The 83,550-nt window shown below is 39.8% G+C and carries 85 protein-coding genes, 3 pseudogenes and 2 riboswitches; of the genes and pseudogenes, 27 read left to right on the plus strand and 61 right to left on the minus strand.

The features are described 5' to 3' along the window. The first annotated feature begins 362 nt into the window (after positions 1-362). Complete coding sequence (megL, locus tag ACE1TI_RS11385; RefSeq protein WP_375007691.1) at positions 363-1,541, plus strand: methionine gamma-lyase; 1,179 nt, start codon at positions 363-365, stop codon at positions 1,539-1,541. An 8-nt stretch (positions 1,542-1,549) separates the two neighbouring features. Here megL and ACE1TI_RS11390 read toward each other — a convergent pair whose 3' ends face one another. From ACE1TI_RS11390 to ACE1TI_RS11415, 6 genes are all read right to left on the minus strand, one after another. Then, complete coding sequence (locus ACE1TI_RS11390) at positions 1,550-2,269, minus strand: hypothetical protein (protein WP_375007692.1); 720 nt, start codon at positions 2,267-2,269, stop codon at positions 1,550-1,552. Between the two features lie 210 nt (positions 2,270-2,479). Further along, positions 2,480-2,803, minus strand: coding sequence for a nitrite reductase small subunit NirD (nirD, locus tag ACE1TI_RS11395; RefSeq protein ID WP_375007693.1), 324 nt, complete (start codon positions 2,801-2,803; stop codon positions 2,480-2,482). 12 nt (positions 2,804-2,815) lie between these two features. Then, positions 2,816-5,239: a nitrite reductase large subunit NirB gene (gene nirB, locus ACE1TI_RS11400; protein WP_375007694.1), complete on the minus strand. Its 2,424-nt coding sequence runs from the start codon at positions 5,237-5,239 to the stop codon at positions 2,816-2,818. Positions 5,240-5,264: 25 nt separating this feature from the next. Next, complete coding sequence (gene cobA / locus ACE1TI_RS11405; RefSeq protein ID WP_375007695.1) at positions 5,265-6,428, minus strand: uroporphyrinogen-III C-methyltransferase; 1,164 nt, start codon at positions 6,426-6,428, stop codon at positions 5,265-5,267. A 210-nt stretch (positions 6,429-6,638) separates the two neighbouring features. After that, a complete protein-coding gene (gene cynS, locus ACE1TI_RS11410; RefSeq protein ID WP_375007696.1) occupies positions 6,639-7,100 on the minus strand; it encodes a cyanase in 462 nt (153 codons plus the stop codon). A gap of 22 nt (positions 7,101-7,122) precedes the next feature. Beyond that, complete coding sequence (locus tag ACE1TI_RS11415; RefSeq protein ID WP_375007697.1) at positions 7,123-7,953, minus strand: formate/nitrite transporter family protein; 831 nt, start codon at positions 7,951-7,953, stop codon at positions 7,123-7,125. A 414-nt stretch (positions 7,954-8,367) separates the two neighbouring features. Here ACE1TI_RS11415 and ACE1TI_RS11420 point away from each other — a divergent pair, with 414 nt between their 5' ends. From ACE1TI_RS11420 to ACE1TI_RS11430, 3 genes are all read left to right on the plus strand, one after another. Further along, positions 8,368-9,729: an MFS transporter gene (locus ACE1TI_RS11420; RefSeq protein WP_375007698.1), complete on the plus strand. Its 1,362-nt coding sequence runs from the start codon at positions 8,368-8,370 to the stop codon at positions 9,727-9,729. A 121-nt stretch (positions 9,730-9,850) separates the two neighbouring features. Continuing rightward, a complete protein-coding gene (locus tag ACE1TI_RS11425) occupies positions 9,851-9,982 on the plus strand; it encodes a hypothetical protein (RefSeq protein ID WP_375007699.1) in 132 nt (43 codons plus the stop codon). Then, positions 9,967-10,314: a hypothetical protein gene (locus ACE1TI_RS11430; RefSeq protein ID WP_375007700.1), complete on the plus strand. Its 348-nt coding sequence runs from the start codon at positions 9,967-9,969 to the stop codon at positions 10,312-10,314. Before ACE1TI_RS11425 ends, ACE1TI_RS11430 begins: the two co-directional genes overlap by 16 nt. A 56-nt stretch (positions 10,315-10,370) precedes the next feature. Here ACE1TI_RS11430 and nasC read toward each other — a convergent pair whose 3' ends face one another. Both nasC and ACE1TI_RS11440 read right to left on the minus strand, forming a co-directional pair. Beyond that, positions 10,371-12,500, minus strand: coding sequence for an assimilatory nitrate reductase catalytic subunit NasC (gene nasC, locus ACE1TI_RS11435; protein ID WP_375007701.1), 2,130 nt, complete (start codon positions 12,498-12,500; stop codon positions 10,371-10,373). Positions 12,501-12,533: 33 nt separating this feature from the next. After that, complete coding sequence (locus ACE1TI_RS11440; protein ID WP_375007702.1) at positions 12,534-14,807, minus strand: FAD-dependent oxidoreductase; 2,274 nt, start codon at positions 14,805-14,807, stop codon at positions 12,534-12,536. 212 nt (positions 14,808-15,019) lie between these two features. Here ACE1TI_RS11440 and ACE1TI_RS11445 point away from each other — a divergent pair, with 212 nt between their 5' ends. Beyond that, the gene (locus ACE1TI_RS11445; RefSeq protein WP_375007703.1) at positions 15,020-16,051 is read left to right on the plus strand and encodes an oxidoreductase; all 1,032 of its coding nucleotides are present in this window, start codon (positions 15,020-15,022) and stop codon (positions 16,049-16,051) included. 33 nt (positions 16,052-16,084) lie between these two features. On the opposite strand, the gene thiE is transcribed toward ACE1TI_RS11445, so the two are convergent. The 7 genes from thiE to coaW form a co-directional block, all read right to left on the minus strand. Continuing rightward, positions 16,085-16,717 (minus strand): thiamine phosphate synthase, encoded by a 633-nt coding sequence (gene thiE, locus ACE1TI_RS11450; protein ID WP_375007704.1) that lies wholly within the window; start codon positions 16,715-16,717, stop codon positions 16,085-16,087. Next, positions 16,710-17,546 carry a hydroxyethylthiazole kinase gene (gene thiM / locus ACE1TI_RS11455; RefSeq protein WP_375007705.1) on the minus strand — a complete coding sequence of 279 codons (837 nt, stop codon included), beginning with the start codon at positions 17,544-17,546 and terminating at the stop codon, positions 16,710-16,712. The genes thiE and thiM overlap by 8 nt, the downstream gene beginning before the upstream one ends. Positions 17,547-17,558: 12 nt before the next feature. Beyond that, a complete protein-coding gene (gene thiD / locus ACE1TI_RS11460; protein ID WP_375007706.1) occupies positions 17,559-18,371 on the minus strand; it encodes a bifunctional hydroxymethylpyrimidine kinase/phosphomethylpyrimidine kinase in 813 nt (270 codons plus the stop codon). Between the two features lie 64 nt (positions 18,372-18,435). Beyond that, positions 18,436-18,542, minus strand: a riboswitch (TPP riboswitch). Between the two features lie 56 nt (positions 18,543-18,598). Then, positions 18,599-21,931, minus strand: coding sequence for an efflux RND transporter permease subunit (locus ACE1TI_RS11465; RefSeq protein ID WP_375007707.1), 3,333 nt, complete (start codon positions 21,929-21,931; stop codon positions 18,599-18,601). After that, complete coding sequence (locus tag ACE1TI_RS11470; RefSeq protein ID WP_375007708.1) at positions 21,928-22,371, minus strand: MarR family winged helix-turn-helix transcriptional regulator; 444 nt, start codon at positions 22,369-22,371, stop codon at positions 21,928-21,930. Before ACE1TI_RS11470 ends, ACE1TI_RS11465 begins: the two co-directional genes overlap by 4 nt. A gap of 405 nt (positions 22,372-22,776) precedes the next feature. Continuing rightward, complete coding sequence (locus ACE1TI_RS11475) at positions 22,777-23,232, minus strand: MarR family winged helix-turn-helix transcriptional regulator (protein WP_375007709.1); 456 nt, start codon at positions 23,230-23,232, stop codon at positions 22,777-22,779. 52 nt (positions 23,233-23,284) lie between these two features. Then, positions 23,285-24,127, minus strand: coding sequence for a type II pantothenate kinase (gene coaW / locus ACE1TI_RS11480; RefSeq protein ID WP_375007772.1), 843 nt, complete (start codon positions 24,125-24,127; stop codon positions 23,285-23,287). A gap of 233 nt (positions 24,128-24,360) precedes the next feature. Between coaW and cls the strand changes: the two genes are divergently transcribed. Continuing rightward, positions 24,361-25,809: a cardiolipin synthase gene (gene cls / locus ACE1TI_RS11485; protein WP_375007710.1), complete on the plus strand. Its 1,449-nt coding sequence runs from the start codon at positions 24,361-24,363 to the stop codon at positions 25,807-25,809. A 252-nt stretch (positions 25,810-26,061) separates the two neighbouring features. Here cls and ACE1TI_RS11490 read toward each other — a convergent pair whose 3' ends face one another. Both ACE1TI_RS11490 and ACE1TI_RS11495 read right to left on the minus strand, forming a co-directional pair. After that, positions 26,062-27,201: a glycerate kinase family protein gene (locus tag ACE1TI_RS11490; RefSeq protein WP_375007711.1), complete on the minus strand. Its 1,140-nt coding sequence runs from the start codon at positions 27,199-27,201 to the stop codon at positions 26,062-26,064. Positions 27,202-27,278: 77 nt separating this feature from the next. Then, entirely contained in the window at positions 27,279-27,749 is a 471-nt protein-coding gene (locus tag ACE1TI_RS11495) for a hypothetical protein (RefSeq protein ID WP_375007712.1), read from the minus strand. 776 nt (positions 27,750-28,525) lie between these two features. On the opposite strand from ACE1TI_RS11495, the gene ACE1TI_RS11500 reads away from it, so the two are divergent. The 4 genes from ACE1TI_RS11500 to ACE1TI_RS11515 are packed head-to-tail and all read left to right on the plus strand — an operon-like array spanning position 28,526 to position 32,451. Then, positions 28,526-29,455, plus strand: coding sequence for a metal ABC transporter solute-binding protein, Zn/Mn family (locus tag ACE1TI_RS11500; RefSeq protein WP_375007713.1), 930 nt, complete (start codon positions 28,526-28,528; stop codon positions 29,453-29,455). Between the two features lie 58 nt (positions 29,456-29,513). Beyond that, on the plus strand, positions 29,514-30,218 hold the full coding sequence (locus ACE1TI_RS11505; RefSeq protein ID WP_375007773.1) for a metal ABC transporter ATP-binding protein: 705 nt from the start codon (positions 29,514-29,516) through the stop codon (positions 30,216-30,218). Positions 30,219-30,240: 22 nt separating this feature from the next. After that, positions 30,241-31,554 (plus strand): metal ABC transporter permease, encoded by a 1,314-nt coding sequence (locus ACE1TI_RS11510; RefSeq protein ID WP_375007714.1) that lies wholly within the window; start codon positions 30,241-30,243, stop codon positions 31,552-31,554. Between the two features lie 18 nt (positions 31,555-31,572). Then, a complete protein-coding gene (locus ACE1TI_RS11515; protein ID WP_375007715.1) occupies positions 31,573-32,451 on the plus strand; it encodes a metal ABC transporter permease in 879 nt (292 codons plus the stop codon). Between the two features lie 11 nt (positions 32,452-32,462). Here the strand turns inward: ACE1TI_RS11515 and ACE1TI_RS11520 are convergent, their stop codons facing one another. The 9 genes from ACE1TI_RS11520 to ACE1TI_RS11560 all read right to left on the minus strand — a co-directional run bounded on the left by ACE1TI_RS11520 (position 32,463) and on the right by ACE1TI_RS11560 (position 39,490). Beyond that, positions 32,463-32,936, minus strand: coding sequence for a GtrA family protein (locus ACE1TI_RS11520; RefSeq protein ID WP_375007716.1), 474 nt, complete (start codon positions 32,934-32,936; stop codon positions 32,463-32,465). A gap of 32 nt (positions 32,937-32,968) precedes the next feature. After that, complete coding sequence (locus tag ACE1TI_RS11525) at positions 32,969-34,111, minus strand: glycosyltransferase family 4 protein (protein WP_375007717.1); 1,143 nt, start codon at positions 34,109-34,111, stop codon at positions 32,969-32,971. Between the two features lie 80 nt (positions 34,112-34,191). Continuing rightward, positions 34,192-35,340, minus strand: a complete 1,149-nt coding sequence (locus ACE1TI_RS11530) for an NAD-dependent epimerase/dehydratase family protein (protein ID WP_375007718.1) — start codon at positions 35,338-35,340, stop codon at positions 34,192-34,194. An 88-nt stretch (positions 35,341-35,428) separates the two neighbouring features. Next, a complete protein-coding gene (locus tag ACE1TI_RS11535; RefSeq protein WP_375007719.1) occupies positions 35,429-35,713 on the minus strand; it encodes a hypothetical protein in 285 nt (94 codons plus the stop codon). A gap of 61 nt (positions 35,714-35,774) precedes the next feature. Then, positions 35,775-36,788, minus strand: a complete 1,014-nt coding sequence (locus ACE1TI_RS11540) for a ThiF family adenylyltransferase (RefSeq protein WP_375007720.1) — start codon at positions 36,786-36,788, stop codon at positions 35,775-35,777. Continuing rightward, a complete protein-coding gene (locus ACE1TI_RS11545; protein WP_375007721.1) occupies positions 36,788-37,555 on the minus strand; it encodes a thiazole synthase in 768 nt (255 codons plus the stop codon). The genes ACE1TI_RS11540 and ACE1TI_RS11545 overlap by 1 nt, the downstream gene beginning before the upstream one ends. A 4-nt stretch (positions 37,556-37,559) precedes the next feature. Beyond that, on the minus strand, positions 37,560-37,763 hold the full coding sequence (gene thiS / locus ACE1TI_RS11550) for a sulfur carrier protein ThiS (RefSeq protein ID WP_375007722.1): 204 nt from the start codon (positions 37,761-37,763) through the stop codon (positions 37,560-37,562). Next, positions 37,747-38,892: a glycine oxidase ThiO gene (thiO, locus tag ACE1TI_RS11555; RefSeq protein ID WP_375007723.1), complete on the minus strand. Its 1,146-nt coding sequence runs from the start codon at positions 38,890-38,892 to the stop codon at positions 37,747-37,749. The genes thiS and thiO overlap by 17 nt, the downstream gene beginning before the upstream one ends. After that, positions 38,876-39,490 (minus strand): thiamine phosphate synthase, encoded by a 615-nt coding sequence (locus ACE1TI_RS11560; RefSeq protein ID WP_375007724.1) that lies wholly within the window; start codon positions 39,488-39,490, stop codon positions 38,876-38,878. Before ACE1TI_RS11560 ends, thiO begins: the two co-directional genes overlap by 17 nt. Before the next feature lie 133 nt (positions 39,491-39,623). Continuing rightward, a riboswitch (TPP riboswitch) is annotated at positions 39,624-39,732 on the minus strand. Between the two features lie 98 nt (positions 39,733-39,830). Between ACE1TI_RS11560 and ACE1TI_RS11565 the strand changes: the two genes are divergently transcribed. Beyond that, positions 39,831-41,069: a YbfB/YjiJ family MFS transporter gene (locus tag ACE1TI_RS11565; protein ID WP_375007725.1), complete on the plus strand. Its 1,239-nt coding sequence runs from the start codon at positions 39,831-39,833 to the stop codon at positions 41,067-41,069. A gap of 22 nt (positions 41,070-41,091) precedes the next feature. Next, positions 41,092-41,289, plus strand: coding sequence for a 2-hydroxymuconate tautomerase family protein (locus ACE1TI_RS11570; protein WP_375007726.1), 198 nt, complete (start codon positions 41,092-41,094; stop codon positions 41,287-41,289). Between the two features lie 589 nt (positions 41,290-41,878). Here the strand turns inward: ACE1TI_RS11570 and ACE1TI_RS11575 are convergent. The 4 genes from ACE1TI_RS11575 to ACE1TI_RS11590 form a co-directional block, all read right to left on the minus strand. Further along, entirely contained in the window at positions 41,879-42,634 is a 756-nt protein-coding gene (locus ACE1TI_RS11575) for a FixH family protein (protein WP_375007727.1), read from the minus strand. A gap of 79 nt (positions 42,635-42,713) precedes the next feature. Next, on the minus strand, positions 42,714-43,613 hold the full coding sequence (locus tag ACE1TI_RS11580) for an AEC family transporter (protein WP_375007728.1): 900 nt from the start codon (positions 43,611-43,613) through the stop codon (positions 42,714-42,716). Between the two features lie 509 nt (positions 43,614-44,122). Continuing rightward, positions 44,123-45,589 (minus strand): potassium/proton antiporter, encoded by a 1,467-nt coding sequence (locus ACE1TI_RS11585; RefSeq protein ID WP_375007774.1) that lies wholly within the window; start codon positions 45,587-45,589, stop codon positions 44,123-44,125. A 21-nt stretch (positions 45,590-45,610) separates the two neighbouring features. After that, positions 45,611-46,159, minus strand: a complete 549-nt coding sequence (locus tag ACE1TI_RS11590) for a tyrosine-type recombinase/integrase (protein ID WP_375007729.1) — start codon at positions 46,157-46,159, stop codon at positions 45,611-45,613. Between the two features lie 188 nt (positions 46,160-46,347). Here ACE1TI_RS11590 and ACE1TI_RS11595 point away from each other — a divergent pair, with 188 nt between their 5' ends. From ACE1TI_RS11595 to moaC, 4 genes are all read left to right on the plus strand, one after another. Then, on the plus strand, positions 46,348-46,677 hold the full coding sequence (locus tag ACE1TI_RS11595) for an ion channel (protein ID WP_375007730.1): 330 nt from the start codon (positions 46,348-46,350) through the stop codon (positions 46,675-46,677). Between the two features lie 57 nt (positions 46,678-46,734). Then, a complete protein-coding gene (thiW, locus tag ACE1TI_RS11600) occupies positions 46,735-47,229 on the plus strand; it encodes an energy coupling factor transporter S component ThiW (protein WP_375007731.1) in 495 nt (164 codons plus the stop codon). Between the two features lie 95 nt (positions 47,230-47,324). Further along, positions 47,325-48,638, plus strand: coding sequence for an NCS2 family permease (locus ACE1TI_RS11605; protein WP_375007732.1), 1,314 nt, complete (start codon positions 47,325-47,327; stop codon positions 48,636-48,638). A gap of 67 nt (positions 48,639-48,705) precedes the next feature. Further along, positions 48,706-49,191 carry a cyclic pyranopterin monophosphate synthase MoaC gene (gene moaC, locus ACE1TI_RS11610; RefSeq protein ID WP_375007733.1) on the plus strand — a complete coding sequence of 162 codons (486 nt, stop codon included), beginning with the start codon at positions 48,706-48,708 and terminating at the stop codon, positions 49,189-49,191. Positions 49,192-49,477: 286 nt separating this feature from the next. Here moaC and ACE1TI_RS11615 read toward each other — a convergent pair whose 3' ends face one another. Then, positions 49,478-49,810, minus strand: a complete 333-nt coding sequence (locus ACE1TI_RS11615; RefSeq protein WP_375007734.1) for a DUF1516 family protein — start codon at positions 49,808-49,810, stop codon at positions 49,478-49,480. Positions 49,811-49,924: 114 nt separating this feature from the next. Further along, positions 49,925-50,252: pseudogene (locus ACE1TI_RS11620) on the minus strand (DMT family transporter). A 532-nt stretch (positions 50,253-50,784) separates the two neighbouring features. Between ACE1TI_RS11620 and ACE1TI_RS11625 the strand changes: the two are divergent. Further along, complete coding sequence (locus tag ACE1TI_RS11625; protein WP_375007735.1) at positions 50,785-51,297, plus strand: DUF3231 family protein; 513 nt, start codon at positions 50,785-50,787, stop codon at positions 51,295-51,297. A gap of 59 nt (positions 51,298-51,356) precedes the next feature. On the opposite strand, the gene ACE1TI_RS11630 is transcribed toward ACE1TI_RS11625, so the two are convergent. Together ACE1TI_RS11630 and ACE1TI_RS11635 are read right to left on the minus strand one after the other, a co-directional pair. Beyond that, positions 51,357-51,551 carry a hypothetical protein gene (locus ACE1TI_RS11630; protein ID WP_375007736.1) on the minus strand — a complete coding sequence of 65 codons (195 nt, stop codon included), beginning with the start codon at positions 51,549-51,551 and terminating at the stop codon, positions 51,357-51,359. Positions 51,552-51,792: 241 nt separating this feature from the next. Then, positions 51,793-53,952: a type IA DNA topoisomerase gene (locus tag ACE1TI_RS11635; protein WP_375007737.1), complete on the minus strand. Its 2,160-nt coding sequence runs from the start codon at positions 53,950-53,952 to the stop codon at positions 51,793-51,795. A 139-nt stretch (positions 53,953-54,091) separates the two neighbouring features. On the opposite strand from ACE1TI_RS11635, the gene ACE1TI_RS11640 reads away from it, so the two are divergent. Further along, positions 54,092-54,898 carry a 2OG-Fe dioxygenase family protein gene (locus tag ACE1TI_RS11640; protein WP_375007738.1) on the plus strand — a complete coding sequence of 269 codons (807 nt, stop codon included), beginning with the start codon at positions 54,092-54,094 and terminating at the stop codon, positions 54,896-54,898. An 81-nt stretch (positions 54,899-54,979) separates the two neighbouring features. Here ACE1TI_RS11640 and ACE1TI_RS11645 read toward each other — a convergent pair whose 3' ends face one another. The 13 genes from ACE1TI_RS11645 to ACE1TI_RS11705 all read right to left on the minus strand — a co-directional run bounded on the left by ACE1TI_RS11645 (position 54,980) and on the right by ACE1TI_RS11705 (position 61,871). Beyond that, positions 54,980-55,222: a DUF2584 family protein gene (locus ACE1TI_RS11645; protein ID WP_375007739.1), complete on the minus strand. Its 243-nt coding sequence runs from the start codon at positions 55,220-55,222 to the stop codon at positions 54,980-54,982. Positions 55,223-55,446: 224 nt separating this feature from the next. Then, on the minus strand, positions 55,447-56,373 hold the full coding sequence (locus tag ACE1TI_RS11650) for a DMT family transporter (RefSeq protein ID WP_375007740.1): 927 nt from the start codon (positions 56,371-56,373) through the stop codon (positions 55,447-55,449). 504 nt (positions 56,374-56,877) lie between these two features. Beyond that, positions 56,878-57,054 (minus strand): hypothetical protein, encoded by a 177-nt coding sequence (locus ACE1TI_RS11655; RefSeq protein WP_375007741.1) that lies wholly within the window; start codon positions 57,052-57,054, stop codon positions 56,878-56,880. After that, the gene (gvpJ, locus tag ACE1TI_RS11660) at positions 57,047-57,376 is read right to left on the minus strand and encodes a gas vesicle protein GvpJ (RefSeq protein ID WP_375007742.1); all 330 of its coding nucleotides are present in this window, start codon (positions 57,374-57,376) and stop codon (positions 57,047-57,049) included. The genes ACE1TI_RS11655 and gvpJ overlap by 8 nt, the downstream gene beginning before the upstream one ends. A gap of 28 nt (positions 57,377-57,404) precedes the next feature. Continuing rightward, positions 57,405-57,713 (minus strand): gas vesicle protein K, encoded by a 309-nt coding sequence (locus tag ACE1TI_RS11665; RefSeq protein ID WP_375007743.1) that lies wholly within the window; start codon positions 57,711-57,713, stop codon positions 57,405-57,407. 20 nt (positions 57,714-57,733) lie between these two features. Continuing rightward, positions 57,734-57,931, minus strand: a complete 198-nt coding sequence (locus tag ACE1TI_RS11670) for a gas vesicle protein (protein WP_375007744.1) — start codon at positions 57,929-57,931, stop codon at positions 57,734-57,736. Then, positions 57,912-58,772, minus strand: a complete 861-nt coding sequence (locus ACE1TI_RS11675; RefSeq protein ID WP_375007745.1) for a GvpL/GvpF family gas vesicle protein — start codon at positions 58,770-58,772, stop codon at positions 57,912-57,914. The genes ACE1TI_RS11670 and ACE1TI_RS11675 overlap by 20 nt, the downstream gene beginning before the upstream one ends. Positions 58,773-58,787: 15 nt before the next feature. Further along, positions 58,788-59,018 carry a gas vesicle protein GvpG gene (locus ACE1TI_RS11680; RefSeq protein ID WP_375007746.1) on the minus strand — a complete coding sequence of 77 codons (231 nt, stop codon included), beginning with the start codon at positions 59,016-59,018 and terminating at the stop codon, positions 58,788-58,790. After that, entirely contained in the window at positions 59,015-59,770 is a 756-nt protein-coding gene (locus tag ACE1TI_RS11685; RefSeq protein ID WP_375007747.1) for a GvpL/GvpF family gas vesicle protein, read from the minus strand. Before ACE1TI_RS11685 ends, ACE1TI_RS11680 begins: the two co-directional genes overlap by 4 nt. A 12-nt stretch (positions 59,771-59,782) precedes the next feature. Further along, positions 59,783-60,772: a gas vesicle protein GvpN gene (gene gvpN, locus ACE1TI_RS11690; protein ID WP_375007748.1), complete on the minus strand. Its 990-nt coding sequence runs from the start codon at positions 60,770-60,772 to the stop codon at positions 59,783-59,785. Positions 60,773-60,777: 5 nt separating this feature from the next. After that, positions 60,778-61,050, minus strand: a complete 273-nt coding sequence (gene gvpO / locus ACE1TI_RS11695) for a gas vesicle protein GvpO (protein ID WP_375007749.1) — start codon at positions 61,048-61,050, stop codon at positions 60,778-60,780. A 105-nt stretch (positions 61,051-61,155) separates the two neighbouring features. Further along, positions 61,156-61,428, minus strand: coding sequence for a gas vesicle structural protein GvpA (gvpA, locus tag ACE1TI_RS11700; protein ID WP_375007750.1), 273 nt, complete (start codon positions 61,426-61,428; stop codon positions 61,156-61,158). Between the two features lie 14 nt (positions 61,429-61,442). Then, positions 61,443-61,871 carry a hypothetical protein gene (locus ACE1TI_RS11705; RefSeq protein ID WP_375007751.1) on the minus strand — a complete coding sequence of 143 codons (429 nt, stop codon included), beginning with the start codon at positions 61,869-61,871 and terminating at the stop codon, positions 61,443-61,445. Between the two features lie 386 nt (positions 61,872-62,257). Between ACE1TI_RS11705 and ACE1TI_RS11710 the strand changes: the two genes are divergently transcribed. Next, the gene (locus ACE1TI_RS11710) at positions 62,258-62,455 is read left to right on the plus strand and encodes a hypothetical protein (protein WP_375007752.1); all 198 of its coding nucleotides are present in this window, start codon (positions 62,258-62,260) and stop codon (positions 62,453-62,455) included. Positions 62,456-62,564: 109 nt separating this feature from the next. Here ACE1TI_RS11710 and ACE1TI_RS11715 read toward each other — a convergent pair whose 3' ends face one another. Together ACE1TI_RS11715 and ACE1TI_RS11720 are read right to left on the minus strand one after the other, a co-directional pair. Further along, complete coding sequence (locus ACE1TI_RS11715) at positions 62,565-63,194, minus strand: cell wall hydrolase (protein ID WP_375007753.1); 630 nt, start codon at positions 63,192-63,194, stop codon at positions 62,565-62,567. 264 nt (positions 63,195-63,458) lie between these two features. Then, positions 63,459-64,879 (minus strand): annotated as a pseudogene (locus tag ACE1TI_RS11720) (BCCT family transporter). 446 nt (positions 64,880-65,325) lie between these two features. On the opposite strand from ACE1TI_RS11720, the gene ACE1TI_RS11725 reads away from it, so the two are divergent. Together ACE1TI_RS11725 and ACE1TI_RS11730 are read left to right on the plus strand one after the other, a co-directional pair. Continuing rightward, positions 65,326-66,489 carry an acyl-CoA dehydrogenase family protein gene (locus ACE1TI_RS11725; RefSeq protein WP_375007754.1) on the plus strand — a complete coding sequence of 388 codons (1,164 nt, stop codon included), beginning with the start codon at positions 65,326-65,328 and terminating at the stop codon, positions 66,487-66,489. Positions 66,490-66,622: 133 nt separating this feature from the next. Next, positions 66,623-67,489, plus strand: a complete 867-nt coding sequence (locus ACE1TI_RS11730) for an SDR family oxidoreductase (RefSeq protein WP_375007755.1) — start codon at positions 66,623-66,625, stop codon at positions 67,487-67,489. 23 nt (positions 67,490-67,512) lie between these two features. Here ACE1TI_RS11730 and ACE1TI_RS11735 read toward each other — a convergent pair whose 3' ends face one another. Continuing rightward, on the minus strand, positions 67,513-68,412 hold the full coding sequence (locus ACE1TI_RS11735; RefSeq protein ID WP_375007756.1) for a DMT family transporter: 900 nt from the start codon (positions 68,410-68,412) through the stop codon (positions 67,513-67,515). Positions 68,413-68,707: 295 nt separating this feature from the next. Here ACE1TI_RS11735 and ACE1TI_RS11740 point away from each other — a divergent pair, with 295 nt between their 5' ends. Beyond that, positions 68,708-68,911 carry a hypothetical protein gene (locus tag ACE1TI_RS11740; protein WP_375007757.1) on the plus strand — a complete coding sequence of 68 codons (204 nt, stop codon included), beginning with the start codon at positions 68,708-68,710 and terminating at the stop codon, positions 68,909-68,911. A 14-nt stretch (positions 68,912-68,925) separates the two neighbouring features. On the opposite strand, the gene ACE1TI_RS11745 is transcribed toward ACE1TI_RS11740, so the two are convergent. Genes ACE1TI_RS11745 through ACE1TI_RS11765 form a run of 5 tightly spaced genes read right to left on the minus strand, consistent with a single transcriptional unit; the run spans position 68,926 to position 75,876 of the window. After that, on the minus strand, positions 68,926-70,731 hold the full coding sequence (locus tag ACE1TI_RS11745) for an IucA/IucC family protein (RefSeq protein ID WP_375007758.1): 1,806 nt from the start codon (positions 70,729-70,731) through the stop codon (positions 68,926-68,928). A gap of 24 nt (positions 70,732-70,755) precedes the next feature. Next, positions 70,756-72,054, minus strand: a complete 1,299-nt coding sequence (locus ACE1TI_RS11750) for a lysine N(6)-hydroxylase/L-ornithine N(5)-oxygenase family protein (RefSeq protein ID WP_375007759.1) — start codon at positions 72,052-72,054, stop codon at positions 70,756-70,758. Next, entirely contained in the window at positions 72,044-72,619 is a 576-nt protein-coding gene (locus ACE1TI_RS11755) for a GNAT family N-acetyltransferase (RefSeq protein WP_375007760.1), read from the minus strand. Before ACE1TI_RS11755 ends, ACE1TI_RS11750 begins: the two co-directional genes overlap by 11 nt. Further along, on the minus strand, positions 72,588-74,345 hold the full coding sequence (locus ACE1TI_RS11760) for an IucA/IucC family protein (protein WP_375007761.1): 1,758 nt from the start codon (positions 74,343-74,345) through the stop codon (positions 72,588-72,590). Before ACE1TI_RS11760 ends, ACE1TI_RS11755 begins: the two co-directional genes overlap by 32 nt. Next, positions 74,338-75,876 carry a pyridoxal phosphate-dependent decarboxylase family protein gene (locus ACE1TI_RS11765; protein WP_375007762.1) on the minus strand — a complete coding sequence of 513 codons (1,539 nt, stop codon included), beginning with the start codon at positions 75,874-75,876 and terminating at the stop codon, positions 74,338-74,340. The genes ACE1TI_RS11760 and ACE1TI_RS11765 overlap by 8 nt, the downstream gene beginning before the upstream one ends. A 391-nt stretch (positions 75,877-76,267) precedes the next feature. Between ACE1TI_RS11765 and ACE1TI_RS11770 the strand changes: the two genes are divergently transcribed. The 3 genes from ACE1TI_RS11770 to ACE1TI_RS11780 are packed head-to-tail and all read left to right on the plus strand — an operon-like array spanning position 76,268 to position 78,362. Further along, on the plus strand, positions 76,268-76,738 hold the full coding sequence (locus ACE1TI_RS11770; protein WP_375007763.1) for a MarR family winged helix-turn-helix transcriptional regulator: 471 nt from the start codon (positions 76,268-76,270) through the stop codon (positions 76,736-76,738). Continuing rightward, on the plus strand, positions 76,735-77,709 hold the full coding sequence (locus ACE1TI_RS11775; RefSeq protein ID WP_375007764.1) for a ring-cleaving dioxygenase: 975 nt from the start codon (positions 76,735-76,737) through the stop codon (positions 77,707-77,709). The genes ACE1TI_RS11770 and ACE1TI_RS11775 overlap by 4 nt, the downstream gene beginning before the upstream one ends. 44 nt (positions 77,710-77,753) lie before the next feature. Next, positions 77,754-78,362, plus strand: coding sequence for an alpha/beta hydrolase (locus tag ACE1TI_RS11780; RefSeq protein ID WP_375007765.1), 609 nt, complete (start codon positions 77,754-77,756; stop codon positions 78,360-78,362). Positions 78,363-78,405: 43 nt separating this feature from the next. On the opposite strand, the gene ACE1TI_RS11785 is transcribed toward ACE1TI_RS11780, so the two are convergent. The 5 genes and pseudogenes from ACE1TI_RS11785 to ACE1TI_RS11805 form a co-directional block, all read right to left on the minus strand. Further along, complete coding sequence (locus ACE1TI_RS11785) at positions 78,406-78,606, minus strand: hypothetical protein (protein WP_483860647.1); 201 nt, start codon at positions 78,604-78,606, stop codon at positions 78,406-78,408. Between the two features lie 298 nt (positions 78,607-78,904). Continuing rightward, positions 78,905-79,753: an EamA family transporter gene (locus tag ACE1TI_RS11790; protein WP_375007766.1), complete on the minus strand. Its 849-nt coding sequence runs from the start codon at positions 79,751-79,753 to the stop codon at positions 78,905-78,907. Between the two features lie 644 nt (positions 79,754-80,397). Then, positions 80,398-80,679 carry a GNAT family N-acetyltransferase gene (locus ACE1TI_RS11795; protein WP_375007767.1) on the minus strand — a complete coding sequence of 94 codons (282 nt, stop codon included), beginning with the start codon at positions 80,677-80,679 and terminating at the stop codon, positions 80,398-80,400. Between the two features lie 62 nt (positions 80,680-80,741). After that, positions 80,742-81,176: a cupin domain-containing protein gene (locus ACE1TI_RS11800; RefSeq protein WP_375007768.1), complete on the minus strand. Its 435-nt coding sequence runs from the start codon at positions 81,174-81,176 to the stop codon at positions 80,742-80,744. Between the two features lie 68 nt (positions 81,177-81,244). Continuing rightward, positions 81,245-81,646 (minus strand): annotated as a pseudogene (locus tag ACE1TI_RS11805) (hotdog fold thioesterase). Between the two features lie 179 nt (positions 81,647-81,825). Here ACE1TI_RS11805 and ACE1TI_RS11810 point away from each other — a divergent pair. Next, positions 81,826-82,470 (plus strand): ABC transporter ATP-binding protein, encoded by a 645-nt coding sequence (locus ACE1TI_RS11810; RefSeq protein ID WP_375007769.1) that lies wholly within the window; start codon positions 81,826-81,828, stop codon positions 82,468-82,470. Continuing rightward, positions 82,460-83,245 (plus strand): ABC transporter permease, encoded by a 786-nt coding sequence (locus ACE1TI_RS11815; protein WP_375007770.1) that lies wholly within the window; start codon positions 82,460-82,462, stop codon positions 83,243-83,245. The genes ACE1TI_RS11810 and ACE1TI_RS11815 overlap by 11 nt, the downstream gene beginning before the upstream one ends. 39 nt (positions 83,246-83,284) lie before the next feature. Here the strand turns inward: ACE1TI_RS11815 and ACE1TI_RS11820 are convergent. After that, positions 83,285-83,550, minus strand: a 266-nt coding sequence (locus ACE1TI_RS11820) for a transposase (RefSeq protein WP_375007771.1), incomplete at its 5' end; no start/stop codon positions are given.

The following is an 83,550-nucleotide window of genomic DNA, read 5'->3' on the forward strand; positions in this document are numbered from 1 at the left end:
ACTCGAGGTCGTATGTCTCCGTTTGGCGGCTTCTCCGGATCATCTTTGTTGTCATGGACACGGAGGACGAGAGGTGCACAGAAAGGCGCTACGCCGCTCCTGCGGGAAAAGCAACGGCTGAAGACCCTGCAGGGAGCGTTTTACTCCCGATTAGGCTGAAGACGTTACTGCGGCAAAGAAGACACTACGAGAACGAGCAAAGAGAGTTGGAGTAGATGTCGCACTTGTGCCCTGAGGGTGAAAGCGAAGTGTATTTCACACTGCGTCTGTGAACAAACAACAAAGTGTGTGAAAACAGTTTTAAAGAAAGAAAATAAGCTCTTCCTAAGGGCTTAAATATAATATACGAGGGGAATGCGTTAATGAACAAAAAAGAAATGGACACGCGGCTCATCCATGGAAGACCGCATCATAATTCTCATTACGGAAGCCTGGTACCTCCTATTTACCAAACCTCCACCTTTTCATTCACCAGTGCGGAAGAAGGAGAAAGAAGATTTGCTGGAGAAGCAGATGGCTTTGTATATTCCAGACTTGGCAACCCTACGGTTCAGGAGCTGGAACATAAAATAGCTGACCTTGAAAATGGAGAAAAGGGAATAGCATTCAGTTCTGGTATGGCTGCTGTCTCTTCTATACTAACTTCTGTTGTCAAAACGGGCGACCATATTTTAGTGTCAGAAGGAGTGTATGGATGCACCTTCGGTTTGCTGCAGATGTTAAAAGATCGATATCAAGTGGATTTTGACCTGGTTAACATGGACAAAAAAGAAACGATTGAGGCATATTTGCGTCCGCATACTATAGCTATTTACGTAGAAACGCCTATTAACCCTACCATGAAACTAGTAGACTTACAGATGATTAGTTCTATTGCTAAGAAACACAATCTTTTTTATATCGTTGACAATACGTTTTCTTCTCCTATTTTGCAAAGACCGCTGGAGCATGGGGCTCATGTCGTATTACACAGCGCTACGAAATATATCGGGGGACACGGGGATGTCATTGCTGGTCTTGCAGCAGGAAGCTCCGATTTTATCTCTCTCGTTCGGCGATCATCTCAAAAAGACATAGGGGGAATCCTTGGACCATTTGAGGCATGGCTGCTGCTGCGCGGTTTAAAAACCTTATCTCTTCGAATGAACCGTCACTCTGATAATGCAGAATCTCTTAGTATACGACTTAAACATCACCCAAAAATAGAAAAAATATATTACCCCGGCGATCCTGACTTTCCACAGCACCCTCTGGCAGCCATGCAAATGGATCATTTCGGAGGACTAATAAGCTTTGAGCTAAAAGGAGACAAATCAACAGCTCAGGCGTTTATGAATAAGCTTTCGATGATTCGTATCGCTGTCAGCCTCGGTGATGCAGAAACTTTAATTCAGCACCCTGCCAGTATGACTCATGCAGTGGTCCCTGCCGAAACAAGAGAAAAAATGGGTATTAGTGACCGTTTACTGCGGCTTTCTGTAGGTCTCGAATCCGAAAAGGACATTTGGCAGGACATTGAGCAAGCCCTTCTAAAAATATAGCTATTGCTTTACCAGTTAAAAAAATATTTTAAAGCTAATATAATAGCTGTATAACCAAGAGATCCTGCCAAAAATGTTTTAAAATGGGCATTCTCTTCAGAAGGGAGTTCTTTCTTTAAAACGTTTAAGACCATTGCCCCTGATATAAACGCAAACACAATAGCGAGCACATAAGAAGGAAGCGGAGCGAATACTCCTGTCACCCATCCAGCCATTATTCCGACAGCAAGCAGGTACCTTCCGAGCGATTCGTACCTTCTGCTGTCTTCCCTCCACATATCGTGCGAAACAGCCATAAAATGAAATCCAACCGCCACACCATAAAATACGGCTTCAATCCCTTTTATAACCGATGCAAAAATAATATAGGAAATAAGCATGTTGTATAGGGCGAAAAAGACTATTTGGATCCAGAAAAAGTGACCTTCTCCTCGCTCATGCTCCCTGGCTGCTCTATCCGCTGCTTTATGAACACCATAGAATATGAGCAGACCAAGCAGGCCTAGCATGTACAGCTCCGATTCCATGGTCAGCCCTTTTGTATCACCTAATTTCTCTTGCTCTTTATGTAATGATGGAAGTACATACACAAACACATAAGAAACGGCGACCCCGCCTGAAAAAGAAAGCCACTTAAATCGTCCAATCACTGAAGAAGAAATGATTTTATTGGCAAATAACTGTACGAGCAGATATACAATGATTAGTGCTAACGAGTCCACCGTCATGTTACCTTCTCCCTTCATAGTTAAAGCAACAATATAGGTTTTCCCTCGCCTATTCATTCAAAAACTTCGAAACATTACATTCGCTAAAAAAACTGCCATCCGGGATAACCGAATGACAGTAAACACATCTATTTACATTCCCATGAAAACCAAAAAAGAGTGCGGATATCGTAACACCGAAATCCCGCACTCTTTTTCAGTTCGACTTACTTATACATAAATATAAACGATTCCCTCTTCAATCGACACATCGTAGCTTTTTACACAGCCTTCATCAGGGGCTTGCACGATGCCATCTTTTAAATTAATTTTCCATTCATGTAATGGACAGAATACGTGCTCTCCACTGACAATTCCTTCGGAAAGAGGACCTCCTTTGTGAGGACATTTATTTTGAATAGCATTCACAGAATGATCTTTCTGTTTAAAAAGAGCGATTTCTTCTCCATCTACATTAATCCGTTGCCCTATCCCTACTGATAAATTATCAACCTTTGCCACTTCCACTTTTTTTAAGCTTTCCACTTTACTCATGCGAGCCCCTCCTTATACTTCCACATGTGTTTTTTCATATAACTCTTGTTGTTTGTCTTCACTATCCACAACCTCTTTCCAAGGGTCACGACCGGTAGAAAGTGCAACTTCAAGTCTCTCAATAAGTTGTTTGCGACCTTCTGGATCTTCAAGCACCACTTCTTTCATATGATCTAATCCTACTCGTTCAACAAAATGGGAAGTGCGCTCCAAATATCTAGCATTTTCTCGGTAGTATTGTAAGAAAGCACTAATAATATCAACTAATTCTTCTTTCGTATTCACTTTGCAGAATAAGTCCCCGCCGCGAAGGTCTACACCGCCGTTTCCACCGACATAAAGTTCCCAAGCTCCTTCGACACCAACGACACCAAAGTCTTTAATTCCTGATTCCGCACAGTTACGTGGACAAGCAGACACTGCCATTTTTACTTTGTGAGGGGTGTTGATGTATTCAAACTTTTTCTCAAGCTCCTGACCAAGTCCGATGGAATCCTGGGTTCCAAAGCGGCAGAAGTCTTCCCCTACACATGTCTTCACTGTACGAAGCGCTTTTGCGTAAGCAGAGCCAGATTTCATACCAAGGTCATTCCATACATTAGGCAAGTCTTCCTTCTCTATGCCCAGCATGTCGATACGCTGTCCGCCTGTCACTTTCAAGAGCGGTACATTATACTTATCTGCAGCGTCCGCAATTTTACGTAGTTGGTCAGGGTTCGTTACCCCTCCATACATTCTAGGAACAACCGTGAAGGTACCGTTATTATTGATGTTCGCGTGAAGTCTTTCATTAACAAATCGTGAAGTAGGATCGTCTGTATTATTAATTGGGGCGACCATTTTCAAGTAATAATTTATAGCTGGGCGACATCTTGGACAACCTTCGTCAGATTCCCAACCAAGTACATTCATGACTTCTTTAGGGTGGGAAAGACCTAACTCACGAATTTCGGCCACGACTTCCTCATGAGTGTACTCAGTACATCCGCACATTGGCTCTTTATGATTCTGTACAACCTCTTCACCAAGAGTTGCAGTTAATAAGTCAGCAACAAGTGGCTTACAGCCTCCACATGAACGTCCCGCATTCGTGTGCTGCGTAACCTGCGCTACCGTATTCAGGCCATCGTTATTGATAGCATCTACGATTTCACCTTTGCAGACCCCATTACAGTCACAAATCTGCTCATCTGCTGCCATTGAGACAACAGGACTTTCTCCAGCAGACGCGCTTGCATCCTCAGAAGGCAGAATAACCGCTTTATTCATATCCGAAATATCCTGCCCTTTTTTCATCATGTCAAGCAGGCGTGGAGAGTCGGAAGTATCGCCATACAGAACAGATCCAACTACTTTATTGTCTTTAACAACTACTTTTTTATAGATCCCTTCAAACTCATCATTTACCCTTATGGCACGAGAACCTTCTTCATCTTGAAACTGGCCGGCTGAGAAAAGGTCAACTCCGGAAACTTTCAGCTTAGTATACATTAAAGATCCATGATAACCTTCAGTCTCTTTGCTGCATAAGTGATCAGCCAATACTTTTCCTTGTTCATATAACGGAGCTACTAAACCGTAAGCGATACCGTTATGCTCGGCACATTCTCCAACGGCATAAATGTCTTTTGCGCTTGTTTCCATATAATCATTGACAACAATTGCACGCTCTGTTTTAAGACCCGTATCACTAGCTAATTCAATATTTGGCTTAATTCCAACAGCCATAACAACCAGGTCTGCTTCTAGGAAAGAACCATCTTTAAACTTTAAACCTTCTACTCTATCTTTACCTTTTATCATTTCTGTTTGCTTACTCATGTGGAAGCGCATGCCTTGCTCTTCGAGATCCCGGCGCAGCATGTCAGAAGCCGATGCATCTAATTGACGCTCCATCAAGTGGTCAAAAATATGAATAACTTCTGTTTCCATATTTAAGTTTAATAACCCTCTGGCCGCTTCCAGACCTAAAAGACCGCCTCCTATAACTGCTGCCTTTTTATAATGCTTGGAAGTTTCTATCATAGTTTCGCAGTCTTTAATATCCCGGAAGGCTATAACTCCCTCTTTATCAGCCCCTGGCAGTGGAAGCATAAATGGATTAGAGCCTGTTGCAAAGATTAAATGATCATACTCACAAACTATTCCATTTTTGCTGTGGATTTTTTTTCTTCGTTTATCTACTTTCACAACCGGATCACCGGTGTATAATTTAATACCGTTATTTTCATACCAATCATAATCATTTAATATTATATCTTCTACGCTGCTGTCCCCTTGAAGAACTGATGATAAGGCGATCCTATTGTAGCTAGGATGAGGTTCTTTTCCAAATACAGTAATTTCAAACCGATCAGGATCTCTTTTTAAAATTTCCTCAATTGTCCGTATACCCGCCATGCCGTTACCTATTAACACTAATCTTTCTTTGTTCATTTTAATATCCACTCCCTTTTCTGATTTATCCAATTTCTTGTATCTGTTTCTCACCTAAAGCTTCTATTACATTTTCTGTATTTGAAAGTGCCGGCAGTACTGCATTTGGCACATAACCATATTCCTTAATCATTTGAGCTGTCTTTGTTCCTATACAAATAAATGAAAGTTCAGGCAGAGTATCTGCTGATTGCTCTTTCACGTATTCAAGAAGTTTGCACAGCACTCTAGCTGAAGTTTCCCTGCGAAGCAATACGCTGGTTGCATGCCCTTCTGTAATTAAACGGCTTATAATTTCTGCCATATTATTTGATAAGTGGCAATCTTCTGTTTTTAGCTCATAAACTTCTGCTCCAGCTTCTTTTAAATTATCAGCAAAATCCTGATCTGTGCTGTCACTGGATAAGGTTATAACACCCTTTCCGCTTAACTCCTTTTCTGTCACCCATTGGAGCAAATCATGAAGCTTAGTAACATCCCCCACAACAATTACCGCTGGGTTACTCATCTCTTTTTCTTCTGCCATAGCCGGTATTTGCTCTAGAGGACCTGTTATAGACCGCTGCCTGCCGTAAGTTCCCCATTCTGTAACAAGTGTGCTTGTCCTGCGGTCTTTCCCTTCTTTAATGAGCTGTTGTGCTATATAGGGAAGATTTTTTATTCCCATGTAAAAAACAATGGTGTCAACCCCCTTTGCTAAATCTCCCCAGGCGATATCCGGCTTCCCATCTTTATTTTTACTATGTCCGGTTACGACTGCAAAGGACCGAGAATATTCTCTGTGCGTTAATGGAACGCCTGAATAGATAGAAGCAGCACTCCCTGCTGTTATTCCCGGGATAATTTCATAGGGGATTCTGTGCCCGCTCACGGCTTCTGCCTCTTCCCCTACTCTCCCGAAAACTGCGGGGTCCCCGCCTTTTAGCCGTACAACCTTTTTTCCTTTTTTGGCTTGTATGATCAATTCTTTTTGAATATCACTTTGACGAAGTGTATGCTTACAAGGCTGCTTGCCGCAATATATTAACTTTGCATTATGCTTTGCTTCCAATAATAGAGACGGATGAACGAGACGATCGTAAATGATAACTTCTGCTTTTTGCAGTGCTTTCAAGCCTTTCACTGTAATCAGTTCTTGATCTCCGGGACCTGCACCCACAAAGTAGATTTTCCCTTTGTTACTCTTCATTCGTCTCTCCACCTTTTGCTGAAAAATTTATTATCTTTATCTTGATTACATTGTAAGTTAAACAAGTTAACATGTGGGCTTTCTTGTTAGATAACCTAACACGTTTTTTTATATTTAAAAGAATAATCCTTGATCGCATTTTAAATATCAAAAAAAGAGCTGTTCCGAAAGGGTACTCACTTTCGAACAGCTCTTCTTGCGCTTTTTTTTCTACCACTTTTTATAAGGTAAAAATTTACCATCCATCGTGACGACAACTCGGTCGCCATTCGGGTCCTCTTTTCTATCAACATCCAATCTGAAGTCAATGGCACTCATAATTCCATCCCCGAACTCTTCATGAATAACTTCTTTTAGTGTCGTTCCATACACTTGAGTTATTTCATGAAACCTATAGATTAGGGGATCGATAGGCACCGATTCATCTAAAGATCCTTTCGTTGGGATTGCTGTTAGAAAAGGAATAACCTCTTCCTCTAATTTTAGGTAGTTTACGAGTGTTCTTGCTTCTTCTTCACTCATAGTGGCCTGCCCCTGGATAGCTGCAGCCACCCATACTTTGTTTCTTCCTATCGCTTGGGCTAACTCTTCATATGAAACGCCCTGAACTTTCTTGGTTTCTAAAATAATATCTGTTATGCTTTTTCTCATTTCCTGCTCTTTGATGTTCATACTATCTTCCTCCCTAAATTATTTATTGTGCTTTCTTTAAGTTCTGTAAAGGTGCTTCCTTGCCCTCTTCCTTCTTGCCATGTGTGAAGTAAAGGGCGGCTCCTGCCAATAGAAAAGCACTAACTAAATTTCCAAGCAGAACTGGTATTTGATTCCACAGCCACCAGTCAGCCATTGTTACATCGGCTCCAAGCATCATTCCAGCTGGAATTACAAACATGTTAACCACTGCGTGTTCAAATCCTTGTCCAAAAAATATTAAAATTGGCAGCCACATTGCTGCTATCTTTCCGATGGTGGAACTCGATGTCATGGCCATAATTGCTCCTAAGGCTACCATCCAGTTACATAGTATTGCTTTTACAAATACCGTCCCTAGACCAGCTCCTCCTATAGCAGCATATCCGATTGTTTTTGCTTCCGCTGCTAAAATAAGCTGCTCGGACATAGCACTAGGGTCAGCGGTACCAAATTGCGTAGTTACCAATACGTATAAAAAGGCATAAAAAATGCTTCCTATCAAATGACCGACAATTACCCAAAACCAATTACTAAGCATATCTGAATTCGATATTTGTCCATTTAATTTTGCCACAGGAAGTAAGGCAAAATTACCTGTAACAAGTTCAAGGCCAAGTAAAATGACCATCACAAACCCTACTGGAAAAATTAATGCTCCAATCATATCAATACCAGTTTGAAGGCTAGCAGTGAATGCCAGCGTTGTAGCGTACCCTAAAAATACGCCAGCTAATCCCCCTCTCATTAATAAATCCCTGATCGAGAGGTTTGCTTTTGTCTTTCCGGCTTGAATCATGGTGTCCACAACTTTGCCAGGTTGAATACTATCCATTTTTCTCTCCTCTCTATTCTTTTTCTAATATTTATTCCTGCTTGAATTGTAAGGGAGCCTTTATACTTTGACTGCTTATTTGTTATTTAATCTCACAAGGTTTTTGTAATGGAATTAATTCACTTGAAAATTACCCCAATTTAAGTCTCCTATCTTAACAAGCAATTTATAAGCATTTTCAAATGCTTTTTCATGTCTTAATAAAAAATGTTTTGGTTTATAATCTTTCGTCATTCACCTAATAAACCACTTGCTGCATTAAAATCAACGACAAGTGCTTATCAATTTGTGCAAATGAAAGGAGAGGTCCGTCCTTGTTTTAAAAAAGCACATATTTCGTTTTTTAACCAGCCCGAAAAGTTTCTAACTATTCAGAAACATAAAAAGCATTTTCTAAAAGAAAGGTGGATTTCTTTGAGGCTAAAAGATGTATTTAGTTATAAAGATGAGAAAATTAAAGTTCTTCATTTTTGCTGGTTTGCTTTTTTCGTCTCATTTTTTGTCTGGTATAATATGGCACCTCTCGCTACGACGATGATGGAAGATATGGGCTGGCTGACCCCTGAACATATAGCGGCACTTGGTATATTAAATGTAGCTTTAACTATACCGGCTCGTATTGTAATTGGCTCATTATTAGACCGGTTCGGCCCACGAATTGTTTATTCAGGACTGCTGATCGTCATGTCTATTCCTGCGTTTGTGTTTGCTTTTGGTGATACATGGGCTCAACTTATGGTTTCAAGACTTGTCTTAGGAAGCATCGGAGCTAGTTTTGTGGTTGGTATTCGAATGGTCGCTGAGTGGTTTCCGCCTAAACATGTTGGATTTGCGGAAGGCATTTATGGCGGCTGGGGAAATTTTGGTTCGGCAGCTGCAGCCATGTTTTTACCATGGCTTGGAATGACGTTATTTAGAGGAGATGATGGATGGCGTTATGCAATCGCCTTTACAGGTGTCGTTTGTTTCATTTATGGAATCATTTTTTATTTTAACGTAAAAGATACCCCGGATGGCCGTGCTTTAATTAAACCTAAAAAGAGCGGAGCAATGGAAGTCAGCTCATGGAAGGATATGGCACAGCTTATTTTTTGGACAATTCCCTTAGGAGGGGCTTTGGCTCTAAGCGCATGGAGAATTGAAAATATGGGGTTTATGTCACAAAATATTTTGTATGCGATATGGGCAGTCATTGGCCTGGTATTCGTTTATCAAGTTTATCAAATTTTAAAAGTTAACGTTCCTCTGCTGAAAAAAGGTATAGCAGAAGATGATAAGTATCAATTCAAAAACGTAGGTGCATTAAACAGTACGTACTTTGCAAACTTTGGTGCTGAGTTAGCGATTGTATCAATGCTTCCTATGTTTTTTCAAATGACATTTTCCTTAACTCCGGCCGCTGGGCGGTGTGCTGTCCGACCGTATGGGAAGCAGACGACGTGTGATGCTTATCCTATGATAGGTATTACATTGGGGCTTGTCGGTATGGGATTAATCGATTCAAGCTGCTGCAGCGGTGGTCATTACCGTTGTTACGTCTATGTTCATTCAAGGAGCAGAAGGGGCTACCTTTGCTATAATCCCAATGATAAAAAAACGCATTACTGGTCAAGTTGCCGGCATGGCAGGGGCATATGGAAATGTTGGAGCCACCGTCTATTTAACATTATATACATTTGTGACTCCCCAGCAATTCTTTTTTATTTTAGCCGGAGGAGCACTGATAAGTTTTGCAGTTTGTTATTTCTCCTTAGAAGAGCCGAAGAATGCCTTTAGTGAGGATTATTATATGTCTCAAGACGATTTAGATTTAGAAAAAGAATCGTTCAACGAAGTGGCAGCCACAAAAGAACGAGCTGTAGCTTCCAGTTCAAAATAAATCTTGGAGCTGATGTATATGAAAGAGCAGTCCATTGCGGCTGCTTTTTTTATTACTAAAAGTGATGAAAAGGCCAAAACGAGAATAAATTTTCACAAAGGACCAAACCTTATAAACAAACAAGGAGGAAAACGATGGCTGGATATTTGAAAAACATCATGGAGAAAACAAAAGTAACGTTTCAACAAGCTAGTATGTTATTCAAAGAAAAATTATATGATATCACTGGAACCTCTACCGCAACGGTGGAACAATTAACAGCGTATATTCAAAACCATCCAGAGACAAAAAAAAGTCAAAAAACATTTCTTGGCATGACTTTTACTTTTTATCAACTAAACGAAAACGACATCCATTATTATTTAGAGATGAGAGGCTCTGCTATATTACAAATGGATGTTTACACTTCGGAGCATAACGTGGTTTCTTACCGCTCCTACCGCGATCAACAAACTCTTGCTTCCCCTATAAAATTTCCATAACAAAAAAGTTGTCTCCATGGATATGATAATCCTTGGAGACAACTCTATCCGCACAATTAATAAGGTCGAATAGAAACCGCTGCTCTTTTAAATCCGGGCATTCGGCATACGGGATCTAGTTTACCATCAATAAGGTTATTTATATTTTGTTCTCTGCCCCAGTGCATAGGCGCAAACAAGGTGTCTTTTCGTACAGTCTCCGAATAGGTACAGCGGAGCAGAGTTTTTCCCCGCCTGGAGGTGATAACTGCTAATTCTCCGGGACGAATTCCATAAGATTGGGCAGTATCTGGATGAATATAAACAAATGATTCAAATTCACGAGCCAGCAGGCGGGAGCTTCGCTGAGTCTGCGCACCGCTTAAGTAATGATTCATCGTACGTCCTGTTGTCATATAAAGAGGAAAGGTTTCGTTAATAAATTCTTTATATTCCTTCACTGGTTGAGAATAAAATAATTGAGCTTTTCGGTCTGCCGTCGCAAATGAATGTTTAAATAAAATGGCGTCCCCTGATGTTTCCATACTGGGACAAGGCCAGAAAACTCCTTCTTCCTTCCTGATACGCTCATACGTAATTCCATAATAATCGGCTTTCCCACCTTTAGAAGCAAGACGCAGTTCGTTAAATATATCTTCCGCTGAACGATAAGAAAAATATTTTCCTTTACCTAAAACAGAGGATATTTCAGATAGAATTTTCCAATCATGTCTTGCTTCTCCTGGAGGCTTACGGGATGCTTCACGTAAGGTCACACGGCCTTCCATATTCGTCAATGTCCCTTCATCTTCTAAGTAAGAAGTGGTTGGCAAAATAACATCTGCATAGGAAGCTGATTCTGTCATAAACATCTCTGCCGCTGCCATAAAAGAAATATTTGTAAGTGCTTCCTTTATAAGATTGGCATTCGGATTAGAAATAACGGGGTTGGATCCTATAAGAAATAATCCCTTTATTTCGCCTTTTTCCATTTTTTCCATCATTTCATAAGCAGACACACCTTTAGATGGAAGGGACTGCTCCTCCACTCCCCAAACGTCAGCAATATATTGGCGATCTCTCTTATTTTCGATGGACCGGTAACCAGGAAGCTGATCCGCTTTTTGACCGTGTTCTCGTCCTCCTTGGCCATTTGCTTGACCGGTAATAGCCCCGTATCCACAAGCTCGTTTTCCTATTTTCCCAGTTAGAAGCTGAAGGTTGAGAAAATGCCGGACAGTTTCATGCCCATCGGTTTGCTGTTCCACCCCTCTAGCTGTGAAAATCATACCAGTTTTAGCACGACCAAATCGAACCGCTGCTTCATGGACATCCTGATAGGTTACTCCTATGTCTTTACATAATGCCTCAACGGATATATCTTTTAAAGCGTCCGCCAATTCTGAGTAACCGCTCGTTCTTTCTGCACAAAAATCTTCATCCCCTAATTTTTCTTCTATTATTATTTTTTCAAGCAGCTGCGCAAGCTTTTTATCATTTCCCGGTTTAATTTTCAAATGCAGATCAGCCATTGCTGTGGTATCAGTTTGCCGTGGATCAATCACGATCAGAAAAGCTCCATTTTCTTTTGCTTCTTCTAGGTATGGAACGAATGTCGGCTGGCATTCTGCAACATTTGTTCCTGCCAGAACAATACATTTTGCCTCAGGTATCTCACTTAATCTATTAGTCAGCCCTCTGTCTAACCCAAACGTTTTCATACTAGCTGAGGCTGCCGAAGACATACAAAAACGGCCATTATAATCAATATATCTTGTCCCAAGGCCAACACGGGCAAATTTGCCTAACAAATATGCTTCTTCATTGGTTAATGACCCTCCCCCATAAACAGAGATTGAATCAAACCCATCATTTGTTTGGAGAGCTTTGACGTTTTCTTTAATTACTTGAAGAGCTTCCTCCCATGACGCTTTTCTAAACTCTCCATTTTCCTTAATTAACGGAGAAGTAATTCGTTCTCGATGAACAGCATGCTGATAAGCATTTTTTCCCTTCACACAAAGGCGGCCTTTCGTAGTGGGATTATCCATGCCGATCGTTCTGTAACGATACCTGCCTGCACTACGTTCTTCTATCACTTTCTTTTTGCATTGCATACTGCAAAAAGGGCATTGTGTTTCATGTATATTTTCTGTTGCGGCTGATTTCTGGCGTTCTCGAAAGCTGGCAAGCATACTTTCATTCATTAAAGTCCCTCCTCCATCTCTTGCTGCATTCAACTAAGGGGTGAATATCTCTTTTTTCATTGTCCAAACTTCAGTCATTTGTTTTCTTAACCTGCTCTGCAGGTCTTCTCTATCTTCATCTGATAGCAAAACTTCTCTAATGACAGGCGGAGACAACCGCACCATCCATTCCGCAAATCTTTCACGATACTGAGCACTTTCTCGATAAAATTGGATAGCCGTCTCTGTAAACTCCTTGAGTTCCTCATCAGATATCACATATAAAATAAAACGCTCACCTTTTCCATCAACATGCATTTCCCAAACATCCCCACTTCTAACAAGGGTAAAACCACCTGGAGAAATCGAGGGGGGATACATTTTTGTCGTTTCTATAGAAAAAGGGGCAGGAAACGATAAGGGAAATGAATTGTGTTCGAGCTCTTCTAGGACGCTTTTTCCCTCTTCCGTCTTTAATTGGAATGGTAATAGTTGTGCTTGTGGATATGAACACAAAGGAGTAGAAGTGACGCTGCAAACATTTTCTACTTCCTCTAACGGAACATTACTTAACTGCACCCTTCGTCCGCTGCTCATTTTCATATTCGACAAAGGCATAGACGCTGCAACACGCATCCAAGTCCCTAATGCTGTTGATGTTTCTTTCTCTTTAATTGGCAGCGATTCTATGGTTACAGCCTCCTTGTCTTCCCTATAAATCCAAGGAGGGCATACCTTTTCCATTTGTCCAAATACAGAAAGATAATATTGAAGCGCTGGCAGACATATCTTGCATCCTTCTGTTTCCCATTCGGTTGATAACAATATATCGGATAAACTCTTCCACACTCCGGTATATATTAACTTCCTGACCTCTTCGTCTTCTAATGAAGTACAATCGCACAATGATTTTTTTTCTGCCTGATGCTTACACTGATCAAAAACGCGAAGCAGCCCCGAAACGTCTCCGGAACACCCTCCGCATGACGAAGAAGCTTTTGTAGAGGTCTTAATTGTTTGCGAACTTGGATGTTCTGTATTAGCAATATGCTGGAGAATTGTTTGTTTATTTACTACATTGCATTTACAAATAATAGTCTCTGGAGATGAATGTATTAAATTTTCATCCATATTCTTGCCGGAAAGCAATTCCTCTTTTTTTTGAAAGGACAAAGGTTTTTGAATGACCATACGTTTAGCAATATCTTCTGAGGCCGAGGCATCACCAAACAAAACAGCTCCTTGAATCACGTCCTCTTTAAGGACCAATTTTTTGTATAAAGGCTTTGTGCTGTCAGCTTGAACAATGCTGTCTGTTTGTTCTGATTCTTCTATATTACCTGCGGTAAACAAATCAATTCCTGCAATTTTTAAATGGCTGTATGTTGAAGATCCTTTATAAGCATTGATGCGTTTATCGCAAATATGATGGGCCGCGATTTCTGCTTGTTCATATACGGGAGGGACAATTCCATAAGAAATCCCATTGTGCTCTATACATTCCCCTATTGCGTACACATCATCTGCACTAGTCTGCATATAGTCGTCCACCAAGATGCCTCGGTTCGTTTTAATACCGCTTTTTTGCGCAGTCTCGATGTTAGGTTTAATGCCTGCTGTAAAAAGCACGAAGTCAGTATCAATTTTGGTACCGTCTTGAAGCTTAACACTTTCTGCCCATTTTTCTCCAATAATGCCAGAAAGTGATTGACGAAAATAAAAAGAAATCCCCCGTTTTTCCAATTCCTTTTGCAAATATGAAGAAGCCGTATCATCCAGCTGCTTGTTAAGTAATGCAGAGCCCCGCTGAATAACGTTTACATCCATTCCAGATTTAGCAAGTCCGTAAGCTGCTTCCAGCCCTAAAAATCCTCCACCAACTATTACACTTTTCTTATACTTCCTAGATAGGGCTTTAAGCTTTTTTACATCTTCCAAAGTTCGAAACGTAAATACTCCATCCTTCTCTTTTCCTGGAATATTTAATTGCACAGCTTTGGATCCTGTCGCAATGACCAGCTTGTCATACGAATATGTTTCTTTTTGGCTGGTATACACCACTTTTTTATCTGTGTCTATGTTTTTAATGCTTTCATTTGTATGCATATAAACGTTATGCTCTTTATACCAGGCGTCAAAATGTGAAAATAAAGAAGACTCACTTGTTTCTTCTTGTAAAAAAGAAGAAAGCATGACGCGATTATAATGTACCGCAGGCTCTTCTCCAAAAGATCTAATGGAAAAGAAGTCATTTCCATGAGAAATGATCGTTTCTATGAAACGAAGTCCGCTCATACCGTTACCTATAACAATTAATTTCTTTCTCATTCTTCTCCCTCCAGCAGTCAACGTTCCTTTTTTTGTGATTTTCACATTCTTGCTTATCATTGTTTCTAATTTTCAAAAGGGGGGCTACACTTTAGGAAGGAAACATAACATACTTTTTGTATACATATTTAGACATGGCAGGGAATAACAAATAAGTTCACGAACTTTTAATTCAAGAGATAAATGTGTGAAACATGCAAGGAGTGATTCGTATGTCTTATGTAAGAGCAGGTTTGATAGGTTTTGGTTTTTCTGGCGCTACCTTTCATGCCCCGGTAATTGATACTGTGAAAAATATAGAAATCACACACGTTGCTTCTTCTAATCCAGAAAAAGTAAGAAATCACCTTCCAAATGCAGAAGTTTTTAACAACGCAGAAGACGTTTGCCGACATTCTGAAATTGATGCTGTGATTATAACTACTCCGAATACAACTCACTATCCATTCGCTAAAGAAGCGCTGGAACATCAGAAGCATGTTGTATTGGAAAAACCTTTTGTTCCCAGACTCCAGGAAGCAGAAGAATTGATCTCTATTGCTGAGAAAAAAGGACTTCTTCTAAGTGTTTATCATAATCGGCGCTGGGATAATGATTTTTTAACTTTGAAAGATTGTATGGAAAAGGGAGAACTCGGCAGTGTTCATACATATGAAGCAGTCTGGAACCGTTACCGCCCCGAAGTTAGAGATAGATGGAGAGAACAGAATCTCCCTGGTTCAGGAAACTGGCATGACCTTGGTTCCCACCTGGTAGATCAGGCTCTTGTATTATTTGGAGAACCTGATACGATTTTCGGAGATATTCAGGTGCAGCGTAAAGGCGGAAAAATAGCAGACTATTTTCATGTTATTTTAGGTTATCCAAATAGACGTGTAATTCTCCGTTCAGGATCCATGGCAATTGGTGACAGTCCACGTTACATTGTTCACGGCACAAAAGGGAGCTTTGTGAAATATGGACTGGATTCCCAAGAAAGCATGTTAAAAAATGGGGGGAAACCTGGAGATCAAGGTTGGGGAGAGGACTCAAAAGATAATCAAGCCATCTTAACAAATGAAAGCGAGAATAAAAATATACCAAGTGTAAAAGGTGCATATGAACAATACTATATCAAATTTCGTGATGCTGTTTTAGAAGGGTATTCATCTCCCGTTACCGCACATGAAGCAGCCCGCGTTATTAAAGTACTGGAACTGGCTGAAAAAAGCAGCCAAAACCAGACCGTTGTTTCTTTTCATTAATCATTAAAAGACCGGTCATCCTGAACTGAATTTTCAGGTTAACCGGTTTTTTAATTCACTAGCTGCTTTTTCTGGATCTGATGCTTGGCTAATAGCAGAAATCAAGGAAACCCCTTCTGCACCTGCATCGATGACTTCTTTGGCATTGCTCTTATTAATACCACCTATCCCTACAATCGGGAGCTTTATCCCCTGTTTTCGCAATGTCTGTATTCCTTGGGAGCCAATCGGGGCTTCTGCGTCTTCTTTTGTAGATGTTGCAAACATTGGTCCCGTTCCAATATAGTCCGCTCCTTGGCGTTCAGCCTCTTTTGCTTCTTTTAACGTTTTGGCAGACACACCAATGATCATAGAAGAAGGACATTTCTTTTTAATATCCTCTACTGGCTCATCATCTTGCCCAACATGGATACCATCTGCTTCTAATAAGATAGCGAGTTCTGTATCATCATTTACGATGAACGGAATTTGATGGTTTTTGCAAATAGATTGAAGTTCTCTGCCCAGCTTTTCTTTTTCCTTACCTTCTAACGCTCCCACTCCTTTTTCACGAAACTGAAAGCATGTAATTCCGCCTTTGATTGCTTTTTCTAAGACCTCAGAAGGATGGCCTGAAGTGTTATTGCTTCCCATAATAAAATACAGTAAAAGATCTTCTTTATTCATTTCCAGATCCTCCCCGGTCTAATACTTCTTTTTCAATATGCAATTGTTGTTTAAAATCCATTTCGCCTGAGTGGTAAAGAGCGTTAAGCAACTCCATTTGAAAGGTGCCGGGGCCTTCCATTGAAGCAAATCCTTCTGCTCTTTCTGCTGCAACTCCATAATAACCTAATGCTGCGGCTGCCCCTTCTGCAACACTTCCTGATACAGTAAGAAAAGCCGCTGTAACTGCACTGGCAAGACACCCGGTTCCTGTTATTTTTGTCAGCATGGAATGGCCATTGTAAATCGTATATAGATTAGTTCCATCTGTTACAGCATCTTTTGCTCCCGTAACAGCTACTGGAATATTTAATGTCTTGGCAGCATGACCTGCGATGGCTCCAAGGTCCCTTTCTCTGCCTGAAGCATCTACTCCACGTATATCACTGTCCAGCCCTGCTATCGCTGAAACTTCTGCTTCATTCCCTCGCAATAACGTAATATTTAGTTGCTCGAGAAGATTACGGGCTGTTTCTGTTCTATACGTTGTTGCTCCAGCTCCTACAGGGTCAAGCACCACTGGAATTCCTTTTTCATTTGCTTGCTTTCCGGCCAGCATCATCGATTCGACCTGGCCCTCATTTAATGTCCCGATGTTCAATACGAGCGCGTCCGCTGCCGAAGCCATATCAGCTGCTTCCTGCACAGCATTTGCCATCACAGGAGACGCACCCATAGACAAAATTCCGTTTGCAGTAAAATTCGTAACCACTACATTGGTAATATTATGAATTAACGGTTTTTGCTCTCTAACTTGTTCTAAAAGCTTACTTACCTCTTTACTTCTCATAAAAGCTCCTCCTTACACTAAAATATCATTTTTATCTAATCGAGAAGCCCAATGGTTTACCGGCCCATCCCCTTTGCCTATACCCAACGTATGATGAATAGCTTGAGAAATAAAGATTTTACTTTTTGACACTGCATCTTTAATATCATTTCCTCTTGCGAGTTCAGCGGCAATAGAAGCTGATAGACTGCAGCCTGTACCATGGGTATGATTTGTATCAGTGCGCTGAGCAGTTAAATATTCAATTTTCCCGTTGCAATATAGAATATCGGTAGCGTCTCCTGTTAAATGTCCGCCTTTTACCAAAGCAGCTTCCGCACCCATTTCATCCACTAGCATTTTCGCTGCTTGTTCAGCCTCTTCCTGAGTTTTTATAGACATTGCTGTCAACGTTTCGGCTTCTGCAATATTCGGTGTAATAACGCGGGCAAGCGGGAACAGCCGTTTTTTCATAAGTTCTGTAGATTCCTGTTCCATTAAGGAGTCACCACTTGTTGCTACCATAACAGGGTCTACAACTAATGGAAGATCTTGTCTCTCTAACAGTTCAGCCACTTTTTCAATCATTTCTGGTGTAGCGATCATGCCTGTTTTCACTGCATCTGGACGAATATCTTCTAGTACAGCTTTAATTTGTTTTTCTACCATATCGAGGGGGACATGCCAAACATCCTGAACGCCTTTTGTGTTTTGAGCTACGACTGAAGTGACGACCGCCATTCCGTATGCTTTACGTTCCTGAAAGGTCTTTAAATCGGCATGAATACCCGCTCCGCCCGTTGGATCCGTCCCAGCAATGGATAATGCACTTGGTACTTTCCCCATATATATTACCTCCTATAATTAAAAAAACCGCTCTCCGAAAGAGAGCGGTCGACATCATTTATCGTATATCTTCGCTCCACTTTCCTACGATGGCATTAACCATATCAGGTTCGAAGGGACCGATGCATTCAATGCATCATCTCAGCTTCCAAAGCGCCCCTAGTGGATTATTGTTTTAAGTTAATTCCATGTTACTTGACACTAACAGCAGTGTCAAATAAGTGCTTTTACTCGTTATTTCGGTCACTATCTTCTTTTCTTTGCTGCTCTATATTTTTGGACTCCCCTTTTGATTGCTGAAGAATACGTTCAAGCAAGTAAATAATATCGTCTTTTGACAAATGTTCTTCTTGCTCTTTGCTTCGTACCTCTCTTGAAGCCTGCGACTCATTTTCCGTTCGTTCCGGAAGCGCCGTATTATTTTCTTCCTCCGCAGCACTTTCTTGATAATACCGGTTAAGCTCGTAAGAATAAACAACCCTGCCTTCAGGCGTGACGTATTTTTTATTCATCGTTCTTGTGTCTTTATCAAAGAAACTGTAAACCACCGGTATGACAAACAATGTAAGGAATGTACTGCTGATGAGTCCGCCTATCACAGCAATCCCCATCGGCTGTTGAATTTCTGTCCCTTCTCCAATACCCAGCGCCAGTGGAACAACACCTAATATGGTGGTAACAGCTGTCATTAAAATTGGACGGGTTCGCTGTTTGACACCTTCAATGATTGCTTCTCTTGCAGGCATTCCTTTTTCTTTCATTTGATTGATATAATCAACCAGCACGATAGCATTATTGACCACAATACCTGCCAGGACAATCAGGCCGATAAAGACTGTAACACTCAGCGGCGTCTGCGTAATAGTAAGTGCCAGCATCACCCCTATTACTACAAGCGGTACACTAAACATCACAACAAACGGATATTTAAAGGATTCAAATTGTCCTGCCATCACCAGGTAGATGAACAATAACGCAAGCAAAAACGCGAATACAAGGCTCTCAATCGCATCATTCAGAAGTTCTTGTTCCCCAGAAAAAGCATAACTGGTGCTATCTGCTAAATCAGCATCCTCAATAATATCTTCAACTAATAAAGACATATCGTTCAGATTCGTATCGCTACTGTAAGTTACAGTAAATTCTACACTTCGCTCCTGGTCCAGCCGGTTAATAACCGCCGGCCCTTCTCCTTCCTCTATAACAGCCAAGTCATCAAGAGGAATATACTCTCCCTCATCATTAGGGATAAGCAGGTTTTCCAGGTCTTCCTGATTTTCAAGGGAATCTTCCGAATACTTTACAATCACATCGTAATTTTCATTACTGTCTGTTTGTATAGATGTTGCCGTTTCCCCTCGTGTAATATTATGCACCGTATCTGCAATTTGAGCTGGGACAAGACCATAATCCCGGGCGGCATCCTGATCCACCCGTACTTGCATTTCAGGAGCTCTTTCATCTGCTGAGGTTTCAACTTCCCTGACCTCATCTTCGTCATTTAAATCTTCTTCTATTGCAGTCACTGCTTCATCTAAAGCCTCCGTATTGTTATCACTTACGGAGAAAACAATTGTATTCGCTTCACCTCCGCCGACTGCTGCCTGTGTAGTTAGGGAAATATCAGCTTCATCATCTGCTCCTGTCACTTCACTCTCGATTTCTTCAACAAAATCTATTGTACTTTGGTCTCTTTCCTCTAAATCGGTCATCGTTACAAACATTTGAGCTTCATGGGATCCTGATGGCCCACCCATTCCTGCTGAATCTTCAGAAGAGCCTATTACGGACATATAATCTGCTACTACCGATTCATCATCTAATATATCTTCAATTTCTTCTACAGTTTCTGTTGTTCTGTCCAGACTCGTGCCATGTTCCATTTCAATGTCTACAGTAAAATAGCCGTCATCTGTGGCGGGTAGAAAGTTAATCCCTGTCGTTGCCAGACCGGCACCACCGCCAGCCAATAAAAGGAATGTAATAAATAAAGTAACAAATCGATGCCCTAATACCCATGTTATCGAGCGTTCTAATCCCTTTATAAAGCCGGAATTCTGTCTTTTTCTCTCTTTGTCTTCATCGGGAGGGGTAAGCATTCGGCTCGACATCATTGGCACCACTGTTAAAGCCACCAGCAAAGAAGCAAGCAGACTAAATGCCACAGCAAGTGCAAATTCAGTAAAGATATTGCCGACAATTCCACTGATAAATACAATAGGCAGGAAGACAGACACCGTTGTCAACGTGGACGCAGTAATAGCTCCTCCGACTTCTTTTGTTCCTTCAGCTGCGGCCTGCCTGGATGTTTTACCCATGGATAAATGCCGGTATATGTTTTCAATAACCACAATAGCGTTATCGACAAGCATCCCGATCCCCAGGGCTAAACCACCCAATGTCATTAGATTTAAGCTTACATCAGTAAATAATAAGAAACCAAATGTAACAATAACCGAAAAAGGTATGGCAATTCCTATAATAAGCGGTGTTTTCAAGTTTCTCAAGAAGAAAAACAGGACTACCATAGCAAATACACCGCCAAGGATTAATGCCATAGATACGCTGTCTATAGATTCTTGAATAAACTCTCCTTCATCATAAAAAGATACCGCCGTCAGCTCATCATATTCGTCTTCGTCAAGTAAAGACTCCATTTCTTCGTTAAAAGCTTTCGAAACCTGTGCAGTATTAGCATCTGTCTCTTTCATGACAGTCATCTGCAAAGCAGGCTCCTGATCAGCTCTCGTAATTGCGGTTTGCTCTTCTGTCGTTAATTCAATATCTGCTACATCGGATAAAAGCAGTTCTTCCCCATTTGCAGGGTCTGCACCAACTACAAGCTCTCCTAAATCTTCTTCCCCTGCTAATGTATTTAGTACACGCGTGCTCAAGCTTCGATCTCCGGTTTCAATGGTACCGCCGGGAAGTGTAATATCATGAGACTGAACAACATTCACAATATCCTCTTGTGACAATTGATTGCTTTCTAGTTCTTCTTGGTCCAGGTTTATTTCAAATTGTTCAGTAACTCCCCCGGACGTATCAACATTTGCTATTCCATCTATTCTTTCAAGTTCTGATTGAAAGTGCTCTACATCCCCTTGAAAATCTTTAATGTCTTGGTCATCTGAAGTAATAGCCATTTGAGCCATTCCCATCATAGACGGGTCAAACTTCAGAAAGCTCGGATCATTCGCGTCATCTGGAAGTGATGCCTGATTCATTGCTGTGATAATATCTTGTTCCACGTCATCAATCGTCGAATCCCAAGAAAATTCAAGTAAAACAAGAGTCATCCCTTCTTCAGAAGTGGATGTCATATTATTAAGCCCTGCCAGTGTAGAAAGCTCTTCTTCTAAAGGTTCAGTAACTTTATCTTCAACTTCTTCGGGGCTCGCTCCGGGATAGCTCGTCACTACAGCACCCACCGGCGGATTTATTTCAGGAAACAACTGAAGAGGCAGATTAGTTAAAGAAACTCCACCTAATAGAATAAATAATATCATCCCTACTATCGTTAACTTTGGCCGCCTTATCGACAAATTAGTGAGCTTCATTCAGCTGCCTCCCTTTCTGACTCTACTATCTTTTTTATTTTCAATGCGACTTGGTGAAAAGAAACGAGATCTTCATAAGATAATTTAATGAGATATTTTGAAGAAATTTTATTGCGTGTTTCTGTCATTCTTTCAAGAACCTTCTTTCCTTCCACTCCTAGCTTCACAAAAGTCTGCCTCCTTTTTCCCGGATCCAGCTCCCGTATAATGTAGCATTCTTTCTCCATTTTAGATAACAACTGGCTAACTGAACTAGGAGAAATATGAAGCAAGTCGGAGAGATCTTTTACATACAGCGTTTTATATTTAGAAGTAAGAATTAAAACTGAACGGTACCGCTCTGGTATATCTTGATAAATACCTCCAAATTCTTCATGAATATTTAAAGATAATTCAAATAATGCATCATCTATGAATTTTAAAATTTCTTCTTTTTCCATCCCGGTCCCCCTCTCGCCTTTCTATACAAGTTTTATTATTATAAATAATTTATTAAATATAACTATTTAGAAACTAAACTATTTAACAATTTAATTCAAATTAAAAAAACCGTCAAGTGTTAAAAAGATTGTTCACTTTATTTTCAATTTAGAACCTTTGAATTGCAAAACAGCCGGTCGAGAAATAAATCACGACCAGCTGTTTTGCTTGGTTTCCGTATTTCCTCTCTTTCTGCGTCTTCGGTCTTCAAGCCTTTCCCTGGTTACCGCTCTGCTGTCTTCTCCTGCTCGGGGTTCAAGCTCCTTGCGGTGAAGGGGAATTCACGAAAATACTGCAAAAAAAACAGATCGGCTGTCATGTAAAAAGGCTGTCCCCTGTTTCAGAGACAACCTTTATACGATTATTTATTTATTGTTTTCTTCTCCCTTTTGTATTATCCCTTCTAACTTTATAATGACATCTCTTACTTGTTTTAATTCTTCTAAATCCAATTCGGAAATATAGTCTTTAATGATAGAAGCTTCAAAAGCTTCAAATTGTTTTTTTAGTTCCTTTCCCGTTTCACCGAGTGTCATCGTAATTTCTCTGCGGTTTTGTTCATTTATAGACCGTATAAGTAAATTTTCTTTTTCAAGCTTGTTCATCGCCTGACTAATGGCACTTTTTGAAATACCCAGCCGTTCTGACATCTCGCTTAAAGTAATATTTTCATTTCGAATGAATAAAATCATAATAGTTTCCTGGCGTGAGGTTAATTGAAGCTCACTTAAAAGAGGCATCTTGGGCTGCAGGTATTTTGATATGTTTTCAAGCGAATGAATGGACTCTAAAAATACTTGTTTGTAATCTTCCGTACTCATTAATTTCATCTCCTGCCTTAAAACCTTACCTATGTTTACACTCCATTAAATTCTATAAAACTGCTTTTTTTAAACCTTTATTTAAAAGTGCCCCTATCGCACCGCTGTATTCTCCATGCTCAAGGAAAAATGCTTTTTTTCCTCTTAACTCTGTGTAGCCTTTTATAATATCTTTCAGCGTATCATGATGAGAAAAAGTTGATCCGATATAAACGACCGAATCTGTTTTTAATCGTTCTGCTGCTTGCACACTCATTGTTGTAATGGTTTCTCCAATCATACGAACGACAGCAGAAATATAATCTTCCTGCGAAAAAGTCTCGTTTTTCATTCGGGAAACGTTACCAAAATTACTAGCGGTTAAATCTCCGGAAATAGGCGGCACTTCATGGGAATAAATATCACCAACAGTGACATTTAAACGTTCACCCCTGCCTGCTTGGCCAAGAGTCAATATAGCATCATAATCGTCTTCACCTGTTAACAAATAAGATAACCCAAGCAGCGTACCCCCGCCCATTCCGCTTCCACCTATTCGCTCATACGAATCTCCATGAACAAAATGAATGGAAGTGCCTGTTCCAACGTTGGTCACCATAAAACAAGAACCTGTCTGAGAGAGAAGATTCTTTTCTTCTAACAGCCATTTTACTCCTTCACAAGTAGCTTCAAACTCATTAATTTTTTTAACTGGCCAGGCCGAGTTTTTTGAAAACAAACCAGCTTTACCACCGGTAATATGTATTGCGGGGTTGGTAAAATTGTTATTAATCCAATTATTTACTTCATTCATTTGAGAAGTTGGAATTTTTTTATATCCCCAATTTCCACCAAGGTTATATACGATTTTTGATAATGTTCCTCCAACGTCCACTCCCAGATATCCTCTGTTCATCAAGCTGACGAACTCCTTTCCATGCGAAGTAATATATCATCTTTTTGTAATGTTCTATACATTTTAACTCCTTTTATTTTATACCATATTGTTAAGCAAATGATAGGCTGGCAAATGAAAAGACTAAAAATACCTTTTTTTGTTATACTGTGATAATCAGATATTTTTTTGTTTTAGGAAGAAAAAACACTTTTGTCATGAATGCTCTTTATGACAGTTAGGCAGGGAACGAAATGGATGTATATTCGATTTTAATTAGTTTTCTGTTTTTATTAAACTTCATATTCGCCGGAATTATTATTTTCTTAGAACGGAGAGACGCCACCTCAACGTGGGCATGGCTCATGGTATTGTTTTTCATACCCTTTCTTGGATTTATATTGTACTTAATATTCGGGCAGAACATGAGCAGAAAAAGGCTATTCGATTGGGAAGACATTAAAAAGATTGGAATTGAAGACCTGATAAAAGAACAAATAGAATCTCTACGGGACCAGCGCTTTCATTTTTCCGACCCGGACTCCCGTGAATACAGAGATCTTATTTACATGCAGCTTGTTAACAATGATGCCCTTCTGACCCAAGATAATGATGTAGATCTCTTTACTGATGGAAAGGAAAAATTTGAGCAGCTGATCCAAGATATTGAAAATGCAAAGGACCATATCCACCTTCAATACTATATTTTACGCCATGATAATCTTGGTTCTAGACTGTTATACATTTTAACAAAAAAAGCAAAAGAAGGCGTCAAGGTTCGTGTTCTGTATGATGAAATGGGATCAAGAAGCCTTTCGAAAAAAGTATTTCGATCCCTTAAAGAAGCAGGGGGAGAAGTAGAAATTTTTTTCCCTAAACGCATTCCTTTTATTAACCTTCGTTTAAACTATCGTAACCATCGGAAATTAGTTATTATAGACGGAAAAATTGGATATGTCGGAGGTTTTAATGTCGGGGATGAGTACTTGGGGCTTAATCCGAAGTTTGGTTATTGGAGAGATACACACCTGCGGATGCAAGGCCAAGTTGTAAAAGCTGTACAAACCAGATTTATTCTAGACTGGAACCAGGCTACCCACCATCACTATATTCATTATGATGAAAGGTACTTCCCTTTGACAGAGCCTGTAGGGGATATGGCGGCCCAAATAGTATCGAGCGGACCTGATTCTGAATGGGAACAGATTAAAAATGGCTATATCAAAATGATCACCTCTGCTAATGAATCCGTATTTATTCAAACGCCTTATTTCATTCCGGATCAAAGCTTAATGGATGCCTTACGAATTGCTGCATTATCTGGAAAAGATGTCCGTATTATGATACCTAACAAACCGGACCATCCTTTTGTTTACTGGGCTACTTTTTCTCATATAGGCGAGCTTTTGAAAACAGGAGCCCGTGTTTTTATTTATGAAAATGGATTTATTCATGCGAAAACTATTGTGGTAGATGGTAAAGTCGGTTCTGTTGGAACTGCTAACATTGATGTGCGAAGCTTCCGGCTGAATTTTGAAGTGAATGCCTTTTTATACCATAGACCAACAGTAGAAAGGCTGGCCTTAATTTTTGAGCAGGATATGCAGCATTCAAGAGAATTGACTTATGCTCAATATAAAGACCGATCGCTATGGATTCGGTTTAAAGAATCTATTTCGCATCTATTATCCCCTATTTTGTAAGAAGAAAAGCACAAGCTCCCTTTTTTTAATGTCGTTCGGCTAATGTTAATGAATTTCTACTAAATTCGCAGAAGATCCTTCATTTCACGCCTTTAGCAGAAGTTCCTTCCACATGGGTCTCCGAGAGACTGGGCGCTGAAGCTAGACATCAAAAGCACAAAATTACATACTTTTTTACCTTATAAGCCTCCTGTCCAGGCTAATAAGCTGAAAAGCCAAATCCTCAAATATAACAGAGGATTTGGCTTTTTCTTATAAATTTGGAAATCTTACAGCTGCTATGTTTCTGGCCAGTTTAGAGATGTATTCTTTTCCATTGGCCATGGCAGTTTCCACGCTTTCCGGTCCCGGCATAATACTAAAGGCTGCCGTGATGCCATGAGAAAACACAGCTTCATAGCCTTCCCCCAACTGGCCGCACAATGCAATCACCGGAGCACTGGTGCTTTCTGCTGATGCCTTTGCCACTCCAACCGGCGTTTTTCCAAATACCGTTTGATGGTCTATTTTTCCCTCTCCTGTAATAATTAAATCTGCTCCTTTTACTCTTTCATAAAAGTTTGCTTCTTTTAAAACAATATCGATTCCCGGTTCCAGTGAAGCGTTTAAAAACGCTGTCAATCCAGCTCCGAGGCCGCCGGCAGCTCCAGCACCTGGAAGGTTTTCTACATCCATTTCTAACTCTGATTTAATGACTTCTGCATAGTGATGGAGAGCATCATCCAAAATTTTAACCATCCTGTCATCTGCTCCTTTTTGAGGGCCATAGACAGCGCTGGCACCATTTGGACCTGTAAGCGGATTGTTGACATCACAAGCTGTAACTATGTTTGTATGTTTTAAACGTTTATCTAATCCGGATAGATCTATTTTTCTTAATTGAGACAGTGCTTCTCCACCAGCTTCTAAATCGTTATTATTACCGTCCAGCAATTTACCTCCGAGTGCCTGGACCATTCCGGCTCCTCCGTCATTAGTAGCACTTCCTCCAATTCCAAGGATAATCTTTTCAACCCCTTGATCAAGCGCAGCTTTAATAAGTTCACCAGTGCCGTAAGTGGTAGCTTTTAAAGGATTTCGTTTTTCTTTAACTGTCAGTCCAATCCCTGAAGCCTCCGCCATTTCCATCACAGCTGTATTTGTATCATGAAGGATTGCATATGAAGCTTCTACTTTGCTGCCATCGGGGCCCGTCACGGTTTTTGTGTAGATTGTACCGTTTAAGGCGTCTGCCATTGAACGGGTCGTTCCTTCTCCTCCGTCTGCCATCGGAATTATTTCCGATGTCAAGTTTTCCCCTATGTATTCCTTGAACCCTTTTTCAATGCTTTGAGCCGCTTCTAATGCTGTCATACTTTCTTTAAAAGAGTCAGGGGCGATAACTATTTTCATTTTTCCTCTCCTTTTAAACATAAAGTATATGTATATTTTTATATCGTACCATTAAGAAACCTTGGAATAACCAAGGTTTAAGTTTCATACAGCTCTTTTTTATGTTTTTGTAACACTTCTTCAAATAAAAATTTCTTTTCGGGAAGCGGAAGCATGCAAAATTCTTCTTTTACATTTCCTTCTCCCCCTAAACCAATGATGGATTGGCAAAATCCACATGTTCTGCTTTTATGAATAACTGGATTTTCATTAGGATACCAATCGTTTTTTTCCTCTACAAAATAACCGTGCATGGCAAACCGGGTTCCATCCATCAATTCGATATGCATATGCAGCATGCTTCCCCTTTTCCATGTACCTTCTTTTTCATAATCTCGTACCGGAGTGTCCCCTTGAATTTCCACCCATGAATCTTTGATAGTTAAAAACTCAGGAAGCTCCTCATCTCTTAAATCTCTCCAGCCTGGAGTTTCCTGGCCTGTTTCCCGCAAATATTTAATGTGGTCTTTATAGCGGGAAAGATATAAATGAACAGGTTCGCGATCCATTCTGTGACTCCCCCTTTTCCCGCTGAGCGGAAGGTATCTAAAAGGGACATTTTGCCCTCATTAATTACTTTCGATAGTCGTTTCCTATTTCCCTTTGATTTTATAATCTTTTTATTGAAATTAATTGTTAGAAAAACTCGGCTTATCTCGTTTTAAAGAAACGCCTAAGCCAAAGGAACTTCTGGTAAGTTCGCGAACGTCGGCGTACAGGACGTGGCGTTTTTGGCGTTGAGTGCGCAACGCAGAAGTCACCAAGTTATACTTTCCTATAGTATAAAAAAATGGATACTTTTTTTAAAAGTGATACATATTTTACTAATAATCGCAATTTAAAATAAAAATGATTGACGTCTTTAACTTTTTCATCTATTCTTTCCTTAGGGAAACTTATTAGTGCCAGGCTAAAACTGGCTCTTTCTTTCGCTTTATTTTTTGCCTATGGTAAACTTTTATTCACTTGAACAAATATGTAGGAAAAGTGGGCACTAATTCAGCTTATAAAACATAAAATGAGAGAAAACATATGCCTTACTAAATATCGGTGTGAGGTTAGCTGTGGTACATTTTTCTTCTGCTGGCTCCATGCAGCTGAAGAATCCACTTATTCATGAAACCCGGCATTTATCAAAAGTCCAGCCATTTACTGGTATTTTCTTTTATATTTAATTTTGCCTTTGAACAACTTTTATGTATATGTCAAATTGATTTTTCAAGAGGTGAACTTTCCTCAAAAAAATTCATACGTAAATAAATTTATAACTGGGAGGGGCTTAAGAATGAACAAAGTGTTTTTAATTTTTATTGGTTCCTTGCTGTCTTTACTTTTCATGAGTGCATGCGGGGAAGGTACTAACCAAAATGTATCCGCCGATAACCCTGTCAAAGTTGTCACCACTACCGCTCAAATTGGAGACATTGCTGAAAATATAGGCGGGGAGAACGTGGAAGTTGAATCCCTGATGGGACCCGGTGTCGACCCTCATCTCTATCAAGCTTCTCAACAAGACATTAAAAAATTAGCCGATGCTGATATCGTCTTTTATAACGGTCATAATTTAGAAGGAAATCTTCAAGAGATTTTTGAAGAAATTAATGACAAAACACCTGCCTATGCCGTGGCGGAAAATGTACCAGAAAATCAGCTGATTTCTGAAGAAGGAAGCTCTTCGACAGATCCTCACCTTTGGTTTGATCCCAAGCGGTGGACCTATGCAGTAGAAGGAGTGCGAGACGGCCTAATCGAGTTGGATGAGGAAAATGAAAGCTTATACACGGACCATGCAAGCGAGTATATTTATATGCTTGATGAACTGGATACCTTTGCAAAAGAGAAAATTTCTTCCATACCGGAAGAAAGTAGGGTGTTAGTAACAGCTCACGATGCTTTTGGTTATTTTGGAGATGCTTATGATTTTAAAGTAGAAGGATTGCAAGGATTAAGTACAGATGCGGAATATAGTGTTCGAGATGTTAATAATCTTGTTGATTTGCTCGAAGATCAAAATATTAAAGCTGTTTTTATTGAATCCAGTGTTTCTGAACGGGCCATTAATGCGGTAATTGAAGGAGCTGCAAAAAGAGAGCACGAGGTTGAGATCGGAGGAGAATTATATTCTGACGCAATGGGAGAAGAAGATACAGAAGAAGGAACATACGAAGGGATGTTTCGGTATAACATTAACAAAATTGTCTCCTCACTTAAATAACTCAATCTGCTGAGTAATTGGAGGGAAAACATTGAAAAACGCTATTCACGTAGAAAATATGACAGTCGCATACAAAAAGACACCCGTTCTGCAGGATATTACTTTTTCCATTCCAGAAGGACACCTCGTGGGCATTATCGGTCCAAATGGAGCAGGAAAATCTACGCTGATTAAATCAATTTTAAATTTGGTACCACGGGCCAGCGGCACCGTTTCTATTAAAGATAAAACTGTAAAAGATCAGCGTAAGATTATTGGTTACGTACCGCAGCGAGGAGATGTTGATTGGGATTTTCCTACGAATGCCCTGGATGTGGTATTAATGGGCCGGTACGGGCATATCGGATGGTTTAAGCACCTTCGAAAAAAAGATCGGGAATACGCATTGTCATGCCTAGATAAAGTGGGCATGAAACCACTTGCCAACCGGCAGATCAGTCAGTTATCAGGAGGACAGCAGCAGCGTGTTTTTCTCGCCAGGGCTTTAGCTCAGGATGCAGATATTTATTTTATGGATGAACCCTTTGCAGGAGTAGATGCGACGACTGAAAGAGCGATTATTACCTTATTAAATGAACTGAAAAATCAAGGCAAAACTGTACTTGTCGTCCATCATGATTTGCAAACTGCAGAAGAATATTTCGACTGGATGGTCTTATTAAATAAACGTCTGGTCGCCTCAGGGCCAGTAGGAGAAACATTTACTACGGATCTATTGCAAAAAACGTATGGAGGCAAACTTACTTTCTTAACTCCATCATGAATTAGACAGGAGGAGTTCCCCTATGTTGCAGGATTGGATAAATATATTATCCAGCGCTAATCTTCAATGGGTAATGTTTGGTGCTGCTTTTCTAGGCCTTGCCAGCGGTGTCGTAGGAAGCTTTGTGCTTCTTCGCAAAGAAAGTCTTGTCGGGGATGCTATGGCTCATGCGGCTCTCCCCGGAATTTGTTTTGGCTTTTTCCTTTATGGCAGAGAAGTATTTGCACTAATGGCCGGGGCTGCTCTGACGGGATTAATCGCTATTTATTCCATCCGAGCCATTACCGCACATTCAAGACTTAAACAAGATGCAGCTATTGGGATTGTTTTATCTGTGTTTTTTGGTTTCGGAATTGTACTTTTAACCCGGATCACAAATAGTTCAGGAGGCAATAAAGCTGGATTAGATGAATTTATTTTTGGTCAGGCTGCATCACTCGTAGCGCAGGATGTACAAATTCTTTTAGGAGCAGCCATTTTGCTGCTTAGTGTATCTTTGCTTTTTTTCAAAGAACTTAAATTGCTTACATTTGATCCCTTGTTTGCAGGCGGTCTCGGTCTGCCTGTTACTTTTCTGAATGGATTACTCAGCTCTATGGTTGTACTAATTGTTATAACCGGTATTCAAGCGGTTGGTGTCGTTTTAATGGCTGCAATGTTAATCACTCCGGCTATTGCTGCGAGGTACTGGACGGAACACCTTGGTTTAATGGCAGTATTGGCGGGAAGTATTGGGGCTTTTTCTGGAGGATTTGGAGCCATTACGAGTGCTGCCGTAACGGGACTGCCCACAGGACCAGTAATAGTTATTACTGCCACCGTGTTTTTCCTTTTCTCTTTCTTTTTCGCTCCTTCTCGCGGATTGGTTGCACGTTGGATAAGAAACCATAAAAATGACAAAGTGATCTGGCAGGAGAGGGTATTAAGAGCTGTTTATGATTTATTGGAAGAGAGATATGAAAAACGTAATACAGCGTTGTCGTTTAACCAAGAAGAATTATCTCAACTTACCCATCTCCCTGAACAAAAATTAGCTCAAACGCTTGCGCACCTACAAAAAAGGAACCTTGCCATATTAACCGAGGACGGAAAGTATCAACTTACAAACCAGGGTTTAAAGCAAGCTTACCAATCATCTCTTCATTATCGCATTCAAAATGTTTACCTTATGTATGAATCGGAACTTGGCAATTTAGGAATTACTGAAAACCAAAATTACGAATGGGAACAAACTCCTCCATCGGTTCAAAAACGTATTAAAGAATTGCTTCGCCGTGAAAACCTTGAGCCTGTTTCCCTACAGTCTCATAAGGCCAATTTGGACCATGGGGATTAGTAAAATGGAGGGCACATCATGAGTTATGATCTTTGGATATTACTCACAGGCGGACTGGTTGGAGCAACTTGCGGAATTGTTGGCACTTTCCTTGTTCTGCGCAAAATGGCGATGGTAGCCGATGCCATCAGTCATACAGTTCTCCTGGGAATTGTCGGAGCCTTTCTTATCTCTCAAACATTAGAAGGCCCCCTTATGCTGATTGGAGCCATTTTAGTCGGACTGTTAACCACTTTTTTTATACAAATATTAGACTCTTCGGGTGTTCAGACCGACGCAGCAATTGGTGTCGTCTTTACTGCTTTATTTTCAGTCGGGGTGATATTGGTATCTTTATATGCAAGAAATGTTCACCTTGATGTCGACCATGTGTTAATGGGGGATATAACATTTATTCCTTTCAAGACAGTTGAATGGAATGGTATATCGCTGGGCCCAGAAGCGTTTTGGCTTATCAGCATTGTGTTTGTTATTGATGTGATTCTATTAATCGTTATGTTTAAAGAGTTGAAAATCACTTCCTTTGACCCTGCAATGGCTGCCGCTCTCGGCATCCCGGTAACAGTTATTCATTATATTTTCATGTCGATGGTTTCCATAACCACTGTTGCTTCTTTCGATAGCGTAGGCGCGATTCTTGTCGTAGCTATGTTAATCGTTCCGCCGGCAGCAGCCTATCTGTTAACAGACAAATTATCTAATATGATCGTGTGGAGTGCGTCTATAGGAGTTATTTCTTCTACACTCGGCTATTATGCTGCCAAATGGTTGAATGTATCTATTGCCGGAAGCATGGCATCCTCAGCCGGGCTTATCTTCTTAGTTGTATTCCTCTTTTCACCTCGTCATGGCATGATATCCAAATATTTAGCACGCCGCCGGCTTACCTTGAACTAAAAAAGGCCTCCCTAACTTTGAGGAGGCCTATATTTTTTTTCTATACTTTTTGTTTGTTTTTTAAATACAAAAAATTTCATCATAAAAAAACTGGCAGTAAAGGATAAAAACATTGCAATGCCTTTTGCTATATTGTGGCGGAGCCAGCGCGGTATTTCAAAAATCTGGAACAGTTGATTCATCCCGAGAAACACAAAGTTATTTACACCGAGGCTGACTGCTCCTTGGAGAATAAAAGCGATTCTCTGACGATTGTTTCCTTCTGCAGAGTGACGAAATGTAATATGAGCATTCCAAAAATAACTGTTAGCTATCGCTAAAGAATAAGCAATTGTATTAAAAAGGGCGAGCATTCCGCGATCATCCGTCGGAAACAGCACAAGCAGAAGATTTAATGTACCAATGTCCACTCCTGCATTTGTCAGGCCGATAACACTAAATTGCATAAATTGAAACGGCCCTCTTGTTATTTTTCTTCTCTTCATTTTATCCCTTCTGTTTACAAGTACCTGGATTGTCACGTTAACTGCTGAGTTTTTTGGCTTCTTTCGTTAATTCCCGCTGTTTCTTCATAGATGGTAAGTAATTGCTTAGCCGCTCCCGACCAGCCCAGCTCTTTAATGTCTTCTCGTGCATTAATTGAAAGTCGTTTACGAAGCGTTTCATCCTCAAAGCGCCGGATCGTTTCGGTAAAATCTCCTTGTTTATGCGGATCATACAATAAGCCTGTCCTGCCATCTTCTATTTGTTCGCAGGTTGGTCCGCTTTTAGCAGCAACCAATGGAAGACCGGAAGCCATAGCTTCTAAAATGACAAGACCAAGCGTCTCCGTCGTAGATGGAAAAACAAAAACATCAGCAGATGCAAAAGCTTTAGCTAAATCATCTCCATGCATAAAACCGGTAAAAACCGTTTTTGTTCCTTCGAAATGTTTTTCTAAAGCTTCCCGGTGAGGTCCGTCTCCTACAATAGCAAGAGTGAATTCTGCAGACGTATCCAATACGTTTTTTAGCTTTTCGATTTCTTTTTCTGCTGCAAGTCTTCCAACATACAAAAGAAGTTTTCGTTCCGGATGACCATTTGTAAGCTTTTCTCGAACCGTGGGATCGTAATTGCTCGGATGAAATGTTTCTGTATCGACACCTCGTTTCCAGACGTGAACATTATAAAAGCCGCGATCTGAAAGCTCGTTTTGTACAGATACAGAAGTGCATAGATTTAAATCAGCCTGATTATGGAGTTTTCGGAAATACCACCAGATTAAACCTTTAAATGGGGAGAGCTTATAGTAATCCAAATATTGAGCTACATTCGTGTGATAAGAAGCTACTAATGGATAGTCCAGATTTTTTGCAGCTCTTATCCCAGAAAACCCGAGAATAGCAGGATTCACCACATGTACTACATCTGGTTCATATTCCTTTAAATATTTTCTTACAATTGGGTTCGGAAGCGCAAACTGCTTGGAGCGGTAAAAAGGAAGGGTGCTCGCTGGCACCCCTTTTATTTCTGCTCCTTCGAATTCGTATACGCCAAGGTCTGGTGCAATAATTCTGACCTCATGCCCTTCATGAAGCAACCATCTTATACATGCTGTCAGCCTGGTAACTATTCCATCAGTAGAAGGCAGAAACGTTTCTGTTACAATGGCTATTCTCAAACGAAGACACTCCCTGTTTCTTTTTTAAAGAAGATACAAGGTTCATATCCATACTTGCAGCTCAGCGCGTCAGCTTTGATTTATTTCCAAGTCACATTTGGCAATACATTGTCTTGAATAACCCGATCTTTATGAGCTACAACTGTTTGAAGAATTTCACGAATAACTTCATCCGTTAAAAGGTGGGGCTCTAGGCCAAGATCTCTAAGCTTTGTATTGGCTGCTTCATAGAAATGTTTCTCAAGTTCTACCCGCGGGTTTTCTAGATGTGCCACTCCGATGTTAAACCCTTCTTCTTTTGCAACTTTTTGAACCATATTGGCAAGATCTAACACAGAGAACTCCTCAGTAAATTGGTTAAATACACGGAACTCCCCTTTATCTGCAGGGTTTTCTGCTGCAATTTCAATGCATCTAACAGTATCTTTGATATTAAGAAAGCCTCGGGTTTGTCCCCCTTCACCATAGACAGTGAGATCATGTCCAATAGTAGATTGAATAATAAAGCGGTTTAAAGCTGTCCCAAATACCCCATCATAGTCAAGACGGTTGGCTAAAACAAGATCCATTTGAGTTTCGTCAGTATCAAGACCATACACAATTCCCTGGTTTAAATCTGTTGCTCGTATACCCCAAATTTTGCATGTGAACATAATATTATGGCTGTCATGTACTTTGGAAAGGTGGTAAAAAGAGCCTGGTTGTTTAGGGTATGGAAGAACATCTTTACGTCCTTTATGCTCTACTTCTAAATATCCTTCTTCGATTGGAATATTCGGTGTTCCATACTCGCCCATTGTTCCCAATTTAATTAAATGACAATCAGGAACGACCTCTCTAATGCCATATAAAACATTTAAGGTACCTACCACATTATTAACCTGGGTATATACAGCGTGTTCACGGTCAATCATGGAATATGGAGCGGAACGCTGTTCGGCAAAATGAACGAATGCATCAGGTTTTTCGCGTTTAAGTACTTCTTTTAAAAAGTCGTAATGGTTGAGATCTCCCTCATATGTACGAATTTCTTTGCCAGTTAGCTCTTTCCATTTTTGTACGCGCTCTTCTAAAGAAGCAATAGGCGTAATAGAGTTAGATTTTAACTCATCATCATATTTTCTTCTTACTAAGTTGTCAATAATAGATACATCATGACCTTGTTTTGATAAATAAAGGGCTGTGGGCCATCCACAAAAGCCATCTCCGCCAGCAACGATAATGTTCACGTTACTACCTCCACTCTAATATTAGTTTCCATTAATTAATGGTAATGCTATATAAACACCAAATAGGCGTTATTTTCTTTTTCCCTCATTAGTACACGACAAAAATATGTGACCAAAGAAAAGGTACCATGTTCTGGAGTGTTTCGCAAATAATACATGATAAACATGTTATTTCACTGTGTTCATTATTTTCTTTTATCACATCCGAGCGCTGCTGATTGATTTCTTGCAAAGGAGAGGTCATCAAATTCATAGAATGATCATCTCTTCGCTGGTAATCCGCCTCTAATGCTTTTCCATTTAATTCTCCTGCTAACTTGATTCTATTTTCCCCTTTATATGCAGTTGTTACCCCTGTAAAAAAGTGTAGCATACCTTTCTATTTTCAGACAGCAAGGAAAAGGTGCCTCTACTGTAAAATAGAGACACCTCGTCTAACCACCTATATATTTTTGATATAAGGTGCGTGCTCTGGCTTTATCGTTTTCTCCATGGATAATTGTTCTGCCATCTTGAAAAATCACAAATCGTTTGCCCTCCAGATTCAGGACAACAAGGTGTTTATTTTCTTGCTGTAACGTTGTTTCATATCTCTTTTTTAATTCCGGCAATGACAAGTATTGCTGTTCTGCCGGACGTACCTGCACAGCATTACGTCCGCATAACACTTCTGTTTTTGTGCGGTTTTTGTATTCTAAAAATGGATAAGAGGCTGCTTTGCCGCAAGAAGCGCAGTCTGCTTTTTTTAGCCTTTGAACATCCACCGCAGAAAATTCGTTCTTCCATAAATTAAAAGATAACAGATCAGCTCGTAAGGCAGTCCAGTTTTCTGTTAAGATTTTCAGAGCTTCAGTAGATTGATGGGAACTGACCATCTGGACAGCTGGTGCGATAATTCCTGCTGTATCACACGTTTCCCCATCAATTGGTATATCCTCCATCAAACAATGAAGGCATGGCGTTATTTGAGGCAAAATAGTATAAGTAATGCCGTAACTTCCAACACATGCTCCATATATCCATGGAAGGCCATGTTTTTGACTAAAATCATTAATAAGCATTCGTGTATCAAAGTTATCCAGGGCATCAATAACAAGATCAGCAGGAAGTGTTTGCTCTAGCACACCGTAATCTGCTTCACCTGTAATACTTATTATTTCTATTTCGCTATTTAATTTTTGTAATCTATTTTTTGCAGCTTCTGCTTTCGGCATTTTTGATTCGGCATCTTTTTCTGTATAAAGCTGCTGCCGGTTTAGATTACTGTATTCTACAAAATCACGATCTATAATCGTAATTTTTCCAATCCCTGCTCTTACAAGAGTTTCTGCTGCAGCACTCCCTAAAGCTCCGGCTCCAACGATTACTGCATGTTTAGTACCAAGGATCTCCTGGCCATCTTTACCGATTCCATGAAAGAGTTCCTGTCTGGAATAACGGCTGTACATCAAAGCTTGCTCATTCCTTCAACCGGGCTGCTTGCTTGGGCATACATCTTTTTTTCGATACGCCCTGCTTCAAAACCTAAACGGCCAGCTTCCACCGCATATTTCATTGCGCTTGCCATTTTCACCGGATCTTGAGCCCCGGATACTGCGGTATTTAATAGAATGCCGTCCGCGCCTAATTCCATTGCATAAGAGGCATCTTTTGGACTGCCAATACCAGCATCGACAATGACCGGAACTTCCGTTTGTTCAATAATATGAGTTAAATTATACGGATTGATTATCCCCAGTCCGGTACCGATGGGCGATGCTCCAGGCATAATTGCGTGAATACCAAGCTCCTGCAAACGTCTGGCAAGGACGACATCATCAGATGTGTAAGGAAGTACGACAAAATCTTCTTCGAGAAGCATTTCTGTAGCTTTTATAGTTTCAACCGGGTCTGGTAACAATGTCTTGTCGCATCCAATCACTTCTACTTTGATCATGTCACACATATTGGCTGCTTGAGCCATTTTTGCAATCCGTACAGCTTCTTCGGCTGTTTTTGCTCCTGCTGTATTCGGAAGCAATTTAAACCCGCTCAAATCCATGCTTTCAAATGGGTCCGGCTGACTATCATCAAATATATTCATTCTTCGTACAGCAAAGGTTAGTACTTCTGTTTCGGAAACCCCCACTGCCTGTTTTTGCACTTCTCTGCTTGAATATTTCCCCGTTCCTAAAAATAATCTCGACTGAAATGAATAAGGGCCGATATTAAACATATTTTTAACCTCCTCCTACGAAATGAACAATCTCAAATTTGTCTCCATCTTCAACAGGTTCTTTGTCGTGCTGACCTTTGATTAATATAGTTCCATTTCTTTCTACGACGGCTTTTTTTTGACCGATTTGCAGATGGTCAAGCAGCAAAGAAACAGTGGCTGCATGATCTGGAATTTCTTTTGTCGTTCCGTTAATGATTAGTCTCAACTAAATTCCCCTTTCCTTCTTTTAGTCGTAATGGAGAAAATGTTTCGATCCATTCCTGGTTATCAGCAGTGCCATCTATTAAATCTGCTATCCATTTCCCTGTTAACGCAGATAACAATATACCATTTCTGTAATGTCCAGTTGCCATCCATAATCCCTCTAAAGAAGCGGCCCCTAAATATGGCATGCCATCAGTGGTTTGCGGCCTGACACCGCTCCATGACTCCATCCATTCTGCGCTTTGAAGGCCGGGAACAAGACGGAGCGCTTTCGAAAGCAGGTTCTGAACAGATCCTGCACTAACTTGTTTATCCATTCGCCCTTTTTGTTCTGTTGCACCTATAATGATGGAGCCGTCAGGCTTCGGAACAAGGTAAAAATCTGGTGCGTGAACTGTGGCTTTAATAACGGGCTTTGCTGGTCTGACTGCCAAACATTCGCCCTTCACCGGAACCATGGGCGGAATTTGGATTTCATGGTCCGTAATTAAATCAGACCATGCTCCTCCAGCTAGTACGACCTGTGATGAATAAAAGCTTCCAGCTGGAGTAGAAACGCCTTTTACTTTCCCTTCTTCTTGAATTAACCCAATAACAGGAGTGTATTCGTAGAAATCAGCTCCTAACAGGGATGCTCCGCGGGCGTATGCTTGAGTTAACTCTTTTGCCTTTACCTGGCCGTCTCCAGGAATAAAGAGAGCACCTTTTACCTCGCCTTTAATATTAGGTTCCTGAACGGAAAGTGCCTCCGGTCCCCGCCACTCTGCTTGTTCTCCTTCTTTTCTTTGAAAATCAAGCATTTCTAATAGATGACTTGCTTCTTCATCCGTCTGAGCTACTTTTAACATGCCATTGCGAAGGTAAGAAACAGGGATTCCAGAGGTTTCTTCTAACTCAGGTACCAGTTCAGAGAACATGTTTCTGCTTTTTCTAGCAAAGTCAAAAAAAGGACCATTTTCCTTGATTTCCACCTGTGCTCCAAGCATACCGGCTGCTGCACTGGATGCTTCAGCCCCTACTCTTGATTTTTCTACAACAGCAGTATGGCAGCCTCTTTTTGCAAGTTGATAAGCGATAGAACAGCCATTAACTCCGCCGCCGATTATCAGCACATCATATGCTTTCTTCATGTAATGCCTCCTCTGTTAACGCTCTTCGATAAGCTTTTGCCTCTCTAATTGGCTCTCCCGATTCATAAATGCCAGACATCACTGCTATACCGCTGGCTCCGTTGTTTATACATTCCTTCGCCCGAGCAGGAGTAATTCCGCCTATAGCTATTACTGGACAACGAACAGCTTGTGCCGCTTGTTTTAACGACTTTAATCCTCTAGGCACAGCTCCTAGCTTGCTGTTTGTTTTATAAATGTGTCCAAAAAATAAATAGTCAGCTCCATTCTTTTCTTTTTTTATAGCACTTACTTGACTATGTACAGAACAGCCTGTCAATAAATTCCTGTCATTTTGTTGTATTGGTACATTTTCAGGAAAATGAACGCCTCTCAAACCAAACTTAGCAGCCAGGTGGGGACCATTATTGAAAATGATTTTCCTAGGCGGCACACCTGCCTTTTTTAATTGTAGAAGTACCGACTCTGCTTTTTCTAAACTCCACTGCTTTTCACGAATGTGTATAAAATCCACATAAGGATGGATTTCAACAGTGACCCCAAGCCACACATCTATGGATTGTCTTCCAGTTGAGATTACATGTAAGGACGGTTTCATAATACCTCTCCTTTTTTAAAAGGCAATAAATCTTTCAAAGACAATCTAAAAAACTTCTATTTTCTTACGTTAAAACGAAAAAGACCGCTTTCCTGAGGATAGGAAAGCGGCCTGGTCAGCTTTAATTATGAGAGTCCATTGCGCTCCACTTTCCTCCGCTGGAATGATCCAGTTCAGGTTCTGAGGGTTTTAAAGGTTCACTTTAATCTCAGCCTTTCTTAAAGGCACCCCTAGTGGTTGTCTTTTCTATTTTTCTAAATTTTAAAACAAACACCCTGATTCTGTCAAACTAGTTTACAAGAGCTGTACTTTGCATTGTGATAAAATAGAGGAAGTTAATATGAAGGACGTGTTTTCGATGATGCAAGCAGCTTCTTCAAAAAAAAATGACTTGTTTGTTTTAATAGCAGGAATAGCAGGACTATTTATCGTAATGGGTATTGGAAGGTTTGCATACACCCCTATACTTCCGCTGATGGTTGAATCGACCTCTTTAAATAATGAAACAGCTGGATACTTAGCCTCAAGCAATTATTTTGGATACTTCGCAGGTGCTCTTTTAGCTGGAAAACTGGCATGGAAAAAAGGGAAAGCTTACAACGTCTACTTTCATCTTAGTCTGAATATAGCTTCTACTTTATTAATGGGAGCTGCAGTGAATGAGTTTATCTGGCATCTGTTACGCTTTTTATCTGGATTAACAAGCGGAATTATTTTTGTTCTCATTTCGAGTATCGTAATGGACCACCTTGTCCGGGCAGGGCGTGCCGCTTGGACAGGATATCTTTTTAGCGGAGTAGGTTTAGGTATATTATCTACCGGTCTTCTGGTACCTTTCTTGTCCAATTTATTTAACTGGGCAGGCATTTGGATAGCGCTTGGACTGCTTTCTTTCATTCTAGCATTGTTTATTTGGAAAAGGCTCACGGAAACACCCTCTCATGAAACAAATGTGAAAAAAAATCCTGCTGTTAATAATGTGACACCTCCAAAAACGAAATCTATACTACCGTGGCTTGGGGCTGCTTATGGACTTGAAGGAATCGGTTATATAATCAGCGGGACATATTTAGTAGCCCTTGCGGCAGAAATTCCTGTGCTTCAATCAAATCCTTCTTTAAGCTGGGTGCTCGTTGGGGCTGCTGCTGCACCTTCTTGTATAATATGGTCAGCCGCTGCATCTAGAATCGGAAACCTAACAGCACTGCAGGCTGCATTTTTTCTACAAATATTAGGGGTGCTCTTTCCTGTCGTTTTCTTTAATGGTATTGGCGCTTTAATTGGTTCCTTCCTTTTCGGAGCAACTTTTATGGGAATTGTCACCATGACAATCGCAGAAGCAAGAAATACCGCTGCCGGCGAAAGCAGTAGTATTATAGGAGGGTTTACTTTTATCTACAGCCTTGGCCAAATGATCGGACCAATTGCAGCTGGTTTGCTCATTTCTATAACAGCAGAACTTTCGGCCTCTTTTTATTTCGCCGCTGCCGTACTTCTAACAGGGATGGGGTGCCTGGGGATTGCACAAGCTCTTCGGAGAAAACATACAGAACCGAAAGCATCTAACCCTTCATTTTAATAACAGAACGGGGAGCACAACTATGCCTTACATCAATATTAAAATCACGAAAGAACAAGAGCCCGTAACAGCTGAGCATATCGCAGGAAGCACCAGATTATTACAAGACGTGCTTGGTAAAAATCCAAACACCACTGTAGTAGTGATTGATGAAGTAGAAACAGATAACTGGGGTATTGGAGCAGAATCAATCACAGAACGGAGGAAGCGGGGAGAATAATAGGGAGCTGTTTCAAACGCCTTGCTCCTTGGTAAACATCCGGACGTGAAAATAAATCACGACCGATGTTATCTAGTTAACTCTTTTCTGTAGTCGTTGCCATTGCGCTTATTCAGAAAGTTAGCAGTCCCGCTAGATGTGAAACCTCCTTGGGCAGGATTTGCAGCAACACGGTCTAGATAAGGATCTAGATTTAATTTTTAATAGGTATAGTTGTCACAAAAGAGTTGACGAAATACTCAGTTTATATTCCAAAATAAAGGTAAACGGGTCTTCAACTTCTTTCATGGTTACCATTAGGCTTTTCTTTCTCCTGTTCCGGGTGCCAAGAGCCCTCCTTGGTTACCGCTGTATTGTTCTTTCCCTAAACCCCATTCTTGATGACCGGCCCTCTAATCTTCCTCAGTTACCGCTTCTTCTTTCTTTTTCCTGTCTCGGGCTTCAAGAACTTGTTTGACGAATAATGCATAGGCCTTTCTGATCACTCGAATGCTGCCAAAAGAAGACTGGTGGAAAGATAGGGCTGTCCCTTTCTTCCGAGCCCACCCTTGACTTTGTCTTCGTTAACATTCCTCAAATAATGATCAACTTACTTTACCGAGATGATTTTATCCACATGCTCATGTAAATCTTCCTGATCTTCAATATGCACGGTTACCATATAGTCGCCAGAATTTTCAAAAGTGTGCGAAGCAGCATACATACCGTTTTTTTCCTCTGTGTCCACCCACTCCCTAGTATCGTCTCCTCGCTGCCAAATCTCAAGCCGAACTCGTGCTTCGTTTATCGGTTCACCTTCTTCAGCAATTTGAAAAGATAATTCTGTTTCCTCACCAGCTTTTATCTCAGACGGAGATTGTAAGTCTGCTGTTACGGGAGAGCCATGCTGATGGCCTGCATGTATGTCTTCACTATCTTCTTCTGCCTTACTTTCTTCCTGTTCTGCCTCTCCCACAGTAATTTCCTCTGTTGGCATGCTATGCATTCCTCTTGCTGTGACATGAGCAGTAACATGATAAATTCCGTCCTCTTCAAAGGATTGTTTAATGAAATAAGTATTATTCGCCGGCTCTTCTGCCATTATCTCTTCACTATCCTCTTTTTCGCCTTCTTTCCATATTTCAAACAATACTTCATTGGCGTCTGTTACTGTTTCTTCACCTTGTGTTACATGAGCTCCGATTTTTATTTCTTCCTCTGCTTCTGCCTCATTTTCCATATCAATTTCTACTTCAATCGGTTCCGGAGAATCGCTATTATCTCCAGATTGTTCCTGATTTTCATTTGTCTGACCGCAAGCTGCTAACAGAAATATCAATATAAAAATCCCGCTTATTTTTTTCATCCAATATGCTCCTTTCTTTCTAAAACTCTATAATTATTATGGCCAGCTTTTATTTGTTGTTTTTGGCTCGACATTTCTTTTACACTCCTATAATTGTCAGCAATATCCATAAAGACGGCACACTTAAAAGTGTAGTCATTAACGTAATGCTTGATACCAGCTGTGGACTCGATTCAAATTGAACAGCGATCATCGCTATCGTTGCTGCTGTTGGCATTGCGGTAGAAACAATTAAAACAATGCTCAATGTGTAATTGGTCTGCAGCAAAGCAGTAAGTCCAAATGCAACCAAAGGTGAAACTACAAGTCTTAACAAGGTACCGGCACTTACCAGCTTCCAATCAAGCGAAGCGATCGAGATTTTTGCAAGCTGCATGCCAAGTACTATCATAACAACCGGTATGGCAGCTTCAGCCAGCATACTAACAGCATCCATATATGTTTCTTTAATATTTATTTGTAATGCCTGCAGCAGGACTCCTAATATTAATGCATAAAAGACAGGCATTTTAAGAACCACCCGAAAAGCATCAGCGGCTGTCAAGCTGCTTCTGTTCGCCAAATATACACCTGCTGTACTCATTAACAATGATTGAATGACCATAAAAATTACAGAATATGCAAACGCAGTCTCACCGAACGCAAATAATATCAGCGGCGCACCATAATTTCCTGCATTCATAAATGTTGTAGCAAGCGTCATCCCGCTTTCTTGTTTAGCATCCCATTTTAAAAAATAAGCAAATAAACGATTTAAAAGAAGCATAACTAGTAAAAATAATGCAGAAAAAGCTGCTATTTTAAATAAGTCACCATCAGGCTCTGTCGTATAAAACGTGCGAAACACAAGAGCCGGTGTCAGAATGTAAAGAGCGATTGATGAAACGGATCGTACATCTATAATTTGTTTTTTCTGCAGAAAAAAACCTGATAAAAAGATAAGAGCAATAGGTATTAATACATCAATAAGAACCGTCATAAAAGGACCACCTTATGTGAAATGAGCATAAGAAATGTAAAAGCGCCTAAGAAAGTTGACGTTCGGCTGACATTAATGAACTTCTACTACATTCGCACACGTCGACGAACAGGAAGTGCTAATGCGCCAATGCCACAGGACGTGGCGTTTTTGGCGACGAAAGTGCAACGTAGAAGTCACCCCACCTCCTGTGCAAGTACGTCCTGTAACGACGCCGAACTGGCTTGCCCTGGATGTGCTTGACTTCTGCGTTGTGAACTTTTTCCTAGGAGCCCTCGCAGGTAAATGATCTCCAGGCAATAAAGATGTTTTTGTCTTTAATGACTGGAGGTTATTTAACCCCGAGAGGCTGGGCACTGAAGCTAGACATCAAAGCACAGAATATATCCTTACTTGCCTTATTTGAAAAACTCGGCTTATCGCCAAGTCCATAAAGAAAGCAAGAACTATAAAAAATTTCCCCCTCCTTTAATTTTATCACACGAATTCAGCGTACTTAGATAAAAAGATTAATAATCATGTTTTAACATACGGCGTAGATTGTTTTTTTGTTTACGTGAGACAAGAATGTATAAAAAGTCATCCTCTTTTATCTCGGTCTCTCCATAAGGAGTAACTAAATTTTCATCTCGTACAATTGCACTTACTAACACAGAATCCGGAAATTCTATATCCTGAAGCTTCTGCCCTACAATAGGTGTATTTTCATCCGTCTTAAATTCAATAATTTCAGCGTTGGCTTTTCCTATCGAAATCAATTCAAGGGAATGATGCGGAGTTTCCTTTTTCGGTCCGGACAACCCAAGCTTTTTTGCCATAAAAGAAAGCGATGAACCTTGAATAAGAGCAGAAGTTAATACAATAAAGAATACGATATTAAAAATCATCTGTCCGCTTTCAACTTCTGCTACAATGGCAAACGTAGCCAGCACAATAGGTACGGCCCCTCTAAGTCCTGCCCACGCCAAAAATATTTTTTCTTTAAATGTATAGTTCATTCCAATTGTTGATAAAAATGTTGCAACAGGACGAGCTACTATAATAAGCACAGCAGATAACAGCAGGCCGTTTCCGATTACGGGAGCAGAAAGAATCTGCTCAGGAAACGCAAGCAGGCCAAGAATAATAAACATTAATATTTGGGCCATCCATGCAAATCCTTCATTGAAACGAAAAATCGAGTGACGATACGTAAGCTCAGAATTTCCGATAATCAGAGCGGCAACATACACAGCCAAAAAACCGCTCGCATTTATTAAAGAAGCTGTACTGTAAGTTAACAAAGCAAAAGAAAGTGCAAAAATAGGATAAAGTCCACTTGAATCCAAATTAATGTGATTAATGGAAATCGAAGCAATTTTACCAAGAACAAGTCCGATTAATAAACCAAGCCCCATCTGCCAAAAAAAGGAGCCAAATAAAAGCAGATAATTCGGCTGTTGAATGGTTATCAATTCAATAAAAATCAAAGTCAAAAATACAGCCATAGGATCATTCGTACCTGATTCAGCTTCCATTGTTGCCCCAACTTTTGTGCTGATATTACGTTCCTTAAGAGAAGCAAATACAGCAGCAGCATCCGTAGAACCAACAATAGCTCCTAGTAAAAGAGCTTCTAACCAAGATAGGTCTACGACATATCGAGCTGCTAAACCCACAATCAAGGATGTAATCAACACCCCAATTGTTGCTAGCGATATAGACGGCAGCACAACCGGACGAATCGTTGTCCATTTTGTCTGGGTACCGCCTTCAAATAAAATAATAACTAATGCGATAATACCTACTAATTGCGCCTGTTCAGCATCGTCAAAATAAATAATTCCTAAACCATCGCTTCCAATAAGCATACCTACTAAAATAAAGAGTACCAAGGAGGGCATCCCAAGGCGCGAAGAGAATTTTGTTACACTGACACCGACAATCAAAAGCAAAGCAGCCAGCAATACAAAGGAATCAATATCAAAACTGCCAATAAACACGTATGCTCCCCCTCTCTATAAGTTTACATCCAACTGAGGTTTTACTTCTTCTTTATCTATTCCTATATATCGCAGCGTTTCACCTGGTGTATGATGACCAAAGCGTCTTTGAATAAGAGCAACTGCAATTCCTTTTTTATAAGCGTGATAACCAAATGTTTTTCGTAAAGTATGGGGGCCAATTCTTTCAGGTAAACCTAAATTTTCCGCAGCACGGTTAAGAACCCGGTAAGCTTGCTGACGGCTGATAGGGAATTTTCCGCGGGCAGACTGAAACAGATAACTTTCCGGCTCAACATGCTGCTGGTTTTTTACATCCCATTTTATTGCCCTCTTTACCGAAGCATTAAGATAAACATCTTCTCTTTTTATTGTTAAAAAATCAGCTGGTTCCTCGTTGTTTATCATTACATCTTTAAAAGAGATCTGAAGCAGTTCACTAATTCTTAAGCCAGTATTAATTCCCATAACAAAAAGCAAATAATTTCTTGGTGATTGTTTTTTTAAATCACGCTTCATTAAACAAATCACTTTTGTATCTTTTATTGGCCTTACAAATTCCATTCCACTGCTCTCCCTGCATCTATCTAAGTTACAAAAAACTATTTCACTCCAATGTTATGTCACTTCCATGGTATCACATGATATAAATAATGTCTGAAAATACGCTTTTATAACCAAGGAGGGTTTCACTCATTATTTCTTAAGATCAGCCATAAGATAATCAAGCGTTGATTTTGGGGAGGGTTATAATGAGTTTTTCCAAAACAAAATGCATGGCTTTTTTCATTCTTTCCCTGATTTTTATAAATGTAGCAATAACTTTTGCTTTCATATATATGGTTTTAGAAATAACACAATTGGGACATGTTATAGACCATTATGATCAACATCAGAATTTATCTGTTGGCACATTTATTTGGAAATCAATATATTTTAGTGTTATTACCATGGCAGCTGTTGGCTATGGTGACGTTACCCCGGTAGGTTACTCCCAGCCTGTTGCCACGATTCAGTCTATTATTGGCTACCTGTTTCCACTCTTGCTTGTATTCATTTTTTCCTCTCCACAAAAAGAATGATGTATTATTGATGAATCTTTCTTTTCTTGAGATAGTTATAGCAGGAGGGAACCAGTCATGAATCAAACAAAAAAATTATCTTATACTGCTTTATTAATTGCGATCGCCACAGTTACAAGCCCTTTTGTATCTATTCCAATAGGTTTTGCAAGGATTTTTCCGGTACAGCATTTTGTAAATGTAATTTCTGCTGTGCTTCTGGGGCCTGGTTACGCAGTTATTCAAGCGTTTGGCACGTCTCTTCTTCGCAATATGTTTGGAACCGGCTCGATCTTTGCTTTTCCTGGAAGTATGATTGGAGCTCTATTTGCTGGACTTCTTTATCAGTATACAAAAAAATTGAATGTAACTACTGCCGGTGAAGTGGTTGGAACAGGAATTATTGGAGCATTGCTTACATATCCGATTGCACGCCTTTTGCTTGGTGAAACAACAGCTTTATTTGCATTCGTGCCTTCCTTTTTATTAAGTGCTTTAACTGGTGGAGTCTTGGCTTACGGCCTGCTTAAAATATTTGAACAAAGAAATATATTACAACGGATCCGTATTTGAAAAAGCTTTTTTAAAATTGACTATTGTAAATTACTCTAAAAACGAATATTATAATACATGGTTTTTATTAAAGTTCGTTTTTAGGGTGGTCATTTATGTTAGAGAAGCTTTTCAAATTACAAGTAAACAATACAAACACCAGAACAGAGCTGCTAGCCGGAATCACAACGTTTTTAACAATGGCTTATATCGTTGTCGTAAACCCCGTTATCCTTTCCGATGCAGGTGTTCCATTTGAGCATGTGTTTATGGCAACCATCATAGCCACAGTAGTCGGTACATTGTGGATGGCTGTTTTTGCTAATTATCCCATTGCGGTAGCACCGGGAATGGGGTTAAATGCTTACTTTGCTTATTCTGTTGTAGGTGCTAACGATCAGATAGGATATGAAGTTGCATTTGGAGCCGTTTTTGTCTCTGGAGTCATTTTTATTATTCTTTCCTTAACTCCTTTTCGGGAAAAACTTATTGAAGCTATCCCCTCAAATTTAAAATATGGTATTACAGCTGGTATTGGTTTATTTATTGCCTTTATTGGGTTAAGAATGAGCGGGCTTATTGTTGCTCATCCTGAAAATCTCGTAGGGCTGGGCGACCTTCAATCTCCTCAAGTTATTCTTACTCTAATTGGTTTAGGAATTACTATTGTATTTATGGCAATGAATGTGAACAGTGCCTTGTTCTTAGGGATGGTTATCACCGGCATGATTGCATTTTTCACTGGGCATTTAAGTTTTGAAGAGGGATTTGCATCAACACCTCCAAGCCCTGAATGGTTCATTTTCGGCTCTCCTCTTCAGGCTTTCATTGATGTTTTTCAATATGGTCTTTATGCGGTAGTATTTTCTTTTTTGCTCGTCACTATTTTTGATACGACAGGTACGATGGTCGGCGTGGCCGAGCAAGCTGGGCTAATGAAAGGAAATAAAATGCCAAGAGTCCGTCAGGCCCTTTTAGCTGATTCCGTCGCCAAAACAGTTGGGTCTATTTTTGGCACAAGTCCAACAAGTGCTTATATTGAATCTTCTTCCGGAGTGGCGGCAGGAGGAAGAACAGGGTTAACGACTGTAACGGTTGCAGGATTGTTTGTACTCACCATCTTTTTCGGGCCTGCTGTCAGTTCGGTTTCTGGACTTCCTGCAATAACTTCTCCTGTGCTCATCATTGTTGGAAGTCTCATGCTTGGAGCCGTTTCTCAAATTAAGTGGCAGGAATTCGATGAAGCTTTTCCTGCTTTCCTGGTTATTTTGAGTATGCCCTTAACATCTAGTATTGCTACAGGAATTGCTTTTGGATTTATTTCTTATCCGCTTATGAAGCTGGTAAAGGGTAAAGGAAAGACTGTTCACCCGCTTGTTTATATTTTTGCTGTACTATTTTTATTTCAACTTATTTATTTGCCTCATTAATTCTTTGTTCAGCACCGCACCGAGTGAATGATATACTGAAGTAAAATAGGTAAAAGGAATGATGAGCATGTCGGATTTTACTCATTTTAATGAACAAGGCCGTGCCAAAATGGTTGATATCACAGATAAACAAGAAACGTCGAGGACAGCAGCAGCGAGGGCCAGTATCACTGTAGCAAAAGCCGTGTACGACCAAATTCAGGAAGGCACGAATAAAAAAGGTGATGTGTTTGCTGTTTCCCAAGTAGCAGGCATAATGGGAGCTAAAAAAACAGCAGAGATTATCCCTATGTGTCATCCGCTATCTTTAAATGGAGTAGATATTCAGTTTGAATGGTTGATTTCTGATGAGAAAGAGTACACCATTGAGATTACGTCTGAAGTAAAAGTCAAAGGAAATACTGGAGTGGAAATGGAAGCTTTAACAGCTGCTTCCACGGCGGCTCTCACGATTTATGATATGTGTAAAGCAATCGATAAAGGCATGATCATTGGTCCCACTTATCTGCTAAAGAAAACCGGGGGAAAAAACAGGGACTATGAAAGGTCATAAGAACAAAAGCGCAAGCGTCCTGTTCAGCCTCGACAGGTAAATGTTCTCCAGTCACTAAAGGCGCTCTTACTTCCACAGGATGTGCTGACTTTTGCGTTGCGAACACGATGTTCGCGATTCTAGCAAAAGTTCCTTAAACCGTCTTGGGCCTCCGAGAGGCTGGGCGCTGAAGCTAGACGCGGATCAAACAATATGGAGATAGTTATCCACAACTTGTAAAAACATAATTTCCTAAACAAGAACAACGCCAGAGCAAAGGTATCAAACCTTAATGCTCTGGCTTTTATTAACCAATAACGTTAAAACCTAGAAGTAAAACAGCTATGATTAAAATAATGCAAGCCGCCCATAAGCCACCCTGAGGTTCATTTCTCTTTTTACGAGCGATGAGCATTTCCATGACAGCAATAAGTATAATTGCCAACACTCCTTTTAGAATATAAAGAAGTGGAAAGTTGTAAAAGAATAACGTTCCAATTCCAGTTATAATCATGATTAGGGCAAATAAACGCTGCAGCATTAATGTGATCTTTTGTTTTGTGAAAAAGTAACTGATGACAAAAAACAAAATGAGGAAAAACCATGAACCTGCGTGAGATTCGTAAAAAATGCTTTCCATCGTGCTCATTTCTCCTTTTTAAAAAGTTATTATACTACGTCTCTCTTCCCAATATATAGAACTAAAAACCCCCCTGCAAGCATTTAAAGCTATTGTTAAAGGAAGTATCACTTTTTAACAGCGAATACAGGAGATAAGTTTTAATCCAGCCGCAGCTGCAATGATGATAGCTATACAACTGAGTCGCAAGATACTTTTAGATTCTTCGTACCATATATCATTCCGACAAGTGCCCCGCTAGCAGCGCCCATGCCTGTCCATACCGCATATGCTGTACTCATAGGCAGGGAATTCATAGCAAATGTCAAAAATAAAAAACTCATCCAAAACCAAGCAGCATAAACATAAATGCTAACTTGCTGCGATCGTTATGTACTTTGTTAATCATAGCGACCCCTGTCATTTCAAATAGTCCAGCTATTGTTAAGTAAACCCAGGCCATTAGATGCTTCCCTCCTTCTGCTTTTGCGATGTGTCATCTGTTGCCAGTTTGAGACCAATAACGCCGTTTAAAAGAATAAAGATCAGAATTACTTTCATTACCTGGAGCGTTTCTCCAAAGAATATTATATCAACCAGAAGAAGCATGCATTAAAATAACCACCCACAATACCTCAAATACAGCAGCAGTTATAACTTTTATCCATTCTGTATTCATTTTTGATACCACCTTTAGAAAACTTTGCTTGCCGTTAACCTTTTAGAAAAAGCCATGGTTCCCCCTTTCATTAGAAGATATCCCGGGCTTTTTTCCCTCCGTACAGCTCACTGCTGTGTGTTTTCTCTCGGTTCAGACCTAACCAACCAACATTGTAAAAAGGAATACTTCCTGATTGGTGTTTTTGCCATCCATCTCCTTTATAATTTTGGTTGCTCTCCATATTCTAATAAATGTCGGTCAAATACTTCTTTTTAGTCATTAGGCTGAAAAGAGAAGAGGAGACCAACAAATGAACTTATTGAGGAGGATGTTTATGGGGATCTTAAGCGGCAATCAACAAGATGAACCGATGCATTACGGGGAAGTCTTCGGCTTGTGGACCTATTTAACTGGAATAAAAGGCGTTATCTCTGCTTATCAAACCTATATGAACCATGTTGGAGACGCTGATCTGTTTAAATTAATTGAAGACATGGTTGATGATGCACGAAGAGAAGAGCTGGAAATCGAACAAGTATTAAAGGAAAATGGGGTTGGTCTGCCTCCATCTCCACCGGAAAGGGCATACTCTAACCCAGAAGAAATCCCGGTAGGAGCTCGTTTTAATGATCCAGAAATATCTGCTTTGATTGGCAGAGATATAGCAACCGGCTTAGTTGCTTGCAGCCAGATTATTGGAGAAAGCACCCGCGAAGACATTGCAATGCTTTTTGGCCAATACCACACAAATAAAGCACAGGCGGGAGCTAAATTACTGCGATTAAATAAAGAAAAGGGCTGGCTTGTACTACCTCCGCTTCACATGAACACTCCTCACCCGGTGTAACCGCCTAAATCAGTGGGGAGAGCTATGTATGAGCTCTCCCTCTTTTAAAGACGAACAAATCATTCAAGTTGTTTATCATTTGAAACGCAATGATGCTTTGTTACAGCTTCTGTAAATAGGTTTTGGGGATTTTCCACTTCCGTTAATGTTTTACCTAAAAGTTTTTCAAGGCTGCATTCGTAATGCCTTGCTTTCTTAAATATCACTACCTTGGACTTCCCCGTTAACAGCTTTTCAAATGTATTTGACTTCACTTGAAGAAATTCCATAAAAAGCAAAAGGCAATAAAAATAGCGGAAGACATGATTGTTTTCCATATTGATGTTTCAACAATAGGCTGAATAATCAACGACCCAATTGAAATCATAAGTCTGTGCCACTGCCATTGACTTATCGACTTTCTTCCTGCTACTCGTAATAAAAGCAGCCCGCCAATTACAAGGACTACTGACTCCCAAATAAAATTTCCCTCCCTTAATGTCCCCTTTTTATTTGTTATGTGGGGCTGGGGAAAGAAAATTCAATCTTGTTATGTTTTAAAACAAGTTTAGCATCAAATGTCCTTTTTCCTTTAAAACCTTTAATCAAACGAGTTTCCCCTTTTTCACAAAGCTGCCTGATTTGGGCGGTAGTGATCGTCTTTCCTAAAATTCTTTTGTTAAACGTTTGTCTGCACCCATTTTTATATTCGGTACAGCCGTAAAAAGATGAATGCTGTATAATACTCCCTTTTTTACATGATGGGCAGATAGCTATCGGATCACTTAATTTTTTTCTTTTATGTTTCCTTGGCTCTGGTAATTCTTCTGCATTTACTTTTAAGGCATCCACTTCTTTCGGTGCGGAATCAACCAACTTTTTTGTGAAAGCAGCTGTGTTACTGATAAATGTTTGTTTTTGCGCCTTTCCCTGTCCGATTTTTTTAAGAAACATTTCCCACTTTGCTGTCATTTCCGGCTTGGACAATAGCGTCCCTTCCACTGCCTGGCAAAGGACCTCTCCTTTTTTGGTTACAGACACTATATTCTTATTTACTTTGATATACTCTTGACGAATTAGTGTTTTAATAATTCCGCTCCTAGTGGCTTCTGTTCCCAGGCCTTCTGCTTCTTTTAAAGCCGCTTTTGCTTCTTCATCATCTTCGATGACTTGGCCGCAGGTTTTCATCATATTAATAAGCTGTCCTTCTGTATATGGTTTGGGCGGCTTTGTCATTTCTTTTTTTATATGGAGGGACGCGTCAGCCTTCAAGCCTTTATGCAATGGCGGAAGTTCAGGAAGCTGCTGCTTGCCTTTTTTTTGTTTAGGAAGGCCGCTGTCAAATAATTCTTTCCATCCCCTTACTTTTTCCACTTTGCCTTTACTGTAAAAATCCAATCCTTTTACATCTGTTATTACGTTTGTTTCTTCAAACTGATAGTCATAATGAAACATTGCGAGTACACTCTTCACGATTTCAAAATAAATATTTCTTTGGTCTTGGCGCAGATTTTGAAGTGCCGTCTCGGTTGGAACTTTTTTTGTCGGAATAATTGCATAGTGCTCTTTCACCTTGCTGTCGTCTACGTACCTTTTTTTAGACTGAAGGGAAGACGGCTCAAACACATCTCCCGTTAATTTTTGATAAGCTTTTATATTCTTTTGTATATAAGCAAATTCATTTTTCGTTATATGCTGTGTATCCGTTCTTGGGTAAGAGACAAGCTTTAACGGCTGATCATAAAGAGATTGTGCGATTTCTAATGTTTTAGAAGGGCTGTATTTGTATTTTTTATTCGCCAGTGTTTGAAGTGATGAAAGGGAATGCAGCATAGGAGGCTTCACTCGTTTTTGTGAAACAGTAACATCCTTCACCATCCCTCTGTCTTTGAAATCAATGCCATTGTTATGTAATATTCTTTTTGCTTCCTCATTTGTTTTGTAACGCTTTTTGGCCTTTCCTTCGTACCCCCCTTTTTCTGTTTGAAATTGTGCTTTTATTTCAAAGTATGGCTCCGGCGTGAAGTGTTCAATTTCTTTTTGACGTTCATAAATTAGTTTTAAAGTTGGTGTTTGCACTCTTCCTACACTGAATACATGATGATTTCCTTTTTGCTGCAGCAGCAGTGTATATAAACGGCTGGCATTCATCCCAACAAGCCAATCAGAGATTTGCCGCGCTTGCGCCTCATCATATAAAGCAGCAAAATGATCGGCATGGTGCAGTCGTTCAAATCCTTTTTTTACCTCATCTTTTTCTAGACTGTTAATCCAAAGACGCTGGGTTGGCTTATGTCCTGCCCCTGCATGATATATGATACTACGTGCGATATTTTCTCCTTCGCGGTCGCAATCGGTAGCAATGATAATTTCTTCGGTTTCTTGAAGCAGTCTTCGCACAATCTGAAATTGTTTTCTTGTTTTATAACTTGGTTTAAACTCGAATGTATTTGGTATCATAGGAAGCTGCGAAAGGTTCCAGCGTTTCCAGGAAGGTTCATACTCTGCCGGTGACCTTAGTTCCACTAAATGACCAACTCCCCATGTCAGAATGGCGCCATTGGGGAAAATAGGACAAGCAGGGATGGTTATAAACCCTTCTTTCTTGCTTCCTTTTGGAAAAGCTTCTGCGTAAGCTTTAGCCTGACTCGGTTTTTCTGCTAAAATAACAGGCATTTTTTTCGCTCCTTAATTTTTCTTTCATTTTAATAAGAACGAACGTTCCTTTAGACAGTATAAATTATTTTTCTATTCCGGGAAACGTGATAAACTTTTATAGTGTCTAAGAGTTATATTTCAGTTGGAGGTCATACTTGTGAGCCAATTAAAAGAAAGTGGCTTTGCTTACTATGATTTAAAAGATTATATCCACTATAATGGTATAGAAGAGGACCTAAAGCAGCTTACCAGGGCTTTTGATACCCTGCCCGCAGATGAATACGCTCCTCATTTAAATCGTTACAGACGGTATGCCAGAGCAATCGTCATGCCAAAAACATACCAAATTCAATGGCTGCCGGAATCAAACGTTAACGGAAAAGCTTATTACGAATATTTCCAAGGAAGCTTTAACCCCGAATATACAGGAGAATACCGCCGTTTTCCTTCCCTGATGAAAGAAACGATGGCCAATCCGCTGCTAGAAGAAATTATTCGTTTTGATTTTAAGGAAACATTTTGGATGAGAGAAGATGCCTTAATGCCCGTGCATGCAGGAATTCATTTTGTAAAATTACAGGTGGAAAAAGAAGGGGATGTAGCGGTTTCTTCACCAAACAACCTTCATCAAGACGGGGAACCATTTACATTTGCGCACTTAATTAGAAGACGGAATATCATTGGCGGATTGAACGCTATTTCGAAGCCCTCCATGCGAGGCAAAATGCCAGAGGATATAGATGATCAAGACATAACTGCTTCATTTTATTTAGAAAATCCTCTGGAATCTTATGGTGTATATGATCCTTTAGTTACGCATTATGTTGGTGAGGTTGAAAAAGGATTAGAAGACGGGCCTGGTGAGCGTTCTGCAATATTGATTGATTTTCAGCCAACAGTTATTGCCAATCCAGATGAAGTCCGGAGTATGCGAGGAGAAACGACTAATATGGTATTTGTATAGAATGTTTCCGGAGAAAGAGCTATTCCTAACAAAAATGTACAGGATAGCTCTTTCTATTATATAAATCAACATAAATAAAATTTAATTAACCGAACTCAGTGAAACAAGCTCATAATGAAGAGTGGTGCATCCTGTTCCCCACTCCACTTTTGTAATGATAGCTTTTCCAAATGGAGCTTTTTCTTCGAGCGTTTGAATAGGTAATTTCGTGTCGAGCGGAAACATGTGATATCCTTCTTTTATTAAGCGAAAAGACCTCTCCCCTAACCGTTCTGCTTTTTTATGGGTGATAATTTCCCAGTTCATTTCCATAGAAAAACCCATGTTATTACCCTTCTTTCTAAAAAACGAATTGTATTATAGAAGTGTATTATATTTCTAATTCCACACTTATCTTTAAAATCCTTTAACAAATTACAAAAGCAGATAAGCAATTGCTACTCCAGTCCCTCCGAATATTAATGCAAAAGGTAAATTCCAAAGAGTCAGCTGATAAGGGTGCCTCTTCATGTACTGGCTCATCATGGTTAGCGGTACATAACCGATATTTATTTATTGAGCGGGGACTGCTGCCCTCCTCTTTTACCTAAAACAAATTTCTTTTTCCTTGAAAAAACTGATAACAAAATAGAAGAAAACACTAGTACTATACCGATGCTTTGCCAAACTGTCAGATTGTCATTAAATACCGACACACCCACCATTATCGCAACAATCGGCTCTATCGTTGATAAAATAGCTGCATGGCTGGATTCGATATATTTTAAACCAGCTGTATATAACACGTAAGCTAAAATGGTTGAAATGAGAACACTGCCAACAGCGTACAGCCAAACTGAAGGTTCTGAAAACGGCTCTAAGTTTTGTTCCAATCCGCTTAATGGTAAAAGAAAGATACTGCAGCACAGCATAGAATAAGCCGTGATAGTAACAGAATGATATTTCCTGCTAACAAACTTCCCAATAATACTGTACAGCGAACAAAAAAAACCAGAAGCTGAACCTATTATTAAAACGGGGATTGTTATATTCATGGCTCCACCTGGAAGTAAGCCCGCAACGAAACTGCAGCCAGCAAGCGTAAGTATAATCGCTGTTATTTTATTGACAGTTAATGACTCCTTAAATACAAACCTTGATATAACAGCAACAAATACTGGACTGGTGTATAGCAGCACCACAGCAACAGAGAGTGAGGACTGCTCCATTACCGTAAAGTAACACCAGTTAAACAGGGCAATACTGACAACCCCAAGACCAATAAAATAAGGTATATCTCTAATAAATATTTTTAAAAGATAAGGCCGGACAATGCCAATCAGGGCGAACATGATAATCGTAGAGAGCGTCATCCGCACCGTAACCACCTCAAGCGGGGAGAAACCAAATCTATAGAGGTTTTGTACAAAAAGACCGGTTAAACCCCAAAAGGAAGCTCCGGCCACCGTAATACCATACGCCGTCAATGAACGCATTTCCATCACCTTCTTCTTTTTCTCTAATCTATTAAAAGACGATGTACTGCTTTTTTAGAACACCACTATTTTCTCACCTCTTCCTTAGAAAAACTATAGTTGACGAATATTATACCTGAATAGTTTCGACCATTATCTGACCATTAAATGAAGGGAACAGAATAGTTTGAAATATATCTTTCAAGTGGAAAAGTTTAAGGAGCCTGTATAATTAGGCTGATGAGGAGAATGGAGCGCCCATATAATATTCAGTCTTTGCCTGCATCCCCACTGAAAAATCTGCCTGATTTGCAATTTGGAGGAATCACAATGAGCGGCCGTTATTAACGGACAATGGATCTTTGCCGCTAGAGTCTTTATTGTCAAAACATGGTAGGTTGTCTTATACGGTGAATACCTTCTTCTCGGCAAAATAAACCGGCTGACTTAATCTTCTTCACGATTAGTCAGCCGGTTTATTTTCTCCATCAGGTCTTTTCTCCAATTTTACATTCTCAAACCTTTCTATTTAGATTTACGTTCATCCCTGTCTAAAAATTTACTTGTCGTATGATATTCATACCTGCTCCCTGGCTTATCATCGTTTGCCTTTTTTTCATAAATTCTGCTTAGAGAGGAATGATCCTCTTTTTCCAGATCCTTTACCAGATGTCCGATATCTTTCATAAATTGGTTAATCATGTGGAGTTCCCCTTTCTTCTGATGTCAGAGATGATTCATTTTCCAGGCGTTCTTCAAGCTGTTTTACTCTCTCATGCAAAGCCTGATTTTCTTCTTGGATTTTATCAGCGTGAGAAGAATAATGCGGATCATTTTCCCACCAATCCATGCCGATTTCTTTTGCTTTATCAACAGAAGCAACAATAAGCCTGATTTTTATCGTTAACAGCTCAACATCGGCTAAATTGATTTTAATATCACCAGCGATAACTACCCCTTTATCTAAAACCGTCTCTAACACGTCTACTAAACTATTTGATTCTATCGGATGTTCTACAGGCATACGGCAGCCTCCTTCCTCGTTTTTCGTTTTATAGTAAATTTCCTAGTGGACCTAAGTCTATATTTAAATCTTCATCACCCAGTCCTAAAATTTCTTTCATTTCTTCCATTTTTTCTTCTAGTTTCATTAAAGCCGTACCTAATTGTTCTATTTGCTCTTCGGTTAAGTCTCCCCCTTCTACTCTTCTCATCGCTTGCTTTTCGACAAGCTGCCTGAGTAGTTCAATCACAGTCAATACAAGCTGGGACAGTCCTTCTTCTGCTTTTTCCGGGTCCAGCGAGATGCGGCCTTGAGGCTCATGGGTTTGAATGGAAGAAAGTGATTCTGTTTTTTCCACTTTAGCTTGCCTCCTTTCTTTTAAGATGAATAAACTCTGGCTCCAGATTCTTTTACTTTTTCTACTGACGCAAGTAAAATACGCAAATCCAAATATACTAAGTCAATGTTATCAATAGAGATGGTAAGATCACCTCGTATAACGACCCCTTTATCAAGAACAGCGTCTAAAATGTCCAGCAATGATACGTCTTTATTTTCAAGACTCTCCTGCTGCATGACTCTCACCTCGATCCATAAACTGTGAAAAATGGTAAGCTGGCCAGGGGCCGGTTACTTCATAAATCATTCCCGTTTTTTTATTTTCCACTTCCTCTTTTTTGGATTTTAGCAAATCCAGAAATGCTCCTTTATTATCTTTGTCAACGAGATATACACTGTTCCAGCACATTTCCTCTTTTCTGCCGGTTACTTTCTTTTCCCAGTTCTTTTTCAATTTCGTACCTACACTGTATTGCTTTAGTTTTTTATGAAACTCCTTACAAAGTGTAGTCATGTTTTCTTCGGCCTCTTCATTAATCCATTGATTCATTTTCTTTTTTTCAAAGAATTGTTTTCCTGGAGACAGTTGATCGATCTTTTCTTTTTTCTTTGTTACTTCGGGATTGCTTTCCATAAAAGAAGAAACAAATTGATCTTTATCTGCATAGATTTTTACATTCCATTCTTCCTTATTTTTCAGACGGTCAAAAAGCGATAGAATGTTTTTTTCCTGATCTTCAACTATTTTTTCCAACCGGCTTTTTGTCTCATGAATCGTACCAAATTTTAAAGGCAGAACGGTAAAGTGCGTATGTAGTTGATTCATCAGGTTGTGGTGGTGATATGCTTTTTTTTGCAGCCACTGGAGGTTTTCTACATTATTTTGCAAATTGGCTTCCGAATAATCTTTTTCCGGCACCCGCGTCACTACTGCTGTAATCTCCTGGAACGACCAAAATTCCACTTCATAAGGGGCTTCCATTCCTTCTAAAGATTCAAGCTCTGTACGCTCATACTCGTTGCTTGGTATGAACGCATATAAATAAAGCAATGTATTTGTTTTGGCTGATACATCCATCTGTCTTTCCCCTTTCTAATCCTCCTGCTCTTTTTCTTTAGCTATTCGAAAGCGTGCCAGGAGTTCTTCTTCTTGTTTGTCAAACTCTTCTTCCGTGATATCTCCCATTTCGTATAACATTTGCACATGAGCAAGCTTTTTCTGAATATGATCAAGGTCGTAAAGTTCTTTATCAACTTCTTCTTTCACTTTTTCTCCTATAGTTATTACAGTATCAAGCGGCCAGGTAATTAATTTGTGTATCATATGGCACTCTTTGCTTTTAGCTTAATATCTATAAAGTTGTAAGCAGGCCAGGGGCCCGTATATTTAAATTCTGTTTTGTCCTGCCACTTCTCATAAAGTTCATTAACAATTTCGTCAAACTTCTCTTCTTTGTCAAGGTCAACAAGAAAAGAAGCATTTAAAAGCATTCGTTCATTAATCACTTCATTACTGACAGCAGCATCTGCCATCTCTGCTAATGGAGAAAAAATTTCGTTTTCCATTCTTTCATGAAGGCCTCTTACAAAACGCTCCGCACTTTCTCCCAGCTGGATTTGGTCGTAATAGCCCGCTTGTTTTGATTTTGTTTTTTCTTTTAATTTCTTAATATCAGATTGCTGATTTGCTTCTTGGCTAAGCCACTCTTTTTTTCCGATTACTTTTAGACCTACTTCTATTTTGTTTCTTATCTTTGGAAAGATTTCTTTAAATTGCTCCTTTAGCTGTTCCATCAGAAGGGAAACATCCTTTTGCGATTTTAATACGGTGCCAAAACTCATCGGAATCACGGTGAAGTCTTCCATTACCTTTGATATCGTTTCCTGATGAGCTTTAGCATTTTTACGGCTTGGTTCATACACTTGTATAGGAGCATCAGCCACAACCACAGCGTGATTATTATAGTGGACGGTATATACCTCCCTCTCTTTCCCAGCTAAAGCAACATTACCAAAGCTTTGCTTTTCCTCTGTTTCTATTGCACAAAAAAGATAACATCCCAATTCCTCAGCCATTCCTTTCACTCCTTATTTCGCTTTCTTGAGCTCTTGTTTGATTAACCGTTCCGTTTTATTCTGATTTTCGTATCCTTTGCATTTCATTACATAAGCGCTGATCATATCCGAGCACACATCGGCAAATGTTTTATTCTCTGGATTTATGGAAATATTGTTTTTTCTGCAAATTTCAGCGACCATGACCGTTGTTCGAAAACTTGGTCCTTGTTCATTTTTTTCTTCACATGTTTTTCGTATCCGGGAAATAAAATTTATAATTATGCCAGCTTCTTTAGAAGTTATATTCGTTTTCTTTGCGAGCACCCGCGTTTCTGTCTTTTCATCCTCATTTTCTACAGGAATGGTGATCAGTCTATCCATCAAAGCATCCTGTGTATGGTAGACACCTGCAAATTCTTTTGGATTGCTTGTGAAAATCACCTTAAAGTTGGGATGCACCCGGATAAATGAATCCTTTTGTTTCATCCCGTATAAAGGCAAAACTCCTTCTTCTAATACAGAGAGAAATAAATTGTTTGTCTCTGGTTTAGAACGAGTGAACTCGTCATACACCACGGTATACCCTTTTTTAACAGCTTCCATTAAACGACCGGGACTCCACTGCTCTGTAAGGTTTTCTTCTCTTTTATATACTGTTCTAACATAATTATCTATAACCTTTTTAGACGTATATCCGGTAAAACCGCCTAACAAATCCGTATTAGAAAGTTCATGGTTACCGTGCAGAAGCATAACAGGCTCATCAAATTGACGGGCTAATTCGAGTGCCATCGATGTTTTCCCGACCCCTAACGGCCCGGTAAAATGAACAGGAAAGCCTGCTTCTACATATTTTTTTGTTCGAGAAAGTAATGCTCCTTTTTCTTTTGTTTTTATAAACTTCTCTTCCTGATGCGAAGAGCTGCTCTCTTCTTGGCTTTCTTTAGAGGCAGATGACTTCTGTTTTTCATCCTTTTCCTCAGTTGTTTGTTTTTTTGTTGGTGTGTTATTAGCTGCCATTTCATTTACCTCCCTTCATTTTTGTCTAACGGTGCGCTCCTAGGACGCAGGCTGACCCGTTCAAAAGAAATAACTTCCATATCTTCATCGAGCTTTGCTTCATAAACTCCAAGGAGCTGATCTTTTGCGTAAGCTTTCATATATTCTTTTTCTTCTATCACTTCTAGTTCAACGTCCCATCCATTTTCTTGTTTAATGACAGAGGTAATCCGAAATGGTGGCTGAATATATTTAGAAAAAAACTCGTGTACTGTTGAGATTATTTCTTCCATTTTCATGTCTATTCACCTCTAGAGAATTAGAAAAGCGCAATCGTATACTTTCATGTAAGAACCGGAGACTCTGAAACACTTTTTCAGAGCCTCTATTCACCAAACTTCAAACTATGCAAAATTCAGCTGCTGCTGGCCTCTTTCATTCGCACCTGTCTCGTTATCTATTTCACCCTGTACTTCATCTCTTAGAAGGCCAACCGCTTCTGCATATCTTAACCATGTATCCACACTTGCAATAACTACTCGTGCTTCAACAGTAATCAACTCGATTCCGACAAGAGAAACTCTTGCATATAAATCAATAACAATGCCTTTATCGAGAATGCGATCAATTACTTCTGCTAAGCTGGATGAATCTGTACTTTTCTGAATCGCTGCCACTCTAATCAGCTCCTTTACGTTACTTTTTTAATATCATTTGCTCCTTTAATGTCTGTCGCACCTTTCACATCAACGGGTCCCTTTATATCAGACGGCTTCTTTATACCGCTGTCGTCATTATCTCCGCCGATATTATCTTTGATTTCTTCTTTTGCTTCTTCTCCTTTTTCTTTCACTTCGCTCTTAAGCTGCTGTAGATTTTGTTTAGCTTCCTGCCCTTTTTCTTTCAAATGCTCTCCAGCTTCTTTTAAATTTTTTTCCGCATTTTCTTTCGCTTTACGGATTTTTTCAAATGCGTCATAAAATTTTTTAGCTATAAGAGTTGCTGCAGCAGCATTTTTAGCTTTCGGTGATTCTTCTACTTGTTCTACCACTTCTTCTTTAGCTGCCTCTTTTGCTTTTTCTTTTTTTGCTTTTAATTTGGAGAAACCATTTTTCTTCATGAGTAATAAAGCTCCTCCTGTAAGCCCTGTACCTACAGCTGTACCAGCAATTATTCTTCGTTTTTTTGTGCTGGAAGTTTCTTTAGAAATCTCACTTCACCACCTTTGCCCGTAAAGACTTTACAACTCCTTTCCCTCGGATAAATGTAAGTATTCTCCAACTTTCGCACTCATTCTGAAATAACAAAATGTGATGATTTTTTACTACAAGCTGTCTTCAAAGGGTATGTAAACAAGGATTTGTGACTATGTTTCATAGCAATTGCATCTTTTATTGCAAACACGTAAAATAAAAAAAGTGTATTTGGAGATATAAAAAATTCAAGGTGCTTGATTTCTGTTTCAACTTGATTTAAATTACTTAATACGTGAAGGGGGTCTTTCTCATGGAAAGTAATAAAGAAGAATCATTGTTTGAAAAAGGCGAATTATTGCTGTATGACGAAAAAGAATGTAGAGTCATAGCAGAATATGAACGAACAGTCTGTGTAGAATTTACCGATTACCCTTTCGCCGGAGAGGAAGAAGAATATCCGTACCCACGTGTTATTCTTCTTAAAAACGAAGTGAAGCGTCCTTCTTAGGAGTCTTGCTCATTTTCTGGGAACAGTAAAAAGCGCTGGTTTTAACCAGCGCTTTTTCTTTACCTTGTTTGTAACACGAATAAATTAAGTTTTTACCAGAACAGCTTAATTAGTCTGCAAAAACATGCTTGCCAATTTGTAATTTATTTGTTCTTGTATGAATCCAATCCGAAGTAGCAATTACTGGATTATAATAATAGTGGGAGCCCTGGGAAGGGTCATTGCCTCGCCAAGCTTCTTTTACCGCCTGATAAGCAGAAGCGTTTGGTTCAAGATAATATTGCCCGTCTTGAACTGCAGTAAACGCATTCCTTTCCGTTATTACCTCTTGTACAGTTGATGGAAAATCAGGAGAGTCAAGGCGGTTCCGAATAACGGCCGCTACTGCAACCTGTCCTTCAAAAGATTCACCTCTTGCTTCTCCATGCACAGCCTGGGCAATTTTACGAACGTCTTCTAATTTTCTCAATGTGTTGGCTCCGCTTATGCCATCAACACCCAGTCCAAAATCGCTTTGAAATTGCTGCACGGCTTCAGCTGTCAGCGGACCATAATATCCAGTTGCATCACTATGTAAGTAACCCATGTGAATTAATGCTTCTTGGAGTTCCATAACCGATTCTCCGGTGTCTTCCTTTTTTAATATCCCTTGATGAGCCTCTGCTTTTTCAAAGGTTAAAGAAGAAAACACTCCTGCAATCATCCAAATTATCACGTATTTCCCTAAGGTTTTTGCCATTCCATCGACCTCCTTCTCTTATTGTCATCCCTCTCTTTTTTCTTTGTAAACCTATTCTTTGTTCATTTACATAGAAATAGAAGATCGACTCATATTGGGATTACGAGGTATAACATAACCAACTTAAAAATATGTCTTTTTTCTTCCGGCTTTTCTATTGAAACGTAACCAGGCCCTTTTTACAGGATCATTGTTCCGCTACTAGAAATTATTCACCATACCGAATGGAAGTTAACTGGTCGTTTTAAGGGAGAATCAGTCCCCTTACACATTTTTCACAGCTTTTCTAGGAGGTTTTCTAAAAAAAGTTTTTTCTTCTTTTAGCGCTTTAAAAAGGGCATAGATCATAAATAAGGTGATAATGGAAAGGCTGCCACAATCATCGCGTTTTCTAATGCCTGCAGACCTCCAGAATAAAGGAGAATTACTGCTGTAGCTGAAAGCATTATTCCCCAAATAAATTTCACTCTTGTTTCAGGGCTTAATGGCTAAAATGGACATTACGGTACCAAAAGGAAAGTTTTCAAACATCCCAAACAAGGCTTCTTCTGTCGCCATCTAAGATATAGCTGCCGTTCCTTCTGATTCAAGTGATATAGACGCTCCCCCAAAAACGGAAAACCATAAAAAACCAACAAGTGATGGGACGATTAACACGCCGAATGTAAATTCACGTAAGGTCCGGCCTTTAGAAACTCTGGCAATAAAAGTACCAACAAAAGGAGACCAGGCAATCCACCATGCCCAGAAAAAAATTGTCCAGCTGTTAATCCATTCCCGAGCTTCTTCTTCAAGAGGTGCAAACCGAAAGCTCATGCTCGGTAATGTTTGAACATATTTTCCTATGGTATCTGTAAAAAGATTTAACATAAAAAGGGTAGGGCCGAAGATAAGCATAAACACAAATAGAAGCACCGCAAGAATCATGTTTACATTACTAAGAAACTTGATTCCTTTATTTAAGCCGGTATATGCTGAAATAAGAAACAAAAATGTGACAATCGCAATAATAAAAAATTGCACAAAAAAGGTATTAGGAATTCCATATAAAAATGCTAAACCCCCATTAATTTGCACCGCTCCAAACCCAAGTGTAGTGGCTATACCAGAAACCGTTGCGGTCACGGCCAGCACATCAATTGTTTTTCCCAGTGCGCCATCTGTTTTCATAATAGGACTCAAAGTAGCGCTGATCATTCCTGGCGCACCTTTTCTAAACTTAAAATACGCAAGACAAATAGCAATCATAGATCCCCAGGCATGAACACCCCAATGAAAAAAGTAAACCTCATTGCTTCTGATATTGCTTCATTTGTTCCTTCTGTCACCGTAGGAGAATCAGTAGCGTAATGATATACTGGTTCTGCTGCACCCCAAAACACTAATCCAATCCCCATCCCTGCACTAAACAGCATCGCAAACCACGTTGGCAGACTGTAATCTGGTTTATCATGAGGCTTTCCAAGATTAATTTTTCCATATGGACTTATAATAAAATATAGACAAACGATTACAAATATAGAAACTACGATCAAATAATACCAGCCAAATCGGTTTGTAATAAATGTTTGTGCTGCAGCTGTTCCGTTTTCTAAGGAATCTGAAGCTATCACACCAATAATAATAGCCAAAATAAGAATCGCCATTGTACTGTAAAAAACCGTACCTGTTTTTCCTTTCTCCATACATACCATCTCCTCTTTTAGGTAGATATTAGTATGTTGTTTTAAGAAATTACTTATCCACCATAAACTTTTACAGTTTTTTCCTCATATGCCGCTCAGTCGGCTCGGAGGAGTCAGCTGTTATTGACTTCTAGGTGTAGGCATGATCAGGAAATCTCCAGAGGATTTTTCCCGGACAGGATGTTCGGTTATTTGTCCAAAAAGCACTGTTTTAGAGGTCTGAACAGACCCACGTTCCGCTAACAGTTCTCAATCACTCGTTTTTTATGATTTTTCTCGTGCTAACGGAACCAGGGTCCGGCCGCATTCTAAAACCCCCTAATTTCATAAATTAATGGAATCAGGGTCCTCTGAACATTTCCATCGTTTAATTCTTTTCATTTGAATGACTTCCTTTATTGTGATGGTATAGAATAAGAAAGGTCACAGCTAGAGGAGTGAAAAAAATGGATTTATTAAAACTAAACAACATGGAAGAGCGATTATCCGCACTGGAAAAAGCAGTCCAACCTTTTGCAGAGCGGGCTGAAATATATGATAAAGATGGATCTTTTCCCGTGGAAAATATTCAAACGTTAAAAGATATTCGTTATACAGCTTTAACTGTACCTAAAAGATTTGGCGGGAAAGAAATTTCGCTGTTCGAGCTTGTAAGATCTCAAGAAACAATAGGAAAAGCGGATGGTTCTACTGCTTTATCGATTGGCTGGCACATGGGAATTGTAAAAAACCTTGGAGAGCAGAATAGCTGGCCTGAAGACCTTTATGAAGCCTTTTGTAAAGAAGCTCTCCAGCATGGTTCCTTACTGAATAATACAGCAACAGAACCTGCAACCGGCAGTCCTACCCGCGGCGGCAAGCCGGAAACGACCGCTGTTTACGAAGCAGGCCAGTGGAAAATAAACGGACGTAAAACCTTTACAACGATGGCTCCAGTGCTTGATTATTTTGTTGCAAGTGCCACGATTCCAAAGGAAGACCGTGTGGCTTACTTTCTTATTCCTCGAGAAAGCGAAGGACTTTCTATTGAAGAAACGTGGGATTCCATAGCAATGAGAGGAACAGGAAGCGATGATCTTGTTTTAGAAAATGTACGTATACCAAAACATCATCTCGTTTCTTATGTCGCACCTGGTGATAAACGTGCAGCTGGATGGCTTCTTCATATACCTGCCTGTTACCTCGGTATTGCTAAAGCAGCACAGCAATATGCTGTACAATTTGCATCAGAGTATTCACCGAATAGTATTGAAGGAACGATATCTGATTTACCAAATGTAAGGCAAAAAATTGGAGAAATGGAGCTATTGACCCAAAGAAGCAGCCATTTTCTATACAGTATAGCTAAGAAATGGGATGAATCATCTGAAGACCAAAGACAAGAAATGAAACCAGAGCTGGGGGCTGTAAAATACACTGTGGTGAATGATGCGATTGCTATCGTTGATTTGGCTATGAGAATTGCTGGTGCAAGAAGTTTATCCAGCAAAAATCCATTGCAGCGTTATTACCGGGATGTCCGAGCCGGCCTTCATAACCCTCCAATGGATGACATGACCATTATGCTGCTTGCATCTGATTCCATAAATAGAGCTGGGACCTCTTCTTAAAGAGTCCAGCTCTATTTTCATTTCTCCATTTTTTACCTTTTTATTAATTCTCTTTTGTTTTGTTTATGTTTTATTACGATGTGGAAAAAATAAAACAGTTCCATCATCAGGAAATGTAAAGGAGGAAGCACGAATGGATATCAGACAACGACAAACAGAAGGCCAGCCCCCTCAAACACAGCCAAGACAGCCTGGTATAGAATCTGAAATGAACCCTTTACCTGTCCAGCCAAAAGAATACAAAGGCAGCGATAAATTGAAAGGAAGAGTAGCACTGATCACAGGTGGTGACAGCGGGATAGGCCGTGCTGTTTCTATGGTGTACGCCAAAGAAGGAGCTCACGTAGCCATAGCCTACTTGGATGAACATGATGATGCCAAAGAGACGAAAGAACTGGTGGAAGCAGAGGGTGTGAAATGCTTACTGCTTTCTGGAGATTTAAAAAAAGAATCATTTTGTAAAGACATTGTCCAAAAGACGGTAGATGAATTTGGACAATTAGATATAGTGGTGAATAATACAGCTATTCAATATGTACGAGATGATATTTTCGGAGTTTCGGCAGAACAACTAGAAGAAACCTTTCAAACAAACTTTTATTCCTATTTCCACGTCACCAAAGCTGCAATACCTCACTTAAAAGAGGGAAGCTCGATCATTAACACCACATCGATAAATGCTTACCGCGGAAACCCTAGTCTTATCGACTACTCCGCAACGAAAGGAGCAATTGTGGCGTTTACAAGAAGCCTTGCAGAACCGCTTGCAAAGCAGGGCATCCGTATTAACATGGTTGCACCCGGTCCGGTTTGGACTCCTTTAATCCCTTCCACCTTCCCAGCAGAAGGAGTAGAACAATTTGGTACTAACGGTCCTATGGGTCGTCCCGGTCAGCCATCTGAACATGCCAGTGCTTATGTACTGCTAGCTTCAGATGAATCCTCCTATATGACCGGCCAATCTATTCACATCAACGGTGGAGAATATATTTCTTCTTAAAAAAGAAGGACAGTTGTCAGCTATTACGACAACTGTCTTTGTTTTTCTGCTTTTGTTTTTGTAGTAAGAAGTACACCAGAAATAACCAGCAAAGCCCCGATCATTTCAATGAGTGTAACATTTTCTCCAAGAAAAAGCAGGGAGCCAATGATAGTGAAGACAGGAAGTAAATTAAGAAATACAGAAGCCTGAGACGGACCTACTTCTTCTACTCCTTTGTTCCATAATAAAAGCGCAATAAGGGAAGGAAAGATACCTAAATACAATAGTCCTAATGCATGATTGATTTGAAAAACAGCTGGAAATCCATCAATTACGACCCACTCAATTACTGCAATCGGAAACAGTACAGCGTTAGCAATAGCAAGCATCACCAGCAGGCTTCCGTATACCGGAAACTTCATCATGTGAAACTTTACGAGAATAGAGTAAGCTACCCAGGTTAGAATGGCCGCAATCATTATGACGTCTCCTATATTAAAAGCAAGGTCACGAACCACCTGCCAGGAACCTTCCGTTATGACCCAAATGGCTCCGCCAACAGATAAGATTACCCCAACCCATTGGACACCAGCCAATTTTTCTTTTAAAAAAATCATGCTAAATAAAATAGTGACTACCGGGATAGCGGATTCCATAATGGCCACATTCGTTGAGCTTGTAAATTGCAGGGAAGCATAAATGAAAGAATTAAAAAAAGCCACACCAGTAAGGGCAAGACCTAACAACGGCTTCCACTCTTTTAGAAAAACGTGCTGATACTGCCTGGCCTGCCTCAAGCCTATTGGAAGAACGACTAACAAAGCAATAAATACCCGAAAAAACGCAATCGTGTAAGGCGGAAGCTCATTAATAGCCTTCCCTACTATAATATTCCCAGAAAAAATAATAGCAGTAATAATTAAAAACAAATACGCTTTCATACAAAATCCCCTCTTTTTGCCGACCCTTTCATTGTACATTTTTTTACTGCGGTGGATAAGATTTTTGTTTTGAATGTTGATATTCACTTCAAAAATTAATTAGCTCTGCAATCAAAAGGGCGGGCAGAAAACGGGAAAGACCGGCTGCAGTTCGTCCGTAACAATATGAATCAAGTAAATAATAGTGTTACAGATATTACGGAGCATGTTCAAAAGCTGAATAGCATTTCCAGTCAATGAATGAAGTTATTGATTTAGTAGATAAAGATGAACACTTTGATGATATCTTGGCTGTATGAATAAAACAAAGAATCAAAACGACAGTATTGAAAAGGAATTACATAACTTATTAGAATCTGTAGAGGCCATTGAAAAAGCTGCTGGTGAAGTAGCTGCTTCAGCCAGCCAGCTTGACGCAGCTACCGATGAACGACAGGTTATGAAAAGAAAGAAGCTGCTTCCTTTTGAAACAGCTTCTTTCTGTATATTAGAGTTCTAAACGCTGCAATTCTTTTATACTGGATTTTCTGAGCGGGCCTCTGCCAAAGCGTTAGTGACAAATCCATACTCAGAAGCGTGCGGCCTGTCGTCACTATCGCTGTAACCTTCAGCCATCATTCGGTTACGATTTAAGCACAGCTTTGTCATGCTCGGTTTAAAAAGATCAAAGGTGTCAAAACGTTCATGAAGATGAGGGAATTGATTTTGATAATTAATAATTTGTTCTCTTACTATTGTCCAAAATTCATTCTCTTCGAGTAGACCTTTTCTATCTAATAAATCAGCTAAATAACGAAAGTGACAAATAAATAAACCTGTGAAAATAAATTGGGTGAGACCTTCTGGCGGTTCACTTCTCAGCACTTTTTTTAAATCTGGTTCTAATTGCTGAAGTTCCTGCAGCGGCTGATCACTAATATTTACATCATCCACAAAGTCTTTCATGATTAATCGTTTTGGTTTACCCTTTTCCAGTACAATAATGGTATTTTGACCGTGCGGGGAAAACACAGTGCCATACTGATATAAATAATGAAGCAGCGGCGGTAAGATCGCAGCATTTAACTGTTTTATCCATTCATGTGTGGAGAGACCGGATTGTCTTATCCAATGTTCAACTAATGTGTCTGCATTACTATCTTCATGCAAGAGAGCTGCAAGCGTTACAGGCTTTTCATTCTCTGAGAGGAAATTATAAACACTCTCCCGCCAAATGGCACCGAGCATTTCTTTATACTGATAAGGTACGCCTTCTACATTGTCATAGGCCGGATGATATACGTGAACACTCGCTTCTTCTCCAAGTAAATCCAGCTGACATCTGTCTTTTAAATATTCATCGTTTTCCCAAATACTTTTTATAAAGCTTGTTACCCGGGGAGCAATCACAGTTCGTTCTCCTGGGAGCCCCCGGTAAACCAGAGTGTTTAAAATACTCATTGGCAGTTTCACATGGTATTTTGATCGATAAGTTTGGTTTACAAACGTTCGGATGGATTGCTGCGGCAGATACTGATCATTTCCTTCCCCTAGCGGAATAATCTTCTTTTGAGCCAATTCTTCAGCAAACCTCTGTATAATAACATTTTCCCACTGCCAGGGATGAACAGGAATGAAATAGAATTGTTCCTGCCCTTCCCGAGCTTCCTGTTTTAACTTATCATTTGCTCTCTTCCACAGCGAAGAGCCCATTTCTTCTTTTAAGAAAGAAAAATCAGTAGTTTGAAGATGGTGACCTTCTGCTATATCCTCATGGACAGCGATCCAATAAAGAGTAACGGCTTGTTTCTTCTCGGGTGCAAAACGGAGGTAATCCTCGTAGCTGAACCCTAGTCTGCCTTTATTATAAGTAATCCATGGGTGACCTGACATTTCGCCTTCGAGTTCAGCATAATCCAGATGAGTTAATTCTTCGGCCGTTATATCTTTCTTCATTAAATGACAATCCGCTAATAGAGTCTGCTCGTATTCTTTTATTAAATGGCCGACAGTGGTACTTTCCATGTTTAATAAAGACTGAAGTTCAAGAAGAAAGCTTTTGACATTCAATGGGACCTGTCTGTCGTTTACATGTTTCATTACCGATTCAGCATTTACAGAATAACTGTCAAACAAACGCTTCTTTGCATGAAATGTATAAACAATACCCTCATCCAGCTCTAAGCTGTATACCGTATAATCTCCTTCTGCGGCTGCAGCTTTCGGCTTAATCATATCTTCGTACATAAACTCCTGCAGCATTTTAGCAGTAAGTAAACGGTTAGCTTTTTCCCACATTTCAGGAGTTAATGTTTGTGATAATTCTTCTGCATACTTCATCTTTTCTCATCCCTTCTTATGTAATTATCCGAACTGCTGAAAAACATTGGTTTCCTGTACGGGATAAACATTTTCATCTGTGATTTCATTAATAATCACCGCATTACGGTATGCCCCTAATCCAAGGTCTGGAGCACCGGGTCCATGGGTATGAATCTCTCCGTTTTGAACAAAAAGCCGTCCACCGCCAGCTGCTGAAGATTTTAAAGGTACTTCATAATGTTTCTCCACTTTAAACCTCCCTTGTTCATCCCATTCAATTAACGATCTGGCTCCTTCTAAACATGGCGTAACAGTTGGCTTATAGCCTGTTCCCATAATTACTGCATCGGTATCAAGATCAAATGTTTTGTTCTTCTCCCATTGGCGGAAAGTAAGAGTATAACGATCTCCATTTGTTGTTCCTTTCTCTAATTTACTTAAAGGTTTTAATAGTACATTGAGTTTTTCTCCTCCAATGGTTCGTTCATACATAAGATCATATATAGCAGCAATCGTATCTGTGCTCATTCCTTTGTATAGGAGGTCCTGTTTAGGAAGCAGCTTGTCTTTTTTATCCTGCGGCAATGAATGAAAGTAATTAATATAATCAGGGGAGAAGTGCTCTAAACCAAGCTTGGAATATTCCATTGGAAAAAATCCTCGAGAGCGTGTCACCCAATTTATTTGTTGAGAGGGTGACTTGTTACTTAAGAGCTCATAAAACACTTCACCTGCGCTTTGTCCTGAACCAATAACCGTGACAACAGGAGCATTTTTCCAAACCTCTTCTTTATTCATAAAATCTGCTGTGTGGAATATATTTTCAGAAGGTTCCAGCCCTTCTACGTTTGGAACAGCAGGTACTGTGCCAACCCCTATAACGAGGTTTTTCGTTTTATATTTTTCTAAGGATCCGCTATCGACATTACGCACATAAACCGCCCAGCTTCCCGGCTCTCCTTCTATTCGCTCTACCTTGCTGTTAAATCGGCATTGCGGGAGCTGCTTAGCCACCCACTGACAATAATGGTTATACTCCCGGCGGGGAATATGGAAACTTTCATAAAAATAAAACGAGTAAAGCCGATTGTGTTGATTCAAATACTCTAAAAAGCTGTACGGACTTTTTGGATCAGCCATCGTTACTAAATCAGCCATAAATGGAACTTGAAGCGTGGTGCCTTCCATTAACATTCCCGGATGCCAATTAAATTCCGGCTTTTGGTCAAAAAACACAGCTTTAGTATTCGGCACCGTATCTAAAAGGGCAGCCATCCCTAAATTAAACGGACCAATGCCTACTCCTATTACATCGAGTAACTCTGGTTGCTCAGCGCTCAAGCGTTTCCCCTCCTTTTTCTCTGTAATGAACCATAAGAAGGCCGGTTTTATCAGGAAGATTGATAGGTTTTACTGGTTGAAAACCACACTTTTGAAACACATGAATCATTTTGCGGTTTCTAATGTCAGGCTCTGCAACAATCTTTACTGCCTTCGAATGTTCATAGATAAAAGAAAGCATTTCTTTAACCAGCGGGGCAGCCAGTCCTTTTCCTAAAAATGACTCTGGTCCAAATAATAAATGAACCCCTTGATCGTCAGGCTCATATTTATAATGGCGGCCTACTACATCATCTTTTACGTCGTATGTCTCCCAATAACTCATAGGAATGCCGTTTACCAATCCGATCCACAATTGCTGATGAGTATCCCTTACTGCCTTGTCGATATGAGATTGAAAAGCTTCTCTTGTGAGATTCAGCTGCCAATAAGGGATAACATGCTCTTTATGCATCCACTCGAACAGGCGTTCTTCATCTTCTCTGCGCTGAAACGGCCGGAACTCGACAACTTGTCCATCAGCCAGCTCATTTTTATACGATGTTTGTTTCATGTGGGTAATCAATAGCTCTTACCTCCTTATGAACGAGCGGATTTTGCACTTCGGTGTACACAGACTGTGTCTCTAATGTACCGACCAATTCATCCATATCATGGAAGCGTGTCAGCAAATTCGCCTTGCATGGAAGCGCTTCTTGATGCAGTAACGTGTTTAATATATTTGATGTTGAGTTGATGGCAACTGGAATAAAGTTTTCCAATTCTTCCCTAACTATTTGCAATAGCTTTTCTTCCTGCACTAAGCCGCTGCAGCCAAATGCATTAACCAAACCAAAAATATGGTTAAAAAAGAAATAATAACGCAGCCGCTCATCGACAAGACTATCCTCGCAGACTGTGTCGCTTTTTTCCTTCAAGTTTGGTACAAACTGTTGCAAATAGTCCTGTTTGGATGACGCAAAATAATAACCCTGGTTATCCCTGTAATAAAAAGCTTCTGGATAACCTTTGTTCATTTTTAAAACGGAATTTTGCTGGTGGGCTTCCAATGCAATTCCATGCGTAAAGTATAGCCACAACAAAGGCTGCAGAGATACATTTAAATATTTCTTAAACCAGTCTGTGCTGACTTCATCTACATTTCTATTTTCTTTTTCTGCGAGGTCTTCAATGATTCTTTGTAAATGTGGTTTTTCACCTGGTAGAGCGTCTTGACATAGTCCCGCGATTAACGTGGTTTCTGCAGCTTTTTCTTTTTTAAAAGGATTTTCCCGAATAACAACTTCTAATCCGCTCTCTTTCTCCCCTTTTAATGCAAGATAAGCGGGATCACGCATAACATAAAAGCCAGGGAAAAATTCATTTAACTGCTTGCCTATCTCACTATCAAGAATTTTATTTACGGTCTGCCCTCTCTCTAACTCAATCTTCTTATTTACTCGTAAGGAATTTGTTACTTTAACCGGTATGGAAAACTTAAACATATAATCCAAGTTTTTATTATAGACCGTTCGAATCGAAGAAGTAGCTGAAACCTTTTTGCCCATAAGTCCAAGATCAAAAAGCAGCTCCTCTTGCATTAATTCTTGGATGGAAGAGGTTTGCAGCAGCTGCTCTGCCTGGAGGGGGTGAACAGGGAAAAGCTGAAAACCAGGTTTGCTGCCAGCTGCTTGCTTTTCTTCTTTTGTTAACAAGGATAAAACAGCTTGTTCTGCCTCTTCTCCTCCTGCTTCAGCTATGGATTCATGAATTAAAAAATAACGTAAATTAAATTGTCCCCGTGTTTCCGGTGAATATTTATTTGTTTCTTTCTCATTCATTCCCTGCCGGCTTTTCGGCGTGGGATGAAGTAAGTGTCCAAAAAGTAATGATTGTTCAGATTCAAGAAAGCTTCTTAAAGGATCATAAAGCTGACTGCTTTCTTCTTGTCTTTTTTCCAAAAACAATGTGATATTTTCAGTACTTAACAGCACTCGCTTCATTATTTCCTGAATGTGAACAGAGTCCCCGTCATGTGTAAGAGATAGCTCTTTCGATAACAAGCTGACAAGCGTCACAAGGTCTGCTTCTATCCACTCCGGATGATTTTTCATGCGGTAATACAATGGGAAAGAGTAGAGATGCCGGCCTGTTAAAGACGTATAATTGAGCTTTGCTTTTATTTCTGCTCCTTGTCCCTTAAGCGGTAAATATAATATTTCGTTTTCTATTTTTCCTTCGCCAGTTTCTCTAACGTAGCAATTTAAAAAGCATTCGATGGATTTTTGCTCTCCTGCCTTTCCACTATCCATATATCTCTTCTCCTCTCCATTTTTCTTCTAACTTTTTACCTTTTTGAATAATAGCTTCTATCACTTGCTTTCCGTTATGAAAATTAGAACCAGGGTGTAATAATGTTATTTTTAAAAACTGTTTATTGTGAACTTTTGTTTTGGAAAGCACCGCTTGTCCTTCATAAAACAACTCATTTTTAATGCTTCGATTTAACTGGTCCACTATGATTTCCGGCATATCGCTTTGGGGATTATAACGAAAAACAAGGGTACTGATAGATGGAGCCAATACCGTTTCAAAAGCTTCATGACGTGTCATTTCTGCATGTAATTCGTTTGTCACCTCTATAATTTTTTCGATCCACTTGCCAACAGTTCCAATCCCTATTTGCCTCAAGGTCATCCATAGTTTTAATGCATCAAACCTTCTCGACGTTTGAACAGACTTATCAACAAGGTGCAGCATACCGCACTCTTGATCTTCTGTTGGACTTAAATAATCTGCCTGCTGGCTGTTTATCGTTAAGCTGCCAGCTTCTTTGACAAGAAAGATACCGCAGCTGACTGGCTGAAAAAGCATTTTATGAAAATCTATCGTAACGGAATCTGCTCGTTCGATTCCTGCTAATCGGTTTTTATGTTTTTCACTAAATAAAAGCCCGCCTCCGTAGGCCGCATCTATGTGATACCACATGCCCTCTGCTTCAGCTATATCAGCAATCTCCGCTAAAGAATCAATACTGCCAAAATCGGTCGTACCTGCTGTTGCCACAATGGCAATTGGAAGCAAGCCATCCTTTTTCAATTCTTTTACAATGCTTAGGCAGCTTTGTCCGTCTATTTCTTTATTATTATTTGTTTTTATTGTAGTGACTGCTTGTTCGCCAAGACCCAACTGAACAGCCGATTTTTTCACCGTAAAGTGTGCGTCTTCAGAACAAAGTATCCGAAAACGTTCAGCCTCTGGCGGCAAACCATTTGCTTGAACAGAATGTCCAATTATTCTCTGGCACCAGTTGTCTCTAGCCAGCTGCAGCCCCATATAATTCGATTGTGTGCCTCCGCTTGTGAACACACCATCTCCTGTTTTCGGTAGACCAGCCAGTTCTATCATCCATTTCACAAGTCTATCTTCTAAATAAGTGGCGGCAGGGCTTTGATCCCAGGAGTCCATGGACTGATTTAATGTGCTTAAAATAAGCTCTGCTGCGATGGAAGGGTTCACAACCGGGCACTGTAAATGAGCCATACACGCAGGATGCTGAACTTTAATGGCCGGTTCGACTGCATATCTTCTCACATCCTCGAGTACCGTTTCCCATGCTTCTCCACGCAAGGAGTAAAGGTCAGGCTGCTCCAGCATCTCTTTTATTTGTAAAGGTGTTTTTCCGGGATAAGGTTCTTCTGTTTTATTCATCGTGTCCATAAGCATGTTTATTGTGCTGAACATCATTTCTTGAAATGATTGATTTGTTTTTGCATCTGTTTGTATAAAAAAGGAGTCTAAATTATCCTCTGTTTTTGTTTCTTTTGTTTTTAACAAAACCATTATGCAGCCCCTTTTCATCAATTATTCAATATTGATAATCATTATCAATTATTCATTTTTAAAAAACGTCTGTCCAGAAGGGTGACGTTAATTGATAACGAATATCATTTTCATTAACTAATGTATGTCATTAGCAAAGTGAAAGTCAATAATTATTCTGGAATTTAGGCATAATTAATTAATAACTTCTCCGATTAAATTAGTGACGACATTCCTGTTATATCAAGCGTTTTACTTGTTTCTTCTTCAACAAAAACTAAAAAACATCCTTTAGTTGTTTATTTCTTTTATAAGCCTAATGACCCTGTCTTCTTCATTCATATCATTTGCATCTTTCTCAGTTTAGGGGTAAACTGAGAAAGAAATAGATTGGAAAAGGAATGGATAAAATATGGATCAACCTAAAGAAAACTCGCCTTTATCCAAGCATAATGAACGATTGGCGCTTCTGCTCTGGTTTCGTTTATCTCGTTTTTACAACCAAAGTATACGCCGGTCGAATAAGCATTTAAAAAAGTGGGGGCTAAGTGCTGCCCAATTTGATGTTCTTGTCCAAGTTGGTACGTATCAGCCCTTAACACAAAATGAATTGGCATCTAAACTTTTTGTGACAAAAGGGAATATTACACAGGTCCTTCGACGCATGGAAGATCTGGGATGGGTGCAGCGAAAACAGGATTGGAAAAAGAAAGTTATTTCATTAACTGATGCAGGTAATTCTTTATTTAAAGAAGTCGTACCGAATCAGGAACATTTTCAGGCTTCTCAATTTCAAGGCCTGAAAAAAGAGGAACAAAAACAATTACTGGAGTTATTAAAAAAGCTTCAGTTACAAAATAAAGAGGAGGAGAAATTACAATGAAATTAAAAGGCATTCATCATTTATCTGCTATCACAGCTAATGCAAAAGAGAACCTTGATTTCTATACAAAAATGATGGGATTGCGTCTCGTGAAAAAAACAGTTAATCAAGATGATACTTCTGTATATCATTTATTTTACGGAGATGAACGCGGTAATCCTGGTACAGAATTGACGTTTTTTGAAATACCAATGGCGGCGCCAAACCAGCCGGGAGCAAGCAGTATTTCTGCTACTTCTCTAAGAGTTCCGGACAACAAAGCCCTGCTCTATTGGAAAAAAAGATTTGAAGTATACGGAGTAGAGCATGAAGAAATTGCGGAGCGAGGCGGCAGAAATACAATTGCATTTAAAGATTTTGAAGGACAGCGATTAATTCTTGTATCTGATGAAAATAATGAAGGCGTTCCTGGAGGAAGCCCCTGGGAAAAAGCTCCTGTTCCGCAAAAACATGGTGTAACCGGCCTCGGTCCTATTAAACTAACAGTAAGAGATGCAAAACCTACTGCCACAGCCTTAACAGATGTGATGGGCTTTCGGAAAAAAGGCACTTACTCGTCTGATGAAGAAGGTAAAGCTGACATTGTTATGTTTCAAACCAGTGAAGGAGGCAGCGGTGCTGAAATTCACTTAGAAGAGCGTCCCGACCTTCCTTTCGAACGCCAAGGCAGAGGCGGAGTGCACCATGTAGCTTTTCGTGTAGAAGATCTAGAAGAATTAGAGAAATGGATTGAGCACATTAGCGATGTCGGACTTCCTAACTCCGGTTTTGTTGAACGATATTATTTCAAATCCCTCTATTTCCGGGAACCAAACGGAATACTGTTTGAAATTGCCACGGACGGTCCTGGGTTTGATGGTGATGAAGAGCTTGAACATTTAGGAGAATCATTAGCACTCCCTCCTTATCTCGAGCCGAAACGTGAACAAATCGAATCAAAATTAAAACCATTAGATTATAAGCCTAAATAGCGATGCTTGCCCAGAATTAATGTATTTAGAAAGGTGGACCTTGAATGAAGCATATTTTTAAAGAAGGAAAAAACAAGGACGCTCCCGTACTACTACTATTGCACGGAACCGGCGGTACGGAAGAAGATTTACTTGAAGTCGGCCGAATAATCGATGATGAAGCTTCCATACTAAGTGTCCGGGGAAATGTATCGGAAAATGGTATGCCCAGATTTTTCCGTCGCTTAGCAGAAGGAGTATTTGACGAGGAAGATCTTATTTTCCGGACAAAAAAACTCCATGACTTTCTGGACGACAGTGCGGAAAAATTCGGTTTTGACCGCAAAAATATCGTGGCCGTCGGCTATTCTAATGGAGCTAATATTGCCGGTAGTTTGCTGTTCCATTATGAAGATTCTTTAAAAGGGGCGTTACTCCATCATCCAATGGTTCCTCGAAAAGGAGTAGAGCTTCCAGACTTGAGAGAAAAAGGCATATTTATAGGCGCCGGATCGAATGACCCCATTTGCCCCCCAGAAGAAACAGAAGAACTTAGCAAACTTTTAGAGGAAGCTGGCGCTTATGTAAAGGTTCAATGGGAACAAAGCGGCCACCAGCTGACTTTGGAAGAGGTAAAAGGTGCCGCTGAATGGTACAAAAACCATATTAAATAATTGGTTCGGGGCTGTCTCAAAAGATTAGTTTAGGGTATGATGGTCACAAGCTAACTGGAATATGCGAGACTCCCTCCGGAAATGTTGTCACACCAACATCCTGCTTGAAAGTGAAGGTTTTCCCCAGTTCTCGCCCTCGTTCATCGACGGAACAGGCATACTGAGTGTGTTTAGCAATGTCAATACCAACCACGAGAGTAGTTTCTGTCACTTGATTTACACGCTGATTACGATTATGATGCATGATAGGTTCTCCTTTTTGTGCATGTTTGTTTGGTTTGGTATAACAGCATCATAAAGGAGGACCTTTTTTTAATTGATTACACAGGAATGCTCCTGCGGGAAAAGCGGCAGTGTGAAGACCCCGCAGTAAGCGTTTTTTGCTCACGAGGAGGCTGAGCCGCCGCTGCGGCAAAGAAGACACTACGAGAACAAGCCAAAGAGAGTTGGAGTAGATGTCGCACTTGTGCCCTGAGGGTGAAAGCGAATATATTCCATTTGCGTTTGCTAAGAACTGACTTATGGGGACAGCTCCGCTCTTTTTATACCCTCAGTAAAATAATTCCTGCAAACACCCCAGCTAAAATACAGAATTGCATTACCGTAATTCTTTCTTTCAAATACAAAAATGAAAGAAGCGCAACCAATAATGCATGGGTGGCAAAAAGAGGAGAAACAATACTTGCTGGACCGGATAACAATGCTAAAGCGTACAGCTGCATACCCCCAAAAGAGAAAATTCCTGTTCCTAATCCCCAGATAAAAGCACGCCCCGTCTTATCACCTTCTACCACTTTTCGTCTTTTCCCCCACATTACTGCAGACCAAAGGGTACCAAATAAATAAGCATATAAAAGAATCGGTGTGTTTTCAAACCCCGTTTCTTCCGTAATTTTCAATCCACCGTTACGTAAAAAAAATAAAATCATTGCCAATATCACAAAAACATACCATATTCTATTTGGGATCGTTAAACGTTCTTTCGGGTCAAGCGGAAGTAAACTTATCGAAGCCAGTATAAGAACAATGCCGATGCTTTCCATAAAAGTTAGTGCTTCCGCGTATAAAAGTACACTCATTAATACGATGAACAGAATATTCGTATTAACTAATGGAGAGGTTAAACTTGCCGGGCCATATTCTAAAGCTTTCATGTACAGAACATTGCCAAAAGTAGAACCGGCACCTACCATAAGACCTGCTGCTAGTAGTGAGCCAGTGACACTTAGCGTCCCTTCTAATATTGCTGCTGCAGTAAAACTAAATGTACCGCTTATGTATAAACCAGTTAAAAATGGGTGCAGCGGCCATTTTCGAAATGAATTGTATTTCATAAAAAACGAGGATAACCCAAAAACAATAGAGCTTGCTAATGCTAAAACAAACCACATACACACTTCTCCATTTCCCAAAAAACGCAAAATTGAACTTCCATTATAATATTAGCGAACTCTTCTACTCTTCGTAAATGAAGAACAAAAACGCAAGCGCCCTGTTCAGCCTCGACAGGTAAATGTTCTCCAGTCACGAAAGGCGTTCTTACTTCCACAGGATGTGGTGACTTCTGTGTTGCGAACACGATGTTCGCGATTCTAGCAAAAGTTCCTTAAACCGTCTTGGGCCTCCGAGAGGCTGGGCGCTGAAGCTAGACGCGGATAATCCACAACTTGTAAAAACATAATTTCCTAAACAATAAGAAAAGTCCCTCCAGTTTGAAAGGACACAAAGAGTATTATGAAGTACAGCAAGTATCACAACAAGGCTTTTGTGATTTCCAAAGGGCTTTTATAGGATTAAAAAGGGCTGAACCTCTTATTTCTGTCCTTGAAGCCTCTTTTGCGATTCGTCTCACTTCTTGCTGTCTGTATTCCACTTCCTCCTTCAAAAAATGATCCGTATACATCATTCTTTAACCCCTTTTCTTATTAATCAACTTTTTTTGATTAATTTAATTTTATGCCGCACCGCCAAGAAAAGCAATTGTTAAACCAATTTTTTTTGATTTAATACAGAAAAAAAGCCTAAACTTCTTTGTTTAGGCGGAACCCAGTACATCATGATATTCTTCATGTTTCTTTAATTGGCTTTCTGCATAGTCACATTGGGAGATAATTTTTTTATTTTCTGCTCTTGCTTTTTCCACCACTTTAGCCACCAGCTGTTTTCCTATGCCCTGACCTCCTAATTCTTCAGCAACATACGTATGTTCTATGACAATATTGCTGTCATTATCATGAGAAAAAGTAATTTCTGCTTTTTTTTCACCATTTTGCGTAATAAAAAATTCTCCGTCTCCTCTTTTTATTTCATCCATCATTCCGTCTCTCCTTTTAGCAGGGTGTATGTCTATTCCCGGAATAACCGTGCACTTAAACTCTTCTACCACTCTACTGGCTTTTCCACCACAATTCCATCTGAAATATTGTTATGCTGCAACGAATTTTCTTTTGCCTGGACACAAATAAAATACAAATTCTCATCAGAGTTATTTCTAAAAATCCTTACCCCAGTCGGTGCTACTCGCACGACAGACCCTTCTTCTATGTCAAATACATCCTCATCCACTTGAAACTGGCCCTTCCCTTTCACGAAAATATAAAGCTCTTCATTTTCTCCATGTTTATGGTGAAAAGGCACAGATGTATGAGGTGGAAACGAATTTATAGAAACTTCCATGCTATTTAAGTCTAATAAGTCATTTAAAAAAGCTTTTCCTCTGGCTTTAACAGGCTCTTCCATTTTATAATCCTTTAGATCTTCCCATTTTCCTAAATGTGCAGCAGTGTAGTTGGTTCCTTTCTTCATTTCTGGCATTTTATACCTCCTCCATCTATTTACCTTTATTATATATCTGATTATTTAGAAAATAAAAGAAAAACGACTTACACAGCTGTATGTTTTCGTACAGCAAGGGTACAGCGTGAAACACAAATCAATTTGCCAATTTCATCTGTGATTTTTACATCCCAGACCATAGTTGTTTTGCCTTTATGTACCGGTGTTCCTACAGCTGTGACTTCTCCATTGTCTTTGCTGCGAATATGGTTTGCATTAATTTCTAAACCTACAACATATTCGTTCTCTTGATCAATAAGATTCCAGCCCCCAATACTTGCTACACTTTCAGCAAGAACAACAGAAGCCCCGCCATGAAGCAGTCCCATTGGCTAGCGTGTTGCATTATGAACCGGCATCATTGCTGTTACCCTATCCTCACTGATTTCAACAAATTCAATAGCTTCAATAATAGTGTTTTTCACATACTTATCCTGCAGGATACTCATACCCGTCATCTCCCCTTCCATTATTTGTATAGTATATCATACATTATAAAAAGTTGATTACGTGTCAATTTCTTATAAGGATGAATCATAATAAAATAAATGAACATTTCTTTTGTATAAACATAATTATGGGGATACTATATAAAAGAGAAAATATTTGTAAAGAGAGGAAGAAAAAGTTGTTTACTTTTCAAGACGTTGTATATAAAGATATTTTAGGAATAAACCATTTGAGTATCGATAAAGAACAAGTGACTTGTCTTGTTGGTGAAAGCGGGACGGGAAAATCGACGTTATTAAAATTAATGAACAATATGGTTTCAGCTACAAGCGGAACCATTTCGTATAAGCACAATCCGGTTGAAGAGATGAATCCTGTCGTTTTGAGACGTGATATATCTATGTTGTCCCAAACCCCAGTTCTGTTCGGTGAAACGATAAAAGAGAATCTGGAGGCAGGGCTTTTGTTTGCAGAAAAATCTCCAGCAGATGACAAGAAATTAATAGATGCTATGAATTATTTTTATTTACATAAAGATTTAGACGAAAAAGCAGAAACCCTTTCAGGAGGGGAACAACAGCGTCTTGCTCTTGCGAGGATGATTCTTTTAGATTCGCCTGTATTCTTGCTTGATGAGCCTACTTCAGCATTAGATGAAGACTTGGAGCATGAGGTGATGAAACAATTTATCGATCATGCCAGAAACCATAAAAAAACAGTTATTTTTGTCACTCATTCCAAAGCAATAGCAAAAGAATTCTCCGACAGAATAGTCGATATTACACCGTTTTCAAAAAAAGGAAGTGTTAAGCTTGAACGATAACATTATCGATCTTACCTTATGGCAGCTGCTTTCTGCATATGTGTTCATTATTATTTTGTTTATTATCGTGAGAATAAGAAAAATTCCGAGGAGTAAAGAAATATTAATTTCTACGCTGCGAATGACTTTTCAATTATTGATCGTTGGGTACATATTGATGTATTTGTTTGATAATCCTCATCCTCTGCTAACGACAGCAGTAGTATTAATTATGGTTACTTTCGCCATTTGGAACATATACAAGCGTGTGCGCACTGATTTAAATAAGAAAATGAAACAAATTATCGCTGTATCGATGGCTGTCGGAACGCTTTCTAGTCTCATTTATTTTAATTTTGTTGTAATACAATTTTCTCCCTGGTATGAGCCGCGCTATTTTATTCCTATAGCTGGTATGATTATCGGAAATTCTATGACGGGCATAACTTTAGGGGTACAAACCTTGATGGAAGGAATGAAAGATCAACGCGGCCGTGTTGAAGCAGCTTTAATGTTAGGAGCTACCCCAAAAGAAGCAACCAGGAAAATGGTTAATCAAGCATTTGATTCAGCTATACTGCCAACGATTAACTCGATGGTTGGAACGGGCATTGTATTTTTACCTGGTATGATGACAGGCCAAATTTTAGCCGGTGTTAACCCAATCACAGCGATTGAATATCAAATAGCTATTTTACTCGGTATAACTGGAGCGGTGGCCCTTACGGTTATTTTGTTTGTACAGAACGGTTATAAAGTTTTTTTTAATAATAAAAGTCAGCTGCATCAAGAATAAAGCTAAGCGGTATCACTGAACAACATTAAGGGGGCTGTATCAAAAGCCTCTAAACTGAAAAGCCATGGGACGCCATCCAAGAAGATGGTGACCATGGCTTTTTTTGTAGATGTTTATGCTGCTTGCTTCTTTTGGCGGCGTTTCGCCGCCGCCACTTTTCTCATGTTTGTGAGCCAGGGCTACCCAGCCGAACTCCACGTGGACTTTTTCCAGCCCTCGCAGGAGGAATCGCTGGTACCCGAGGTTTTGTTTGACATGACCAAATACACTCTCCACGTCCGTTTTTCGGCGCGCGTAGAGTGTTC

Source organism: Alteribacillus sp. JSM 102045, from assembly GCF_041949975.1.
Classification (GTDB): domain Bacteria; phylum Bacillota; class Bacilli; order Bacillales; family Marinococcaceae; genus Alteribacillus.

Coding starts and splice junctions, on each gene's coding strand:
- ACE1TI_RS11575 (WP_375007727.1), bottom strand. CDS start 42,634: ATGAAAAAAATAAGCGGGATTTTTATATTGATATTTCTGTTAGCAGCT.
- nasC (WP_375007701.1), bottom strand. CDS start 12,500: ATGAATGAAAGTATGCTTGCCAGCTTTCGAGAACGCCAGAAATCAGCC.
- gvpO (WP_375007749.1), bottom strand. CDS start 61,050: ATGAAAATGGAAGAAATAATCTCAACAGTACACGAGTTTTTTTCTAAA.
- ACE1TI_RS11475 (WP_375007709.1), bottom strand. CDS start 23,232: ATGAGTACGGAAGATTACAAACAAGTATTTTTAGAGTCCATTCATTCG.
- ACE1TI_RS11785 (WP_483860647.1), bottom strand. CDS start 78,606: ATGCATCATAATCGTAATCAGCGTGTAAATCAAGTGACAGAAACTACT.
- thiE (WP_375007704.1), bottom strand. CDS start 16,717: ATGAATAAAGAAGATCTTTTACTGTATTTTATTATGGGAAGCAATAAC.
- ACE1TI_RS11535 (WP_375007719.1), bottom strand. CDS start 35,713: ATGCTACACTTTTTTACAGGGGTAACAACTGCATATAAAGGGGAAAAT.
- ACE1TI_RS11560 (WP_375007724.1), bottom strand. CDS start 39,490: ATGAAACCGTCCTTACATGTAATCTCAACTGGAAGACAATCCATAGAT.
- ACE1TI_RS11710 (WP_375007752.1), top strand. CDS start 62,258: ATGGAAAGTAATAAAGAAGAATCATTGTTTGAAAAAGGCGAATTATTG.
- thiW (WP_375007731.1), top strand. CDS start 46,735: ATGAATCAAACAAAAAAATTATCTTATACTGCTTTATTAATTGCGATC.
- coaW (WP_375007772.1), bottom strand. CDS start 24,127: ATGAACAGAGGATATCTGGGAGTGGACGTTGGAGGAACATTATCAAAA.
- ACE1TI_RS11655 (WP_375007741.1), bottom strand. CDS start 57,054: ATGATTAACCAATTTATGAAAGATATCGGACATCTGGTAAAGGATCTG.
- ACE1TI_RS11625 (WP_375007735.1), top strand. CDS start 50,785: ATGGGGATCTTAAGCGGCAATCAACAAGATGAACCGATGCATTACGGG.
- ACE1TI_RS11765 (WP_375007762.1), bottom strand. CDS start 75,876: ATGGTTTTGTTAAAAACAAAAGAAACAAAAACAGAGGATAATTTAGAC.
- ACE1TI_RS11505 (WP_375007773.1), top strand. CDS start 29,514: ATGACAGTCGCATACAAAAAGACACCCGTTCTGCAGGATATTACTTTT.
- ACE1TI_RS11705 (WP_375007751.1), bottom strand. CDS start 61,871: ATGAAGAAAAATGGTTTCTCCAAATTAAAAGCAAAAAAAGAAAAAGCA.
- thiO (WP_375007723.1), bottom strand. CDS start 38,892: ATGAAGAAAGCATATGATGTGCTGATAATCGGCGGCGGAGTTAATGGC.
- ACE1TI_RS11745 (WP_375007758.1), bottom strand. CDS start 70,731: ATGAAGTATGCAGAAGAATTATCACAAACATTAACTCCTGAAATGTGG.
- ACE1TI_RS11580 (WP_375007728.1), bottom strand. CDS start 43,613: ATGACGGTTCTTATTGATGTATTAATACCTATTGCTCTTATCTTTTTA.
- ACE1TI_RS11670 (WP_375007744.1), bottom strand. CDS start 57,931: ATGCAGCAGGAGAGTCTTGAAAATAAAGACGTATCATTGCTGGACATT.
- ACE1TI_RS11440 (WP_375007702.1), bottom strand. CDS start 14,807: ATGAGAAAGAAATTAATTGTTATAGGTAACGGTATGAGCGGACTTCGT.
- ACE1TI_RS11780 (WP_375007765.1), top strand. CDS start 77,754: ATGAAGCATATTTTTAAAGAAGGAAAAAACAAGGACGCTCCCGTACTA.
- ACE1TI_RS11730 (WP_375007755.1), top strand. CDS start 66,623: ATGGATATCAGACAACGACAAACAGAAGGCCAGCCCCCTCAAACACAG.
- ACE1TI_RS11615 (WP_375007734.1), bottom strand. CDS start 49,810: ATGGAAAGCATTTTTTACGAATCTCACGCAGGTTCATGGTTTTTCCTC.
- nirD (WP_375007693.1), bottom strand. CDS start 2,803: ATGAGTAAAGTGGAAAGCTTAAAAAAAGTGGAAGTGGCAAAGGTTGAT.
- ACE1TI_RS11570 (WP_375007726.1), top strand. CDS start 41,092: ATGCCTTACATCAATATTAAAATCACGAAAGAACAAGAGCCCGTAACA.
- cls (WP_375007710.1), top strand. CDS start 24,361: ATGGATGTATATTCGATTTTAATTAGTTTTCTGTTTTTATTAAACTTC.
- megL (WP_375007691.1), top strand. CDS start 363: ATGAACAAAAAAGAAATGGACACGCGGCTCATCCATGGAAGACCGCAT.
- thiD (WP_375007706.1), bottom strand. CDS start 18,371: ATGGGGAAAGTACCAAGTGCATTATCCATTGCTGGGACGGATCCAACG.
- cobA (WP_375007695.1), bottom strand. CDS start 6,428: ATGAAGAGTAACAAAGGGAAAATCTACTTTGTGGGTGCAGGTCCCGGA.
- ACE1TI_RS11680 (WP_375007746.1), bottom strand. CDS start 59,018: ATGATACACAAATTAATTACCTGGCCGCTTGATACTGTAATAACTATA.
- ACE1TI_RS11430 (WP_375007700.1), top strand. CDS start 9,967: ATGGCTGGATATTTGAAAAACATCATGGAGAAAACAAAAGTAACGTTT.
- ACE1TI_RS11565 (WP_375007725.1), top strand. CDS start 39,831: ATGAAGGACGTGTTTTCGATGATGCAAGCAGCTTCTTCAAAAAAAAAT.
- ACE1TI_RS11635 (WP_375007737.1), bottom strand. CDS start 53,952: ATGCCTGTTATTTTAGCAGAAAAACCGAGTCAGGCTAAAGCTTACGCA.
- ACE1TI_RS11515 (WP_375007715.1), top strand. CDS start 31,573: ATGAGTTATGATCTTTGGATATTACTCACAGGCGGACTGGTTGGAGCA.
- ACE1TI_RS11800 (WP_375007768.1), bottom strand. CDS start 81,176: ATGCCAGAAATGAAGAAAGGAACCAACTACACTGCTGCACATTTAGGA.
- ACE1TI_RS11540 (WP_375007720.1), bottom strand. CDS start 36,788: ATGTACAGCCGTTATTCCAGACAGGAACTCTTTCATGGAATCGGTAAA.
- gvpN (WP_375007748.1), bottom strand. CDS start 60,772: ATGGCAGCTAATAACACACCAACAAAAAAACAAACAACTGAGGAAAAG.
- ACE1TI_RS11685 (WP_375007747.1), bottom strand. CDS start 59,770: ATGGCTGAGGAATTGGGATGTTATCTTTTTTGTGCAATAGAAACAGAG.
- ACE1TI_RS11760 (WP_375007761.1), bottom strand. CDS start 74,345: ATGGATAGTGGAAAGGCAGGAGAGCAAAAATCCATCGAATGCTTTTTA.
- ACE1TI_RS11715 (WP_375007753.1), bottom strand. CDS start 63,194: ATGGCAAAAACCTTAGGGAAATACGTGATAATTTGGATGATTGCAGGA.
- ACE1TI_RS11605 (WP_375007732.1), top strand. CDS start 47,325: ATGTTAGAGAAGCTTTTCAAATTACAAGTAAACAATACAAACACCAGA.
- ACE1TI_RS11500 (WP_375007713.1), top strand. CDS start 28,526: ATGAACAAAGTGTTTTTAATTTTTATTGGTTCCTTGCTGTCTTTACTT.
- ACE1TI_RS11645 (WP_375007739.1), bottom strand. CDS start 55,222: ATGGGTTTTTCTATGGAAATGAACTGGGAAATTATCACCCATAAAAAA.
- ACE1TI_RS11725 (WP_375007754.1), top strand. CDS start 65,326: ATGGATTTATTAAAACTAAACAACATGGAAGAGCGATTATCCGCACTG.
- ACE1TI_RS11740 (WP_375007757.1), top strand. CDS start 68,708: ATGAATAAAACAAAGAATCAAAACGACAGTATTGAAAAGGAATTACAT.
- thiM (WP_375007705.1), bottom strand. CDS start 17,546: ATGAGAAGTAAAGAGGTAAGTAAGCTTTTAGAACAAGTTAGAGAGCAA.
- ACE1TI_RS11595 (WP_375007730.1), top strand. CDS start 46,348: ATGAGTTTTTCCAAAACAAAATGCATGGCTTTTTTCATTCTTTCCCTG.
- ACE1TI_RS11510 (WP_375007714.1), top strand. CDS start 30,241: ATGTTGCAGGATTGGATAAATATATTATCCAGCGCTAATCTTCAATGG.
- ACE1TI_RS11520 (WP_375007716.1), bottom strand. CDS start 32,936: ATGAAGAGAAGAAAAATAACAAGAGGGCCGTTTCAATTTATGCAATTT.
- ACE1TI_RS11495 (WP_375007712.1), bottom strand. CDS start 27,749: ATGGATCGCGAACCTGTTCATTTATATCTTTCCCGCTATAAAGACCAC.
- ACE1TI_RS11790 (WP_375007766.1), bottom strand. CDS start 79,753: ATGTGGTTTGTTTTAGCATTAGCAAGCTCTATTGTTTTTGGGTTATCC.
- ACE1TI_RS11470 (WP_375007708.1), bottom strand. CDS start 22,371: ATGGAAAAAGAAGAAATTTTAAAATTCATAGATGATGCATTATTTGAA.
- ACE1TI_RS11675 (WP_375007745.1), bottom strand. CDS start 58,772: ATGGATGTATCAGCCAAAACAAATACATTGCTTTATTTATATGCGTTC.
- ACE1TI_RS11390 (WP_375007692.1), bottom strand. CDS start 2,269: ATGACGGTGGACTCGTTAGCACTAATCATTGTATATCTGCTCGTACAG.
- nirB (WP_375007694.1), bottom strand. CDS start 5,239: ATGAACAAAGAAAGATTAGTGTTAATAGGTAACGGCATGGCGGGTATA.
- gvpJ (WP_375007742.1), bottom strand. CDS start 57,376: ATGCCTGTAGAACATCCGATAGAATCAAATAGTTTAGTAGACGTGTTA.
- ACE1TI_RS11415 (WP_375007697.1), bottom strand. CDS start 7,953: ATGGATAGTATTCAACCTGGCAAAGTTGTGGACACCATGATTCAAGCC.
- ACE1TI_RS11770 (WP_375007763.1), top strand. CDS start 76,268: ATGGATCAACCTAAAGAAAACTCGCCTTTATCCAAGCATAATGAACGA.
- ACE1TI_RS11650 (WP_375007740.1), bottom strand. CDS start 56,373: ATGCGTTCATTGACGGCGTATGGTATTACGGTGGCCGGAGCTTCCTTT.
- ACE1TI_RS11590 (WP_375007729.1), bottom strand. CDS start 46,159: ATGGAATTTGTAAGGCCAATAAAAGATACAAAAGTGATTTGTTTAATG.
- ACE1TI_RS11425 (WP_375007699.1), top strand. CDS start 9,851: ATGAAAGAGCAGTCCATTGCGGCTGCTTTTTTTATTACTAAAAGTGAT.
- ACE1TI_RS11465 (WP_375007707.1), bottom strand. CDS start 21,931: ATGAAGCTCACTAATTTGTCGATAAGGCGGCCAAAGTTAACGATAGTA.
- ACE1TI_RS11545 (WP_375007721.1), bottom strand. CDS start 37,555: ATGTTTAATATCGGCCCTTATTCATTTCAGTCGAGATTATTTTTAGGA.
- ACE1TI_RS11775 (WP_375007764.1), top strand. CDS start 76,735: ATGAAATTAAAAGGCATTCATCATTTATCTGCTATCACAGCTAATGCA.
- moaC (WP_375007733.1), top strand. CDS start 48,706: ATGTCGGATTTTACTCATTTTAATGAACAAGGCCGTGCCAAAATGGTT.
- ACE1TI_RS11735 (WP_375007756.1), bottom strand. CDS start 68,412: ATGAAAGCGTATTTGTTTTTAATTATTACTGCTATTATTTTTTCTGGG.
- ACE1TI_RS11490 (WP_375007711.1), bottom strand. CDS start 27,201: ATGAAAATAGTTATCGCCCCTGACTCTTTTAAAGAAAGTATGACAGCA.
- cynS (WP_375007696.1), bottom strand. CDS start 7,100: ATGAACATCAAAGAGCAGGAAATGAGAAAAAGCATAACAGATATTATT.
- ACE1TI_RS11795 (WP_375007767.1), bottom strand. CDS start 80,679: ATGATGGATGAAATAAAAAGAGGAGACGGAGAATTTTTTATTACGCAA.
- ACE1TI_RS11445 (WP_375007703.1), top strand. CDS start 15,020: ATGTCTTATGTAAGAGCAGGTTTGATAGGTTTTGGTTTTTCTGGCGCT.